The 111,578-nt window shown below is 60.9% G+C and carries 109 protein-coding genes; 51 read left to right on the top strand and 58 right to left on the bottom strand.

Annotation, left to right across the window (positions count from 1 at the left end; all coding sequences use genetic code 11):
* Positions 1-288: 288 nt before the first annotated feature.
* From dnaA to gyrB, 4 genes are read left to right on the top strand one after another with little or no spacing between them, the layout of a single operon-like run.
* The gene (dnaA, locus tag ACM6IP_RS06550) at positions 289-1,806 is read left to right on the top strand and encodes a chromosomal replication initiator protein DnaA (RefSeq protein WP_414861172.1); all 1,518 of its coding nucleotides are present in this window, start codon (positions 289-291) and stop codon (positions 1,804-1,806) included.
* 39 nt (positions 1,807-1,845) lie between these two features.
* Positions 1,846-2,949 carry a DNA polymerase III subunit beta gene (gene dnaN / locus ACM6IP_RS06545; RefSeq protein ID WP_095165074.1) on the top strand — a complete coding sequence of 368 codons (1,104 nt, stop codon included), beginning with the start codon at positions 1,846-1,848 and terminating at the stop codon, positions 2,947-2,949.
* Between the two features lie 20 nt (positions 2,950-2,969).
* Positions 2,970-4,073 (top strand): DNA replication/repair protein RecF, encoded by a 1,104-nt coding sequence (gene recF, locus ACM6IP_RS06540; RefSeq protein WP_019694407.1) that lies wholly within the window; start codon positions 2,970-2,972, stop codon positions 4,071-4,073.
* Between the two features lie 4 nt (positions 4,074-4,077).
* Positions 4,078-6,495: a DNA topoisomerase (ATP-hydrolyzing) subunit B gene (gene gyrB, locus ACM6IP_RS06535; protein WP_095165077.1), complete on the top strand. Its 2,418-nt coding sequence runs from the start codon at positions 4,078-4,080 to the stop codon at positions 6,493-6,495.
* A 68-nt stretch (positions 6,496-6,563) separates the two neighbouring features.
* Here the strand turns inward: gyrB and ACM6IP_RS06530 are convergent, their stop codons facing one another.
* Positions 6,564-7,274, bottom strand: coding sequence for a response regulator transcription factor (locus ACM6IP_RS06530; protein WP_095165078.1), 711 nt, complete (start codon positions 7,272-7,274; stop codon positions 6,564-6,566).
* 185 nt (positions 7,275-7,459) lie between these two features.
* On the opposite strand from ACM6IP_RS06530, the gene ACM6IP_RS06525 reads away from it, so the two are divergent.
* From ACM6IP_RS06525 to ACM6IP_RS06515, 3 genes are all read left to right on the top strand, one after another.
* A complete protein-coding gene (locus tag ACM6IP_RS06525; protein WP_414861171.1) occupies positions 7,460-7,750 on the top strand; it encodes a hypothetical protein in 291 nt (96 codons plus the stop codon).
* 371 nt (positions 7,751-8,121) lie between these two features.
* The gene (locus ACM6IP_RS06520) at positions 8,122-9,105 is read left to right on the top strand and encodes a FecR domain-containing protein (protein WP_401131228.1); all 984 of its coding nucleotides are present in this window, start codon (positions 8,122-8,124) and stop codon (positions 9,103-9,105) included.
* 18 nt (positions 9,106-9,123) lie between these two features.
* Entirely contained in the window at positions 9,124-11,430 is a 2,307-nt protein-coding gene (locus tag ACM6IP_RS06515) for a CHASE2 domain-containing protein (RefSeq protein WP_414861170.1), read from the top strand.
* A 177-nt stretch (positions 11,431-11,607) separates the two neighbouring features.
* Here the strand turns inward: ACM6IP_RS06515 and ACM6IP_RS06510 are convergent, their stop codons facing one another.
* From ACM6IP_RS06510 to glyQ, 4 genes are all read right to left on the bottom strand, one after another.
* The gene (locus ACM6IP_RS06510; RefSeq protein WP_095165082.1) at positions 11,608-12,378 is read right to left on the bottom strand and encodes a lysophospholipid acyltransferase family protein; all 771 of its coding nucleotides are present in this window, start codon (positions 12,376-12,378) and stop codon (positions 11,608-11,610) included.
* Positions 12,379-12,461: 83 nt separating this feature from the next.
* Positions 12,462-12,995 carry a D-glycero-beta-D-manno-heptose 1,7-bisphosphate 7-phosphatase gene (gene gmhB, locus ACM6IP_RS06505; RefSeq protein WP_159992944.1) on the bottom strand — a complete coding sequence of 178 codons (534 nt, stop codon included), beginning with the start codon at positions 12,993-12,995 and terminating at the stop codon, positions 12,462-12,464.
* 6 nt (positions 12,996-13,001) lie between these two features.
* A complete protein-coding gene (gene glyS, locus ACM6IP_RS06500) occupies positions 13,002-15,056 on the bottom strand; it encodes a glycine--tRNA ligase subunit beta (protein ID WP_159992946.1) in 2,055 nt (684 codons plus the stop codon).
* Positions 15,053-16,006, bottom strand: a complete 954-nt coding sequence (gene glyQ, locus ACM6IP_RS06495; protein ID WP_008155694.1) for a glycine--tRNA ligase subunit alpha — start codon at positions 16,004-16,006, stop codon at positions 15,053-15,055. Before glyQ ends, glyS begins: the two co-directional genes overlap by 4 nt.
* Before the next feature lie 81 nt (positions 16,007-16,087).
* On the opposite strand from glyQ, the gene ACM6IP_RS06490 reads away from it, so the two are divergent.
* On the top strand, positions 16,088-16,645 hold the full coding sequence (locus ACM6IP_RS06490) for a DNA-3-methyladenine glycosylase I (protein WP_095165085.1): 558 nt from the start codon (positions 16,088-16,090) through the stop codon (positions 16,643-16,645).
* Between the two features lie 42 nt (positions 16,646-16,687).
* Positions 16,688-17,575 carry a lysophospholipid acyltransferase gene (locus tag ACM6IP_RS06485; protein WP_095165086.1) on the top strand — a complete coding sequence of 296 codons (888 nt, stop codon included), beginning with the start codon at positions 16,688-16,690 and terminating at the stop codon, positions 17,573-17,575.
* Between the two features lie 99 nt (positions 17,576-17,674).
* Here ACM6IP_RS06485 and ACM6IP_RS06480 read toward each other — a convergent pair whose 3' ends face one another.
* From ACM6IP_RS06480 to def, 5 genes are all read right to left on the bottom strand, one after another.
* Positions 17,675-17,992: a tetratricopeptide repeat protein gene (locus tag ACM6IP_RS06480; RefSeq protein ID WP_095165087.1), complete on the bottom strand. Its 318-nt coding sequence runs from the start codon at positions 17,990-17,992 to the stop codon at positions 17,675-17,677.
* An 88-nt stretch (positions 17,993-18,080) separates the two neighbouring features.
* Positions 18,081-19,454, bottom strand: coding sequence for a Trk system potassium transporter TrkA (gene trkA / locus ACM6IP_RS06475; protein WP_095165088.1), 1,374 nt, complete (start codon positions 19,452-19,454; stop codon positions 18,081-18,083).
* 22 nt (positions 19,455-19,476) lie between these two features.
* Positions 19,477-20,787, bottom strand: a complete 1,311-nt coding sequence (rsmB, locus tag ACM6IP_RS06470) for a 16S rRNA (cytosine(967)-C(5))-methyltransferase RsmB (protein ID WP_414861169.1) — start codon at positions 20,785-20,787, stop codon at positions 19,477-19,479.
* Positions 20,784-21,731 (bottom strand): methionyl-tRNA formyltransferase, encoded by a 948-nt coding sequence (gene fmt / locus ACM6IP_RS06465; protein WP_159992950.1) that lies wholly within the window; start codon positions 21,729-21,731, stop codon positions 20,784-20,786. The genes rsmB and fmt overlap by 4 nt, the downstream gene beginning before the upstream one ends.
* Before the next feature lie 74 nt (positions 21,732-21,805).
* The gene (def, locus tag ACM6IP_RS06460) at positions 21,806-22,312 is read right to left on the bottom strand and encodes a peptide deformylase (RefSeq protein WP_095080986.1); all 507 of its coding nucleotides are present in this window, start codon (positions 22,310-22,312) and stop codon (positions 21,806-21,808) included.
* Between the two features lie 324 nt (positions 22,313-22,636).
* Here def and dprA point away from each other — a divergent pair, with 324 nt between their 5' ends.
* Together dprA and ACM6IP_RS06450 are read left to right on the top strand one after the other, a co-directional pair.
* Positions 22,637-23,749: a DNA-processing protein DprA gene (dprA, locus tag ACM6IP_RS06455; RefSeq protein WP_414861168.1), complete on the top strand. Its 1,113-nt coding sequence runs from the start codon at positions 22,637-22,639 to the stop codon at positions 23,747-23,749.
* Positions 23,750-23,816: 67 nt separating this feature from the next.
* Positions 23,817-24,374: an L-threonylcarbamoyladenylate synthase gene (locus tag ACM6IP_RS06450; protein ID WP_095165092.1), complete on the top strand. Its 558-nt coding sequence runs from the start codon at positions 23,817-23,819 to the stop codon at positions 24,372-24,374.
* A gap of 101 nt (positions 24,375-24,475) precedes the next feature.
* On the opposite strand, the gene ACM6IP_RS06445 is transcribed toward ACM6IP_RS06450, so the two are convergent.
* Positions 24,476-25,453, bottom strand: coding sequence for an NADPH:quinone reductase (locus tag ACM6IP_RS06445; protein ID WP_159992954.1), 978 nt, complete (start codon positions 25,451-25,453; stop codon positions 24,476-24,478).
* Between the two features lie 164 nt (positions 25,454-25,617).
* Here ACM6IP_RS06445 and hemF point away from each other — a divergent pair, with 164 nt between their 5' ends.
* The gene (gene hemF, locus ACM6IP_RS06440) at positions 25,618-26,535 is read left to right on the top strand and encodes an oxygen-dependent coproporphyrinogen oxidase (RefSeq protein WP_095165094.1); all 918 of its coding nucleotides are present in this window, start codon (positions 25,618-25,620) and stop codon (positions 26,533-26,535) included.
* Between the two features lie 85 nt (positions 26,536-26,620).
* Positions 26,621-27,442, top strand: coding sequence for a shikimate dehydrogenase (aroE, locus tag ACM6IP_RS06435; RefSeq protein WP_095165095.1), 822 nt, complete (start codon positions 26,621-26,623; stop codon positions 27,440-27,442).
* Position 27,443: 1 nt separating this feature from the next.
* Here the strand turns inward: aroE and ACM6IP_RS06430 are convergent, their stop codons facing one another.
* The 3 genes from ACM6IP_RS06430 to betC all read right to left on the bottom strand — a co-directional run bounded on the left by ACM6IP_RS06430 (position 27,444) and on the right by betC (position 31,553).
* Positions 27,444-29,012, bottom strand: coding sequence for a SulP family inorganic anion transporter (locus ACM6IP_RS06430; RefSeq protein WP_095165096.1), 1,569 nt, complete (start codon positions 29,010-29,012; stop codon positions 27,444-27,446).
* Positions 29,013-29,102: 90 nt separating this feature from the next.
* Positions 29,103-30,023 carry a choline ABC transporter substrate-binding protein gene (gene choX / locus ACM6IP_RS06425; RefSeq protein ID WP_414861167.1) on the bottom strand — a complete coding sequence of 307 codons (921 nt, stop codon included), beginning with the start codon at positions 30,021-30,023 and terminating at the stop codon, positions 29,103-29,105.
* 15 nt (positions 30,024-30,038) lie between these two features.
* Positions 30,039-31,553 (bottom strand): choline-sulfatase, encoded by a 1,515-nt coding sequence (gene betC, locus ACM6IP_RS06420; RefSeq protein WP_414861166.1) that lies wholly within the window; start codon positions 31,551-31,553, stop codon positions 30,039-30,041.
* Positions 31,554-31,667: 114 nt separating this feature from the next.
* Between betC and ACM6IP_RS06415 the strand changes: the two genes are divergently transcribed.
* Together ACM6IP_RS06415 and ACM6IP_RS06410 are read left to right on the top strand one after the other, a co-directional pair.
* A complete protein-coding gene (locus ACM6IP_RS06415) occupies positions 31,668-32,618 on the top strand; it encodes a choline sulfate utilization transcriptional regulator (protein ID WP_320333334.1) in 951 nt (316 codons plus the stop codon).
* A gap of 40 nt (positions 32,619-32,658) precedes the next feature.
* Positions 32,659-32,985, top strand: coding sequence for a DOPA 4,5-dioxygenase family protein (locus ACM6IP_RS06410; RefSeq protein ID WP_095165100.1), 327 nt, complete (start codon positions 32,659-32,661; stop codon positions 32,983-32,985).
* Between the two features lie 73 nt (positions 32,986-33,058).
* Here ACM6IP_RS06410 and trpA read toward each other — a convergent pair whose 3' ends face one another.
* Together trpA and trpB are read right to left on the bottom strand one after the other, a co-directional pair.
* Positions 33,059-33,871: a tryptophan synthase subunit alpha gene (trpA, locus tag ACM6IP_RS06405; RefSeq protein ID WP_095165101.1), complete on the bottom strand. Its 813-nt coding sequence runs from the start codon at positions 33,869-33,871 to the stop codon at positions 33,059-33,061.
* A complete protein-coding gene (gene trpB / locus ACM6IP_RS06400; RefSeq protein ID WP_095165102.1) occupies positions 33,871-35,091 on the bottom strand; it encodes a tryptophan synthase subunit beta in 1,221 nt (406 codons plus the stop codon). Before trpB ends, trpA begins: the two co-directional genes overlap by 1 nt.
* A 112-nt stretch (positions 35,092-35,203) precedes the next feature.
* On the opposite strand from trpB, the gene ACM6IP_RS06395 reads away from it, so the two are divergent.
* Positions 35,204-36,097 (top strand): LysR family transcriptional regulator, encoded by an 894-nt coding sequence (locus ACM6IP_RS06395; protein ID WP_095165103.1) that lies wholly within the window; start codon positions 35,204-35,206, stop codon positions 36,095-36,097.
* On the opposite strand, the gene ACM6IP_RS06390 is transcribed toward ACM6IP_RS06395, so the two are convergent.
* Complete coding sequence (locus tag ACM6IP_RS06390; protein WP_095165104.1) at positions 36,094-36,420, bottom strand: DUF883 family protein; 327 nt, start codon at positions 36,418-36,420, stop codon at positions 36,094-36,096. The two genes, ACM6IP_RS06395 and ACM6IP_RS06390, sit on opposite strands and share 4 nt — an antisense overlap.
* A gap of 153 nt (positions 36,421-36,573) precedes the next feature.
* Here ACM6IP_RS06390 and ACM6IP_RS06385 point away from each other — a divergent pair, with 153 nt between their 5' ends.
* On the top strand, positions 36,574-36,789 hold the full coding sequence (locus ACM6IP_RS06385) for a dodecin (RefSeq protein ID WP_029290270.1): 216 nt from the start codon (positions 36,574-36,576) through the stop codon (positions 36,787-36,789).
* A gap of 131 nt (positions 36,790-36,920) precedes the next feature.
* A complete protein-coding gene (locus tag ACM6IP_RS06380; RefSeq protein WP_095165105.1) occupies positions 36,921-37,142 on the top strand; it encodes a DUF1161 domain-containing protein in 222 nt (73 codons plus the stop codon).
* 68 nt (positions 37,143-37,210) lie between these two features.
* Here the strand turns inward: ACM6IP_RS06380 and ACM6IP_RS06375 are convergent, their stop codons facing one another.
* On the bottom strand, positions 37,211-38,212 hold the full coding sequence (locus ACM6IP_RS06375; RefSeq protein WP_095165106.1) for an LLM class flavin-dependent oxidoreductase: 1,002 nt from the start codon (positions 38,210-38,212) through the stop codon (positions 37,211-37,213).
* Positions 38,213-38,452: 240 nt separating this feature from the next.
* Here ACM6IP_RS06375 and ACM6IP_RS06370 point away from each other — a divergent pair, with 240 nt between their 5' ends.
* The gene (locus tag ACM6IP_RS06370; protein ID WP_095165107.1) at positions 38,453-38,884 is read left to right on the top strand and encodes an OsmC family protein; all 432 of its coding nucleotides are present in this window, start codon (positions 38,453-38,455) and stop codon (positions 38,882-38,884) included.
* 184 nt (positions 38,885-39,068) lie between these two features.
* Positions 39,069-39,302 carry a DUF1161 domain-containing protein gene (locus ACM6IP_RS06365; RefSeq protein ID WP_401129586.1) on the top strand — a complete coding sequence of 78 codons (234 nt, stop codon included), beginning with the start codon at positions 39,069-39,071 and terminating at the stop codon, positions 39,300-39,302.
* Between the two features lie 6 nt (positions 39,303-39,308).
* Here the strand turns inward: ACM6IP_RS06365 and ACM6IP_RS06360 are convergent, their stop codons facing one another.
* Together ACM6IP_RS06360 and ACM6IP_RS06355 are read right to left on the bottom strand one after the other, a co-directional pair.
* Positions 39,309-39,731 carry a hypothetical protein gene (locus ACM6IP_RS06360; protein WP_095165109.1) on the bottom strand — a complete coding sequence of 141 codons (423 nt, stop codon included), beginning with the start codon at positions 39,729-39,731 and terminating at the stop codon, positions 39,309-39,311.
* A gap of 40 nt (positions 39,732-39,771) precedes the next feature.
* A complete protein-coding gene (locus tag ACM6IP_RS06355; RefSeq protein WP_414861165.1) occupies positions 39,772-40,188 on the bottom strand; it encodes a hypothetical protein in 417 nt (138 codons plus the stop codon).
* Between the two features lie 59 nt (positions 40,189-40,247).
* Between ACM6IP_RS06355 and ACM6IP_RS06350 the strand changes: the two genes are divergently transcribed.
* Positions 40,248-41,321, top strand: a complete 1,074-nt coding sequence (locus ACM6IP_RS06350; protein WP_414861164.1) for an aminopeptidase — start codon at positions 40,248-40,250, stop codon at positions 41,319-41,321.
* Between the two features lie 73 nt (positions 41,322-41,394).
* Here ACM6IP_RS06350 and ACM6IP_RS06345 read toward each other — a convergent pair whose 3' ends face one another.
* Together ACM6IP_RS06345 and ACM6IP_RS06340 are read right to left on the bottom strand one after the other, a co-directional pair.
* Positions 41,395-42,048, bottom strand: a complete 654-nt coding sequence (locus ACM6IP_RS06345; protein ID WP_095165113.1) for an HAD family hydrolase — start codon at positions 42,046-42,048, stop codon at positions 41,395-41,397.
* 19 nt (positions 42,049-42,067) lie between these two features.
* The gene (locus ACM6IP_RS06340; RefSeq protein WP_095165114.1) at positions 42,068-42,613 is read right to left on the bottom strand and encodes a gamma carbonic anhydrase family protein; all 546 of its coding nucleotides are present in this window, start codon (positions 42,611-42,613) and stop codon (positions 42,068-42,070) included.
* Positions 42,614-42,675: 62 nt separating this feature from the next.
* Here ACM6IP_RS06340 and prlC point away from each other — a divergent pair, with 62 nt between their 5' ends.
* The gene (gene prlC, locus ACM6IP_RS06335) at positions 42,676-44,754 is read left to right on the top strand and encodes an oligopeptidase A (RefSeq protein ID WP_174244558.1); all 2,079 of its coding nucleotides are present in this window, start codon (positions 42,676-42,678) and stop codon (positions 44,752-44,754) included.
* Positions 44,751-45,041: a YheV family putative zinc ribbon protein gene (locus ACM6IP_RS06330; RefSeq protein WP_401129592.1), complete on the top strand. Its 291-nt coding sequence runs from the start codon at positions 44,751-44,753 to the stop codon at positions 45,039-45,041. The genes prlC and ACM6IP_RS06330 overlap by 4 nt, the downstream gene beginning before the upstream one ends.
* A 116-nt stretch (positions 45,042-45,157) precedes the next feature.
* Here ACM6IP_RS06330 and ACM6IP_RS06325 read toward each other — a convergent pair whose 3' ends face one another.
* On the bottom strand, positions 45,158-45,463 hold the full coding sequence (locus ACM6IP_RS06325) for a hypothetical protein (RefSeq protein WP_414861163.1): 306 nt from the start codon (positions 45,461-45,463) through the stop codon (positions 45,158-45,160).
* A gap of 219 nt (positions 45,464-45,682) precedes the next feature.
* Between ACM6IP_RS06325 and ACM6IP_RS06320 the strand changes: the two genes are divergently transcribed.
* The gene (locus ACM6IP_RS06320; protein WP_401129593.1) at positions 45,683-46,741 is read left to right on the top strand and encodes a PA0069 family radical SAM protein; all 1,059 of its coding nucleotides are present in this window, start codon (positions 45,683-45,685) and stop codon (positions 46,739-46,741) included.
* 299 nt (positions 46,742-47,040) lie between these two features.
* Here the strand turns inward: ACM6IP_RS06320 and ACM6IP_RS06315 are convergent, their stop codons facing one another.
* Complete coding sequence (locus tag ACM6IP_RS06315; protein WP_401129595.1) at positions 47,041-47,607, bottom strand: hypothetical protein; 567 nt, start codon at positions 47,605-47,607, stop codon at positions 47,041-47,043.
* Between the two features lie 366 nt (positions 47,608-47,973).
* Between ACM6IP_RS06315 and ACM6IP_RS06310 the strand changes: the two genes are divergently transcribed.
* Positions 47,974-48,705, top strand: a complete 732-nt coding sequence (locus ACM6IP_RS06310) for a carbonic anhydrase (RefSeq protein ID WP_159992975.1) — start codon at positions 47,974-47,976, stop codon at positions 48,703-48,705.
* A gap of 205 nt (positions 48,706-48,910) precedes the next feature.
* Here the strand turns inward: ACM6IP_RS06310 and ACM6IP_RS06305 are convergent, their stop codons facing one another.
* The gene (locus tag ACM6IP_RS06305; protein ID WP_095165121.1) at positions 48,911-49,561 is read right to left on the bottom strand and encodes a hypothetical protein; all 651 of its coding nucleotides are present in this window, start codon (positions 49,559-49,561) and stop codon (positions 48,911-48,913) included.
* A gap of 372 nt (positions 49,562-49,933) precedes the next feature.
* Here ACM6IP_RS06305 and coxB point away from each other — a divergent pair, with 372 nt between their 5' ends.
* The 4 genes from coxB (at position 49,934) to ACM6IP_RS06285 (ending at position 54,251) form a co-directional block, all read left to right on the top strand.
* On the top strand, positions 49,934-51,061 hold the full coding sequence (gene coxB, locus ACM6IP_RS06300) for a cytochrome c oxidase subunit II (protein WP_095165122.1): 1,128 nt from the start codon (positions 49,934-49,936) through the stop codon (positions 51,059-51,061).
* A gap of 82 nt (positions 51,062-51,143) precedes the next feature.
* Entirely contained in the window at positions 51,144-52,736 is a 1,593-nt protein-coding gene (gene ctaD, locus ACM6IP_RS06295) for a cytochrome c oxidase subunit I (protein WP_095165123.1), read from the top strand.
* Between the two features lie 36 nt (positions 52,737-52,772).
* A complete protein-coding gene (locus ACM6IP_RS06290) occupies positions 52,773-53,330 on the top strand; it encodes a cytochrome c oxidase assembly protein (protein ID WP_095165124.1) in 558 nt (185 codons plus the stop codon).
* A gap of 33 nt (positions 53,331-53,363) precedes the next feature.
* Positions 53,364-54,251, top strand: a complete 888-nt coding sequence (locus ACM6IP_RS06285; protein ID WP_095165125.1) for a cytochrome c oxidase subunit 3 — start codon at positions 53,364-53,366, stop codon at positions 54,249-54,251.
* Between the two features lie 6 nt (positions 54,252-54,257).
* Here ACM6IP_RS06285 and ACM6IP_RS06280 read toward each other — a convergent pair whose 3' ends face one another.
* Positions 54,258-54,461 carry a twin transmembrane helix small protein gene (locus ACM6IP_RS06280; RefSeq protein WP_095165127.1) on the bottom strand — a complete coding sequence of 68 codons (204 nt, stop codon included), beginning with the start codon at positions 54,459-54,461 and terminating at the stop codon, positions 54,258-54,260.
* Positions 54,462-54,531: 70 nt separating this feature from the next.
* Between ACM6IP_RS06280 and ACM6IP_RS06275 the strand changes: the two genes are divergently transcribed.
* From ACM6IP_RS06275 to ACM6IP_RS06255, 5 genes are read left to right on the top strand one after another with little or no spacing between them, the layout of a single operon-like run.
* A complete protein-coding gene (locus ACM6IP_RS06275) occupies positions 54,532-55,272 on the top strand; it encodes an SURF1 family protein (protein WP_159992979.1) in 741 nt (246 codons plus the stop codon).
* A complete protein-coding gene (locus tag ACM6IP_RS06270) occupies positions 55,238-55,831 on the top strand; it encodes a hypothetical protein (RefSeq protein ID WP_095165205.1) in 594 nt (197 codons plus the stop codon). The genes ACM6IP_RS06275 and ACM6IP_RS06270 overlap by 35 nt, the downstream gene beginning before the upstream one ends.
* Positions 55,832-55,841: 10 nt before the next feature.
* Entirely contained in the window at positions 55,842-56,921 is a 1,080-nt protein-coding gene (locus tag ACM6IP_RS06265) for a heme A synthase (protein WP_401129601.1), read from the top strand.
* Complete coding sequence (gene cyoE, locus ACM6IP_RS06260; protein ID WP_095165132.1) at positions 56,909-57,808, top strand: heme o synthase; 900 nt, start codon at positions 56,909-56,911, stop codon at positions 57,806-57,808. Before ACM6IP_RS06265 ends, cyoE begins: the two co-directional genes overlap by 13 nt.
* The gene (locus ACM6IP_RS06255) at positions 57,805-58,440 is read left to right on the top strand and encodes an SCO family protein (protein ID WP_095165133.1); all 636 of its coding nucleotides are present in this window, start codon (positions 57,805-57,807) and stop codon (positions 58,438-58,440) included. The genes cyoE and ACM6IP_RS06255 overlap by 4 nt, the downstream gene beginning before the upstream one ends.
* 88 nt (positions 58,441-58,528) lie before the next feature.
* On the opposite strand, the gene ACM6IP_RS06250 is transcribed toward ACM6IP_RS06255, so the two are convergent.
* The 3 genes from ACM6IP_RS06250 to ACM6IP_RS06240 all read right to left on the bottom strand — a co-directional run bounded on the left by ACM6IP_RS06250 (position 58,529) and on the right by ACM6IP_RS06240 (position 61,046).
* Positions 58,529-59,302, bottom strand: a complete 774-nt coding sequence (locus ACM6IP_RS06250; RefSeq protein WP_095165134.1) for a MetQ/NlpA family ABC transporter substrate-binding protein — start codon at positions 59,300-59,302, stop codon at positions 58,529-58,531.
* Positions 59,303-59,364: 62 nt separating this feature from the next.
* Positions 59,365-60,039: a methionine ABC transporter permease gene (locus tag ACM6IP_RS06245; RefSeq protein WP_095165135.1), complete on the bottom strand. Its 675-nt coding sequence runs from the start codon at positions 60,037-60,039 to the stop codon at positions 59,365-59,367.
* Positions 60,039-61,046 carry a methionine ABC transporter ATP-binding protein gene (locus ACM6IP_RS06240; RefSeq protein WP_414861162.1) on the bottom strand — a complete coding sequence of 336 codons (1,008 nt, stop codon included), beginning with the start codon at positions 61,044-61,046 and terminating at the stop codon, positions 60,039-60,041. The genes ACM6IP_RS06245 and ACM6IP_RS06240 overlap by 1 nt, the downstream gene beginning before the upstream one ends.
* Before the next feature lie 198 nt (positions 61,047-61,244).
* On the opposite strand from ACM6IP_RS06240, the gene katE reads away from it, so the two are divergent.
* A complete protein-coding gene (katE, locus tag ACM6IP_RS06235; RefSeq protein WP_414861161.1) occupies positions 61,245-63,449 on the top strand; it encodes a catalase HPII in 2,205 nt (734 codons plus the stop codon).
* 57 nt (positions 63,450-63,506) lie between these two features.
* Here katE and ACM6IP_RS06230 read toward each other — a convergent pair whose 3' ends face one another.
* Genes ACM6IP_RS06230 through zur form a run of 4 tightly spaced genes read right to left on the bottom strand, consistent with a single transcriptional unit; the run spans position 63,507 to position 66,303 of the window.
* Complete coding sequence (locus ACM6IP_RS06230) at positions 63,507-64,217, bottom strand: PA5502 family lipoprotein (protein ID WP_414861160.1); 711 nt, start codon at positions 64,215-64,217, stop codon at positions 63,507-63,509.
* Between the two features lie 37 nt (positions 64,218-64,254).
* Complete coding sequence (znuB, locus tag ACM6IP_RS06225; protein ID WP_095165140.1) at positions 64,255-65,043, bottom strand: zinc ABC transporter permease subunit ZnuB; 789 nt, start codon at positions 65,041-65,043, stop codon at positions 64,255-64,257.
* The gene (gene znuC, locus ACM6IP_RS06220) at positions 65,036-65,821 is read right to left on the bottom strand and encodes a zinc ABC transporter ATP-binding protein ZnuC (RefSeq protein WP_095165141.1); all 786 of its coding nucleotides are present in this window, start codon (positions 65,819-65,821) and stop codon (positions 65,036-65,038) included. The genes znuB and znuC overlap by 8 nt, the downstream gene beginning before the upstream one ends.
* Positions 65,821-66,303 (bottom strand): zinc uptake transcriptional repressor Zur, encoded by a 483-nt coding sequence (gene zur, locus ACM6IP_RS06215; protein WP_095165142.1) that lies wholly within the window; start codon positions 66,301-66,303, stop codon positions 65,821-65,823. The genes znuC and zur overlap by 1 nt, the downstream gene beginning before the upstream one ends.
* A gap of 57 nt (positions 66,304-66,360) precedes the next feature.
* Here zur and ACM6IP_RS06210 point away from each other — a divergent pair, with 57 nt between their 5' ends.
* A complete protein-coding gene (locus ACM6IP_RS06210; RefSeq protein WP_095165143.1) occupies positions 66,361-67,290 on the top strand; it encodes a zinc ABC transporter substrate-binding protein ZnuA in 930 nt (309 codons plus the stop codon).
* A 54-nt stretch (positions 67,291-67,344) separates the two neighbouring features.
* Here ACM6IP_RS06210 and ACM6IP_RS06205 read toward each other — a convergent pair whose 3' ends face one another.
* A complete protein-coding gene (locus ACM6IP_RS06205; RefSeq protein ID WP_095165144.1) occupies positions 67,345-68,295 on the bottom strand; it encodes a homoserine kinase in 951 nt (316 codons plus the stop codon).
* A gap of 60 nt (positions 68,296-68,355) precedes the next feature.
* A complete protein-coding gene (locus ACM6IP_RS06200) occupies positions 68,356-68,646 on the bottom strand; it encodes a DUF2782 domain-containing protein (RefSeq protein WP_095165145.1) in 291 nt (96 codons plus the stop codon).
* A 74-nt stretch (positions 68,647-68,720) separates the two neighbouring features.
* Here ACM6IP_RS06200 and polA point away from each other — a divergent pair, with 74 nt between their 5' ends.
* Positions 68,721-71,534 carry a DNA polymerase I gene (gene polA / locus ACM6IP_RS06195; RefSeq protein WP_401129615.1) on the top strand — a complete coding sequence of 938 codons (2,814 nt, stop codon included), beginning with the start codon at positions 68,721-68,723 and terminating at the stop codon, positions 71,532-71,534.
* Between the two features lie 299 nt (positions 71,535-71,833).
* Here the strand turns inward: polA and yihA are convergent, their stop codons facing one another.
* Positions 71,834-72,475: a ribosome biogenesis GTP-binding protein YihA/YsxC gene (gene yihA / locus ACM6IP_RS06190; RefSeq protein ID WP_095165147.1), complete on the bottom strand. Its 642-nt coding sequence runs from the start codon at positions 72,473-72,475 to the stop codon at positions 71,834-71,836.
* 190 nt (positions 72,476-72,665) lie between these two features.
* On the opposite strand from yihA, the gene ACM6IP_RS06185 reads away from it, so the two are divergent.
* The 7 genes from ACM6IP_RS06185 to ACM6IP_RS06155 all read left to right on the top strand — a co-directional run bounded on the left by ACM6IP_RS06185 (position 72,666) and on the right by ACM6IP_RS06155 (position 79,827).
* Positions 72,666-72,956 (top strand): c-type cytochrome, encoded by a 291-nt coding sequence (locus ACM6IP_RS06185; RefSeq protein WP_095165206.1) that lies wholly within the window; start codon positions 72,666-72,668, stop codon positions 72,954-72,956.
* Between the two features lie 46 nt (positions 72,957-73,002).
* Positions 73,003-73,608, top strand: coding sequence for a c-type cytochrome (locus ACM6IP_RS06180; protein ID WP_159992995.1), 606 nt, complete (start codon positions 73,003-73,005; stop codon positions 73,606-73,608).
* A 200-nt stretch (positions 73,609-73,808) separates the two neighbouring features.
* Complete coding sequence (locus tag ACM6IP_RS06175) at positions 73,809-74,438, top strand: thiol:disulfide interchange protein DsbA/DsbL (protein WP_095165208.1); 630 nt, start codon at positions 73,809-73,811, stop codon at positions 74,436-74,438.
* A 12-nt stretch (positions 74,439-74,450) separates the two neighbouring features.
* On the top strand, positions 74,451-75,329 hold the full coding sequence (locus ACM6IP_RS06170) for an endonuclease/exonuclease/phosphatase family protein (RefSeq protein ID WP_095165150.1): 879 nt from the start codon (positions 74,451-74,453) through the stop codon (positions 75,327-75,329).
* Complete coding sequence (locus tag ACM6IP_RS06165) at positions 75,326-77,254, top strand: diguanylate cyclase (protein WP_414861159.1); 1,929 nt, start codon at positions 75,326-75,328, stop codon at positions 77,252-77,254. Before ACM6IP_RS06170 ends, ACM6IP_RS06165 begins: the two co-directional genes overlap by 4 nt.
* Before the next feature lie 103 nt (positions 77,255-77,357).
* A complete protein-coding gene (locus ACM6IP_RS06160) occupies positions 77,358-78,137 on the top strand; it encodes an N-acetylmuramoyl-L-alanine amidase (protein ID WP_095165152.1) in 780 nt (259 codons plus the stop codon).
* Between the two features lie 73 nt (positions 78,138-78,210).
* Positions 78,211-79,827: an EAL domain-containing protein gene (locus tag ACM6IP_RS06155; protein ID WP_159992999.1), complete on the top strand. Its 1,617-nt coding sequence runs from the start codon at positions 78,211-78,213 to the stop codon at positions 79,825-79,827.
* A gap of 7 nt (positions 79,828-79,834) precedes the next feature.
* On the opposite strand, the gene ACM6IP_RS06150 is transcribed toward ACM6IP_RS06155, so the two are convergent.
* Together ACM6IP_RS06150 and algB are read right to left on the bottom strand one after the other, a co-directional pair.
* The gene (locus ACM6IP_RS06150) at positions 79,835-81,625 is read right to left on the bottom strand and encodes an ATP-binding protein (RefSeq protein ID WP_095165155.1); all 1,791 of its coding nucleotides are present in this window, start codon (positions 81,623-81,625) and stop codon (positions 79,835-79,837) included.
* Positions 81,626-81,635: 10 nt separating this feature from the next.
* The gene (algB, locus tag ACM6IP_RS06145; RefSeq protein WP_095165156.1) at positions 81,636-82,982 is read right to left on the bottom strand and encodes a sigma-54-dependent response regulator transcription factor AlgB; all 1,347 of its coding nucleotides are present in this window, start codon (positions 82,980-82,982) and stop codon (positions 81,636-81,638) included.
* A 445-nt stretch (positions 82,983-83,427) separates the two neighbouring features.
* Between algB and ACM6IP_RS06140 the strand changes: the two genes are divergently transcribed.
* From ACM6IP_RS06140 to ACM6IP_RS06125, 4 genes are all read left to right on the top strand, one after another.
* Complete coding sequence (locus tag ACM6IP_RS06140; RefSeq protein ID WP_159993003.1) at positions 83,428-83,715, top strand: hypothetical protein; 288 nt, start codon at positions 83,428-83,430, stop codon at positions 83,713-83,715.
* A gap of 72 nt (positions 83,716-83,787) precedes the next feature.
* A complete protein-coding gene (locus ACM6IP_RS06135; RefSeq protein ID WP_002555679.1) occupies positions 83,788-83,952 on the top strand; it encodes a DUF1328 domain-containing protein in 165 nt (54 codons plus the stop codon).
* A 785-nt stretch (positions 83,953-84,737) separates the two neighbouring features.
* Entirely contained in the window at positions 84,738-86,069 is a 1,332-nt protein-coding gene (gltP, locus tag ACM6IP_RS06130) for a glutamate/aspartate:proton symporter GltP (protein WP_095165158.1), read from the top strand.
* Between the two features lie 138 nt (positions 86,070-86,207).
* Positions 86,208-87,437 carry a nucleoside recognition domain-containing protein gene (locus ACM6IP_RS06125; protein WP_095165159.1) on the top strand — a complete coding sequence of 410 codons (1,230 nt, stop codon included), beginning with the start codon at positions 86,208-86,210 and terminating at the stop codon, positions 87,435-87,437.
* A 185-nt stretch (positions 87,438-87,622) separates the two neighbouring features.
* Here the strand turns inward: ACM6IP_RS06125 and ACM6IP_RS06120 are convergent, their stop codons facing one another.
* From ACM6IP_RS06120 to ACM6IP_RS06080, 9 genes are all read right to left on the bottom strand, one after another.
* Positions 87,623-88,273, bottom strand: a complete 651-nt coding sequence (locus tag ACM6IP_RS06120) for an ABC-type transport auxiliary lipoprotein family protein (RefSeq protein ID WP_095165160.1) — start codon at positions 88,271-88,273, stop codon at positions 87,623-87,625.
* Positions 88,270-89,208, bottom strand: a complete 939-nt coding sequence (locus ACM6IP_RS06115) for an MlaD family protein (RefSeq protein ID WP_095165161.1) — start codon at positions 89,206-89,208, stop codon at positions 88,270-88,272. The genes ACM6IP_RS06120 and ACM6IP_RS06115 overlap by 4 nt, the downstream gene beginning before the upstream one ends.
* A 1-nt stretch (position 89,209) precedes the next feature.
* Positions 89,210-90,013, bottom strand: a complete 804-nt coding sequence (locus ACM6IP_RS06110; RefSeq protein WP_095165162.1) for an ABC transporter ATP-binding protein — start codon at positions 90,011-90,013, stop codon at positions 89,210-89,212.
* The gene (locus tag ACM6IP_RS06105) at positions 90,010-91,155 is read right to left on the bottom strand and encodes an ABC transporter permease (RefSeq protein WP_095165164.1); all 1,146 of its coding nucleotides are present in this window, start codon (positions 91,153-91,155) and stop codon (positions 90,010-90,012) included. Before ACM6IP_RS06105 ends, ACM6IP_RS06110 begins: the two co-directional genes overlap by 4 nt.
* 54 nt (positions 91,156-91,209) lie before the next feature.
* On the bottom strand, positions 91,210-92,253 hold the full coding sequence (locus ACM6IP_RS06100) for a DUF5924 family protein (protein ID WP_159993007.1): 1,044 nt from the start codon (positions 92,251-92,253) through the stop codon (positions 91,210-91,212).
* A gap of 77 nt (positions 92,254-92,330) precedes the next feature.
* Positions 92,331-93,707, bottom strand: coding sequence for a M16 family metallopeptidase (locus tag ACM6IP_RS06095; RefSeq protein ID WP_095165166.1), 1,377 nt, complete (start codon positions 93,705-93,707; stop codon positions 92,331-92,333).
* A gap of 80 nt (positions 93,708-93,787) precedes the next feature.
* Positions 93,788-95,446 carry a Na/Pi cotransporter family protein gene (locus tag ACM6IP_RS06090; RefSeq protein ID WP_095165167.1) on the bottom strand — a complete coding sequence of 553 codons (1,659 nt, stop codon included), beginning with the start codon at positions 95,444-95,446 and terminating at the stop codon, positions 93,788-93,790.
* A 217-nt stretch (positions 95,447-95,663) separates the two neighbouring features.
* Positions 95,664-96,431, bottom strand: a complete 768-nt coding sequence (locus ACM6IP_RS06085) for a TerC family protein (protein WP_095165168.1) — start codon at positions 96,429-96,431, stop codon at positions 95,664-95,666.
* A gap of 86 nt (positions 96,432-96,517) precedes the next feature.
* Positions 96,518-97,825 (bottom strand): CitMHS family transporter, encoded by a 1,308-nt coding sequence (locus ACM6IP_RS06080; protein WP_095165169.1) that lies wholly within the window; start codon positions 97,823-97,825, stop codon positions 96,518-96,520.
* Between the two features lie 344 nt (positions 97,826-98,169).
* Between ACM6IP_RS06080 and ACM6IP_RS06075 the strand changes: the two genes are divergently transcribed.
* Positions 98,170-98,571, top strand: a complete 402-nt coding sequence (locus ACM6IP_RS06075) for a GFA family protein (RefSeq protein WP_159993012.1) — start codon at positions 98,170-98,172, stop codon at positions 98,569-98,571.
* 117 nt (positions 98,572-98,688) lie between these two features.
* On the opposite strand, the gene ACM6IP_RS06070 is transcribed toward ACM6IP_RS06075, so the two are convergent.
* The 11 genes from ACM6IP_RS06070 to ACM6IP_RS06020 form a co-directional block, all read right to left on the bottom strand.
* Positions 98,689-100,650, bottom strand: coding sequence for a DUF4105 domain-containing protein (locus ACM6IP_RS06070; RefSeq protein WP_320333362.1), 1,962 nt, complete (start codon positions 100,648-100,650; stop codon positions 98,689-98,691).
* Positions 100,647-100,967 (bottom strand): DUF2388 domain-containing protein, encoded by a 321-nt coding sequence (locus ACM6IP_RS06065; protein ID WP_095165173.1) that lies wholly within the window; start codon positions 100,965-100,967, stop codon positions 100,647-100,649. Before ACM6IP_RS06065 ends, ACM6IP_RS06070 begins: the two co-directional genes overlap by 4 nt.
* A 28-nt stretch (positions 100,968-100,995) precedes the next feature.
* Positions 100,996-101,304: a DUF2388 domain-containing protein gene (locus ACM6IP_RS06060; protein ID WP_414861158.1), complete on the bottom strand. Its 309-nt coding sequence runs from the start codon at positions 101,302-101,304 to the stop codon at positions 100,996-100,998.
* A gap of 105 nt (positions 101,305-101,409) precedes the next feature.
* The gene (locus ACM6IP_RS06055) at positions 101,410-101,727 is read right to left on the bottom strand and encodes a DUF2388 domain-containing protein (protein WP_095165175.1); all 318 of its coding nucleotides are present in this window, start codon (positions 101,725-101,727) and stop codon (positions 101,410-101,412) included.
* 174 nt (positions 101,728-101,901) lie between these two features.
* Positions 101,902-102,111, bottom strand: a complete 210-nt coding sequence (locus tag ACM6IP_RS06050; protein WP_095165176.1) for a DUF1127 domain-containing protein — start codon at positions 102,109-102,111, stop codon at positions 101,902-101,904.
* Between the two features lie 271 nt (positions 102,112-102,382).
* Positions 102,383-102,598 carry a DUF1127 domain-containing protein gene (locus ACM6IP_RS06045; protein ID WP_095110346.1) on the bottom strand — a complete coding sequence of 72 codons (216 nt, stop codon included), beginning with the start codon at positions 102,596-102,598 and terminating at the stop codon, positions 102,383-102,385.
* Positions 102,599-102,916: 318 nt separating this feature from the next.
* Positions 102,917-104,410 (bottom strand): acetyl-CoA hydrolase/transferase family protein, encoded by a 1,494-nt coding sequence (locus tag ACM6IP_RS06040; RefSeq protein ID WP_414861157.1) that lies wholly within the window; start codon positions 104,408-104,410, stop codon positions 102,917-102,919.
* 180 nt (positions 104,411-104,590) lie between these two features.
* On the bottom strand, positions 104,591-106,027 hold the full coding sequence (locus tag ACM6IP_RS06035; protein ID WP_095165178.1) for an NAD(P)(+) transhydrogenase (Re/Si-specific) subunit beta: 1,437 nt from the start codon (positions 106,025-106,027) through the stop codon (positions 104,591-104,593).
* A complete protein-coding gene (locus tag ACM6IP_RS06030) occupies positions 106,027-106,350 on the bottom strand; it encodes an NAD(P) transhydrogenase subunit alpha (RefSeq protein ID WP_003187010.1) in 324 nt (107 codons plus the stop codon). The genes ACM6IP_RS06035 and ACM6IP_RS06030 overlap by 1 nt, the downstream gene beginning before the upstream one ends.
* 15 nt (positions 106,351-106,365) lie before the next feature.
* Entirely contained in the window at positions 106,366-107,487 is a 1,122-nt protein-coding gene (locus ACM6IP_RS06025; RefSeq protein ID WP_095165179.1) for a Re/Si-specific NAD(P)(+) transhydrogenase subunit alpha, read from the bottom strand.
* Positions 107,488-107,917: 430 nt separating this feature from the next.
* On the bottom strand, positions 107,918-108,838 hold the full coding sequence (locus tag ACM6IP_RS06020; RefSeq protein WP_414861156.1) for a LysR family transcriptional regulator: 921 nt from the start codon (positions 108,836-108,838) through the stop codon (positions 107,918-107,920).
* 157 nt (positions 108,839-108,995) lie between these two features.
* Here ACM6IP_RS06020 and ACM6IP_RS06015 point away from each other — a divergent pair, with 157 nt between their 5' ends.
* Positions 108,996-110,177: an acyl-CoA dehydrogenase gene (locus ACM6IP_RS06015; protein ID WP_095165182.1), complete on the top strand. Its 1,182-nt coding sequence runs from the start codon at positions 108,996-108,998 to the stop codon at positions 110,175-110,177.
* Positions 110,178-110,190: 13 nt separating this feature from the next.
* The gene (locus ACM6IP_RS06010) at positions 110,191-111,411 is read left to right on the top strand and encodes a CaiB/BaiF CoA transferase family protein (RefSeq protein ID WP_159993024.1); all 1,221 of its coding nucleotides are present in this window, start codon (positions 110,191-110,193) and stop codon (positions 111,409-111,411) included.
* The last annotated feature ends 167 nt before the right edge of the window (positions 111,412-111,578 follow it).

Genomic DNA, 111,578 nt, shown 5'->3' with positions numbered 1-111,578 from the left:
CTACCGTGGAAAGCGGTGGTCAGCCTGTGCTGCGCTGTCGGATAAGCTGTGGGTGAAACAGGTGGTTATCCACAGGCAGGTTATCCACCGAGTTTCGCGCCCACTTGTACAACGAGCTTAGGCGTGGTTATCCACAGAGCTTATGCACAGACCATTGGTCGCCTTTTTTGCCGATAAAACCTTGATTCTTCTGCACCTGTGATCAAGCTACGTGTGGATAAGTCTGCGTCCGGTCGCTACAATGGCCGCTTGTTTTTGCCTCACCGGCTTTCAACTTAGGGGATATCCGTGTCAGTGGAACTTTGGCAGCAGTGCGTGGAGCTTTTGCGCGATGAGCTGCCTGCCCAACAATTCAACACTTGGATCCGTCCACTACAGGTCGAAGCCGAAGGCGACGAGTTGCGTGTCTACGCACCGAATCGCTTTGTTCTCGACTGGGTCAATGAAAAGTACCTGAGCCGCGTGCTCGAACTGCTGGATGAGCATGGCAACGGCATGGCGCCTGCGCTTTCCTTATTAATAGGCAGCAAACGCAGTTCGGCACCGCGGGCCGCGCCCAATGCACCTTTGGCTGCTGCGGTATCGCAAGCCCAGGCTGCAGCGGCGCCGGCACCGGTCAATACGCCAACGCCGGCTCCAACCAGCAAGCGTTCGACGCAGAAAATCGTCGAGGTCAATGAAGAGCCGTCCCGCGACAGCTTCGATCCGATGGCTGGCGCCAGTTCGCAACAGGCCCCGGTGCGTGCCGAACAACGTACCGTGCAGGTAGAAGGTGCGCTCAAGCACACCAGTTACCTGAACCGGACCTTTACCTTCGAGAATTTCGTCGAGGGTAAGTCCAACCAGCTGGCCCGCGCTGCGGCCTGGCAGGTCGCGGACAATCCCAAGCACGGTTACAACCCGCTGTTCCTGTATGGCGGCGTTGGCTTGGGTAAAACTCACTTGATGCACGCTGTGGGTAACCATCTATTAAAGAAGAATCCGAATGCCAAGGTCGTGTACCTGCATTCCGAGCGCTTCGTGGCCGACATGGTCAAGGCGCTGCAACTGAATGCGATCAACGAGTTCAAGCGTTTCTACCGTTCGGTGGACGCCCTGCTCATCGATGACATTCAGTTCTTCGCCCGCAAGGAACGTTCCCAGGAAGAGTTTTTCCACACGTTCAACGCCCTGCTTGAAGGTGGCCAGCAGGTCATCCTCACCAGTGACCGTTATCCCAAGGAGATCGAAGGCCTTGAAGAGCGCTTGAAGTCGCGCTTCGGCTGGGGCCTGACGGTTGCCGTCGAGCCTCCTGAACTGGAAACCCGCGTCGCGATTCTGATGAAGAAAGCCGACCAGGCCAAAGTCGACCTGCCGCACGATGCCGCGTTCTTTATCGCCCAGCGCATTCGCTCCAACGTGCGTGAACTCGAAGGCGCGCTCAAGCGTGTTATCGCGCACTCGCACTTCATGGGCCGCGACATCACCATCGAGTTGATTCGCGAATCCCTGAAAGACCTGTTGGCGCTCCAGGACAAACTGGTCTCTGTGGATAACATTCAGCGCACCGTCGCCGAGTACTACAAGATCAAGATTTCCGACTTGCTGTCCAAACGCCGTTCGCGTTCGGTGGCCCGTCCACGTCAAGTGGCCATGGCCCTGTCCAAGGAACTGACCAACCACAGCCTGCCGGAAATCGGTGATGTGTTTGGCGGTCGCGATCACACCACGGTGTTGCACGCCTGCCGCAAGATCAACGAACTTAAGGAATCCGACGCGGACATCCGCGAGGACTACAAGAACCTGCTGCGTACACTGACCACTTGATGAACACCAGCGCAGCTTATTAAGGCAAGGGACTAGACCATGCATTTCACCATTCAACGCGAAGCCCTGTTGAAACCCCTGCAACTGGTCGCAGGCGTCGTCGAGCGCCGACAGACCTTGCCGGTGCTTTCCAACGTGCTGCTGGTTGTCGAAGGCCAGCAGTTGTCGCTGACCGGTACCGACCTGGAAGTCGAGCTGGTCGGTCGTGTGCAACTTGAAGAACCGGCCGAGCCGGGCGAAATCACTGTCCCGGCACGCAAGCTGATGGACATCTGCAAGAGCCTGCCGAACGATGCGCTGATCGACATCAAGCTCGATGAGCAGAAGCTGGTGGTCAAGGCCGGTCGTAGCCGTTTTACCCTGTCGACCCTGCCAGCCAACGACTTCCCTACCGTGGAAGAAGGCCCGGGTTCGCTGACGTGCACCCTGGCGCAAAGCAAACTGCGTCGTTTGATCGAGCGCACCAGCTTTGCCATGGCGCAGCAGGATGTTCGCTACTACCTCAACGGCATGCTGCTGGAAGTGTCCGCCGGGATCATCCGCGCCGTGGCTACCGATGGTCACCGTCTGGCCATGTGCTCGATGCAGGCTGACATCGGCCAACCGGATCGCCACCAGGTGATCGTGCCACGCAAAGGTATCCTGGAACTGGCACGCCTGCTGACAGAGCCAGACGGCAACGTGAGCATCGTGTTGGGCCAACACCACATCCGTGCCACCACCGGTGAATTTACCTTTACCTCGAAACTGGTCGATGGCAAGTTCCCGGATTACGAGCGCGTCCTGCCAAAAGGCGGCGACAAGCTGGTACTGGGCGATCGCCAGGCCCTGCGTGAAGCATTCAGCCGTACCGCGATTCTGTCCAACGAGAAGTACCGCGGCATTCGCCTGCAACTGGCCAATGGTCAGCTGAAGATCCAGGCAAACAACCCGGAACAGGAAGAGGCGGAAGAAGAAGTAGGCGTTGAGTACAACGGCGGCTCCCTGGAAATCGGCTTCAACGTCAGCTATTTGCTGGACGTGCTGGGCGTGATGACCACCGAGCAGGTGCGCTTGATCCTGTCTGACTCCAACAGCAGTGCGCTGGTGCAAGAGTCCGACAACGACGACTCGGCTTACGTTGTCATGCCGATGCGCCTGTAAACATGTTCAGCAGCCGCTAGATGTCCCTCAGTCGCGTCTCGGTCACCGCGGTGCGCAATCTGCACCCGGTGACCTTCTCCCCCTCCCCCCGCATCAATATTCTGTACGGCGCCAACGGCAGCGGAAAAACCAGTGTGTTGGAAGCCATCCATCTGCTGGGGCTCGCCCGTTCGTTTCGCAGTACCCGCCTGCTACCGGTGATCCAGTACGAACAGTTGGCCTGTACGGTATTCGGCCAGGTCGAATTGGCCGAAGGCGGCCACAGTGCGCTGGGGATTTCCCGTGATCGGCAAGGCGAGTTTCAGATTCGCATCGATGGGCAGAACGCCCGTAGTGCCGCACAACTCGCAGAAATCCTGCCACTGCAATTGATCAACCCAGATAGTTTTCGCCTGTTGGAAGGTGCGCCGAAGATTCGCCGTCAGTTCCTGGACTGGGGGGTGTTCCACGTGGAACCGCGCTTCATGTCCACCTGGCAGCGCTTGCAGAAGGCCCTGCGCCAGAGAAACTCTTGGCTGCGGCATGGTACACTTGACGCCGTTTCGCAAGCGGTTTGGGACAGAGAATTGTGCCAGGCCAGCGCTGAAATTGATGAATACCGCCGCGCTTACATCAAAGCCTTGAAACCAGTCTTTGAACAGACCTTGAGCGAACTCGTCGAACTCGAGGGCTTAACGCTTAGCTATTACCGGGGTTGGGACAAAGAGCGGGAACTGAGTGCAGTGCTCGCCGCGTCCGTACACCGGGATCAGCAAATGGGGCATACCCAGGCCGGACCGCAACGCGCTGATTTGCGCCTTAGATTAGGCGCGCACAATGCCGCGGACATCTTGTCCCGGGGTCAGCAGAAGTTGGTGGTTTGCGCCCTGCGGATCGCCCAAGGGCATTTGGTCAGCCAGGCCCGGCGCGGCCAATGTATTTATCTGGTGGATGATTTGCCGTCCGAACTGGATGAGCAGCACCGCCGCGCGCTTTGCCGTTTGCTGGAAGACTTACGCTGCCAGGTGTTCATCACCTGTGTAGACCACGAATTATTGAGGGAAGGCTGGCAGACGGAAACGCCAGTCGCTTTGTTCCACGTGGAACAGGGCCGTATCACCCAGACCCACGACCATCGGGAGTGAAGGCATGAGCGAAGAAAATACGTACGACTCAACGAGCATTAAAGTGCTGAAAGGCCTGGATGCCGTACGCAAACGTCCCGGTATGTACATTGGTGACACAGACGATGGCAGCGGTCTGCACCACATGGTGTTCGAGGTGGTCGATAACTCGATCGACGAAGCTTTGGCTGGCCATTGCGACGACATCAGCATCATCATCCACCCTGATGAATCGATCACCGTACGCGACAACGGTCGCGGCATTCCGGTAGACGTGCACAAAGAAGAAGGCGTTTCGGCAGCCGAGGTCATCATGACCGTGCTGCACGCCGGCGGTAAATTCGACGACAACTCCTACAAAGTATCCGGCGGTCTGCACGGTGTAGGTGTGTCGGTAGTGAACGCACTGTCTGAAGAACTGATCCTGACCGTTCGCCGTAGCGGCAAGATCTGGGAACAGACCTACGTGCACGGCGTTCCGCAGGAGCCGATGAAGATCGTTGGCGAAAGCGAGACCACCGGTACCCAGATCCACTTCAAGCCATCGGCTGAAACCTTCAAGAATATCCACTTCAGCTGGGACATCCTGGCCAAGCGGATTCGTGAACTGTCGTTCCTCAACTCCGGTGTGGGTATCGTCCTCAAGGACGAGCGCAGCGGCAAGGAAGAGCTGTTCAAGTACGAAGGCGGCCTGCGTGCATTCGTTGAATACCTGAACACCAACAAGACTGCGGTCAACCAGGTGTTCCACTTCAACATCCAGCGTGAAGACGGCATTGGCGTGGAAATCGCCCTGCAGTGGAACGACAGCTTCAACGAGAACCTGTTGTGCTTCACCAACAACATTCCCCAGCGCGATGGCGGCACCCACCTGGTGGGTTTCCGCTCCGCGCTGACGCGTAACCTGAACACCTACATCGAAGCCGAAGGCTTGGCCAAGAAGCACAAAGTCGCCACCACTGGTGACGATGCGCGTGAAGGCCTGACCGCAATCATTTCGGTGAAAGTGCCGGATCCGAAGTTCAGTTCCCAGACCAAGGACAAGCTGGTTTCTTCCGAAGTGAAGACCGCGGTCGAACAGGAAATGGGCAAGTACTTCTCGGACTTCCTGCTGGAAAACCCGAACGAAGCCAAGCTGGTAGTCGGCAAGATGATCGACGCCGCCCGTGCCCGTGAAGCGGCGCGTAAAGCTCGTGAGATGACGCGTCGTAAAGGTGCGCTGGATATCGCCGGCCTGCCGGGCAAACTGGCGGACTGCCAGGAAAAAGACCCTGCCCTCTCCGAACTGTACCTGGTGGAAGGTGACTCTGCTGGCGGTTCCGCCAAGCAGGGTCGTAACCGTCGCACCCAGGCCATCCTGCCGCTCAAGGGCAAGATCCTCAACGTGGAGAAGGCACGCTTCGACAAGATGATCTCTTCCCAGGAAGTGGGCACCTTGATCACCGCGCTGGGCTGCGGTATCGGCCGTGACGAGTACAACATCGACAAGTTGCGTTATCACAACATCATCATCATGACCGATGCTGACGTCGACGGTTCGCACATCCGTACCCTGCTGCTGACCTTCTTCTTCCGTCAGTTGCCGGAGCTGATCGAGCGTGGCTACATCTACATCGCCCAGCCGCCGTTGTACAAGGTGAAGAAAGGCAAGCAAGAGCAGTACATCAAAGACGACGACGCCATGGAAGAGTACATGACGCAGTCGGCCCTGGAAGATGCGAGCCTGCACCTGAACGAGGACGCACCAGGTATCTCCGGTGAGGCCCTTGAGCGCTTGGTGAACGACTTCCGCCTGGTGATGAAGACCCTCAAGCGTCTGTCGCGTCTGTACCCGCAGGAGCTGACGGAGCACTTCATCTACCTGCCGGCAGTGAGCATGGAGCAGTTGTCCGATCACGCAGCGATGCAGGATTGGCTGGCCCAGTACGAAGTACGTCTGCGGACCGTCGAGAAATCGGGCCTGGTCTACAAGGCCAGTCTGCGTGAAGACCGTGAGCGTAACGTCTGGCTGCCGGAGGTCGAACTGATCTCCCACGGCCTGTCGAACTACGTCACTTTCAACCGCGACTTCTTCGGCAGTAATGACTACAAGACCGTGGTCTCCCTGGGCGCGCAACTGAGCACCCTGCTGGACGACGGTGCGTACATCCAGCGTGGCGAGCGCAAGAAAGCCATCACCGAGTTCAAGGAAGCCCTTGAGTGGCTGATGAACGAAAGCACCAAGCGCCACACCATCCAGCGCTACAAAGGTCTGGGCGAGATGAACCCGGATCAGCTGTGGGAAACCACCATGGACCCAGCACAGCGCCGGATGCTCAAAGTGACCATCGAAGACGCCATTGGCGCGGACCAGATCTTCAACACCCTGATGGGTGATGCGGTCGAGCCACGCCGTGACTTCATCGAAAGCAACGCTCTGGCAGTGTCGAACCTGGACTTCTGATCCGGTTTCTCCTGCAGTAAACAAAAAGGCCAACGCATCGCGTTGGCCTTTTTTATTGCTCGCTGGTTTCAGGCGCTGACGCTTTCCAGTCGATAGCCGTAACCGTAGATCGTCAGCAGTTGCCAACCCCGGTCGGCGGTCAGCCCCAGCTTGTTGCGCAAGCGGTAGATATGGGTGTCCAGCGGTCGGGAAGAGACCATTTCTTCATGGGTCCAGAAACGCTGGTACAGGTATTCCCGGGACAACGGTCGACCCAGGTTGGCGAACAGGCAGCGTGCCAGGCGGTACTCGCGCTCGGTACAACTGATGGGGATACCGGCACGGGTGACCGTGAGCTCGGCGTCATCGAACACCAGGTCGTTGAAGCTCTGCACTTCGCTGGCGGCGTTGCGCAACACGCCATGGCGGCGCAGCACCGCATTGACCCGGGCCTTGAGCTCGTTGGGGCGAAAGGGTTTGCTGAGGTAATCGTCTGCCCCGGCGTTAAGCGCCTGGACAATATCGCTCTCGGCATCGCGGCTGGTGAGCATGATCGCCGCCGGCGGGGCTTCCATGTGCTCGCGCGTCCAGCGCAACAGCGCCAGGCCACTGAGGTCTGGCACTTGCCAGTCGAGGATCAACAGGTCAAAGGTCTCGCGCCGCAGTTGCCGCAACAGTTCCTCGCCGCGCTCGAAACTGTGCAAGCTCCAGGCGTCTTCCCCGGCTTCCGGCATCTGTCGCAGTGTCTGTTCCACCCGGCGTAGCTCGGCGGGTTCGTCATCCAGTATGGCGACACGCATTCGGGGTCGTTCCTTTATTTCGTGAAGTGTGGACGGGCAAGGCCGTGCCGGAGCGAGTTTAGGCTGATTGGTTGAATCTGAACAATTATGGCGATTTGCTCCAGGTCGAGTGATGGCTGGTTACGCTGATATCAATTAGCCGGTAACTGGCCAAAATCTGACTCGATGGCGCAAGGAAAGGAACGATGGTTAGCAGGTTGGATCTTCGCGCCGGGATGTCGAAGGTGACCTTGGGCGTGGTGCTGACCCGGTGCCTGTGTTTGGCATTTTTCACCAGTATGGGGATGGCTTTGCCCACGGTGAACTCCAGCACCGCGGCTGCGCCCGTGGCGCAGCCGCCACGCTACTACAGCCCGGCAGTGATCAATGTCGGCTTCAGTGATTCACGGGGTTTTGCCCCGGTCAGCGGCGCCGAGGACGGCGACCAGGGCACGCGTTTGCGAACCCGGGAAGACCAACCGCGCTGGGTGTTCTGAAGGGCTGGACGGAGAATTCTGAACAAATATGCAGAATCGACTTTTCGGTCATTGGTGTAGGTAAATTCGTAAGTGTCGAGCGGCAATGGAGCATTCGGAAGTGCTCCGACACAGGGAGTGTCGACGCCAACCTGGCGGGACCGCCGATCGCCGGTTCGCTTGCGGTCTGCAGTCCAGGGGGAAAACAGGGAGCCGCTCAAGATCCACGCTGGATCCTGGCAGATCCGGCCGACACAGGGACGTGTCACCTCAATCCCTTCAGGTCTGTGCAAATCTGCCTACCTGGCGCAGCGCCCCGTCAGGTATGGTGCGTGCTGCTGTTGACTCAGCGGCTCGAACAGATTTTCAGAAAATGCGCCAAAGCGAATCCCATGACTCCAATCTCCTCCTTGCACTGTCGCCACTTGGGTACTTGCCTGTTGCTCGTGGCAGGCCTGGTCGGTCCGTTGACCCAGAGCGCCACTGCCGCCTCTTCCAGCGCCAAGCGCCTGCCCTACATCGATGACCAGCAGCAATGCCGTGGCCAACCGCTGCCCGCTACGGTCGAACACCTGACGGGCGAAGCCTGGAAGCTTGATCGCAAGGGCCAGCAGGTGGCGCTGGAGGAAGGCATGACGGTGGATGAGGAGGAAGGCGTGAAGACTTCTCCTACAGCCTTTGTCAGCCTGTCCCTGGGTGATGGCTCGCGTATCGTCCTGCCCTCCAGCTCCCAGGTCACCCTGAGCCTCAACGATGAGCTCAAGGTGCCTCAGGTCCTTCTGCAACAAGGTCAGGTCGAGTCTTATGTGATCAAGCGCGCCAGCGACTATGATCGTTTCCAGATCGTCACACCGGTAGGTGTGCTCGGCGTTCGCGGTACCCACTTTCGGGTGCGCAACGATGCTACCGGGCACTCGCTGCTCGAGGTGCTCAATGGCCAGGTGGCCGTGGATCGGGATGAGCTGGCGAAAAAACCTGCGGGCAAACCCTTGCCCGTAGCCCGCGCGGATGATGAAGTACAGGTCATGGCTCGCCAGGGGCTGCGCATCCAGAAGGAAGGCAAGTTGACTCCCAGCGACCTGCTTCCGGCTCCTCGATTGCTCGGCCAGGCCGGGCAGACGGGCCCGACACCGGTCTGGAAATTGATCATGAAACCGCTGGAAGGCGCCACGCGTTATCGGGCCCAGGTCGCCACCGATACCGGGTTCATGAACATCAAGCAGGAACAGTTTTCCGCTACGCCAGAGATCAATTTCAGCGGATTGAAGGCGTTTTATTATCACGTTCGGCTCTCGGCATTCGATCAGCAGGGGCTTGAAGGAGAAACCGGGGTATATGACATCTTCTATTACCCCAGCCCCTCACGGGTCCAATAGCGCCGCGGCGATGGGCCGATGACGCGCTGGCCAAGGAAGGAAGGTCGCGAGCCGACCCAGGCGCAGCGATTGTTTCGGCGAATGGTCCGCGAATGGCTAGGGGTCAGCCTGATCCTGCTGCCGCTGACGGCGGTATTGTCCCTGAGCCACGGCCTGACCCTGAGCAACTTGCTGTACGACAACCTGCGACGCTTGAGCCCGCTGCCGGTCGACCCGCGCATTCTCATCGTGACCATCGACGACTTCAGCCTGCAGCAACTCGGCAAGTGGCCCTGGCCGCGGACCGTGCACGCCGACCTGCTCGACCGGTTGACCGCGGCCGAGCCCAAGGGCGTGTTGTTCGATGTGATCTTCAGCGAGCCGGACCCCTCCCCCGAGAATGACCAGCGCCTGGCCCAGGCACTCTGCCGGGCCGGCAATGTGTACATTCCGTTGCTGCGTGAAGGGGCCGCACGCTTTGACCAACCACTGGGTGAGATCGAACCCGTGGCACCCTTGAGCCAATGCGCCAAAGGGGTCGGACACATCAATGCCGAAGCGGACGCTGACGGCAAGGTACGCAGTGTCTACCTGCGTGAAGGTCCGGCGCCGCAACTACGAGCGCAATTGGCGTGGCTGCTCTACCAAGCGAGCACCGACGCTCCTGCCGCCCTGCCCGGCTCGTCTGAGCCGCAGACGGTGCAAGGCTGGCAACGGGCCAATAGCGTGCGTATTCCGTTCATCAGCCAGCCTGGTGGATTTCCCACAGTGCCTTACGCCAGCGTGTTGCGTGGGGACGTGCCAGCGCAACTGTTGCGCGACCGCTTGATTCTGATCGGGTCCACCGCGCCGGGCCTGGGCGACCGCTATGTGACACCACAGTCAGCGAGCCTCGGCACCACACCGGGCATCGAGATCCAGGCCAATCTACTCAACGGCCTGCTGCAACAGCGCAGCATCCTGGTGCTGGGCAATGGCTGGACGCTGAGTTTATCCACAGCCCTGGTTGCCGGACTGCTGGCCCTGCTGCTGTTCCGGCCGCGGCGCGCGCTGTGGTTGACCCTGGGCGGCATGGCGAGTGCCCTGCTGGTCTCTGCGTTATTGCTGCGGGCAGGATGGTGGTGGTCGCCGATGGCCAGCCTGCTGGGGATGCTACTGGGCTATCTGATCTGGAACTGGCGTCGCCTGAATGCGGTGCTCGCCTATTTCGGCTGGGAACTGGAGAGGCTGGATAACGAACCCAAGGTATTCCCCGAGCGCCGGCGTACAGCGGCCCCGGCTGGCGATGTACTTCAGGGACAGATTGTCGCCCTGGAACAGGCCATGAGTCGCACCCGCGATACTCGTCGGTTTATTGCCGATGGCCTGGAGTACTTGCCAGTGGCGACCTTGATCAGCGGACCGGATGGCCAAGTGCTGTTGGCCAACCGCAATGCCCGCGCGCTGTTCGCCGATGACCTGGTGGGTGAGCCACTGGTGGCCCGCCTGGCCGGACTAGGTTATCCAGGGCTGCAGGAAGGGGCTTTGCCGCCGGTTTCGACCCTGGGCAGCAGCGAGTTTCGCGACCACCAAGGACGCAGTCTGCGGCTGGAGCTGGAGCCGCTGCTGCCGGCTGAAGGCGGCGTGGCGATTGGCTGGCTGCTCAGCCTGACCGACCTGAGCCTTGAGCGTGAGGCCGAGGAACAGCGCGCGGTGCTGCTGCGCTTTCTTTCCCATGATCTGCGTGCGCCGCACTCGGCGATCCTGGCCCTGCTCGACGTGCAGCATCAACAAGGCAGCGCGGACCCGCACCTGCACAGTCAGATCGAGCTACAGGTGCGCAAGGCCCTGGGCCTGACCGAAGCCTTCGTGCAACTGGCCAAGGCGGAATCGGAGGCCTATCAGTTCGCGCCGAGCATGTTCGCAATGTTGGTGCTCGACGCATTCGATCAAGCCATGAGCAGCGCCCAGCTGAAACAGATCGAGCTGCTGCATGACCTGGATGACGAAGCCGAAGGCATGGTGCTGGCGGACCAGTCGCTGCTGACCCGGGCCCTGTTCAATCTGTTGGAGAACGCCATCAAGTACAGCCCGGCCGGGAGCCAGGTACGGCTGCGGGTCAGTTGTGCACAGGGCTGGCTGAGCTGTGAGATCAGTGACCAGGGCCAGGGTATCGCGGCTGAGGAGCTACCCGAACTGTTCAGCCAGTACCGGCGCTTTGCATCCTCGCAGGGCAGTGAAGGCTTGGGCCTGGGGCTGTCGATGGTCAAGGCGGTAGTGGATCGCCATGGCGGGCGGATCCTCTGTCAAAGCCGGGTCGCCGAGGGCACGACTTTCCGGGTTGAGTTGCCGTTACTGGAGGATTGATTGGTGGTTCGAACGGGCATAAAAAAACCGGCATCCATGGCCGGTTTTTTTATCACTGGGAAAACTTATGCACGTTTTACGGCGTTTTATCAGCTTAAGAAATATGCATATAAATCATTAAGTTAGATAAAGAATAAAGCATTCAGCAGGAAATCCGTGCACAGGTTATCCACAGAATCACTGCGCTTGTTTATCCACCGCAGCGGACAGTGGCGGCAGTGAGCCCATGTCGCGCTGGGTCTGCTCATTCCATGCGGCAGCGCGGTCGTTCAACTCGGCAACGGCCCGTGGTCCGCTGCCTTCGGCGTACATTGGCGCGCCGATGACCACGGTGATAACCCCCGGCTTCTTCGCCCAGCCGGTTTTCGGCCAGAACTTGCCAGCGTTGTGCGCAATCGGCAGCACCGGCAACTGGGCGTTGACCGCCAGCGCCGTACCGCCCCGGGAGAACTTGCCGACAGTACCAAACGGTACGCGGGTGCCTTCCGGGAAAATCAGCACCCAGACCTTGTCCTTGAGCAGTTCGTCACCCTTCTTGGCGACATGCTTGAGGGCGGCCTTGGGGTTGTCGCGGTCGATGGCGATCGGGCGCAGCATGGCCATTGCCCAGCCGAAGAACGGCACGAACAGCAACTCGCGCTTGAGCACTTGGCTCAAGGGCTCGAAGTACGCGGAGAGAAAGAAGGTCTCCCAGGTGCTCTGGTGGTTCGACAGGATCACGCACGGCTGGTCCGGGACGTTCTCGGCGCCTTTGACTTCATAGCGGATGCCCAGGAACACCTTGCTCAGCCACAACGCGCAGCGGCACCAGTAGACGTTGATGAAACGGTAGCGTGCCTTGAACGGCAGGAAAGGCGCGATGAAAAAGCTCAGGCTGCACCACAGCAACGAACTGGTGCCCAGCAGCAGGTAAAAAAGAAAGGTTCTGATTGCCTGCAAGATCGACATGGTCGCGATTACCGTTGCGGGTCAGTGCCCGCCTTCTAAAAGCGCGCTCCCGAACAGTCCTTGGTCAGGAAGTCAGAATCGCCCTAGTTGTTGATAAGTTCTGCGGCAATCGCCGCCAGATCGTCAAAAATCAAAGTGCCTGCCGGCAGGGTCTTGCCCTGAGTCTTTGCGCCTTTACCGGTTTTTACCAAGACTGGCTGAGAGTCGACGGCTTTTGCCGCCTCCAGGTCACTGAGACTGTCGCCGACGAACCATAGGCCCGTCAGCGGCACGTCGTAATGTGCGGCAATGGTTTTTAGCATGCCGGGTTTCGGCTTGCGACAGTCACAGCCTGCGTCCGGCCCGTGGGGGCAGTAGACGATCAGGCCGAGTTCGCCACCCTGCTCGGCCACCAGTGTACGCAAGCGCGCATGCATGGCGTCCAGGGTGGCGACATCGTAATAGCCACGAGCGATGCCCGACTGGTTGGTAGCAACCGCTACCGTCCAGCCGGCCTTGCTCAACTGCGCGATGGCTGCGATCGATCCGGGCAGTGGAATCCACTCCGCCACCGACTTGATGTAAGCGTCGGAGTCATGATTGATCACCCCGTCCCGATCGAGAATCAGCAGTTTCAAACGGTCTTACCCCAGCAACGAAATGTCGGCAACGCCCAGGAACAGGCCACGCAAGCGTGCCAGCAGTGCGTAACGGTTAGCCCGCACGTTGGCGTCTTCGGCATTGACCATTACCGCTTCGAAGAACGCATCCACTGGCTCGCGCAGGGCTGCCAGGCGCGCCAGTGCTTCACGGTACTGGCGAGCGGCGGCCATTGGTTGCACAGCCTGGTCCGCTTGCTGGATCGCCGAGTACAGGGAGAACTCGTTGGCGTTGTCGAAGTACTTGGCCTCAACCGTGGTCGGTACGCTGCCTTCGAGCTTGCTCAGCAGGTTCGATACGCGCTTGTTCACTGCGGCCAGGGCGGCGGCTTCAGGCAACTGACGGAAGGCTTGTACCGCCTGCACGCGTTGATCGAAGTCCAGCGCCGAACCCGGGTTCAGGGCACGCACCGACAGGTACGTAGCCACGTCCACGCCTTCGTCTTCGTAACGCGCACGCAGGCGGTCGAAGATGAACTCCAGCACCGAGTCAGCCAGGCCTGCGGACTTGACCTTGGCCCCGAAGGCTGCCACGGCGAAGGCCACGGCGTCGGTCAGGTCGAGTTCCAGCTTCTTGTCGATCAGGATGCGCAACACGCCCAGCGCTGCACGGCGCAGGGCATACGGGTCTTTGCTGCCGGTTGGCAGCATGCCGATACCGAAGATGCCGACCAGGGTATCGAGTTTGTCGGCGATCGCCACAGCCGCACCGGTCAGGGTGCTCGGCAGCTCGGCGCCAGCACCGCGCGGCATGTACTGCTCGTTCAGGGCCAGGGCAACGTCTTCTGGCTCGCCATCGTTGAGGGCGTAGTAGTAACCGGCAACGCCTTGCATCTCCGGGAATTCACCGACCATTTCGGTCGCCAGGTCGCACTTGGACAGTAAGCCCGCGCGCGCAGCCCATTGAGCGTTGCCGCCAATGTGCGGGGCGATGAAGGCGGCGAGCTTGGAAACGCGCTCGGCCTTGTCGTAGACGCTGCCCAGTTTTTCCTGGAACACCACGTTCTGCAGGCGCAGGTTGAAGTCTTCGAGTTTCTGCTTCTTGTCTTGCTTGAAGAAGAATTCGGCATCGGTCAGGCGTGGGCGAACCACTTTCTCGTTACCGTCGATGATCTGCTGCGGGTCTTTGCTCTCGATGTTGGCCACGGTAATGAAGCGTGGCAGCAACTTGCCGTCGGCATCCAGCAGGCAGAAGTACTTCTGGTTGTCCTGCATGGTGGTGATCAGGGCTTCTTGCGGCACGTCGAGGAAACGTTCTTCGAACGAGCACACCAGCGGCACTGGCCATTCGACCAGCGCGGTCACTTCGTCGAGCAGCGCTGGCGGAACGATCGCCGTGCCTTCCTGGCGGGTGGCCAGCTCTTCGGTGCGCTTGCTGATGATCTCGCGGCGCTCGTTGGCGTCAGCCAGCACGTAGGCGGCACGCAGGTCGGCCAGGTAGCTTGCCGGCGAACCGATGCGCACGTTTTCCGGGTGGTGGAAGCGGTGACCACGGGAATCGCGACCGGCCTTCTGGGCCAGGATGGTGCAGTCGATGACCTGGTCACCCAGCAGCATGACCAGCCATTGGGTCGGACGGACGAACTCTTCCTTGCGGGCACCCCAGCGCATGCGCTTGGGAATCGGCAGGTCATTGAGCGAATCTTCGACGATGGTCGGCAGCAGGCTGGCGGTTGGCTTGCCCTTGATCACCTGGCTGAAACGCAGTTTCGGGCCGCTCTGGTCGATTTCGCTCAGCTCGACACCGCACTTCTTGGCAAAACCCAGGGCGGCCTGGGTCGGGTTGCCTTCGGCATCGAACGCGGCCTGGCGTGGCGGGCCGTCGAGGTTGATGCTGCGATCCGGTTGCTGGGTCGCCAGCGCGCTGATCAGCACGGCCAGGCGCCGTGGCGCGGCATAGACCTGCTTGGCTTCATAGCCCAGGCCCGCAGCTTGCAGGCCCTTGTCGATACCGGCCAGGAAGGCCTCGGCCAGGGTGTTCAGGGCCTTGGGTGGCAGTTCTTCGGTGCCCAGTTCAACCAGGAAATCTTGCGCACTCATTGTGCAGCCTCCAGCTTGGCCAGTACTTCATCACGCAGGTCCGGTGTCGCCATCGGGAAGCCCAGCTTGGCGCGCGCCAGCAGGTAGGCTTGCGCAACGGAACGCGCCAGGGTGCGCACACGCAGGATGTATTGCTGACGCGCGGTCACCGAGATCGCCCGGCGCGCATCCAGCAGGTTGAAGGTGTGCGAGGCCTTCAACACCATTTCGTAGCTTGGCAGCGGCAGCGGCTGGTCGAGTTCGATCAGGCGCTTGGCTTCGCTTTCGTAGAAGTCGAACAGTTCGAACAGCTTCTCGACGTTGGCGTGCTCGAAGTTGTAGGTCGACTGCTCCACCTCGTTCTGGTGGAACACGTCGCCGTAGGTCACCTTGCCCATCGGGCCGTCAGCCCAGACCAGGTCATAGACCGAGTCCACGCCTTGCAGGTACATGGCCAGGCGCTCGAGGCCGTAGGTGATTTCGCCGGTCACCGGGTAGCACTCGATGCCGCCCGCCTGCTGGAAGTAAGTGAATTGGGTCACTTCCATGCCGTTGAGCCAGACTTCCCAGCCCAGACCCCAGGCGCCGAGGGTCGGCGATTCCCAGTTGTCTTCGACGAAACGGATGTCGTGCACCAGCGGATCCAGGCCCACGTGCTTGAGGGAGCCCAGGTACAGCTCCTGGAAGTTGTCCGGGTTCGGCTTCAGGACTACCTGGAACTGGTAGTAGTGCTGCAGACGGTTCGGGTTTTCGCCGTAGCGGCCGTCAGTCGGGCGACGACTGGGCTGCACATAAGCGGCGTTCCAGGTTTCCGGGCCGATGGCGCGCAGGAACGTGGCGGTATGGAAAGTGCCGGCGCCTACTTCCATATCGTAGGGCTGAAGTACCACACAACCTTGCTCGGCCCAGTATTGCTGGAGGGCGAGGATCAAGTCTTGGAAGGTACGCACGGCTGGCGTAGGCTGGCTCACGAAATTCACCTGTTTCTTGGGCTGCGATTTAAAGAGCGGGAGTATACCCGATTCGTTCGTGCGCACGCCCCCTGGAGCCTTATGCCACGCTGCTTTTGGTGTTCCGAAGATCCGCTGTACATGGCCTATCACGATCAGGAGTGGGGCGTACCGCTACGCGATGCGCAGCGCTTGTTCGAGTTGCTTTTGCTCGAAGGGTTCCAGGCCGGACTGTCATGGATCACTGTGCTGAAGAAGCGCGAGCGCTACCGTGAGGTGCTGTACGGCTTTGATGTGCAGCGCGTGGCGCAGATGAGCGACGCCGAAATCGATGACCTGATGCTCGATCCAGGGATCATCCGCAACCGCCTGAAACTCAATGCCGCCCGGCGCAACGCCCAGGCCTGGCTGGCGCTGGAAGATCCGGTGGGCTTTCTGTGGTCGTTTGTTGGCGGGGTGCCGACCATCAACCATTTTCAGGATCGCAGCCAGGTGCCGGCCGTGACCCCGGTCGCCGTGGAAATGAGTCGCGGGCTGAAAAAGGCCGGTTTCACGTTCGTCGGACCGACCATTTGTTATGCCCTGATGCAGGCCTCTGGCATGGTCATGGACCACACCCGCGATTGTGATCGTTACGCCGAGTTGGCGGTGCGCGGTTAGAATAGCCGGCTCGCAACAGGATTCAGACAACAGGAGTGACCTGTGGATAAGTTTAAAGGCGCCTTGCTGGTAGGCGCTCTAAGGTTGTTTGCCCTGCTCCCGTGGCGGGCAGTGCAAGCGGTGGGCGCGGCGATTGGCTGGGTCATGTGGAAAACCCCCAACCGTTCCCGCGACGTGGTGCGCATCAACCTGGCCAAGTGTTTCCCTGAAATGGACCCCGCCGAGCGTGAGCGCCTGGTGGGCCAGAGTCTCAAGGACATCGGCAAGTCCCTGACTGAAAGCGCCTGCGCGTGGATCTGGCCCGCCCAGCGTTCGATCGACCTGGTGCGTGAAGTCGAAGGCCTGGAGGTGCTCAAGGAGGCCCTCGCGTCGGGCAAGGGCGTAGTCGGCATCACCAGCCACCTGGGCAACTGGGAGGTGCTCAACCACTTCTATTGCAGCCAGTGCAAACCGATTATTTTCTACCGTCCGCCCAAGCTCAAGGCGGTGGATGAACTGCTGCGCAAGCAGCGCGTGCAACTGGGCAACCGCGTGGCGGCGTCCACCAAGGAAGGCATTCTCAGTGTCATCAAGGAAGTGCGCAAAGGCGGCGCGGTGGGGATCCCGGCTGACCCGGAGCCGGCTGAATCGGCCGGTATCTTCGTGCCCTTTTTCGCCACCAAGGCCCTGACCAGCAAGTTTGTGCCGAACATGCTCGCCGGCGGCAAGGCGGTCGGGGTATTCCTGCACGCCCTGCGCCTGCCGGACGGCTCGGGCTACAAGGTGATCCTGGAAGCCGCCCCCGAGGCGATGTACAGCACCGACACCGAGACGTCCTGCGCGGCCATGAGCCAGGTGGTCGAACGGTATGTGCGGGCGTATCCGAGCCAGTACATGTGGAGCATGAAGCGCTTCAAGAAGCGTCCGCCGGGTGAAGAGCGCTGGTACTGAAGATTCACTGAGCTTCAGGATACCCGTGTCATCGTTGACGACCATCGCGGGCAAGCCCGCTCCCACAAAAGCCGCGATGGTCTCAAGAGCACCGCGCCCTTACAGGGCGCTCGTGCGATCGAGCTTTTTCAGGAACACCGTCATTTCCTTTTCGGCCTGCTTGTCGCCATGGGCGCGAGCAGCTTCCAGGCCCTGTTCCCAGGCCTGGCGCGCGGCCGGATAGTCCGCGAGCGCCAACTGAGCCTTGCCCAATAGCTTCCAGGCCGCAGAATATTTCGGATCGAATGCCACGCAGCGCGTGAAGTGTTCGGCGGCCTTGGCGTTTTCTCCCAGATCCAGATACCCCTTGCCCAGCCCGAAGCGCAGCAATGAGTTATCCACACCCTTGGCGAGCATTTTTTCCAGGGATTCGAGCATGGTTCAATTCCTTAAATCCAATGTAGGAGCGGGTGCCCGCTTGCGGCTTACTCGCGAAGAGGCCCGCCCAGGCGCCGCAAATCCGCGATCAGAAGAAGCTCAATCCCACGTGGAACAGCTTCTCCACATCGCGAATATGCTTTTTATCCACAAGGAACAGAATCACATGGTCCCCGGCTTCGATCACTGTGTCGTCGTGGGCGATCAACACTTCCTCGTCGCGGATGATCGCGCCAATGGTGGTACCTGGCGGCAATGCGATGTTCTCGATGGCCTTGCCGATGACCTTGCTCGACTTCTCGTCACCGTGGGCAATTGCCTCGATGGCTTCTGCCGCCCCCCGGCGCAGTGAGTGCACGCTGACGATGTCGCCTCGACGCACGTGAGCCAGCAAGGTGCCGATGGTCGCCAGTTGCGGGCTGATGGCGATGTCGATGTCACCGCCCTGGATCAGGTCCACATAGGCGGGGTTGTTGATGATGGTCATGACCTTCTTCGCACCCAGGCGCTTGGCCAGCAGCGAAGACATGATGTTGGCTTCATCGTCGTTGGTCAGCGCCAGGAAGATATCGGCGTCGGCGATGTTCTCCTCCAGCAGCAAGTCGCGGTCCGATGCGCTGCCCTGCAACACCACGGTGCTGTCGAGGGTGTCCGACAGATAGCGGCAGCGGGCCGGGTTCATCTCGATGATCTTGACCTGGTAGCGGCTTTCGATGGCCTCGGCCAGGCGCTCGCCAATCTGCCCGCCACCGGCGATGACGATGCGCTTGTAGCTTTCGTCGAGGCGGCGCATTTCGCTCATGACCGCGCGAATGTTGGCTCGGGCGGCAATGAAAAACACTTCATCGTCGGCCTCGATTACGGTGTTGCCTTGCGGCAGGATCGGCCGGTCACGCCGGAAAATCGCCGCCACCCGGGTATCGACGTTCGGCATGTGTTCGCGCAACTGGCGCAGTTGCTGGCCTACCAGCGGTCCGCCGTAGTAGGCCTTGACCGCCACCAACTGGGCCTTGCCCTCGGCGAAGTCGATCACCTGCAGGGCACCGGGGTGTTCGATCAGGCGCTTGATGTAGTTGGTCACTACTTGTTCCGGGCTGATCAGCACATCGACCGGAATCGCGTCATTGTCGAACAGCTCGGCGCGGGTCAGGTAGGACGCCTCGCGCACCCGGGCGATCTTGGTCGGGGTGTGGAACAGGGTATGGGCGACCTGGCAGGCGACCATGTTGGTTTCGTCGCTGTTGGTCACGGCCACCAGCATGTCGGCGTCGTCGGCGCCGGCCTGGCGCAGCACCGTAGGCAACGAGCCGCGACCTTGCACCGTGCGGATGTCGAGGCGATCGCCGAGATCGCGCAGGCGTTCTCCGTCGGTGTCGACCACTGTGATGTCGTTCGCTTCGCTGGCCAGATGCTCTGCCAGTGATCCACCCACCTGCCCTGCGCCGAGGATGATGATCTTCATCCGTCTACTCCCTTAAAACCGGTTAACCGCGCGCGGCGGCAATCTTGATCAGCTTGGCGTAATAGAACCCGTCATGGCCACCCTCTTGCGCCAGCAACTGGCGACCATGGGGTTGCTTGATGCCGGCCTGGCTGGCGATGTCCAGTTCGCGAGCGCCGGGGGTGCGCCCGAGGAAGGCTGCGATCACTTCGGTGTTCTCGGTCGGCAGTGTCGAGCAGGTGGCGTACAGCAAGATGCCGCCTACCTCGAGGGTTGGCCACATCGCGTCGAGCAACTCGCCTTGCAGCCCGGCCAGCGCGGCGATGTCATCGGGTTGGCGGGTCAGCTTGATGTCCGGGTGCCGGCGAATTACGCCCGTCGCCGAACAAGGCGCGTCGAGCAGAATCCGCTGGAACGGCTTGCCGTCCCACCAGGCCTGGGTGTCGCGGCCATCGGCGGCGATCAGCTCGGCCCTCAGGCCCAGCCGTTCGAGGTTCTCCTTGACCCGTACCAGGCGCTTGGCTTCGAGGTCCACCGCCACCACACCGGCCAGCCCAGGCTCGACTTCGAGGATATGGCAGGTCTTGCCGCCGGGTGCGCAGCAGGCGTCGAGCACTCGCTGGCCCGGCGCCAGGTCCAGCAGTTCGGCGGCCAGTTGCGCCGCTTCGTCCTGCACGCTGATCCAGCCTTCGCTGAAGCCCGGCAGGCTGCGCACATCAGTCGGGGTCTCGAGCACGATACCGTCCTGGCTGAAGGTGCACGGCTGAGCGGCTACCCCGGCCTGGCTCAGCAACTGCAGGTAGGCAGCGCGGTCATGATGGCGGCGATTGACCCGCAGAATCATCGGAGGGTGTGCGTTGTTCGCGGCGCAAATGGCTTCCCACTGCAGGGGCCAGAAGGCCTTGAGGGATTTTTGCAGCCAGCGTGGATGGGCGGTGCGTACTACCGGGTCGTGCTCGAGTTCGGCCAACAGCGCTTCGCTTTCACGTTGCGCGCGGCGCAGCACGGCGTTGATCAGGGCCTTGGCCCAGGGCTTTTTCAGCTTGTCGGCGCAGCCCACGGTTTCACCGATGGCGGCGTGGGCTGGTACCCGGGTGTAGAGCAGTTGGTACAGGCCGACCAGCAGCAACGCCTCGACATCGGCATCCGCCGCCTTGAAGGGCTTTTGCAGGAGTTTTGCCGCCAGCGCCGACAAGCGTGGCTGCCAGCGTGCGGTACCGAAGGCCAGGTCCTGGGTGAAGCCGCGATCGCGGTCTTCGACCTTGTCCAGCTGAGTCGGCAGGGAGCTGTTGAGGGACGCTTTGCCACTGAGGACAGCGGCCAGTGCCTTGGCGGCAGCCAGACGTGGGTTCATTGCGCGTCCACCGACTGGCCGAGCACGGTGCCCAGGGCAAATTTCTCGCGGCGGCTGTTGAACAGGTCGCTGAAGTTCAGGGCCTTGCCGCCGGGCAATTGCAGGCGGGTCAAGCACAGCGCTTGCTCACCGCAGGCGACGATCAGGCCGTCCTTGCTGGCGCCGAGCACCTCCCCCGGGGCGCCTTGGCCATCGGCCAAGTGGGCGGCCAGGACTTTCAGGGCCTCGCCATTGAGGGTGCTGTGGCAGATCGGCCATGGGTTGAAGGCGCGTACCAGGCGTTCCAGTTCGACCGCCGGGCGGCTCCAGTCGATGCGCGCCTCGTCCTTGTTCAATTTGTGCGCATAGGTGGCGAGGCTGTCGTCCTGCACTTCGCCTTGCAGGGTACCGGCGGCCAATCCGGCAATCGCCTGCAGCACTGCGGGCGGGCCCATCTCGGCAAGTCGGTCATGCAGGGTGCCGCCGGTGTCCTGGCCGCTGATCGCAGTGCTCACCTTGAGCAGCATCGGCCCGGTGTCGAGCCCCGCCTCCATGCGCATCACGGTGACCCCGCTCTGCGCATCGCCCGCTTCGACGGCGCGCTGGATCGGCGCCGCACCGCGCCAGCGCGGCAACAGGGAAGCATGGCTGTTGATGCAACCCAGGCGTGGGATATCCAGCACCACCTGCGGCAGGATCAGGCCATAGGCGACCACCACCATCAGGTCCGGCTGCAGCGCGGCCAGTTCGGCCTGGGCGTCGGCATTGCGCAGGGTTGGCGGCTGGAATACTGGAATGTTGTGTTCCAGGGCCAGTTGCTTGACCGGGCTTGGCATCAGCTTTTGCCCACGACCTGCCGGACGGTCCGGTTGGGTGTAGACCGCCACGACCTCGTAAGGGCTGTCGAGCAGGGCCTTGAGGTGTTCGGCGGCAAATTCGGGGGTGCCGGCAAAGACGATGCGCATTGAGGAGGCTCTCGGTTTCAGAAGCAGTCACAAAAGAAAAAGGCTTGCCGCAGCAAGCCTTTGGAAGAAAGGAATCAAGCGTTCTGGCGATGGAGCTTTTCCAGCTTCTTCTTGATCCGGTCGCGTTTGAGCGTGGACAGGTAGTCGACGAACAATTTGCCGTTGAGGTGATCGCATTCATGTTGAATGCACACCGCCAGCAGGCCTTCGGCGATCAGTTCGTACGGCTTGCCGTCGCGATCCAGGGCCTTGATCTTGACCTTCTGCGGGCGATCGACGTTTTCGTAGAAGCCGGGTACCGAAAGGCAGCCTTCCTGGTACTGGTCCATCTCGTCGGTCAGGGTCTCGAACTCGGGGTTGATGAACACCCGCGGTTCACTGCGGTCTTCGGACAAGTCCATGACCACGATGCGCTTGTGCACATTGACCTGGGTCGCCGCGAGGCCGATGCCTGGCGCTTCATACATTGTTTCAAACATGTCATCGACCAACTGCCGCACTTCGTCGTCCACTACGGTCACCGGTTTGGCGATCGTGCGCAGGCGCGGGTCGGGGAATTCGAGGATGTTCAAAATGGCCATAAGCGTAATTGCTGCACGTGTGAAGTAAGGTCAGGGCCGATCGCCTGGCAGTCCGCAGAGGCTGGCGATGGCTGTAAAACGAAGCCCCCTCGCGGGAGCGAGCCATGCCGGCTCTGGCGTTTTACGCGAGCCCACATAATAAAGGGATTCACTGCGTGAGGGAAATCACAAACCTTTGGCCGTCGCCCGCCACAGCCTGCACGCAGGACAAAAATCCCTGCCCCCCAGGGCCTCTGGGCGGGAAAACACTCAACAAGTTACCAACAGACTTATCCACAGCTTGTTCCTGACTCGTCAGGCGCAATTACGATCAAGGATGATCTTATGTCGTCGTCTATATCCCTGCCGGTTTCGCCGGCGGAACTGGAAGCTCGTCTGCGTTTACACCTCCTGCCTGAACTGGGGCCGCGGCGTTTTCAGAAGTTGCTGCAAGCCTTTGGTTCGGCCTCCAAAGCCATCAGCGCCCCGGCCAGTGCCTGGCGCGCCCTGGGTTTGCCCGCCGCCTGCGCAGAGGCCCGGCGCAGCCCGTTGATTCGTGATGGCGCGCATCACGCAATGGCCTGGCTAGAGCGTGAGGGCCAGCATTTGCTGATGATTGACCAGCCCGGTTACCCCGCGTTGCTGGCCGAGATCAGTGACCCGCCGCCCTTGTTGTTTGTCGCCGGAGATCCGTCGATCCTGGAAAAACCGCAACTGGCGATGGTCGGCAGCCGTCGCGCTTCCAGGCCGGGAATGGACACCGCGGCGGCGTTCTCCCGCAGCCTGGCAGGCGCTGGTTTTGTGATCACCAGTGGCTTGGCGCTGGGCATCGATGCGGCTGCGCACCAGGCCGCGCTGGAGGTTGGAGGGCAGACGGTGGGCGTGCTGGGTACTGGCCTGGAAAAATTTTATCCACAGCGCAACCGCGCCCTTGCCGAGGCGATGATTGCCCAGGGTAGTGCGGTGGTTTCCGAATTTGCCCTGGATGCCGGGCCGCACGCCAGCCACTTTCCAAGGCGTAACCGGATCATCAGTGGTTTGTCCCTGGGCGTGCTGGTGGTCGAGGCCAGTGTCGCCAGTGGTTCGTTGATCACCGCCCGGCTGGCGGCAGAGCAAGGGCGCGAGGTCTATGCGATTCCCGGCTCCATCCATCACCCCGCTGCCCGAGGCTGCCACCAGTTGATTCGCGATGGGGCAACCCTGGTGGAGACCATCGAGCATATTCTCGAAGGCTTGCGTGGCTGGCAGTACCTGCCGGTCGCCCCGGTCATGGCCCCGGTCCCAGCCGAACTCGATCACCCGCTGTTGCGCCTGCTGTTTGCCGCGCCCCATACCAGCGAAGCCCTGGCCGACTCCAGCGGCTGGGCCTTGCCCAAAGTGCTGGTGGCGCTGACCGAGCTGGAAATGGAAGGTCGGGCGGTGGCGGAAGGCGGACGCTGGTTTGCCCGCCTAAGCTAGGTTCATGCACTGGGATTTATAAGGAAGATGGGTAAACTGCGCACAGCCTTATTTTGGAGAGTCGGTCATGGTCAACAGTTGGCGTGTGCAACAAGCCGCACGAGGAATTCGCGCAGGGGCGGTGCTTGCCTATCCAACCGAAGCCGTCTGGGGCCTGGGGTGCGACCCCTGGGATGAAGAGGCGGTGTATCGCCTGTTGGCGATCAAGGGACGCTCGGTGGAAAAGGGCCTGATCCTGGTAGCCGACAATATTCGCCAGTTCGACTTCCTGTTCGATGACTTCCCGCAGTTGTGGCTCGATCGAATGGCCAGCACCTGGCCAGGGCCGAATACCTGGCTGGTGCCCCACCAGAACATGTTGCCGCAATGGATCACCGGGGTTCACGAAACCGTGGCCCTGCGCGTCAGCGATCACCCGCAGGTGCGCGATCTGTGTGCGTTGGTCGGGCCACTGGTGTCGACGTCCGCCAACCCTCAGGGACGGCCGGCGGCGCGCACGCGGATTCGCGTCGAGCAGTATTTCCGTGGGCAAGTCGACCTGGTGTTGGGCGGCCAACTCGGCGGGCGCAGGAACCCCAGCGTGATTCGCGACCTGGCGACCGGCCACGTGGTGCGTCCGGACTGAGATCGCGCTGCTGCGGTTCGCTGCAGGAGCAAAGCTTGCTCGCGTACGCCACCTTCGCGAGCAAGCCGCCAGCGAAGACCTCCTGTCTGAGGCAATAACTCTCAGGGCAGCAGAATGGTCGAGCCAGTGGTACGTCGAGCCGACAGCTCGGTCTGGGCCTTCGCCGCTTCAGCCAGCGAGTAACGTTGGCTGATATCAACCCGCAACTGACCACTGATGATCATCTCGAACAGCTCATCGGCCATGCGCTGCAGGTTCTCTGCATTGTTGGCGTAGGTCGCCAGGGTCGGTCGGGTGACGTATAGCGAACCCTTGGCCGAGAGAATTCCCAGGTTCACCCCGTCCACCGCCCCCGACGCATTGCCGAAACTCACCACCAGCCCACGGGGTGCAGTGCTGTCGAGGGAGGTCAGCCAGGTGTCTTTGCCGACGCCGTCGTAGACCACCGGGCACTTCTTGCCGTCAGTCAGTTCCAGGACCCGCTCTGCGACATTTTCATGGCTGTAGTCGATGGTCGCCCAAGCGCCGTTGGCCTTGGCCAGTGCGGCCTTTTCCGGTGAACTGACGGTGCCGATCAGCTTCACGCCCAGGGCCTTGGCCCATTGGCAGGCCAGCGAACCGACACCGCCGGCAGCGGCGTGGAACAGGATGGTTTCGCCAGCCTTGAGTTCATAGGTCTGACGCAGCAGGTATTGCACCGTCAGGCCTTTGAGCATTACACCGGCGGCCTGTTCGAAGCTGATGGCCTCGGGCAGATGCACCAGGTTGGCTTCCGGCAGTACGTGTACATCGCTGTAGGCCCCCAGTGGGCCGCTGCCATAGGCCACGCGGTCGCCGACCTTAAATCGGCTGACCTGGCTGCCGACGGCCTCGACCACGCCGGCACCCTCGGCGCCCAGGCCCGATGGCAAGGCTGGAGGCGCATACAGGCCACTGCGAAAATAGGTGTCGATGAAATTCAGGCCGATGGCCTTGTTGCTCACGCGCACCTGCTGCGGGCCCGGCTCGGCCGGCTGATAGTCCACATACTCAAGCACTTCGGGGCCGCCATGGGCACGGAACTGGATTCGTTTGGCCATCTGCACTCTCCTTGGGTGGTTTTGCGTCGGGTCCTATCGGACTCCTAAGCTTGATCTTCGTCAACTGTGGCAGGCCCGGGTGCAGTGTTATGCTACGCGCCCATTTGCGTCGGCCGCCGTTCTGATCGAGCGCCGCGTAGCTTTGCCCGATTCAAGGTGATGCCATGACTACCCGCACCGAAGCCGTTAAAGCCTACCTGCTCGACCTGCAAGACCGCATTTGTGCCGCGCTGGAAACAGAAGACGGCGGCACGCGCTTTGTCGAAGACGCCTGGACCCGACCAGCCGGCGGTGGCGGACGGACGCGGGTGATCGAAAATGGCGCGGTGATCGAAAAAGGCGGCGTCAACTTTTCCCACGTGTTTGGCAGCGGCCTGCCGCCCTCGGCCAGCGCACACCGGCCGGAGTTGGCTGGACGCGGCTTCGAAGCCCTCGGCGTGTCACTGGTGATCCACCCGCACAACCCTCACGTGCCGACGTCCCACGCCAACGTGCGCTTTTTCATCGCGGAAAAACCCGGTGAAGAGCCGGTGTGGTGGTTCGGTGGCGGCTTCGACCTGACCCCTTACTACGGCAATGAAGAAGACTGCGTGCATTGGCACCGTGTCGCCGCCCAGGCCTGCGCGCCATTCGGGCCGGATGTCTACAGCCGTTACAAGGCGTGGTGCGACAGTTATTTCCACATCAAGCATCGCAATGAGCCCCGGGGTATCGGCGGCCTGTTTTTCGATGACCTGAACGAGTGGGATTTCGACACCTGCTTCGCGTTCATCCGCGCCATCGGCGATGCCTACATCGAGGCCTACCTGCCGATCGTGCAGCGCCGCAAGGCCCAGGCCTACACCGAGCAACAGCGTGAATTCCAGGAATTCCGCCGTGGTCGCTACGTCGAGTTCAACCTGGTCTACGACCGTGGCACGCTGTTCGGCCTGCAGTCGGGCGGGCGTACCGAGTCGATCCTCATGTCGCTGCCACCGCAAGTGCGCTGGGCCTACGACTGGAAGGCCGAGCCGGGTAGTGAAGAAGCGCGCCTGACGGAGTACTTCCTGCAAGACCGCGATTGGCTGGCGGGCTCGGCCTGATCCGCAGGCGCCGGATAGCCGGCACACAACGCTAAGTGGTTGAGCACAAAAGCGCCTTCAGGGGCGCGCTCCAAGAGGGTTTGAGATGGATCAGTACGTCGTTTTCGGTAACCCGATTGGCCACAGCAAGTCGCCGTTGATCCATCGCCTGTTTGCCCAGCAGACGGCACAGCAACTGGACTACAACACCCTGCTGGCACCGCTCGATGATTTTTCCGGCTGTGCCACGGCATTTTTCGCTGAAGGGCGCGGGGCCAATGTCACGGTGCCTTTCAAGGAAGAGGCCTACCGCCTGGCCAGCCAACTGACGGCCCGTGCGCAACGGGCCGGGGCGGTCAATACCCTGAGCAAGTTGGCCGACGGCAGCCTGTTGGGTGACAACACCGATGGCGCCGGGCTCGTTCGAGACCTGACGGTCAATGCCGGATTCAGCCTGCACGGCAAACGCATCCTGTTGCTCGGCGCCGGTGGCGCGGTGCGCGGTGCGCTGGAGCCGTTGTTGGCCGAGCATCCGGCCTCAGTGATCATTGCCAATCGCACGGTGGAAAAAGCCGAGCTGCTGGCCGAGCTGTTCGCCGATCTGGGCCCGGTCTCGGCCAGCGGCTTCGATTGGCTGCGCGAGCCGGTGGACCTGATCATCAACGCCACATCGGCCAGCCTGTCAGGCGATGTACCGCCGATCGCCAGTAGCCTGATCGAACCCGGCAAGACCCTGTGCTACGACATGATGTACGGCAAGGAGCCAACATCCTTCTGCCGCTGGGCCAGTGCCCATGGCGCCGTCATGGCACTGGACGGCCTGGGCATGCTCGCCGAACAGGCCGCCGAAGCCTTCTTCCTGTGGCGCGGGGTGCGTCCGGACACGGCACCAGTGTTGGCTGAACTGCGCCGGCAATTGGCGCTGTAGTTCAATCCTCGAAGCGGATCGGGCATTTCTCCGCGCCTTCGAGTTTGCGCAACTCTTCGACCACATGCCCTCGCGCCCGACGCAAGGTCAGGCTGCGGTCCTGCCTGAGCAGGCGGCGGGCTTCCTGGTGGAGCATTTCCACACCGGAATAGTCGATGAAGTTGATGTATTGCGCCTCAATCACCACCGCCAGGCCCTGGGTGCGCTGCAGGCGCACTTGCAGGTAATGGCTGGCGCCGAAAAAGATCGAACCGCCGACCCGCAGAATCTCTTCATCGCCCTCGCGCCATTGCTGTACGCGGGGCTGTGAGGTGCGTTTGAGGTAGAAGAACAGCGAAGCCAGCACACCGGCGTAGATTGCCGTTTGCAGCTCCAGCAGCAGCGTGGCGACGCAGGTCAGCGCCATCACCGCAAACTCGGCCCGGCTTACCCGAAACAGCGCCCGAATGCCGCGGTGGTCCACCAGGCCCCAGCAAATCAACAGAATGCTGCCGGCCATGGCAGGGATCGGGATGTGCGCGATGAGTTTTGCTCCGGCCAGTGCAAACAGGGCTACCCACAGCGCCGAGAACACGCCCGCCAGCGGTGAGCAGGCCCCGGCTTCATAACTCAAACCGGAGCGGGTGAAGGAGCCGGCCGACAGTGAGCCGGAGAAAAAACTGCCGACGATGTTGGAAAAGCCCTGGGCGCGTACTTCCTGATTGGCGTCGAGCAACTGTTGCGAGCGTGTCGACAGCGAGCGGGCAATCGACAGGCTGGTGACCAGCCCCAGCATGCCGACCGCCACGGCACTGGGCAGCAGGCGCAGGATCAAGTCCAGATCCAGGGGCAAGGGGCTGAACGGTGGCAGTCGCCCGACAAACGCGCTGACCAGTTGCACATGACCGAACCACGAGGGCCACAGCCAGACCACCAGGCTGCTCAGTACCAGGGTGATCAACAGGCTCGGCCAGCGCGGCAGGCACAGCTTCAGGGCGACACCCAGCGCCAATGTGCCGAGGCCCAGTGCCAACGAAGGTTTGTCCAGCTCATGCAGATGGCTGGCCAGCGACACCAGGCTGTCGAGTGCCGTGGCCTGGCTGGGCAGGTCCAGCCCCAGCAAGTTTGGTAGTTGCCCGAGGGCGATGACCACCGCGGCACCGAGGGTGAAGCCCAGCACCACCGAATGCGAGACGAAGTTCACCAGGGCGCCGAACCGCAGCAGGCCGAGCAGCCACTGGAACACCCCCGCGAGGAAAGTCAGCAACAGGATCAGGGTGACGTAGTCCTGGGAACCGGGCACGGCCAGCGGGCTGACACTGGCGTACAGGACGATGGAGATGGCCGCCGTAGGGCCGCAGATCAGATGCCAGGAGGAGCCCCAGAGGCACGCGATCAGCACCGGGATGATGGCGGCGTACAAGCCGTACTCCGGCGGCAGGCCGGCAATCAGTGCGTAGGCAATCGATTGTGGCAGCGCCAGAATCGCCCCGCTCAGCCCGACGACAAGATCGCGGCCGACGCTGGCGCGGGTCTGCCGGGGCAGCCAGCGGAGAAAGGGAAAGAGCGAATGGCGGCTGGGGAGTGCCATGAATCCTCGCGAATGGGCTTTTGCCAAAGAGTATCAGGGCAAAGGTGATTGTTCCCACGTGTGTGCAGGAACAATCCCGTGGGCCAGTGCTTAGAGCTTGGCCTTGACCGCCGGCAATGCCTCTTTGCCGTCTGCCGTTTGCACCCCGTCCAGCCACTTGTCCAGCACCGCCGGGTTGGCCTTGAGCCAAGCCTTGGCGGCCTCGGTGTTGCTGACCTTGTTGTTCAGCACCTCGGCCATGATGCTGTTTTCCATGTCCAGGGTGAAGCTCAGGTTGCTCAGCAGTTTGCCGACGTTCGGGCAGGCTTGGGCATAACCCTTGCGGGTCAGGGTGTGGACACTGCCGGTGTCGCCGAAGTACTTCTCACCGCCCTTGAGGTAGCGCATTTTCAGCTGCACGTTCATCGGGTGTGGAGTCCAGCCGAGGAAAGTCACGAACTTGTGTTTCTTCACTGCGCGCGAGACTTCCGCGAGCATCGCCTGCTCACTGGACTCCACCAGCTTCCATTGGCCCAGGTCGAAGTCGTTTTTCTTGATGATGTCCTGCAACGAGAGGTTGGCCGGTGCACCGGAGCCGATGCCGTAGATTTTCTTGTCGAACTGCTCGGCGTACTTGTTCAGGTCGGCGAAGTCATGCACGCCGGCCTCCCAGACGTAGTCCGGAACTGCCAGGGTGAACTCGGTGCCGTCGAGGTTCTTCGCCAGTTGGGTGACCTCGCCGCTGGCCACGAACTTGTCATAGAAGCCCTGCTGGGCTGGCATCCAGTTACCGAGGAAGACATCGACCTGACCGTCCTTGAGGCCACCAAAGATGATCGGCACCGCCAGGGTATCGATCTTGGCCTTGTACCCCATGCCCTCAAGCAGCACGCTGGTGATCGCGTTGGTCGCGGCGATGTCGCTCCAGCCGGGGTCGGCCATCTTCACGGTGTCGCAACGTTGCTCGGCCCAGGCCGAAACACTGCCAAGTATCAGTAACCCGGCGGTCACTACTGTGGATAACCTTTGCATGCGCTTCCCCTTACATTATTGGTTTTGGCAGGGTTGTGGATAACGAGCCTTGCGCTCCAGATCATCGAGGTCGATGTGGTTGCGCATGTACTGCTGGCTGGCGTCGACCAGTGGCTGGTGGTCCCAGCTCTTCAGGCGGCCAAGGCGCAGTGCGTCAGCCACGAATCGCCGGCGGCGCTGGCTGGCCAGGACCTGCAGGTGAATCGCCGGGATATCCCACTTGGCGCGAGCTTCGGCGAGAAAGGCGGCGTAAACCGGTTGATGCTGAGGCGAGTGACTGAGCTCTTCCTGTTCGCGCGGGTCGTTGCGTACATCGAACAACAGGCAGGGGTCGTCTTCACTGTAGATAAATTTGTAGGGCCCCCGGCGGATCATCATCAACGGGCTGATGGTGCCTTCGGCCATGTACTCACCAAACACTTCATCGTGGCCGCCCTGCCCCTGCAGGTGCGGCAACAGCGAGCGGCCGTCCAGTGGCAGGCCAGGCTGCAGCTCGCCACCGGCCAGGGCGACGAAGGTCGGGAGCAGGTCGGCGGTGGACACGGCGGCACTGACGCGTCCGGCCGCGAACTGGCCAGGCGCATAGACCAGCAGCGGCACCCGGGCGGCCATTTCGAACCAGTGCATTTTGTACCAGAGGCCACGCTCGCCGAGCATGTCGCCGTGGTCGCCGGAAAACACGATGATGGTGTCGTCGCTCAGACCGGTCTCTTCGAGGGTCTGCAGGAGTTTGCCGACGTTGGCATCGATGTAACTGCATGCGCCGAAATAGGCTCGGCGGGCATCACGGATCTTGTCCACGGGCAGTGGCTTGTCCCACAGGTCGTAGACCTTGAGCAGGCGTTGGGAATGTGGATCGAGGTCGGCCTGCGCCGGGGTCGCCGGCAGCGGGATGTCCTGGTCGTCATACAGATCCCAAAATGCCTTGGGAATGGTGTACGGGTCGTGTGGGTGGGTCATCGACACCGTCAGGCAAAACGGTTGGTCGCCGTCTTCACGGATGTGGTCGAACAGGTACTGCTGGGCCTTGAAGACCACCTCTTCATCGAAGTCCAGCTGGTTGGTGCGCACGCAAGGTCCGGCCTGCAGGACTGAGGACATGTTGTGATACCAACTCGGGCGCACGTCCGGTTCATCCCAGTTGACTGCCCAACCGTAATCGGCCGGGTAGATGTCGCTGGTCAGCCGTTCTTCATAGCCATGCAGTTGGTCCGGGCCGCAGAAGTGCATCTTGCCGGACAGCGCGGTGCGATAGCCGAGGCGACGCAGGTAGTGGGCATAGGTCGGCACATCGGCGGGAAAGTCTGCGGCGTTGTCGTAGGCGCCGATCTTGCTCGGCAACTGGCCACTGACCAGGGTGAAGCGCGAGGGTGCGCATAACGGGCTGTTGCAGTACGCAGCGTCGAATACCACGCCCTTGTCCGCCAGTCGGCTCAGGTTGGGCAGCTTGATCGGTGAAGCGCCGGAGAACGGCAGCAAGGGCGCGGCCATTTGGTCGGCCATGATGAAAAGAATGTTCTTGCGCTTCATGTGATAGCGGCATTCCATAGTGGGCAGTTATGCGAAAGTGCTGTGATCGAGAATGTAGCCCGTGCTCTTCGCGGTAAAGCCCATGTCCGGCAATGACTAGGATAAGCCCACCTTATGTATGACGCCCTTGGTGAACTCTCCCTGGACCTGTTGCGCACCTTTGAAGCGGCAGCGCGCCATGGCAGTTTCACCGCCGCCGCAGTGGAGTTGGGCACCACCCAACCTGCTGTCAGCCAACAGCTCAAGCGGTTGGAGGAGCAACTGGCAACACGCTTGTTCGACCGCATCTACCGGGGCATCGAGCTGACCGAAGCCGGGTCGATCCTGTTCGAGCAGGTGCAGAGCGGCCTGCAGAGTATCGAGGCCGGGTTGAGCGCGATCAGTGCCCAGCACCAGCATGAGGTGTTGCAGGTGGCCACCGATTTCGCCTTCGCCGCTTACTGGCTGATGCCGCGTCTGCATCGCTTTCACGAGGCCAACCCCCGGGTGGATGTCAGCCTGGTGACCAGCGAACGTAATCACAACATGTTGCGTCCCGACATCGATGTGGCCGTGCTGTTCGGCGAAGGGCGCTTCAAACAGGGTGAAAGTCACTGGTTGTTCAGCGAGGAAGTGTTCCCGGTGTGCAGCCCGCAGCTGCTCAAGGAGCGGCTCGCGCCCCTGCCCGCCCACGCTTTGCTGGAGTTGCCGCTATTGCATCTGCGGGGCGAGAACAGCAGCCATTGGTTCGACTGGAGCGGTGTATTCCGCAGCCTGGGTATCGCCACCGCGCCGACGCCTGGGCAACTGCGGTTTGATAATTACACCCTGTTGATTCAGGCGGCGATTGGCGGTCAGGGCGTGGCCATCGGTTGGCGGCATTTGGTCGATGACCTGCTGGCGCAGGGGCTTTTGGTGCGGCCGATTGCCGAGACGGCGATCTCGGGGTTCGGTTACTACGTGGTGCTGCCCCAGCGCAAACGCCGCAGTGCGTTGATCCAGCAGTTCGTCGACTGGCTGATGAGTGAACAGGCCAGCAGCGCTGAGTCGCTGGCAGGATTGGCCCTGCCGTCCATTGCGGTGTAGCGTTGCCCTTGGGACTTGGATTGGGCAAGACGAGAGCACTATGCAACGGATCAAGGGCTACCACGCCCATGTTTATTTCGACGCGAGCACCCTGGCTCAGGCGCGGGCGCTGTGTGAAGAGGCTGCCCTGCTATTTCCCCTGCAAATGGGCCGAGTCCACGAACGCCCGGTGGGGCCGCACCCGGACTGGAGCTGCCAGTTGGCCTTTGGGCCGGAATTGATCGGCGTGGTGCTGCCGTGGCTGGCGCTGCATCGCAACGGACTGGTGGTGTTCCTGCATCCCGAGACCGGGGATGAGCTGGCCGATCACACGGACCACGCGATCTGGATGGGGGCGATCCGGCCGCTGGACCTGTCGATTTTTTGAGGGGTGGGCTGGCGCCAGAAAAAAAAGGGCCCGGAACATGGTTCCGGGCCCTTGTCTGTTACGGGATCAAGACTTAGCCAACGCGAGCGTTGCGCACACCTTCAGACAGCGCCGCACACAGGCTCAGCACACCATCAATGGCCTGGTCCGGCGTGGTGGCATTGGCGATATGGTCGATCAATGCCGAACCCACCACCACCCCATCTGCCAAGCGGGCAATTGCCGCCGCTTGCTCTGGCGTACGGATGCCGAAGCCGATGCTGATCGGCAGGTCGGTGTGGCGGCGCAAACGGGCCACCGCTTCTTCGACGTGCTCCAGGGTGGCAGCACCTGCGCCCGTCACACCCGCCACCGAGACGTAGTAGACAAAACCGGAGCTGCCATTGAGTACGGTTGGCAGGCGTACGTCGTCGGTAGTCGGGGTGGTCAGGCGGATAAAGTCCAGGCCCGCGGCTTGGGCCGGATCGCACAATTCGCCGTTATGTTCAGGTGGCAGATCGACCACGATCAGGCCATCCACCCCCGCTTCCTTGGCGTCCGCGATGAAGCGTGGAACACCGTAATAGTGAATAGGATTGAAGTACCCCATCAGTACCAGTGGTGTGTCGTTGTTGCTTGCCCGGAACTCGCGAACCATTTGCAGGGTTTTCGCCAGGTTCTGTTTGGCGCCTAGGGCCCGGATGTTCGCAAGCTGAATCGCCGGGCCATCGGCCATCGGATCGGTGAATGGCATGCCGAGCTCAATCACGTCGGCGCCGGCTGCCGGCAGCCCCTTGAGGATCGCCAGGGAGGTGTCGTAGCTGGGGTCGCCAGCAGTGACAAAGGTCACCAGGGCCGCACGGTTTTGCTCTTTGAGTTCGGCGAAACGGGTTTGCAGGCGGCTCATCAGTGTTTCTCCTGCTGAGAGTGTTCCATGTGGAACATTACGGTTTGCATGTCCTTATCACCACGACCAGACAGGTTGACCACCATCAGGTGATCCTTGGGCAAGGTCGGTGCGCGCTTGAACACTTCGGCTAGGGCGTGGGCGCTTTCCAGTGCCGGAATGATCCCTTCCAGGCGGCAGCACTTGTGGAACGCGTCGAGGGCTTCATCGTCGGTCACAGAGGTGTACTGGGCGCGACCGATGTCATGCAACCAGGCGTGTTCAGGGCCAATGCCCGGGTAGTCGAGGCCAGCGGAAATCGAGTGGGCATCAATGATCTGGCCGTCGTCGTCCTGCAGCAGGAAGGTGCGATTGCCGTGGAGCACACCAGGTACCCCGCCGTTCAGGCTGGCGGCGTGCTTGCCGGTTTCGATGCCATGACCGGCCGCTTCAACCCCGATGATCTCGACGCTGGTCTCGTCGAGGAACGGATGGAACAGGCCCATGGCGTTGGAGCCACCGCCGATGCATGCCACCAGGCTGTCAGGCAGACGACCTTCCTGGGCTTGCAACTGGTCACGGGTTTCCTTGCCGATCACGGCCTGGAAGTCACGGACCATCGCCGGATAAGGATGCGGGCCGGCGACGGTGCCGATCAGGTAGAAGGTGTTGTCGACGTTAGTCACCCAGTCACGCAGGGCTTCGTTCATTGCGTCTTTCAGGGTGCCGGTGCCGGCCACTACCGGGATCACTTCGGCACCCAGCAGTTTCATGCGAAACACGTTGGCCTGTTGGCGCTCGATGTCGGTGGTGCCCATGTAGATCACGCACTCCAGACCAAAACGCGCGGCTACAGTGGCAGTGGCCACACCGTGCATGCCGGCGCCGGTCTCGGCGATGATGCGTTTTTTGCCCATGCGCCGTGCCAGCAGGATCTGGCCGATGCAGTTGTTGATCTTGTGTGCGCCGGTGTGGTTCAGCTCTTCACGCTTGAGGTAGATCTTGGCGCCGCCACAGAACTCGGTCAGGCGTTCGGCAAAGTACAGCGGGCTCGGACGTCCGACGTAATCGCGCTGGAAGTAGGCCAGTTCTTCTTTGAACGCCGGATCTTCCTTGGCCGCTTCGTATTCGCGGGCCAGGTCGAGGATCAACGGCATCAGGGTTTCGGCGACGTAGCGGCCACCGAACGCGCCAAACAGGCCGTTGGCGTCAGGGCCGTTGCGCAGATTAGTCTGGGTCATGGGGCGCTCCAGTTGAATGCGTGAAGTGACAATGGCGTTCACTCTACCCCTGACGTCGATGGCTGAAAACCGATAAGATCGCCACAACCTGTCAGGAAAACTCACAGATACCATGAGCCACGACCTGCCCCCTCTCAACGCCCTGCGCGCCTTCGAAGCCGCTGCCCGCCTGCACAGTGTCAGTCAGGCGGCGGAGCAATTGCACGTTACCCATGGAGCAGTCAGCCGGCAGCTGAAAGTGCTCGAGGAGCACTTGGGGGTGAGTCTGTTCGTCAAGGACGGACGCGGCCTGAAACTCACAGATGCCGGCGTACGTCTGCGCGACGCCAGCACAGAGGCATTCGAGCGCCTGCGCACGGTCTGCGGTGAGCTGACTCAGGGCCACGCCGAGGCGCCTTTTGTCCTGGGCTGCTCCGGTAGTCTGCTGGCTCGTTGGTTTATTCCGCGCCTGGGGCGGTTGAATGCCGATCTGCCGGATTTGCGCTTGCACCTGTCGGCCGGCGAAGGTGACCTGGACCCGCGTCGTCCGGGCCTGGATGCCTTGCTGGTATTCGCCGAGCCGCCATGGCCTGCGGATATGCAGGTGTATGAACTGACCAGCGAACGAATCGGCCCGGTGCTCAGCCCCCGCTTCTCCGGGTATGAGTCGCTGCGTGACGCACCGGCCAGTGCCTTGCTCGAATTACCCTTGTTGCATACCACATCGCGACCGCAAGCCTGGCCCAGCTGGGCACAGCACAATCAACTCGACCCCGGGGCCTTGAAGTTCGGCCAGGGTTTCGAGCATTTGTATTACTTGCTGGAGGCGGCCGTGGCCGGGCTGGGTGTGGCGATTGCCCCACAGCCATTGGTGGCCGAGGACGTGAAGGCGGGTCGCCTGGTTGCGCCGTGGGGGTTTTCTCAAACCCCGGCGCAACTGGCGTTGTGGTTACCCAAGCGCGCCGCGGACGGACGCGCTCGGCAGCTGGCGCAGTGGCTCAAAAACGAGCTGCGCCAGGCAGATTAATCACCGCGTTTGCACAGCAGGTAGGCCGCCAGCAAACCCAGGGCCCCGACGGCTACACCCGCGGTGGTCCAGGGGTGTTCCTGCGCGTAATCGCGGGTCGCGATCCCGGTCTCACGGGTTTTCACTTTGACTTCTGTATAGGCATCGCTGAGCAGGCTGCGCGAGTGTTTCAGCGCGCTCTCGGCATTGCTTTTGAGGGACTTGAGGGTTTTCAGCGACTCGTCCGAGGCATCACTTTTCAGGCTTTCCAACGACTTGAGCAGACTCTCGATCTCGGCTTCCATGCTTTGCAATGAGGCTTTACGTAAAGAGGTGTTGGCCATGGTGGCTCTCCTGCATTGATTGAGTAGCGTGTGTTGGTTCCGACTCCAGCAGTTCGTGAAAGTGCAGAAAATATGAACCTTAGCAGCAGAAATGCCCACAGAAGAAATACCGAAAATCACTGCTAGGCTGTAGGAACACCCAAGGAGATCGCCATGACAGACCACCACACGTACAAGAAAGTCGAACTGGTTGGCTCCTCGCCCACCAGTATCGAGGACGCCATCAACAATGCCTTGGCTGAGGCCAGCAAAAGCATCAAGCACCTGGAATGGTTTGAGGTCACTGAAACCCGAGGCCACATCAAGGACGGCAAGGCCGCGCACTTCCAGGTGACGCTGAAGGTCGGGTTCCGGATTGCGAATAGCTGAAGATGAACTAGATTTCTGAACTTGTGAGCTGGCCGATTGCCATAGGGAGTGGCAAAGCGCTACTTAATCTGCGAGCGCTGATGCCTTGGGCTAAACGCTAATCCTATTGATCCGACCAGGGAATGTGACCGATGAAGAAGTTGATTCTGGCTATTGGTTTGCTGAGCATCGCAGGAACAACCCTTGCGGCCGGTAAGCCTTGTGAAGAACTGAAAGCGGAAATTGCAGCGAAACTCGATGCCAAGGGCGTGTCAGGTTATTCGTTGGAAATCGTCGACAAGGGCACTGCGGCTGACGGTAAAGTCGTAGGCACCTGTGAAGGTGGTTCCAAGGAAATCGTCTACAAGAAGTAGTTTGAATTCGCTGCAAGTGAAAAGCCGACGCTCTGGCGTCGGCTTTTTTATGGGCGCGGGGTAAGTGCTCAGCCTCTCATCACCTGCGCCAGCAGCTCGTAGGAGTGCAGGCGATCGGCGTGCTCGTACAGGTCACAGGTGAAGATCAATTCATCGGCCTGGGTCTGTTCGATCAGGACTTCCAGCTTGCCGCGAATTTTTGCCGGACTGCCGACCATGGCCAGCCCGAGGAAATCCCCGACTGCCTGTTTCTCATGGGGTAACCACAGGCCGTCCATGCTCTCGACGGGCGGGCGCTGAACCAGGCTTTGCCCACGCATCAGCGCGAGGATGCGCTGGTAGACCGACGTAGCCAGGTACTCGGCCTGCTCATCGGTGTCGGCGGCGACCAGTGGTACGCCGAGCATCACATAGGGCTTGTCGAGGACCGCTGATGGCTTGAAGTGATTGCGATAGACGCGAATCGCCTCGTGCATGTAGCGCGGTGCGAAATGCGAGGCAAAGGCGTAGGGCAAACCGCGTTCGCCCGCCAGCTGTGCGCTGAACAGGCTGGAACCCAGGAGCCACACCGGGACGTTGGTGCCGGTACCGGGCATGGCGATGATGCGTTGGTCCGGTGTGCGGGGGCCGAGGTAGCGCACCAGTTCGGCGACGTCTTCGGGGAAGTCATCGGCACTGCCGGAACGTTCACGGCGCAAGGCGCGAGCGGTCAGTTGATCGGAACCCGGGGCACGGCCCAGGCCCAGGTCGATGCGGCCCGGATAGAGGCTTTCCAGGGTGCCGAACTGTTCGGCGATCACCAGTGGTGCATGGTTGGGTAGCATCACCCCGCCGGAGCCGACACGAATGCTCGACGTGCCGCCGGCCAGATAACCCAGCAACACCGAGGTGGCGGAGCTGGCAATGCCGTCCATGTTGTGGTGCTCGGCGACCCAGAAGCGGTTGTAACCCCATTTTTCGACGTGCTGCGCCAGGTCCAGCGAGTTGCGCAAGGATTGGGCCGGGCTGCCGTTCTCCCGCACGGGCACCAGGTCGAGGGTCGAGAACTTGATATCGGACAGTTGTTTCATAAGCCTGCGTCTCCAAGGGGTATGCAGGCTTTTCTCACTAACGAAAACCTGCCGAATGTATAAGCCTGTTCTATGCAATGTGGGCATATACCCGAGTTTCAATAGCTGACCTGAAAATGCCTACCAGATAAGCGGTTCTATCCGACAGGGTGAACTTTGTCCGGCCATCTATCCTCAGAACCCTTAGCTACCGAAAACCATCAAGGCGCGACTCTCGCGCCGGATCTTGAGGAGGCACACATGAGCATCAAGAAGAAAGCATCGGCACATTGGGAAGGTGACCTGAAAACAGGGATCGGCTCGATTTCCACGGAAACCGGGGTCCTCAGGGAAGCCCCCTACGGCTTCAAGGCGCGTTTCGAGGGGGGTAAGGGGACCAACCCCGAAGAACTGATCGGCGCAGCACATGCAGGCTGTTTCTCCATGGCCTTTTCGATGATTCTCGGCGACGCCGGCCTTAAGGCCGAGAGCATTGATACGCAGGCAGAGGTGACCCTGGATCAGGTCGACGGTGGTTTTGCGATTACCGCCGTGCACCTGATTCTCAAGGCAAAAATCCCCGGCGCCAGCCAGCAGCAATTTGACGAGTTGAGCAAAAAAGCCAAGGAAGGTTGCCCGGTGTCCAAGGTGCTGAACGCGACAATCACCCTGGATGGCACGCTCGTCAGTTGAACCTCTCCTCCCCCACATAGGAGTTGGCTTGCCAGCGAAACGGACCTGTCTGACACCACGAGTTGGCAGATTCGCCAACAAGCCGACTCCTACAAATCAGAACTCCCAGGGCGAAATTGTGGTCGAATAAATGACAGCAGCCCAAGCGCACACCCGTGCGCGCTGCTTCAAGGGAGCTTCAACCATGAAACGTTTTGCCTTGGCGGTTATCTGCGGTGCGCTGGCCACATCGGCCCTGGCGGCGCCAAAACCGTGCGAAGAACTCAAGGCCGAGATCGAAGCCAAGATCCAGGCCAACAACGTATCGTCCTATACGCTGGAAATTGTCAGCAATGATGATGTGCATGACCAGAACATGGTGGTCGGCACCTGCGACGGCGGTAGCAAAAAAATCATCTATCAAAAGAACGACCGCTAAGACGCCTCAGGGCACGCAATTGACCTGACGTTCTTCGGCAACGAGCTGGCGCTGGGCGTTGTACAGCCGGGCGCTGGGGGTAAAGGCCAGTGAACGGGCCTCGAGCCGGTAACGCTGGCCCGCTTCGAAATGCTCGTAAGGGATGGTCATGTAGCACAACCGCTCCTGCGGGTCGGTGTTCATGCCCATGCCACCGCCAAACACTTCAAAGTCAAAACGCACGGTCAGTTCATGGCTGCCCGGCGTGACCTGGAAAAAACGCCCATCACGCTGTGGTTGATTGTCCAGGCGCTCGGCCATCAGGACTTTTCCGCCGGGGGTTGGCATGGCGAAGTCGACCCAGGCCATGTTCGGATTGACATCCGGCAGGGGGCTGGCGGCGCACGCAGACAATGCGCCGAGGGCAAAGAACAGCAAATACCTGTGCATGATTCAGTTCCGGGTGGTCAGGCATTCAGCATAGCGCCGATCAGCTGCGCTGACAGCCCGCTGGTTGCGCCTGGCCAACCACTTTGCGCTGTTCGTCGTAGAGTTTGGCCCAAGGACGAAAGCCAATGTTGCCAGCCTGCAACTGATAGCGTTGGCCAGCGTTGAAGTCGTTGAATTTCACGCTCAACTGACAATCTCGCCACAACGGCTCGGCGTCTGGGCCGATGTTGGTTGGATCGACGGTGAACTGATAACGCACCGTCAGTTCATGGCGCCCGGGCGGAACCTGGAAGTAGCGTTTGTCCACAGAGGCTTTGTCATCCACCTCCAGCGCTTGCAATGCAGCGTCTTCAGGGTGAGGTGCAAAGTCGATCCAGGCTTGCGTCGGGTCGGGTTGGGGCAATCCAGCACAGCCGGCCAGCATCAGCAGGCTTCCAGTCAGCAGTAACACGCGCATAGCGAAGCTCCAGTCAGGCGAGATAGTCTTGCGGGCAGACTCCCCAAGGATGATTCGATGTGATCAGGCTGCTTCCAAGCCATCGGTTACTTGATCGCGTTTTGCGCGTTTTGTTTCCGGCTGTGATGTTTTTGTTGCTCAACGGTTGTGCCAGCGTCGATTACTACAGCCAGTTGGCCAGCGGTCAGTGGCAGTTGCTGCGGGCTCGCGAGCCGGTCAGCAAGGTGCTGGCTGATCCGGCCAGCGACGCGACATTGCGCGCACACCTGGAGCAATCGCAAAAGGCCCGCGACTTCGCCAGCCAGCACCTGCACCTGCCGGACAACCTGAGCTATCGCCTCTACGCAGACCTAGGTCGCCCCTATGTGGTGTGGAATGTGTTCGTCACTGCGGAATTTTCCCTCAGTCCGCAGAACCATTGCTTCCCAATTGCCGGGTGCGTGGCCTACCGCGGGTACTACCGCCAGAGTGCGGCGCGGGGCGAGGCAGCCCTGCAGCGACTGCAGGGCATGGATGTCTCGATCAGTGGCGTGGAGGCCTATTCAACCTTGGGTTGGTTCAATGACCCGATCCTCAATTCGATGCTGGGCTGGGGCGACGAGCGCCTGGCCAGCCTGATTTTTCATGAGCTGGCGCATCAGCGTTTTTATCTGAAGGACGACACTGAGTTCAACGAGTCGTTTGCCACCTTCGTTGAGCAGCAAGGCACTCGGCAATGGCGCATAGCCCGCGGGTTACCCCCGGCCAACGACGCCCGGGTGCGACAGCGCGAGCAGTTCACCCAGTTGCTGCTGGACTGTCGCACGCGCCTGGAGGCCCTGTACGCCCTGCCCTTGCCGAGTGAGCAGATGCGCCAGCGCAAGAACGCCGAGTTCGAGCGCTTGCGCAGCGACTACCGAACCCTACGTGACAGCCAATGGGCCGGCGATAAGCGTTACGACGCCTGGATCTACGCCCCCATTAACAACGCGCGTCTGCTGCCCTTCGGTCTGTACGAGCAATGGGTGCCGGCGTTTGCCCAGTTGTTCAGGCAGTCGGCGGGGGATTGGCAGAGGTTCTACGACGCCGTCGAACAGTTAGGTGCGTTACCGGCGCAGCAGCGCAAGGCGGCCCTGAGGTCGTTGTCTGGCTAAGGGGCGCCATCGGGGGCAAGCCTCGCTCCAAGGGGGGCGCTTGTAGCAGCAAGGCTTGCCCGCGATGACAATCTTAATCGTCGCGCAAAAACGCTTGATGCAACTGCGCCAGCGTTTCGAAGTAGTACGCTGGGTGCTCGGCGTTCAGTTCTTCAAGGCTGCCAAAGCCATAGCCCACCGCGGCGGCATCCAGGCCGTTGCGCTTGGCGCCGATCAGGTCGTGTTTACGATCGCCGATCATCAGGGTGCTGCTTGGGTCCAGCCCCTCCTCGGCCACCAGGTGGGCAATCAGTTCGACCTTGTCGGTGCGGGTGCCGTCCAGCTCACTGCCGTAGATCACCTTGAAGTGTCGGTCGAAATCGAAGTGGCGCGCGATCTCCCGGGCAAAGATCCAGGGTTTCGACGTTGCGATATACAGCTCTCGCCCCTGCCCGCTCAAGGTTTCCAGCAGTGGTGTGACGCCATCGAACACCCGATTTTCATAGAGCCCGGTGACTTTGAAGCGCTCACGGTAGAAGTTCACCGCGTCCCACGCCTTGGCCTCGTCGAAGGCGTAGAACTGCATGAAGGCCTGCAGCAAGGGCGGGCCGATGAAGTGTTCAAGTTTGCCGAGGTCCGGCTCATCAATCCCCAGTTTGCCCAAGGCGTACTGGATGGAACGGGTGATCCCTTCGCGCGGGTCGGTCAGAGTGCCATCAAGGTCGAATAAAACGCTTTGGTAATGCATGAAAATTCCCGAATGAGAGTCAGAGCTGGTCGTAGCCTTCGGCCAGATGCAGGTCTTTGAGCTTGACGTAGTTGGCCGCGCTGTAGGTAAAGAATGCGCGCTCCTTGTCGGTCAACGGCCGGGCCTGTTTTACCGGGCTGCCCACATACAGGAAGCCGCTGGCCAGGCGTTTACCTGGCGGCACCAGGCTTCCCGCGCCGATGATCACCTCGTCCTCGACCACGGCCCCGTCCATCACAATGCTGCCCATGCCGATCAGAATCCGGTTGCCGACGGTGCAGCCGTGCAGCATGACTTTGTGGGCAATGGTCACGTCATCGCCGATCAGCAGCGGGAAACCGTCTGGGTTGAATGGCCCGGCGTGGGTGATGTGCAGTACGCAGGCGTCCTGCACGCTGGTGCGCTGGCCAATGCGGATGCGGTGCATGTCGCCGCGGATCACGGTCAGCGGCCAGACGGAGCTGTCGGCGCCTATTTCGACGTCGCCGATCACCACTGCCGAACCGTCGACAAACGCGCCATGGTCGAGCACGGGAGTGTGGTTCTGATACTTGCGAAGGGACACGATAGGCTCTCTCTCTGTTGCTGATAGCTGCGGTTGGCGTCGATTGTAATTAAGATGGGGCAATGTTTCTTCCAGCCAAGGTGCCAACCGTGAGCGTGAACAACCCTCTTTTGCAGTCCTACGACCTGCCGCCGTTCTCGGCGATCCGCGCCGAGCATGTACAACCGGCCATCGAACAGATACTCGCGGACAACCGCGCTGCCATTGCCGACCTCCTCAAGACCCAGGGCACTGAACCGACCTGGGCCGGCCTGGTGCTGGCGATGGATGAGCTCAACGACCGCCTGGGCGCCGCCTGGAGCCCGGTCAGCCACCTTAACGCGGTGTGCAACAGCGCCGAATTGCGTGAAGCTTACGAGTCCTGCCTGCCAGCGCTGAGCGCCTACTCCACCGAGCTGGGGCAGAACCGTGAACTGTTCCAGGCCTTCGAAGCCCTGGCCAACAGCCCGCAGGCGGCCGGCTTTGATGTGGCGCAAAAAACCATCCTCGAACATTCCCTGCGGGACTTCCGCCTGTCGGGTATCGACCTGCCGGAGGCTGAGCAAAAGCGTTATGCCGAGGTGCAGAGCAAGCTGTCTGAACTGGGCAGCCGCTTTTCCAACCAGTTGCTCGATGCCACCCAGGCCTGGACCAAGCACATCACCGAGGAGGCCGCCCTCGCCGGCCTGACGGATTCGGCCAAGGCGCAAATGGCCGCCGCGGCGCAAGCCAAGGAGCTGGATGGCTGGTTGATCAGCCTGGAGTTTCCGAGCTACTTCGCGGTAATGACCTACGCCCATGACCGTGCATTGCGCGAAGAAGTCTACGCCGCCTACTGCACTCGTGCGTCGGACCAGGGTCCCAACGCCGGTCAGAACGATAACGGGCCGGTGATGGAAGAGATCCTCGACTTGCGTCAGGAACTGGCCCGGCTGCTGGGCTACAGCAGTTTCTCGGAACTGAGCCTGGCGACCAAAATGGCGGAGTCCAGCGATCAGGTCCTGAGCTTCCTGCGGGACCTGGCCAAGCGCAGCAAGCCGTTCGCCGCCCAGGATCTGGAGCAGTTGAAGGCCTATGCGGCCGAACAGGGCTGTGCTGACCTGCAAAGCTGGGACAGTGGTTTCTACGGGGAAAAACTCCGTGAGCAGCGTTACAGCGTCGCTCAAGAGGCGCTGCGCGCGTACTTCCCGATCGATAAAGTACTGGGCGGTCTGTTCGCTATCGTCCAACGCCTGTACGGCATCGAGATCGCCGAGCAGACGGGGTTCGACACCTGGCATCCGGATGTTCGCCTATTCGAAATCAAGGAAAACGGCGAGCACGTTGGCCGCTTCTTCTTCGACCTGTACGCGCGCGCCAACAAGCGCGGTGGTGCCTGGATGGACGGTGCCCGCGACCGTCGTCGCACTGCCGAGGGTGTTCTGCAAAGCCCGGTAGCCAACCTGGTGTGTAACTTCACCCCGGCCGACAGTGGCAAGCCGGCGCTATTGACCCATGATGAAGTCACCACCCTGTTCCACGAGTTTGGCCACGGCTTGCATCACCTGCTGACCCGAGTCGAGCATGCGGGTGTATCCGGTATCAATGGTGTGGCCTGGGATGCGGTCGAGTTGCCGAGCCAGTTCATGGAGAACTGGTGCTGGGAGCCGGAAGGCCTGGCGCTGATTTCCGGTCACTATGAAACCGGCGAGCCACTGCCACAGGACTTGCTGCAGAAAATGCTCGCGGCGAAGAACTTCCAGTCGGGCCTGATGATGGTGCGTCAGTTGGAGTTTTCCCTGTTCGACTTCGAACTGCACGCCACCCACGGCGATGGTCGCAGCGTGCTGCAGGTGCTCGAAGGCGTGCGCGACGAGGTCTCGGTCATGCGTGCGCCGGCCTACAACCGCTTCCCCAACAGTTTCGCGCACATCTTTGCCGGTGGTTACGCCGCGGGTTACTACAGCTACAAATGGGCGGAAGTGCTGTCGGCTGACGCGTTCTCCAGATTTGAGGAGGAAGGTGTACTCAACGCTGCGACCGGTCGGGCCTTCCGTGAGGCGATCCTGGCGCGTGGAGGCTCCCAGGAGCCAATGGTGCTGTTCGTCGACTTCCGCGGACGTGCACCGTCGATTGACGCACTCTTGCGCCACAGCGGCCTGGATGAGGGCGCGGCAGCATGAGTGATGGGCCTGTGAGCATAACCAAGAAGCGCTTTATCGCGGGAGCAGTGTGCCCGGCGTGCAGCGAGCCGGACAAATTGATGATGTGGAGTGAAGACGACGTACCGCACCGCGAATGCGTGGCGTGCGGTTACTCGGACACACTCAATGAGCAGGGTCTGTCGGTTCCCAAGGAGTTGGGGACGCGGGTCAACACCAGTGCCGTGAAGGTGGCTGATACCAAGGTTCAGACTGTGCAGTTCTTTGTGAACCCGAAGTTGAAGAAAAAAACTGACGAGGCACAGTAACGGCAACTAACAAAGCCGGCTCTCTGAGAAGCCGGCTTTGTTCAGGCTAATGTGCTGATTTATGATCAGCCATTAACTTTAATCCACTTTAATATCATTCGACTTATAAGTTCAATTCAAGGACTGGTAATACTGGCGTAGGCTTTTGCCAAGGCCAGGAGTTTTGCCTTGTCATCCTCATCGATATCACGGTCATCATCGACATCCTTGTTGATGTTGGCAATGCTGAACGACTGGCCGCCATCGTAGGAGGACGCAATAATTGTGGTGGAGTCCAGCAACGCCTCGGTCGGCGCCTCGTTTTGCTGATCCCAGCCTGACTCTTTTAATGCAAACTGCATGGACACCAGGACTTCATTTGGATCAACCACAGTGGGACCCAGTTTTTGCAGAAAAATGCCACGACGATTGAAGTACGACATTATTAAATCCTTTTAAATAATGATCAAAGTTATAAACGAACGTCTGGATACTATCGAGGTGCACCTGACGATCGCCACTTCATTGTTGTAACGCAGCATGTCGCCAAGTTCATTGTGTTGTTATAAGAGCGCTCATTAGCGTTGTGCAGGTGCCGAACGGCACTAGGCGGAGAATGGTTCGGGGTGTACTGTATATTCATACAGTCAAAGGGCTCCTCCATGAATTCGCCATTACCCCCGCGCGGTCGTGGTACCGCAACAAACCCGTACAACCGCTTCGCGTCGAGCCGCTCAGTCGCCGAAGACGATGGTTGGTACCAGGAAGTGCCGCTGACCCAAGGCACCGAGGTGCGCATTGAAACGGCGAAGACCATCATCACCCGCAACAACTCGCCAGACTTACCCTTCGACCGTTCGATCAATCCATATCGGGGCTGTGAGCACGGTTGTATCTACTGCTACGCGCGGCCCAGCCATGCGTATTGGGACCTATCCCCCGGTCTGGATTTCGAGACCCGGCTGATTGCCAAAACCAACGCCGCCGATGTGCTTGAGGAGCAACTGTCCAAGCGTGGCTACCGGTGCGCGCCGATCAATCTCGGCTCAAATACCGACCCCTATCAACCGATCGAGCGCGAACACCGAATTACCCGGCAAATTCTCCAGGTACTACTACGCTATCGGCATCCAGTGACGATTATCACCAAGGGGGCGCTGATCCTGCGCGATCTGGATCTGTTGACCGAATTGGCTTCGCAGCGGCTGGTGGCGGTGATGATCAGCCTGACCAGTCTCGACGACGAGCTCAAGCGCATTCTTGAACCGCGTACAGCGGCGCCCAAGGCACGATTGCGGGCCATCAGGGTGATGCGTGAGGCAGGTATTCCGGTGGGCGTGCTGTGCTCGCCAATGATTCCGATGATCAACGATAGCGAGTTGGAGAGTCTGCTGGCGGCCGCCCAGGCGGCTGGTGCCCAGAGCGCGGCCTACATGATGTTGCGTCTGCCGCTGGAGGTCGCACCGCTCTTCGAGGAATGGCTGGCGGCGCATTACCCGCAACGAGCGGCGCATGTGCTGAGCCTGATACGCCAGAGTCGTGGCGGCGAGTTGTACGACAGTCGCTTTGGCGTGCGAATGCGCGGTGAGGGGCCGTTCGCTGACTTGCTGGCACAACGGTTTGCCAAGGCAATGAAGCGGCTGGGGCTGAATCAGCGTGAGGGGTTCAACCTCGATTGCACGGCTTTTTGTCCTCCGGGTGCGCAGATGTCGTTATTGTAGATAACGATTAGGCCTGTTTTATCGTGGTACGTAATATGCGTAACGGTACGTTAATGTCGGTTTTTGGCTTGTGGCGCTTGTTGCCAGGTGGTCGATTCCGATTGAGATACGTATTACCAGCCGCTGGTTGCGCCAGCTTCGCTTAACCAGACCTTCGGCCAACTACTCAGGTATCAAGGGGGTGTCGGTAGACGGATAATGTACCGACGCCCCAGGTTGACCGTAACTTGCCAAGCCTGTCCTTGGTCTTGGATTACAGCACTGGGACGTCGGGTGCTCAGAGTTACTAGCGTAATTAATTAACTGGTAAACCAGCCTTGAATCCAGCCGCTAATATTATTGAAAGTCGACTTGATATCGGCGAAGGCGTTTTTAACCCACGTGATAGTTTCGGCTACAACTTTTGTAATGAAGGCATTGAGTTTTTCCGACATGATTCGGAATAGATTGAAAATAATATCAGTTGTGGACATTATTGCTTTTTGTGCGTTCGGATGCCGCTCGCCGATTTCAATGGCCTTGTCGAAAATCCGGTCAATATTTTTTTCGGATTGCTCTTTTTCGTAGGCGCGTCTTTCATTCATTTGCTGTTTGAATGTCGCAATGGCAGCTGCATCACCCGCAGCGTTGCTCAAGTTTTGGGCGTCGTTGGTAATGCTGAGTTCTACGCTCTGATTCTGGGTGGTAGCCAGCATTTTTGCTGTCGATTTCAGTTCTTCCAGTGCGATTGTTTCATCTGGGGAAACGTCATCTAGTTGGGTAGCATTGGGCATGGAGAAACTACGCGCGGGTTGTTGTTTGCCACCCGCCAACACGGATTTGTGGTGGGCGCGAAGTTCGTTCATGGTTTCGACAAAAGCAGTCATTGGGTTCATTCCTTTGAAGGTGTTTTTAGTTTTCAAGTGCTGGTGCACTTGCTGGTTAGATTAATGAGAATTTCAGAATAAAGTAGGCTTAAAGCCTTTCTTTTTGTTTCTTGAGCCAGGCATAAAAGTTGTTCGCTGCCCAGTCAGGATTAGGTGTTGCTGTTAATGTATTCGTAGCGATTGTTCGTGCCACAAGTGTTGAACTGTCGCATATGCTGCTCAATTGTCTTTGTTCAGTCTCAATTAAGTCCGAGGGTTATTGCGGTGTCTGGCTTGTTCTTTGTGGGTGACGCCACCGTCGTTTGCATTGCACCTGAGTGATGTAAACTCTGGGGCACCCCCCTAATGTGCCAACGAGGATGAGTGATGAGTGACAAAGACAAGCCACCGTTGGCTGCATCGGCTTCAGCCCTTCCAGAGGCTGAAAGCGCCGATGCAGCGCTGCAGCACATTGTTGACGGCTTTCTGCATTTTCATCATGAAGTCTTCCCGCAACAGGAAGAACTCTTCAAGAAGCTCGCTACGGCCCAGCGGCCACGGGCAATGTTTATCGCGTGTGCCGATTCGCGAATCGTCCCTGAACTCATCACGCAAAGCGCGCCAGGCGACCTGTTCGTCACGCGCAATGTGGGCAACGTCGTCCCGCCTTACGGGCAAATGAATGGCGGTGTGTCTACGGCCATCGAATATGCCGTGCTGGCGCTGGGTGTTCAGCACATCATCATTTGCGGGCACTCCGATTGCGGCGCCATGCGGGCGGTCCTCAACCCGCAGAGCCTGGAAAAGATGCCCACGGTCAAAGCCTGGCTAGTTCATGCGGAAGTCGCCAAAAGCATGGTCCAGGACAACTGTCAGTGCGCCACCGAACACGAAAGCATGCAGGTACTGACCGAAGAAAACGTGATCGCCCAGCTGCAGCATTTGCGTACTCACCCCTCAGTGGCTTCGCGCATGGCCAACGGTCAGTTGTTCATCCATGGCTGGGTCTACAGTATCGAATCCAGTGAAATAAAAGCCTACGACGCGGACAAGGGCTGCTTCTTGCCTTTGGACGGTAGCCTTCCGATCCCCATGGCGACGCCCAAGGCGCGCTTCTAGATCTTGCGTGGCGGGTCGGGGCGGCTGAAAAAGCGTGCAGGCTTCGCCATACCGAATCAATCCGGGGAAGGCTCATGGAGGGGGCGACTGAAAGCGCTTCAGCCAAGGAAGCTGCTGGCTTGCAGGGTGATGTTTCTGGCTGAGGTTCAGCCGGTCAAAGTCCTTGTGGGAGTAAGCAAGGCTACTCCCACAAGTGTTGGAGGGGTCAGGCGGCTGGTTGATCCAGCTCCAGGCCCACACCCAGTTGGCGCGACAGGCACGGCCAGCGTTTCCAGGCGGCACCGGTGTCCGGGCTGTTGAGTTTTTCCCGATAGGCTTCGACGGACTCCAGGGCGAAGCTGTCTTCGTTGAGCATTTCGTCAACGGCGTGATGAACCGCCTCATCCAGTTGATTGGCGAAGTCTTCGCCGATCAGTTGGTGGGCAATCAGGTTGGCGACAGTCATGTCCAAGGGGATCAGTGGCTGGCCGAAATGTTTGATGTAGAGGTCGTTCACTTCTTCTACCAGGCGATGGGCCAGGTAGGCTTCGTCCAGCAGGCTGTCCAGGCCTACGTGGCCGTTCATGATTGCCGGCGGTTGGAGGAAGAACTGCTCGGCGATCTTCAGGACCGGCTTGATCTGTGATTCGATCCCGGCTTCGCGCGCGACTTCGTTGGCAGCGTCGAGCAGGTCCGGGACCTGGTCGATGTAGGCGGCCACAAAACGGGTCATCACGCCCTTGGCGTCGACGTCCGGCAATTGGATAGCGGCATGCAGGTGGGGCAATTGGACTTCCAGCTGACGGGTCAGCTGACCGGTTTCGGACTCATGTAAATGGGCACGTTGAATCTGCTCGCGCAATGCGGCGGTGTTCATGAAAACTCCAGGAAACGAAGGCAAGGAAATAGGGGAAGACATAAGTTAGCTTGCTTATGAAAACCGTTAAGACGTATTTGTCATAATTGTTTCACCTTTGATGCATCCAAGTTATATCGATTTGCCATCACCTGGTCACATCCTTCTCCATCCGCAGCCTGCGGCGCAAGCCCCAGGTGTTTCAGCTGATTTACGCCATCGCGTTGCGAGGTCCCACTCGCTGTCTATACTCGGTTCTGTATGAAGTTAGCTGATGACGCCCGACTGCATGTGCAGCAAGGCTTGGCGGTTTAAGTTCGTAGTCTAGGCAGCCGCTCCCTTGGACGCAGGTGAAAGCCGGCGGGATAACAAGAACGATAAGGGGAACCCGCAATGATGCGACATCCACAAGTCTGGATGGGCCTCCTGTTGTGGTCGATTTTCAGCCAGGCGCAAGCCGCCTGGACTGTGAATATGGCGCCTGGGGCTACTGAAATCAGTCACGCAGTCTTCGACCTGCACATGACCATTTTCTGGATCTGTGTAGTGATCGGCATCATCGTCTTCGGTGCGATGTTTTGGTCGATGATCATGCATCGGCGCTCCACCGGGCAGGTGGCCGCCAAATTCCATGAAAGTACGACGGTCGAGATCCTCTGGACCGTGGTGCCCTTCATCATCCTTGTCGCCATGGCTGTTCCGGCGACCGCCACCCTGATCAAGATGTACGACAGCAGTGAGCCGGATATCGATATCCAGGTCACCGGCTATCAGTGGAAGTGGCACTACAAATACCTGGGCCAGGACGTCGAGTTCTTCAGCAACCTGGCCACCCCGCAAGAGCAGATCCGCAACCAGAGCGCCAAGGGCGAACACTACCTGCTGGAGGTCGATCAGCCATTGGTGCTGCCGATCGGTGCCAAGGTGCGCTTTCTGGTGACCTCCGCCGATGTCATTCACTCCTGGTGGGTGCCGGCCTTTGCGGTCAAGCGCGATGCGATCCCCGGCTTCGTCAACGAGGCCTGGACCCGGGTCGACAAGCCCGGGATCTATCGTGGCCAGTGCGCTGAACTGTGCGGCAAGGACCACGGCTTCATGCCCATTGTGGTCGACGTCAAAAGCCAGGCCGATTACGACACCTGGCTGGCCGAGCGCAAGGCCGAAGCGGCCAAGCTCAAAGAGCTGACCAGCAAGGAATGGACGCTGGAGGAGCTCAAGGAGCGCGGCGACAAGGTCTATCACACCACCTGCGTGGCCTGTCACCAGGCTGAAGGCCAGGGCTTGCCGCCAATGTTCCCGGCGCTCAAGGGCTCGAAAATCGCCACCGGCCCCATAGCGGATCACTTGGGCATTGTCTTCCACGGCAAGCCAGGCACCGCCATGGCGGCGTTCGGCAAGCAACTGTCGGAAGTCGATATCGCTGCCGTGGTGACCTACGAGCGCAATGCCTGGGGCAACAACAAGGGCGACATGGTCACGCCAAAAGACGTGCTGGCCCTCAAGCAGGAGGAAAGCAAATGAGGCGGTCGATTGCATGTTCCCGTGAGCGCTTGGGGCGTGATGCCTCGAGCCGCCCAGTCCATCCGTCTACAGGAGTCAGGACATGAGTGCAGTGATCGATGACCATGGTCATGCCGGCCATGACCACGCCCATGGCCCTGCCAAGGGCCTGATGCGCTGGGTGCTGACCACCAACCACAAGGACATCGGCACGCTGTACCTGTGGTTCAGCTTCATGATGTTCCTGCTCGGTGGCTCGTTTGCCATGGTGATCCGTGCCGAGCTGTTCCAGCCCGGGCTGCAGATCGTCGAGCCGGCGTTCTTCAACCAGATGACCACCATGCATGGCCTGGTCATGGTCTTCGGCGCGGTGATGCCGGCGTTTGTCGGCCTGGCCAACTGGATGATCCCACTGATGATCGGCGCGCCGGACATGGCCCTGCCGCGGATGAACAACTTCAGTTTCTGGCTGCTGCCGGCAGCGTTCCTGATGCTGGTCTCGACCTTGTTCATGCCTGGTGGCGGACCGAACTTCGGCTGGACCTTCTACGCGCCCCTGTCCACGACCTACGCCCCGGAAAGCGTGACCTTTTTCATCTTCGCGATTCACCTGATGGGTATCAGTTCGATCATGGGGGCGATCAACGTGATCGCCACCATCCTCAATCTGCGCGCCCCCGGCATGACCCTGATGAAAATGCCATTGTTCGTCTGGACCTGGCTGATCACCGCCTTCCTGCTGATCGCAGTGATGCCGGTGCTGGCCGGTTGCGTGACCATGATGCTGATGGACATCCACTTCGGCACCAGCTTCTTCAGTGCCGCCGGTGGTGGTGACCCGGTGCTGTTCCAGCACGTGTTCTGGTTCTTTGGTCACCCCGAGGTGTACATCATGATCCTGCCGGCCTTTGGTGCTGTCAGCTCGATCATCCCGACCTTTTCGCGCAAACCGCTGTTTGGCTACACCTCGATGGTCTACGCGACGGCGAGCATCGCTTTCCTGTCGTTCATCGTCTGGGCGCACCACATGTTCGTGGTGGGCATCCCGCTGGTGGGCGAGCTGTTCTTCATGTACGCCACCCTGCTGATCGCGGTACCCACCGGGGTCAAGGTGTTCAACTGGGCCAGTACCATGTGGCAGGGCTCGCTGACGTTCGAGACGCCCATGCTGTTTGCCGTGGCGTTCGTGATCCTGTTCTCGATCGGCGGTTTCTCCGGATTGATGCTGGCCATCGCGCCGGCGGACTTCCAGTACCAGGACACCTACTTCGTGGTGGCGCACTTCCACTACGTGCTGGTGCCGGGGGCAATCTTCGGGATCTTCGCGTCCGCCTACTACTGGATGCCCAAGTGGACCGGGCACATGTATGACGAGACCCTGGGCAAACTGCATTTCTGGTTGTCCTTCATCGGCATGAACATGGCGTTTTTCCCGATGCACTTCGTCGGGCTGGCGGGCATGCCGCGCCGGATCCCCGACTACAACCTGCAGTTTGCCGATTTCAACATGGTGTCTTCGATTGGCGCCTTCATGTTTGGCGCCACGCAGATCTTCTTCCTGTTCATCGTGATCAAGACCATTCGCGGCGGCGAGCCAGCACCGGCCAAGCCATGGGATGGCGCCGAAGGCCTGGAGTGGAGCATTCCCTCGCCCGCGCCGTATCACACCTTCACCACCCCGCCGGAAGTGAAATGAACGCCCCGGCAGGGTTCTCGGCGGAGGTCATGAATCATGGCTGATTCGATCTCCACGAAAAAACTGGTTACCCGCTTATTGCTGGTGGTGGCGGCGATGTTTGTCTTCGGGTTTGCCCTGGTGCCGATCTATGACGTGATGTGCAAGGCGCTGGGAATCAATGGCAAGACTGGCGGGCAGTATTCCGGCGAGCAGCAGGTGGACGAGTCGCGCCAGGTACGCGTGCAGTTCCTGTCCACCAATGCGATCGACATGGTCTGGGAGTTTTATCCCAAGTCCGATGACATCGTGGTCCACCCCGGTGCGGTGAACGAGATGATTTTCATCGCCCGCAACCCCAGCAGCCACCCGATGAGCGCCCAGGCGGTGCCGAGCATTTCACCTAGCGCGGCGGCGATGTATTTCCACAAGACCGAATGCTTCTGTTTTACCCAGCAAGTGCTGCAGCCCGGTCAGCAGATCGAGATGCCGGTACGTTTCATCGTTGATCGCGATATGCCCAAGGATGTGAAGCACTTGACGCTGGCTTACACGCTGTTCGATATCACCGCGCGTCATCCACCCGTGGCCGTTGCACAAAAGACCGGTGGCTAGACGTTCAAGCGTGCCCGATAAGGAGAACAATAAATGGCAACTCATGAGCATTATTACGTTCCCGCCCAAAGCAAATGGCCGATCATCGCCACCGTCGGCATGTTCGTCACGGTGTTTGGCCTGGCTACCTGGTTCAACGATCTGAAGGCGGCGCGCCCGGATTCCCACGGCCCGCTGATCTTTTTCGTCGGGGGGTTACTGCTGGCCTACATGCTGTTTGGCTGGTTTGGCGCGGTGATCAAGGAAAGTCGTGCGGGGCTGTACAGCGCCCAGCTGGATCGCTCGTTCCGCTGGGGCATGAGCTGGTTCATCTTCTCCGAGGTGATGTTCTTCATCGCGTTTTTCGGTGCGCTGTTCTACGTGCGGCATATCTCGGGGCCGGCGCTGGGCGGTGAAGGGGCCAAGGGCATTGCGCACATGCTCTGGCCGAACTTCCAGTTCGTCTGGCCGTTGCTGGAAAACCCGGACTCCAAGCTGTTCCCGCCACCCAAGGACGTCATCAGTCCCTGGGGCCTGCCGCTGCTCAATACGGTGATCCTGGTCAGCTCCAGCGTCACCGTGACCATCGCCCACCATGCCCTGAAAAAAGGCCATCGCGGGGCGCTGAAAATCTGGCTGGCGCTGACCGTACTGCTGGGCTGCGCCTTTCTCGGCTTCCAGGCCGAGGAATACATCCACGCCTACCACGAACTGGGCCTGACCCTGGGCTCGGGCATCTACGGCGCAACCTTCTTCATGCTCACCGGATTCCACGGCGCCCACGTAACCATCGGCACCCTGATTCTGTTCGTGATGCTGATGCGGGTGTTGCGCGGGCACTTCGATGCCGAGCACCAGTTCGGCTTCGAAGCCGCGAGCTGGTACTGGCATTTTGTGGACGTGGTCTGGATCGGCCTGTTTGTTTTTGTCTACGTACTCTGAGGCGCACTACCAGGGGGCATGAGACACCAGTTGGCCACTGAAGAAGCCCCAAGCGATCAGGCCAACGGTAAGTGCGGCAAGGCCGACACGAATGCTCAAGGCGATGACCAGGCGATGTGAGCTGCTGTCGTCCTTGACCAGAAAAAACAGGCCGCTGAACAGGCTGACGACCGTGGCAATCAGCATCAGGACGATGGCTGCTTTGAGCATGGTGGGACTCCGGGGGAAATGCGATGCACTTGAGTATAGCTAGCTCGCCCGCTGACTTTCTGGCGCTGCCATGAAGCGTTTCCGGCCGGGCCTCGTGCCGACGCTGGTGGTGGCACTGTTGCTGCCGCTGCTGGTGTCGCTGGGGTTCTGGCAACTGAGTCGGGGCGCGGAAAAAAGCGCCCTGCTGCACAGCTACGCTGAACGTCGGGTCGCCGAGCCGATGGCCAGCGCCGAGCTGCAGCACACCGAGGATCCAGCCTTTCGTCGAGTGCGTCTGCATGGCCAGTTCGATGCCGGGCACAGTCTGCTGCTCGATAACCGGCAGCGCGATGGCAAGGTTGGTGTCGAGTTGCTGCAACCGTTCCAGGATCAGGCGACGGGACTCTGGCTGCTGGTCAATCGTGGCTGGCTGCCATGGCCGGACCGGCGCACACCACCGCAATTCACCACGCCGCAGGCGGTGCTGAGCCTCGACGCCTGGGTGTATGTCGCTCCGGGCGCGACCTTCCAGCTGCACGCCGACCCGAAGTCCGCGACCTGGCCACAACTGGTCACCGCAGTCGAGCCGGGCAAACTTTGGGCGACGCTGGGTCGTGAAGGTTTCGCCTACGAATTACGCACCGAAAGCGGCCCGGCGGCCTACCAGGCTGATTGGCCGGTGGTGGCCATGGGGCCGGAAAAACACCTGGCTTATGCCGTGCAGTGGTTCGCCATGGCGATCGCCCTGCTGGGCCTTTATCTCTATCTCGGTTGGCACAACGCAAAGGAGAAACACCATGGGAGCGGCCATGAATCCACCCAGCATGTCTGAGGCGAAATCCTCATCGAGCCGGCGCAAGGGGCGCGTGCAGTTGCTGCTTATCCTGTTGGGGGTGATCGGTCCGATGGTCCTCGCCACCGGCATGTACAAATTGCAGTTCTGGGTGCCGGAGGGTCGCAGTTACCACGGCGAACTGATCGGCAACGGACAGACCCGCGCCGATCTCGGCGTGCAGGCCCAGGACGACCGCTGGCAGGTGCTGGTGACGGCGCCCAAGGCGTGTTCGGTGGACTGCCAGCAACTGGTGTATCTGGCGCGCCAGATCCAGATCGGCCTCGGCCGCGATGCTTCCCGCGCCAGCCATGCATTGGCTGCCGCACAACCTTTGAGCGGCGACTACGAAGCCAAGCTGACCCGCGAATACCCGCAGCTACAGCGCTATCCCATGGACCTGACCACGTTCAGTAAAACCACCGGGGATCAGGCTGCACCGCAGCTGTGGATCATCGATCCCCACGGCAACCTGGTGCTGCGTTATGGCCCCACTGTCAAAGGCAAGGACCTGCTCAACGACCTGCGCCATCTGCTGAAACTGTCGAACATCGGATAAGGGCATCGTCATGGCCAAACCTGGATTTCGCCTCGCGCTGTTTGCCACCTTGCTGGCACTGATTGTCGTGTTGCTGGGTGCCTACACCCGGCTGACCCACGCTGGCCTGGGCTGCCCGGACTGGCCGGGGTGCTACGGCTTTATCAGCGTGCCGAAAAGCGAAGCCCAACTGGCCCATGCCGAGCTGCATTTTCCCGACACCCCGGTGGAAGCCCACAAGGGCTGGAACGAGATGATCCATCGCTACTTCGCCGGCACCCTGGGCCTGCTGATCGCACTGTTGGCGGCGCGCGCCTGGACCCATCGCCGGCATCCCGACCAACCCTTGAAGCTGCCGTTGTTCCTGCTGGTAGTGGTGTTTGCCCAGGCCGCCTTCGGCATGTGGACGGTGACGCTCAAGCTCTGGCCACAGGTGGTGACCGGGCATCTGCTCGGCGGGTTTGCCACCTTGAGCCTGCTGTTTCTGTTGACCTTGCGCTTGTCCGGGGTGCTGCCGGCATTGATTGTGCCGCGCCGCTTGCAGTACTGGGCAACGGCCGGCTTGCTGCTGGTGATCGGACAGATCGCCCTGGGAGGCTGGGTCAGCTCCAATTACGCGGCGGTGGCGTGCATTGACTTCCCGACCTGCCATGGCCAGTGGTTGCCGCCGGCGGATTTTGCCAACGGTTTTCACCTGACCCAACACATTGGCCCCAATTACCTGGGTGGACAGCTGGACAGCGATGCACGCACGGCCATCCACCTGACCCACCGTATCGGTGCCTTGCTGGTGACCTTGGTATTGCTCGGCCTGGCCTGGCAACTGAAGGGGGTCGGCATGACCCGCCTCGCCGGCCTGGTGCTGGTGGCCCTGGGGGCGCAAATCAGCCTGGGTATCAGCAACGTGCTGTTCCATTTGCCCCTGCCGGTCGCCGTGGCCCACAACGCGGGTGGCGCGGCGTTGTTGCTATGTCTGGTGCTGGTCAACTATCACGCCCGCACCAGCCTGGTCCGGGTCAAGCAGCCGGCGCTGCGACGCTGGCGCTTCAGCCCCCGTAAACATGCGGCCGGGCCCATAACAATAAAAGGAGAAATGCCATGGCGACTCTGATCGGCGAACGGCCCAGCCAGGCGATTTGGCGCGATTACCTGGAGCTGACCAAGCCCAAGGTGGTGGTGTTGATGCTGATCACCTCGCTGGTCGGCATGTTCCTCGCCACCCGCGCGGGCGTACCCTGGACCGTGCTGGTGTTCGGCAACCTGGGCATTGCCCTGTGTGCCGGAGGGGCGGCGGCGGTCAATCATGTGGTGGATCGGCGGATCGACGCGGTCATGGCCCGCACCCATAAGCGGCCGCTGGCGGAAGGCCGGGTGTCACCCGCTGCGGCGCTGACCTTCGCCCTGGTGCTGGCACTGAGTGGCCAGGCGTTGTTGCTGGCGTTCACCAATCCGTTGACGGCCTGGCTGACCCTCGCATCCTTGCTGGGTTATGCGGTGATCTACACCGGCTTCCTCAAGCGTGCGACGCCGCAGAACATTGTCATCGGCGGCCTGGCCGGTGCCGCCCCACCCTTGCTCGGCTGGGTCGCCACCACCGGGCACGTCAGCGCAGAGCCCCTGCTGCTGGTGCTGATCATCTTCGCCTGGACCCCGCCGCACTTCTGGGCGCTGGCGATCCACCGCAAGGAGGAATACGCCAAGGCCGATATCCCGATGTTGCCGGTAACCCACGGCGAGCACTACACCAAGGTCCACATCCTGCTCTACACCTGCGTGCTGTTGGCGGTGAGCCTGATGCCGTACGTGATCCACATGAGCGGCCTGCTGTACCTGGCCTGTGCGCTGGGGCTGGGCGCGAGGTTTCTGCAATGGGCCGTGGTGCTGTACCGTGGCACTCGGCCGCACGCGGCGATCAACACCTTCAAGTACTCTATTTACTACTTGTTCCTGCTGTTTATCGCCCTGCTCGTAGACCATTACCTAATGTTGAACCTATGACTCGAACCCAGAAAACTGTCTTCATCCTTGTTGCCCTGATCGCACTGGTCCTGGGGCTGACCATCAACAAGGTACTGTCTGGCAAAGGCCAGGGTGACCCGACTGCGCTGATCGACGCCGGGATCATCCTGCTGCCGCAAAGCCGCACCTTGCCGGCCCTGCAGATGACCAACCAGGATGGCCAGCCGGTGATGGTCAACGAGTTGAAAGGCAAGTGGAGCCTGCTGTTCTTCGGCTATACCTTCTGCCCGGACATCTGCCCGACCACCCTGGCCCAGTTGCGCCAGATCAAGAGCGAGCTGCCGGCCGATGCGGTCGACAAGTTGCAGATCATCCTGGTCAGCGTCGACCCTCATCGCGATACTCCCCAGCAGCTCAAGCAGTACCTGGGCTACTTCGATCCGCAATTCATCGGCCTGACCCCGACTTCGGTCGAGGAGCTGCAAAAAGTCGCCAACGCGGTGAGCATCCCGTTCATCCCGGCGGACACCAGCAAGCCCAACTACACCGTCGACCACAGCGGCAACCTTGCCGTCATCGGCCCGGACGGCACCCAGCGTGGCTTCATCCGCGCGCCGCTGAACAACGCGAAGCTGGTGGCGCAGCTGCCGGTGATGCTCAGCCGGCAATGACACCCGCCCCCACAAGGGCTGGTGTTTTGGGCACAAAAAAGGGGCGCAATCAATGCGCCCCTTTTGTTTTGCCGCGTATTCCGTCAGATCAGAACGCCGGCAGTACCGCGCCTTTGTACTTCTCCAGGATGAAGGCTTTCACTTCTGGAGTGTGCAGGGCCGCTACCAGCTTTTTCATGGCATCGCTGTTCTTGTCGTCTTCACGCGCTACCAGGATGTTCACGTAAGGCGAGTCCTTGCCTTCGATGGTCAGCGCGTCCTTGGACGGGTCCAGCTTGGCTTCCAGGGCGTAGTTGGTGTTGATCAGCGCCAGGTCGACCTGGGTCAGCACGCGCGGGATGGTCGCCGCTTCCAGCTCACGGAATTTCAGGCCCTTGCTGTTCTCGGCGATATCCTTGACGGTCGACAGGATGTTGGTCGAATCCTTGAGCTTGATCAGGCCGGCCTTGTCCAGCAGCAGCAGCGCGCGGCCGCCGTTGGTGGCGTCGTTCGGGATCACCACGGTGGCGCCGCCAGGCAGGTCGGCCAGGGCCTTGAACTTGCTGGAGTAAGCGCCCAGCGGCTCGATGTGCACGCCCGCCACGCTCACCAGGTGAGTACCCTTGGCCTTGTTGAACTCATTGAGGTACGGCTGGTGCTGGAAGAAGTTGGCGTCCAGGCGTTTTTCCGCAACCTGTACGTTGGGTTGCACGTAGTCGGTGAAGACCTTGACCTTCAAGTCCACGCCTTCCTTGGCCAGGGCCGGCTTCACGAACTCAAGGATTTCCGCATGCGGCACCGGGCTGGCGGCCACGGTCAGGGTTTCGGCGGCTTGGGCAGAGAACGCGGCAACGGCGGCGAACGCGACGAGTAGTTTTTTCATCCGGCAAACTCCTTGTGAAGCGCCCTTTCGGGCGCCTGCCAGCATGATGCCGGCGATTGCATTTATTTTCGGGAAAAGTGCACCACCAGCTTATCGCCGACGGTTTGCAGTACCTGGACCAGCACCAGCAGCAACACCACGGTCACTACCATCACGTCCGTCTGGAAGCGTTGGTAACCGAAGCGGATCGCCAGGTCACCCAGGCCACCGGCGCCGACCACACCGGCCATCGCCGTGTAGGACACCAGTGTGATGGCGGTCACCGTGATTGCAGCAAAGATGCCTGGGCGCGCTTCCGGCAGCAAGGCATTGGTGATGATCTGGCGGGTGCTGGCGCCCATCGCCTGGGTGGCTTCGATGATGCCGCGATCAACTTCACGCAGGGCGGTTTCCACCAGGCGCGCAAAGAATGGCGTAGCCCCCACCACCAGCGGCGGGATCGCACCGCCGACACCCAGCGAAGTGCCGGTAATCAATACGGTGAACGGGATCATCACAATCAGCAGAATGATGAACGGCAGCGAGCGCAGGATGTTGACGATCAGCGACAGCAGCGCGTAGACGCCCTTGGCCTCGAGCAACTGGCGCGGGCTGCACAGGAACAACAGCACGCCCAGGGGCAGGCCCAGCAAGACGGTGAACAGCAGCGAGCCACCAAGCATCAGCAGGGTGTCGCCGGTGGCCAGCCAGATTTCATACCAGTCGATATTGGCGAAGAAACTTGTCAGCAGTTCCATTAGCGCAGCACCTCCATGTGGACATCGGCTGCGGTGAAGTGGGCAAAGGCCGCTTCCATGTCACCGCCAGTGATGGCCAGGGTCAGTTGCCCGTAAGGGACGTCTTTGATGCGGTCGATGCGGCCGGCGAGGATGCTGTAGTCCACCCCCGTTTCGCGGGCCACAGTGCCCAGCAGCGGCGCGTAGGTGGCATCGCCCTGGAAGGTCAGGCGCACGATACGGCCCGGTACGTGGGCGAAGTCATCGCGTTGTTCGCTTTCATCGACTTGCTCGTCTTCCTGGACGAAGCGCCTGGTGGTCGGGTGCTTGGGGTGCAGGAATACCTGGGCCACCGGACCTTGCTCGACGATCACGCCTGCGTCCATCACGGCCACCTGGTCGCAGACCCGGCGAATCACGTCCATTTCATGAGTGATCAGCACGATGGTCAGTTTCAGCTCGCGGTTGATCTCGGCCAGCAGTTGCAGGACCGACGCCGTGGTTTGCGGGTCCAGGGCACTGGTGGCTTCGTCGCACAGCAGGATCTTCGGCTTGGTTGCCAGGGCGCGGGCGATGCCTACGCGCTGCTTCTGGCCACCCGACAGCTGCGCCGGGTATTTCTTGGCATGGTCGGACAGGCCCACCCGGGCCAGCAACTCGGCCACGCGCCGATCGATGTCGGCGCGCGACAGTTCACCGGCCAGGGTCAGCGGCAGCGCCACGTTGTCGGCCACGGTCTTGGAGGCCAGCAGGTTGAAGTGCTGGAAGATCATCCCGACTTGCTGGCGGAAACGGCGCAGCGCATTGGCGTCCAGCGCAGTGACTTCCTCGCCATCGACGATGATCTTGCCGCCGCTGGAGTCCTCCAGGCGGTTGATCAGGCGCAGCAGGGTACTTTTTCCTGCGCCGGAATGGCCGATCAGGCCAAACACCTGGCCGTTCTCAATCGTCAGACTGGTCGGGTGCAGGGCAGGAATATCCCTACCGGCAACGCGGTAGGTTTTATGGACGTTTTGAAACTCGATCACGTAGCGAACCTTGTGGGGCGCGTTAGAAAAGGATCAGCGGTTAGCCGGGCGCGCATTTTAGCCTGTCCGTATAGAGGTTCTTAGCATTTATTTCGTATTCATCCTTTCATTTGGCAATAACGCGATCAAAGGTCATAAAAAAGGAACGGCCCCACTCCACGTCAGTCACTACTTCAGCACTGAAAAACACCCGGGACCGTGCCTGGGGACTTAGCTCATGGATCTCGCCGTACGCGCGAATCCCCATCGAGGAGTTCAGCACTGATGAGTACCAAAAAACCTGACGCCGGCAAGAGCCAACTGGCCGGCACCGATACCCCGGACCGCGCCAACAGCAACGCCAAGCTGCAAAGCCTGGAAGCCTTTCGTTCGGACGCCAGCGAACAAGCGTTGCGCACCAATCAGGGGGTAAAGGTCGCCGATAACCAGAATAGCTTGAAGGCTGGCGCGCGCGGGCCTTCGCTGCTCGAAGACTTCATCATGCGGGAAAAGATCACCCATTTTGACCATGAGCGGATTCCCGAACGCATCGTGCATGCCCGGGGCACCGGGGCGCATGGCTTCTTTCAGAGTTACGAGAACCACGCCGAGCTGACCAAGGCCGGTTTCCTACAGGACCCCGGGCATAAAACACCGGTGTTCGTGCGGTTTTCCACGGTACAAGGCCCGCGTGGCTCCGGTGATACCGTGCGAGATGTGCGTGGGTTCGCCGTGAAGTTCTTCACCGAGCAAGGCAACTTCGACCTGGTTGGCAACAACATGCCGGTATTTTTCATCCAGGATGCCATCAAGTTTCCTGACTTCGTCCACGCCGTAAAACCCGAACCCCACAACGAAATACCTACCGGTGGTTCGGCGCACGATACGTTCTGGGATTTTGTGTCACTGCAGCCAGAGTCGGCGCACATGGTGATCTGGGCCATGTCCGATCGGGCGATTCCCAAAAGCCTGCGTAGCATGCAGGGCTTTGGTGTCCACACCTTCCGCTTGATCAATGCGGCCGGTAAGTCGCGTTTTGTGAAGTTCCACTGGCGCCCCACCGCAGGCACCTGCTCGCTGGTGTGGGATGAAGCCCAGAAGCTTGCGGGCAAAGATACCGACTATCATCGCCGCGACCTGTGGGACGCGATCGAGATGGGCGACTATCCCGAGTGGGAGCTGGGGGTTCAAGTCATCGAGGAGGAAAACGAGCATGCCTTCGATTTCGACATCCTCGACCCCACCAAGTTGATTCCCGAGGAGTTGGTGCCGATCACTCCGCTGGGCAAAATGGTGCTCAACCGTAACCCGGACAACTTTTTCGCCGAAACCGAGCAGGTGGCGTTCTGTCCTGGGCATATCGTGCCGGGGATCGATTTCTCCAATGACCCGCTGCTGCAAGGCCGGCTATTTTCCTACACCGACACGCAGATCAGCCGACTCGGCGGACCGAATTTTCACGAGATACCCATCAATCGCCCTATCGCGCCGTTCCACAACGGCCAACGTGATGCGTTGCACCGCACCACCATCGATAAGGGGCGCGCAGCCTATGAGCCGAACTCCATCGATGGCGGCTGGCCGAAAGAAACCCCTCCGGCGGCCGTTGATGGCGGCTTCGAGAGCTATCCCGAGCGCATCGACGCCAACAAGATCCGCCAGCGCAGCGAATCCTTCAGTGATCACTTCTCCCAGGCGCGGCTGTTCTTCCACAGCATGAGCAAGCACGAGCAGGAGCACATCATCGCGGCCTACAGCTTCGAGCTGGGCAAGGTCGAGCGTGAATTCATCCGGGCGCGGCAGGTCAATGAAATCCTTGCCAACATCGACCTGGATCTGGCCGGGCGTGTAGCGCAGAACCTCGGCCTGCCGGCACCCAAGACGGGCACCGTGCAAGTGCGCAAAACTGCGCTGGAGCGCTCTCCTGCGCTCAGTCAGGCCAATTTGCTGCCGGAAAACATCAAGACCCGCAAAGTCGCGATCCTGGCGGCCAACGGCGTCGATGGCGCGGCGATCAATGCCATGAAAAAAGCCCTGGAGGCAGAAGGCGCACATGCCAAGCTGTTGGGGCCGACGTCGGCGCCAGTGAAAACCACAGATGGTAAAAGCCTGCCGGTGGATGGGTCCATGGAAGGGTTGCCGTCGGTGGCTTTCGATGCGGTGTTCGTGCCGGGTGGCGCTGCGTCAATCAAGGCGTTGAGCACCGATGGCGTGGCGCTGCACTACCTGTTGGAGGCGTACAAGCACCTCAAGGCGATCGCGCTGCAGGGCGAGGCCAAACAATTGCTCGATGTGTTGAAGCTGCAAGCCGATGCCGGGCTGTTGGTGGGCGCGGGTGCCACGTTGACCAAGGGGTTCTTTGCCGCGATCGGGCAGCATCGGGTGTGGGATCGTGAGGCGAAGGCCAAGGCGGTGCCGGCGTAGGCAAAAGGAGCGCTTTCGCTGGCGCCCGCTTTGTGGCTCGCCAGCGAACAGCGCTTATCAATCCTTGCGCGGTGCCAAGACCATTTGCGCCGGAATGTGGCGCAGGATCTGTCGCTCGATCTTCAGGTCAAAATCGGGGTCGAGTTTCTTTACCCGCTTGCTCAGCAAGGTCGCCAGCCACGGGTAATCCTGGGTGCGGGGTGCCTGGATGCTGACGTCACACTGATAATTCACTACATCGGCGGCAATCGCATCCAGTTGGCGCCGAAGTTGCCGACTATCGGTGATGTTCAGTGCCACGGTGGTACTTTCGGCGGTCGGGTCGATGACCTTGGCCTGAGGTTTGGCAGCGGCAGCCAAGAGGGCGGCCTCGGCTTTTTCCAGCTCGGCTTTACGGGCCTCGGTGATGGCGCCGTTGACGCCGCCGGTCAGTGCCGGCGCCTTGGGCATCAGCACCCGTGCGCGGCTGAGGGCAGTGGCTGCGGCGTTGACGTCACCTTTTTGCAGGACGATCTGGCTGCGCTGCAAATAGGCTTCGGCCAGTTGGCGCTGGTATTGCTCCAGGGACTGATCGTTGGGCGATTGCGCCTGCAGGGTCGCCAGTTGATCTTCGGCGGTGGCCAGCTCATTGCTGGCCAGGCTTTGTTCCAGCTGGGCGATGGCCGTCGCGCGCGCGTCCGGGATCTCGGGCGCTGGCGGTGTGCTTTGGCAGGCGCCCAGCAGCAAAAATGCAGCAAGGAGCAGATAACGGGAGGCGAACGGCTTCATTCCTGCGACTCTCTGATTGCGCAAAAAACGAGCAAGTCTACACCCCTCGGCGGGGCAGGACAAAACTCAGCAGAAACAGCGCGGCGGCAACGACCACAATCGAGGGGCCGGCCGGCGTGTCCTTGAACCACGACAGCGCCAGGCCACCGCAGACCGCGAGTATACCCAGCAAGCTTGCACCCAAGGCCATTTGCTCGGGCGAGCGAGCGTGGCGTTGTGCCGCAGCCGCCGGAATGATCAGCAAAGAGGTGATCAGCAACACCCCGACGATTTTCATCGCCACCGCGATCACGACCGCAATCAACAGCATCAAGGTCAGGCGCAACGCCGCCACGGGCAGGCCTTCGACCATGGCCAGCTCTTCGTGCACGGTAATGGCCAGCAATGGCCGCCACAGCGCCACCAGCAACAGCAGGACAGCCGTACTGCCGCCGAGGATCCAGGCCAGGTCGCCGGGGCTGATCGCCAGCAGGTCGCCGAACAGATAGGCCATCAGGTCGATCCGCACTTCATGCATGAAGCTTAGTACCACCAGGCCCAGAGAGAGGGTGCTGGGTGCAAGAATCCCTAGCAGGGTGTCTGAGGCCAGTGGTTGACGCTGTTGCAGGGTCACCAGCAGCACGGCCAGCAACAGGCAGCCGACGGTGACGGCGATGGTCGGGCTGACATCCAGCAAGAAGCCCAGGGCCACGCCAAGCAAGGCCGCGTGGGACAGGGTGTCGCCAAAATAGGCCATGCGCCGCCAGACCACGAACGATCCCAGAGGGCCAGCCACGACGGCCAGGGCCAGGCCTGCGAGCAGGGCATACAACAGAAAATCAGCCATGCTTGCAGCCATCTCCGTGAACGTGGGTTTGAGCGGCGGGCGCCGCGCTGACGACCGAGCCGTGCAGGTCGTGGGCATGATCGTGATGGTGGTGATAGATCGCCAGGCTTTGCGCGTTCTTGCCGAACAGCTCGACAAAGGCCGGGTCGCCGCTGACCTGCTCCGGGTGGCCGGAGCAGCAGACATGGCGATTGAGGCAGACCACCTGGTCGGTGGTGCTCATCACCAGGTGCAGGTCGTGGGAGACCATCAGCACGCCGCAGCCGTGACGGTCGCGCAGGCGGGTGATCAAGCTGTACAGCTCGGCCTGCCCGGCGACATCGACACCCTGGACCGGCTCGTCGAGCACCAGTAGTTGCGGCTCGCGCAGCAGCGCCCGGGCCAGCAGCACGCGCTGCATTTCACCGCCGGAGACGCTCTGCACCGGGCTGTCGATCACCTGTTCGGCACCGACTTCCTTGAGTGCGGCCAGGGCTCGTGCCCGGTCCACGCCGGGCACCAGGCGCAAAAAGCGCAGTACCGACAGCGGCAGGGTGGGGTCGACGTGGAGTTTTTGCGGCATGTAGCCGACCCGCAGCTTCGGCTTGCGCCACACACTGCCGCTGTCGGGCTTGAGCAGGCCGAGCACGGCGCGCACCAGGGTAGTTTTGCCGGCACCGTTGGGGCCGATCAGGGTGACGATCTGCCCTGGCTCGACGCTGAGCTGGATGTTGTCCAGTACGTTTTGCCCGGCAAAGGTCACCGTCACCTGTTCCAGGCGAATCAACGCAGTGCTCATCAAGCCCCCTGGCAGCCCGAACAGAGCCCGACCACTTCGACCGTCTGGCCTTCGACCACAAAGCCAACTTCGCCGGCGCTGTGGATGATGCTGTCGCTGATGGTTTTCTGTTCCAGCTCGATAGCCGCGTGGCATTCCCGGCAGATCAGGAACTGGCCCTGGTGGGCGTGCCCTGGGTGGTTGCAGCCAACGAAGGCGTTGAGCGACGAGATGCGATGCACCAGGCCGTTGTCCAGCAGGAAGTCCAGGGCGCGGTACACGGTGGGCGGCGCGGCGCGACGGCCGTCCTGCTCACTGAGCACTGCCAGGATGTCGTAGGCGCCCAGCGGCTTGTGGCTCTGCCACACCAGCTCCAGCACCCGACGGCGCAATGCAGTCAGGCGCAAGCCTTGGCGTGCGCAGATCGCATCAGCCTCGGACAGCGCGGTGTGCACGCAATGGGAGTGGTCGTGGGGACGACTGGCAAGCGGTGTTTTAGGCATGAGCGGCGACGAATTTTGTGAGAGACGTTATTATATTACCCGTTCTCGCCTCTTTGAGTGGTCATCGTGTCCAGACTTTTTGCCATCCTTGTCACATTTGCTGCCAGTTTCTTCACGATCAACGCCGCTCACGCCGAAGTCAGGGTCCTGACCAGTATCAAGCCGGTACAGCTGATAGCTGCTGCGGTGCAGGACGGCCTCGGTGTGCCGGAAGTCCTGTTGCCGCCGGGCGCTTCACCCCATAACTACGCCTTGCGACCTTCCGACGTACGGCGCGTGCAGTCGGCAGACCTGCTGTACTGGATCGGCCCCGACATGGAAGGTTTCCTGCCCCGAGTCCTCAAGGGGCGCAACTTGCCATCGGTGGCCCTGCAGGGGCTGCCGGGCCTGAAGCTGCGCCATTTTGCCGAGGACAATCACTCCCACGCCGAAGAGGCCGACGAGCACGATCACGATCATCGCCCCGGCAGTCTCGATGCCCATCTGTGGCTATCGCCGGCGAATGCGCGGGTGATTGCGGCGAAAATCGCTACTGACCTGAGCGCTACCGATCCGGCCAATGCTCCGCGTTATCAAAGCAACCTGAAGGCTTTCGATGAGCGTCTCGATGCGCTGGACCTGCGTTTGAAAGCACGCCTGGCGGTGGTCGAAGGCAAGCCTTACTTCGTGTTCCACGAAGCGTTCGACTATTTCGAAGAGGCCTACGGTCTCAAGCATGCGGGTGTGTTCAGCGTGGCCGCCGAAGTGCAGCCGGGTGCCCAGCATGTGGCGGCGATGCGTGCGCGTCTGCAGACCGTCGGCAAGACCTGCGTGTTCAGCGAACCGCCACTGCGCCCTCGTCTAGCGGAGACCCTGGTGGCCGGTTTGCCGGTGAAGCTGGCCGAGCTGGATGCGCTCGGCGGCTATACGCCAGCAACTGCCCAGGGTTATGAGCAGGTGTTGGATAAGCTGGGCAATGACCTGGCAGGGTGTCTGGAGTCGCTGTAAGCGCCGAGATATGTGGTGGTCCTATCGCGGGCGAGCCCTGCTCCCGCGAAGCTTTTAAAGCGCGAACGGCAACGGCGTACTGACCTGCTGGCGCTGGGCCAGACGCTGCTCGAATTCCATCGGATCGTGAATCAGCACGTCTTGCCCGGCAAAGGATTCGGCAGCGATCAGGCGTGACAGCCAGAACCGCACGCAGGCCACGCGCAGCAGGGTCGGCCACAGTTCGGCCTCGGCAGCGCTGAACGGGCGCAGCGCCGCGTAGGCCCCGAGCAGGGCCCGTGCGCGTGGGCCGTCGATCAGGCCATCGTCGTCCGAGCACCAGTCGTTCAGGGCGATGGCCACGTCATAGAGCATCGGGCCGGAACAGGCGTTGTAGAAGTCGATCAGCCCGGTCAGGTGAGTGCCTTCGAACATCGCATTGTCGCGGAACAGGTCGGCGTGGATGTTGGCCCGTGGCAGGGCGAGAATCTTCACCTTCTGCTCGTTGATCTCGTCCAGGGCGCGTTGCAGCAGTTGGCGCGACTCGTCGCCCAAGTGCGAGAGCAACTGCGTGCCTTCATCGAGCATCCAGTCCAGGCCGCGATCGGTCTTGCGCTTGATCATCTGGTCCTTGGTCGCCAGGTGCAGGTGCGCCAGCAACTCGCCGACTTGCGCGCAGTGCTGCGCGTTGGCCACCTTGATGTGCTTGCCCGCCAGCCGCGGCTGCAACAGCGCAGGTTTGCCGGCCAGCTCGCGCAAGGCGACGCCGTCGGTGGTGCGCAGGGCGTAGGGCACCGGCAGGTTGGCGTTGTGCAGGACGTCCAGCAGTTCGATGAAGAACGGCATCTCCTGCACTGGGCCGCGCTCAACCAGGGTCAGGACGAACTCGCCCTGTTCCAGGCTGATGAAAAAATTGGTGTTTTCGCTACCAGCGGCAATCCCCTGGAAATCAAGCAGGCGGCCAAGCCCATAAGGGGCGAGAAAGGTTTCCAGCTCGGGCCGAGCCAGGGGGGTGAACACAGACATGGTTAAAAACTGCTCAGTTCGGGCGCGGCGATCAAGCCAGCGCCGATTAAAGTTAAGAAACTACTTCCACTCAAAGATCTTCCACGCCGGGATCAGCATATCGGGCTGATCCGAGCGAATAAAGTTGGCATCCGTACCGTCCGAGCGCACCAGGAAGTACGGCTTGCCACCCTTGGGGGTGACCTTGATCGCATACAGGAAACCGTTCTGGCGGTACTCCTGGATGGTCTTGTCGCCTTCGGTGCGGATAGTGACTTCCGGATCCGCAGTCGGTGCATCGTCCGCCGCCATGGCAGCCAATGGAATGAAGCTAAACAAGCCAGCCAGCAACAGGCGATTGAGTGTGCGCATGATAACCTTGTCCCTTTGTCGTCAACGGTCCCGCTATTCTAGCGCCGGACCCGCCGAAAAGGTTGATCCTGCTCATGAGCCAAGCCCCCCTCGTCCTGGTGGACGGTTCTTCATACCTGTACCGCGCCTTTCACGCGCTGCCACCTTTGACCACTTCCAAAGGCCTGCCGACCGGAGCGGTCAAGGGCGTGCTGAACATGCTCAAGAGTCTGCGCAAGCAGTACCCGGACAGCCCGTTCGCCGTCGTGTTCGACGCCAAGGGTGGGACCTTTCGCGACGACATGTACGCCGAATACAAGGCCAACCGACCGAGCATGCCTGACGACATGCGCGTCCAGATCGAGCCCCTGCACGCCAGCGTGATCGCCCTCGGCTTCCCGCTGCTGTGCGTCGAAGGCGTCGAGGCGGACGATGTGATCGGTACGCTGGCCCGCAGCAGCGCGGCCGCTGACCGCCCGGTGGTGATTTCCACTGGCGACAAGGACATGGCGCAACTGGTCGACGGGCACATTACCTTGGTCAATACCATGACCGGTAGTTCGATGGACGTGGCTGGCGTGAAGGAGAAATTCGGTGTCGCTCCCGAGCAGATCATCGACTACCTGGCGCTGATGGGCGACTCCTCCGACAACATTCCCGGGGTTCCGGGGATTGGACCCAAGACCGCATCCGGCCTGTTGGTTGGGGTGAACGGCGGTCTGACCGAACTCTATGCGCAGCTCGATATGGTCCCGAGCCTGCCGATTCGTGGCGCCAAGACACTGCCGGCCAAGCTCGAAGAGCACCGGGAAATGGCGTTCCTGTCCTACCAGCTGGCGACCATCAAGGTCGACGTACCGCTGGACGTGGGCCTGGATGACCTGCACCTGCGCGAGCCGGACCGCGACAAACTGGCCGAGCTGTATGCCCTGCTCGAGTTCAAGAGCTGGTCCGACGAGTTGCAGCGCGATGCCAAGCGCGTCGAGCTGGCGGCAGCGGCCCAACCCGAGCCTGTGACCGATCTGCTGAGCGCGGTCGAGACCGACGTAGCCGTTGCAGAGCCCGTGGCGGCTGAGGCGCAGTACGAAACCATCCTCGATCAGGCGCGTTTTGAGGTCTGGCTGCAGAAACTCAGCAACGCCAAGCTGTTCGCCTTCGATACCGAGACCACCGGCGTTGACGCCCAGCAGGCGCAATTGGTGGGTCTGTCCTTCGCGGTGCAGGCCAACGAAGCGGCCTACATCCCGCTGACTCATTCCTACATCGGCGTGCCGGAACAGTTGGATCGCGACACGGTCTTGCGCGCGCTCAAGCCGCTGCTCGAAGACCCTGCAAAGCTCAAGGTCGGCCAGCACGCCAAATTCGACATGAATATCCTGGCCAACTGCGCCATTGGTGGCGATCAAGCGTGTGGTATCACCGTGCGCGGGATTGCCTTCGACACCATGCTTGAGTCCTACGTACTCAACTCCGTAGCCACCCGCCATGACATGGACAGCCTGGCGCAGAAGTACCTGGATCACACCACCGTCAGCTTCCAGGACATCGCCGGCAAGGGCGTCAAGCAACTGACCTTCGATCAGATCGCCTTGGAGCAGGCTGGTCCTTATGCCGCCGAAGATGCCGACGTGACCTTGCGTCTGCACCAGACCCTGCACGAAAAACTGGCGGCCATCCCGAGCCTGGCCAGTGTCCTGAGCGATATCGAGATGCCGTTGGTGCCCGTGCTGGCGCGGATCGAGCGTCAGGGCGCGCTGGTGGATGACAAGCTGCTCGGCGAACAGAGCGTCGAGTTGGGCAACAAGCTGGTGGCGCTGGAGCGTGAAGCCTTCGAGATTGCCGGTGAGGAATTCAACCTCGGCTCTCCCAAGCAGCTTGGAGTGATTCTTTACGAAAAACTCGGCTACCCGGTGTTGAAGAAGACTGCCAAGGGCCAGCCGTCCACCGCCGAAGAGGTACTGGCCAAGCTCGCGGAAGAGGACTACCAACTGCCCAAGGTACTGATGCAGTACCGCTCGATGAGCAAGCTGAAAAGTACCTACACCGACCGACTGCCTGAGCAGATCAACCCCCGTACCGGCCGTATCCACACCTCCTATCACCAGGCGGTGGCATCTACCGGGCGGCTGTCCTCCAGTGATCCGAACCTGCAGAACATCCCGGTGCGCACCGCCGAAGGCCGGCGCATCCGTCAGGCCTTCATTGCGCCGAGCGGCTACAAACTGCTGGCGGCGGACTATTCGCAGATCGAGCTGCGGATCATGGCCCACCTGTCCCGCGATGAAGGCCTGCTCAATGCCTTTCGCAACAACCTGGACGTGCACACCGCCACGGCTGCGGAAGTGTTTCGGGTGGAGCTGGCGGATGTCACCACCGAGCAGCGCCGCGGCGCCAAGGCCATCAACTTCGGCCTGATCTACGGCATGGGGGCACAGAAGCTGGGCAAGGACATCGGCGTCGACACCAAGACCGCCAAGGCTTATATCGACACCTATTTCGCACGCTACCCGGGCGTGCGTGAATACATGGATCGCACCCGCGCCCAGGCGGCGGAACAGGGCTATGTCGAGACTCTGTTCGGTCGCCGGCTGTACCTGCCGGAGATCAACTCCAATAAGCCGCAGGAGCGCGCCGGCGCTGAACGCACCGCGATCAACGCACCGATGCAAGGTACGGCGGCGGACATCATCAAGAAGGCCATGGTGGCTGTGGATAACTGGCTGGAGAGTTCTGGGCTGGACGCCCGGGTGATCCTGCAGGTACACGATGAACTGGTGCTGGAAGTTCGCGAGGACCTGGTCGATCAAGTGCGCGAAGAAATTCGCCAGCACATGAGCGCTGCGGCCACCCTCGATGTGCCACTTTTGGTGGAAGTCGGCGTTGGCAACAACTGGGATGAGGCTCACTGAGCCGTTTTTTCGCGATTTTTTGCGGGGAGCGCCGCGGCATAGTGTCGCGGCAATTGCGGGGTTCAAGGCGCTTAGGTCGAAAAAATCTTGGGCTTATTGCTAATCGATTTTGTCGCCGTCAGGAACTAAACCCGTGAAACACCACTCAGAGTTACTGAATGGGTGGTGAAGCCCTTCGATGCTCCTATGTTGTGTTAAGTGTTGGCAGATATCTGGACCCCGCCCTAGCGGTCCAGAAGCTTAAACCCCGAATTTCTCCCTCCCCATATGAAATTCGGGGTTTTTTTTGCCTGCGATTTTTACTCGGTCGCCTCGGCGCCCTTGTCCGCAAGCTCCATCCAGTCCGCCAAAACAGTGTAGGCGTCTTCCAGACCCAAGCGTTTGGGGGCCGAGAACAGCTGGATGGTCACGGCTTCGCCCCAGCCTTTGCGGATTTCCGCCTGGACCTTGAGCAGGGTGTTTTTCGCTGCACCGTAGGTCAGCTTGTCGGCTTTGGTCAGCAGAATGTGCATCGGCATGCCGCTGGCCACGGCCCAATCGAGCATCAGCAGGTCGAAGTCGGTCATTGGATGACGGATGTCCATCATCAGGATCAGACCCTTCAGGCTCTCACGGCTGCCCAGGTAGGCTTCCAGGTGGCGCTGCCAGTGCTGCTTCAGTGGGATCGGGACTTTTGCGTAGCCGTAGCCAGGAAGGTCGACCAGACGCCGTTCTTCGTCTAGCTTGAAGAAGTTCAACAGCTGTGTGCGCCCTGGCGTCTTGGAGGTGCGCGCGAGGCTGGCGTGGGTCAGGGTGTTCAGCGCACTGGATTTACCGGCGTTGGACCGCCCGGCGAACGCCACTTCGAAGCCTTCGTCGTCGGGGCATTGATCGACTTTGGCAGCGCTGAGCATGAAGGTGGACTGTTGGCACAGACCGAGGATGGGGTTCTTGAGTTGCATGGGATTTCCGATGTGGGCGGTGCCGAGAATGGTCGCAAAGAGCAGCGTCGTTTCCGTTTCAGTGACGCCAGTATATAATGCCGCAGATTTTGTGTGCGCTTTGTCCCAGCGTAGGATGAAGTTCACGAGAGCGATTGACCTTGATTGCGCATTAGAACGCAGCACGCTCTCAACCCTGAAAAGGTCGTTTATGACGAAATGGCTGCTAGCTGCCGGTGTCTTGATGCCGCTATATGGCGCGCAGGCTACACAGGATCCGGAAGCTGTGTACAACCGTGTTTGTGGAGCCTGTCATTCCGGCCAACTGCCAATGGCGCCTCGAAAGGGCGACCAGCAGGCATGGACGCCAAGACTGGCGCAAGGTATGGAGACGCTGGTGCAACACGTGACCCAGGGTTTCAAGGCGATGCCGCCGCGTGGTTTGTGCATGGACTGCAGTGCCGAGGATTACCAGGCCATCATCCAGTGGATGAGCGAGTGATCCCGGTCCATAACTCTTTAACCCTTAGCCGTAGTTGGATTAGCTGATGAACAAATTGATCGTGAGTCTGCTGTTGACCGTGGGGATCTCCGGCATTGCCCATGCTGCAGGTGATGCGACTGCTGGTCAGGCGAAAGCCGCAGTATGTGGCGCTTGCCATGGCCCGGATGGCAACAGCATGGCGCCAAATTTTCCAAAACTGGCGGGTCAGGGTGAGCGTTACCTGAACAAGCAACTGCACGACATCAAGTCGGGCAAGCGCACCGTTCTGGAAATGACCGGCCTGCTGACCAACCTGAGTGATCAGGACCTGGCAGATATTTCTGCCTACTTCGCCAGCCAGAAAGGCAGCGTCGGCGCAGCGGATCCGAAAGTCGTGGCTCGCGGTGAAGAGTTGTTCCGCGGCGGCAAGCTGGACCAGGGCATGCCTTCCTGCACCGGTTGCCACTCGCCTAACGGCGCTGGCAACGCAGCAGCGGCCTTCCCGCACCTGGGTGGTCAGCATGCGCAATACACCGCCAAGCAACTGACCGATTTCCGTGAAGGTAACCGTACCAACGACGGTGACGCGAAAATCATGCAAAGTGTTGCAGCGAAGCTGAGCAACAAGGACATCGAAGCCGTGTCCAACTACATCCAGGGCCTGCACTAAGGCCGGTTGAGCGGACGCTGCGCGAGGTATCGTCCCCGCGCGACGTTAACGCTCGATTAATCCTTCGATGCAAGCATAAAAAGGGTGGCCTAGGCCGCCCTTTTTTGTGGCCGCTGCCGTTACACTAGAAAACTGATGCCCGCCATGACCTGCCAGACCGCAGGTCGCGCGAGGCGAGCCAATGTGTCCAGGAGCAAAGCATGCGTAATCTGATTCTCAGCGCCGCACTCGTCACCGCCAGCCTGTTCGGCATGACCGCCCAGGCTGCTGAACCGCTTGAAGCCGGTAAACAATATGTCGAACTGAGCAACGCCGTTCCGGTGGCGGTGCCTGGCAAGATCGAAGTCGTGGAACTGTTCTGGTATGGCTGCCCGCATTGCTATGCATTCGAGCCGACCATCAACCCATGGGCCGAGAAACTGCCTGCCGACGTGAACTTCGTGCGTATTCCGGCCATGTTCGGCGGTATCTGGAACGTCCACGGCCAAATGTTCATCACCCTGGAAGCCATGGGTGTGGAGCACAAGGTCCACAAGGCCGTGTTCGAAGCGATCCACAGCGGCAAGAAACTCGCGACCCCGGAAGAAATGGCCGAGTTCCTGGTCGGCGAAGGCGTCGACAAGGACAAGTTCCTCAGCACCTTCAATTCGTTCGCCGTCAAAGGCAAGGTCGAGGACGCCAAGAAAAAGGCCCAGGCCTACCAGATCTCCGGCGTACCGACCATGGTCGTCAATGGCAAGTACCGCTTTGACCTCGGCACCGCCGGTGGCCCGGAAGGCGCCCTGAGCGTGGCTGATCAGCTGATCGCCAAGGAGCGCGCCGCTAAGTAAGCGGCGCACGCCATGCGCCGCTGGAGTACTGAACGCATCGTTGGCCGGCATGATCCGCGGGTCAACGAGCACCACCTGGAGCCCTCGGGCTTGCCCGCAGACAGCCGCCTGCGCCTACTCAGCTTCAACATCCAGGTCGGTATCAGTACCGAGCGTTATCGGCATTACCTGACCCGGGGCTGGCAGCATCTGCTGCCACACACCGGGCGTGCCGACAATCTGCAGAAGATTGGCAACCTGCTGGGCGACTATGACCTGGTCGCGTTGCAGGAAGCCGATGGCGGCAGCCTGCGTTCAGGCTACGTCAACCAGGTCGAACACCTGGCCCAGCTCGGCGCCTTCCCCTACTGGTACCAACAGCTCAACCGCAACCTCGGTCGGCTCGGCCAGCACAGCAATGGCGTGCTTAGCCGTCTACGTCCGTGGGTGATCGAAGATCACCCATTGCCCGGGCCCAAGGGGCGCGGTGCGATTCTGGTGCGGTTTGGCGAAGGGCCAGAGGCGCTGGTGGTGGTGATGATGCACCTGGCACTGGGCGCCCGGGTCAGGACCCTGCAACTGGCGTACATACGCGACCTGATCGGCGACTATAAGCACCAGGTGCTCATGGGCGACATGAATACCCACGCCAGTGACCTGCTGCAAAGCTCGCCCCTGCGTGATCTTGGCCTGCTCGCGCCCCAAGTCGAGGCGACCTTCCCCAGTTGGCGTCCGCAACGCTGCCTGGACCACATTCTACTCAGCCCGTCGCTGACCCTCGAACGGGTCGAAGTGCTGGCGCAACCGATTTCCGATCACCTGCCGGTCGCGGTAGAGATTCGTCTGCCGGGTTCGCTCACGGCTGATGCATTGCCCGCGTTGAGTCCTGCCCCTCGCGGAACCCCTGAATGAGCGACGAAGCCAACCGCTGGAAAGAGAAGTACCTCAAAAGCATCGAACAACAGGAAAAACTCGAACGTCGTTGGGATGCCCGCCTCGACTTGCTGCGTCGTGGCCTGGTGCGCAGCACGCTGGCGGCAGAAGGCACAGACCGCGCGGTTGACCAGTGCATGAAGGAAATGCGCGAAGTCATCCGCACCGACGACATGGATGCAGGCCTGGCCGCCCTGCTGCCGCGCCTGGAAAAAGCCGTACTCGACTCCGAGCAGCGGCGCGAGACCCGGGTCGATCAAATCGGCACGGCGTTGTCCGAGCTGGTCCGGCAACTGCAGCGCTTGCCCCTGCCCCGTGAGGTCAGCCGGCCGCTCAAGACCTTTGCCAAGCAACTGGATGGGCGCGTCGGCCATGCCCGCGAGATACCGCTGCTGTTGGGTGAGTACAGCGGCTTGCAAGGCCAGGCGCTGAACCTTCTCGACAATCCCGCGGAGCTCAATCGCCCGGGGTTGTTGCAACGTCTGTTCGGTGCTCGCGATCAGGAGCTGGATTTGCTGCCGGCCGTTGCGACACACGCTGCGCCAGCAGCCCCTGAGCTGTTGATAGAGACGCCGTCATCAGCCGCTCCGGCGGTAGTCGCCCCAGCAACAGTGGCGCCTCAGGTCCAGCTTGAGGTCGAGACTGACGTGGAGTCGCTGCAGGAACCTGTCTTCGCCCCGCTGCCGGAGCCGGTTGCCGAATGCGCAGCTGCTGACGCGCAACCGGACGACGAAGCGCCCCCGGCGCCAGCGGACGAATTGCCTACAGCCCCTGCCCTGACAGACGTTCTTGCCGAGCAGGAACCGCAGCCGGGCGAGCCGGAGATGTTCTACGCGCTGCCGGATTCGCCAGAACCATCCTATAGCTCGGTGGCCAAGCACATAGAAAGTACGCTGTTGGGGCTGTTGGACGACCTGTCCTTGCCCGAGCGACATCGACCGCAAGCCGAAGCCATGCGCGAGCGCCTGAAAAACGGCCTGAACTGGTACGAGCTGCTGCCGATCCTCGATGATCTGGCGGTGTTGATGCTGGCGATCACCGACAGTGGCCAGCATGAGTTCGAGGTCTACCTCAAGCAGCTCAACGAGCGCCTGGAGTCGTTTCAGAGCAACCTGCAGGCGGCCAGCGCAGGCCACGCCGACAACCGCTCGGCGGCGCGGGAGCTGGATACGCAGATCCGTGAACAGGTCGACGGCTTGCAGAGCAGCATGCAGGAGGCTGCTGACCTCGAGGGGCTCAAGCACGTGCTGGAGAACCACCTTGAAGGCTTGCTGAGCACCATGGATCAGCACCAGAAGCAACGTGACGAGCGCGAGCAGGAAGTTGCAGCGCGCCTGCAGGGCCTGGCCGCGCGGGTGGCCAGCATGGAACAGGAAGCCCAGGGATATCGCGAGCACCTCGAAGAACAACGCCAGAAGGCCCTGGTCGACCCGTTGACCGGCTTGCCCAATCGCGCGGCCTGGAGCGAGCGCCTGGAGCATGAAGTCGGCCAATGGCAGCAACACGGCAATACCTTGTTGCTGGCGATGCTCGATCTCGACCATTTCAAGCACATCAACGATAACTACGGCCACCTGGCCGGCGACAAGGTACTGAAAATCATCGCCACGGTGTTGCGCAAACGCCTGCGCGGCACGGATTTCATCGCCCGCTTTGGCGGTGAAGAGTTTGTCCTGCTGATGCCTGCAACCGCGCTGGTAGCGGGGGTCAAGTTGCTGGAAAGTTTGCGCGCCGCAATTGAAGCCTGCCCGTTTCATTTCAAGGGTGAGCCAGTGACCATCACGGCGTCCATCGGCGTGTCGGCGTTCAAGGCGGGAGAACACAGCGATCTGGTACTCAAAAGAGCCGATCAGGCGCTGTACCGGGCAAAAAATGCCGGGCGCAACCGTGTCGAGGCGGGTTGAGGGCATTTGTCCCATTTTGTTTAAATGGCGGGCTTTTGCCGGTCTGGAATCGGGCGGTACGTTACGCTTGTTGCATTATTGTCCGCAGAGTACTGCCCTCCTCATGAAATTCATCGCCCTGCTTGTATCCCTCCTAGTCCTGGCCGGTTGCGCCAGCGGTCCGCGTATCGATACCAGCCATCCCTCGGTCAATCAAGACAACCGGATCCAGTTCGTGGTGGTGCATTACACCTCCGCTTCGCTGGAGCGCTCGTTGGCGTTGTTGACCCGTGGCGAAGTCAGCAGCCATTACCTGGTGGGCGATGACAAGAACGCAACCATCTACAAGCTGGTGGATGAGAATCGGCGCGCCTGGCATGCCGGGGAAAGCGAATGGCAAGGGCGCACCTGGCTGAACTCCAGCTCGATCGGCATCGAGATCGTCAACCCGGGGTTCACCGATACGCCGACTGGGCGCGTCTGGTATCCCTACAGCGAAGCCCAGGTGCAATCGCTGATCTTCCTGCTCAAGGACATCAACAAACGCAATGGCATCAGCCCGCGACAGGTGATCGGTCATAGTGACATTGCGCCACTGCGCAAGCTCGATCCGGGTCCGCTGTTCCCATGGAAGCGCCTGGCCGAGGCCGGGGTCGCGCTGTGGCCCAATGAGCAGGCGGTGGCGCGCCAGCAAGCGCAGTTTGCCGCCCAGTTGCCAAGTATCGGTTGGTTCCAGGAACAGTTGTCGCACCTGGGCTACACCACGCCGCAGACCGGCGAGCTGGATGTCGCCACCCGGCACGTCCTGGCGGCCTTCCAGATGCGCTTTCGCCCGACGCTGTTCGACGGTACGCCCGATGCGCAGAGTGCGGCGATCCTGCAGGTGTTAAATCAGACAAAATAATGACGCCCGCCCGACGGTCAGCGCTAAATCTCAATCAGTAGCTATAACTCATTGGTAATCCTTTGGATGTTCAATGATGGCCGCCGCACGAGAGACCCTGCGCAGTTGGTTTTATCGCCCTTGGTCTTTGGCGATACTGGCGGCTGCGTTGAGTGTTGCTTTACTGCTGGCCGGCAGCCTGGGCGTGGCTTTGCGTCAGGTGCAACTGCGCGAAAGCGAACAGATGAACAGCCAGGGCGAACGTTTTCTCGAACGTCTCGAGCAGTTGTTTGGACAGTTGCGCGAAGGCCTGGACGACCTCGAGGCCCAGCCATTGCGCGGCTGCGACATGAAAATGTTCACCACCCTGCAGCAGGTCAGTTTCAGCTACCGCTTCGTCTATGAAGCGGCCTACATCGACCAAACCCAATTCTGCTCCAACCGTCCACACCAGGATGCCCTCTCGGCCATCCGCCCCCCTGACATAAAGGGGCCGACCTACAGTTATTGGCTCAACACCTCCACCGAACCCGATGAAAACCGCGCGGCGTTGATGCTGGGGCGTGGCAGTTTCCGGGTGGCGACCTCTCGCGGGCATTTGACCGATATGGTCGACCTGTCACCCGGCAGCAGCCTGCTGGTAGTGCTCGACCATGGCACCCGGGCAATCCCGGTCCTGGGGGCTCCGCAAGCCTGGCCACCGTCGGAACCCTGGTCGCCGTTCAGCAATGAGCCGTTGCAGATCACCCAGAACCGCCTGATCTACCGCATGCCGACCAACAACCCGGAATATCAGCTGGTGCTGATTTCTCCACGCACCGCCATGCACCTGCCGACCTTGTGGTGGTGGCTGGTGCCGGCGAGCCTGATGCTGGGCTTGAGTATTGGTGCGCTGGTGTTTCTGTTAGCCCGCCAGCGCCAGTCCATGGGCGGCGAGCTGCAGGGCGCCCTCAAGCGCGGCGAGTTGCAGGTGCTCTATCAACCGATCTTCGATCTACGTAGCCGTAATTGCGTGGGCGCCGAGGCCTTGTTGCGCTGGCGTCGACCGGACGGCACCCTCACCAGCCCCGACCTCTTCATCCCCATGGCCGAAGACAGCGGGCAGATCCGGCAAATCACCGATTTCGTCCTGCAGCGCCTGTTGGAACAACTGGGTCAACTGCTGCGCGCCAACCCGCAGCTGTACATCTCCGTCAACCTGGCGGCGTGCGATGTGATGGTGCCGAGGATCGGCGAAGTTATGTCGCGCTTGCTGGCCTTGCACCGGGTGGCGGCCCGGCAGATCGCGTTTGAGGTCACTGAACGCGGCTTGATCGATGTGGTGGTCGCCCGGGAAAACCTGCAAGCCCTGCGCGACGCCGGGCATCAAGTGTTGATCGACGACTTTGGCACCGGTTATTGCAGCCTGGCGTATCTGCAAACCCTGCCCGTGGATTGCCTGAAAATCGACAAGGCCTTCATCGATGCCCTAGGTCATGACGCGGCCAGTAGTGGCGTCGCGCCCCATATCATCCGCATGGCCCATGCCCTGGAGCTCAAGGTGATCGCCGAAGGCATCGAGCACGAAGCCCAGGCCATGTACCTGAGCAGCGAAGGCGTCAACTACGGCCAGGGCTGGCTGTTCGCCCACGCCCTGACCGCCATGCAGTTGATCGAACTGGTGACACGCGGCCGTCGCATGGCGCCACGGCGGATTGATGACGAGGCGTGAACGCACGCTATAGCGGCAACGCCAGATAAAACTGTGTGCCCTGCCCCGGTCTTGAGTAGACGCCCATGCGGCCGCCGTGCAACTGGACGATTTCCTTGCACAGCGCCAGGCCCAGCCCCGCGCCGCCTTTCTTGCGACCGACCTGTACAAAAGGTTCGAAGATCCGGCCTTGCTGGCCATAGGCGATACCTTCGCCATTGTCTTCGACGCTGACAATCACTCGTTCGCCATGGCGCCGGGCCTGCAGGCGGATCTGGCCTTTTTCGCTGGTATGGCGCAGGGCGTTGTCGATCAGGTTGTCCAACACCCGCTCCAGTTGCGGCTGATCGGCTTGCAAGCGCGGCAGCGGTGTCTGGATTTCCACCAGCAATTCGATGCCTTGCTCATGGGCTCGCTCAAGGAAGCGGCCCTGGGCCTGCTCCAGCAAGTCATCAATGTTGCAGGGGGCCAGGGTGAGTTTTTGCAGGCCGTTCTGATACCGCGAGAAATTCAGCAGGTCGTTGATCAGCTGCATCAGGCGCTGCATTTCTTCGTTGACGGTGTCGAGCAGGTCAGTTTCCCGGGAGTCTTCGGCAAAATGTGCGCGTTCGCGAAACAGGCCGAAGGCCATGTGCATGCCGGTGACCGGCGTGCGCAGCTCATGGGAGGCACGTAGTACGAATTCGCTGCGCACCCGTTCGAAGGCCCGCTGTTCGGTGACGTCGTGCAGCACCATCACTGCCCCGAGGATATGGCCTTCGGTATGGCTGACCGGGGTCAGGCTGTAGGTCAGCAGGCGCGATTCACCGTCGACCTCGATGCTCAGGTCATCCGGCGCGCGCTCCAGTGAACCGCCGCGCAATACCAACTGCAGTTGTTCGTCGAGTTCCGGGCGTTGCAGCGCGACACCCAGGGCCAGGCCAAGGCGGTCGTCATCCCAGCCCAGTTGGCGTTGTGCTACCGGGTTCATGTGTTCCAGCTGGCCTTGGCGGTCGATCATCAGCAAGCCGTCATCGATGCTGTCGAGTACCGCCTGCAGGCGCTGCTGGCCGGCCAGCAGTTCATCGACGTTGGTGGCCTGATGTTCGCGCAAGGCTTCGGCCATGATCCCGAAGCGACGAGTCAGCAGGTTCATTTCCGCCGCAGGGGACAGTGGCAGGGTGACGTCGAAATTACCCTGGCCGATATTGTCGGCGGCCTTGGCCAGCGCTTCGATCGGCGCGCCGAAACGGCGGGCGATGCCATGGGCGGTGATAAAGCCGATGATCAGTACCGCCAACCCGACGAGGCCCAGCGAGCCGGCCACCAGCAACGCACGTTCGCGGTCTTTGCGTTGGGTGCTGTTGATATTCTCCAGCGCTTGTTTGTGTTCGCCGATCAGGCCATTGCGCAGGACGTTGAATTTGTCGGTCAGTTCCTGGTTGCCGCTCAGGCTGCCGGAAAGATTCTGGGACTCGCTGAAGGCCTTGAGGAAGGACAGATAATCATCCCGGGCTTGCTGGAAGCCTTGGTGGCCGTTGTCCAGGCGGTTTTCATGGGTGATGCCTTGATCCAGCAACTCGAAATAGTGCCGCTCGGAGTTTTCCAGCGCCGCCAGGTCGGGGGTCTGGTTGAGCATGATCATCAATTGATCGCCCAAGGTCTGGCGCAGCTTGAGGCCCAGGTCCAGGGTGATGAAGTTGTCGCGGATCAGCACCTCCTGATTACTCGCCATCTGCATCACGCTGACCAGCCCGAGCACCAGCCCGAGCAGCGCCACGGTCATCAATGCCGAGATACTCAGAAACAGACGGGTGCGCAACTTCATCGCCAGTTTCATAGGGGAGCGCTCACAGGTTGTACTGTTTGCGTTTGCGGTACAGGGTCGAGGCGTCGATACCCAGGGTCTTGGCTGCTTGATCGAGGGTACCAGCGCTGGCAAGTACGGCGCCGATGTGGGCTTTTTCCAGCTCATCCAGGCTCAAGGCGGCGCCGATGCGCGGGGCGTTGTTGGTGGGCTGTTCGGCCATCCCCAAATGACTGATCTCGACCCGCTCCTGCGGACAGATGATGCTCGCCCGCTCCACGACGTTTCGCAGTTCGCGGATGTTGCCGGGCCAGCGGTAGCCCAGCAGCGCTTCGCGTGCCTCGTCGCTGAAGCCGCGGGCCGGGCGCGCGTACTCCTTGACGAAGCGGGCCAGGAAGCGATCGGCCAGGGTCAGGATGTCCTCGGCGCGCTCACGTAGCGGGGGCAGGTGCAGGGTGATGACGTTCAGGCGGTAGAGCAGGTCCTCACGGAAGCGCCCGTCGCGGACCATGTCTTCCAGGTTGAGGTTGGTGGCCGCGAGGATTCGTACATCAGCGCGCCGGGTAACCGGGTCGCCGACCCGCTCATATTCCTTGTCCTGAATGAAGCGCAGCAGTTTGGGCTGCAAAGTCAGGGGGAAGTCGCCGATCTCGTCGAGAAACAGGGTGCCGCCGTCTGCCTGGTTAACCCGGCCGAGGGTGCTTTCGCTGGCGCCGGTGAACGCCCCCCGACTATGGCCGAACAGCTCGCTTTCCATCAGCTCGGCGGTCAGTGACGGGCAGTTGATGGTCACGCAGGATTTTTTCGCGCGTTTGCTCCAGCCATGAATGGCTCGCGCCAACTCGCCTTTACCGGTGCCGGACTCGCCGAGTATCAGGATATTGGCGTCGGTGCTAGCGACCTGGCGGGCGGTTTCGAGCACCACCTTCATGGCCGGGCTGTGGGAATCCAAACCGTCGCTGGGTTTGCGCATTTCACCTTCAAGGGCTTCAAGGCGGGCCGAGAGCTGCCGTACTTCAAGCTGCTTGGCGGTGGCCAGGCGCAGTTGGTCTGGGCTGCACGGTTTTACCAGGTAGTCGGCGGCGCCGGCTTGAATGGCGTCGACGGCGGTGTCCACGGCCGAGTGAGCGGTGACGATGACCACGCGCATCCAGGGTGCCTGGATGCGCATTTGCGCCAGCACGTCGAGGCCGTTGTCCTCGCCCAGGCGCAAGTCGAGGAAACACAGGTCGAAGACTTGGCGTTGCAGCAGGACATCGGCCTGGGCAGCGCTGTTGGCGGTGGCGACGCTGTAGCCTTCGTCTTCAAGGCAGTAGCGGAAGGTGCGCAGGATGGCGGACTCATCGTCCACCAGCAGAATGCGGCCTTGATGCTCGTTGGCGGATTCCATTTTTCCTACGCTCCTTAAATGAATGATCTTAGTTAGTCCCGACGAAATCGGGCAAGTTGCATGGTTGATTCTGGTCGCTTCTGCTCAAAGCCGGGGAGTTATTCCCTCTCAACTTCGCTAACTATATGAAATAGCTCGATTTTTAGCGAAAAATCGAAGTCCTGCAGCGCACCTGTCTCCTTTTCTGACATCTGCGGCACCTCATACATTCCAAAAATTTTCCCTCGGCTGCAAATCAATCGTGCAGAACGCACGACCCGTGCTCGGTGCATCGTGCAGGATGCGTTCAGCTTTGATTTTTAATTAAGGCTAAGTGTTTGATTTTATTGAGTTTATTTCTGACAGGAAAGATGGCATGCAGGCTGCAATGTACTGAATAGCCCAGGGCGTTTAAGCAGGTCCGCCCTAAACCAATAATAACCACCAGTGTGGGAGGAGTTTCAGGATGAATCGCCAACGTGCCGCCCAATTGCGTCTTTCGCCACTGTATGTCCAGCAAGGGCTGTTCACCGTCCTTGCGCTGGTGATCACCTTGATCGGCGGCCAGCAATTCATGCTCTGGCAGCACAGCCAGCAGCCCGATGCTGCGATTACGCCGACTCAACACCTCACCCAGACCCATTTCAGCGCCGTCAGCAGCCAGACGGCTGATGCGGCCCCCCTGCGCATGATGGACGTCGACCAGGCCCAGCCTGGGTTCGACATGCCCCGTCAGGAGCGTTGGGTGTTCTAGGCAACAGACCTGGTGCCGGCTCCATGCATCGGGAATCGCAGCACCTCTAATCGAAGCGTAAGGAGAGTCATCATGTTGAGCTGGGCAATCACATTCTTGATCATTGCCATTGTCGCTGCCGTACTGGGCTTCGGTGGTATCGCGGGCACCGCCACGGGTATCGCCAAGATTCTCTTTGTCGTGTTCCTGGTGATGTTTGTTGTTTCCTTCTTCTTCGGCCGTCGCGGTCGAGGCTGACACTGAGCGGTTGCGTGAAGGCACTGGCGCCACCCCGTTGCCGGGTGGCAAAGCCAGGGTTCGTTGGATGAGCACAGGAATTGAAAACCGAAAGAGCCCGATAGCGTCTCTTTCCTTTACGCCCACCCGAGGAAGGTGCGCGTATGACCAGGGGGCCGGGACGTTCTGATTGTTGCAGGATCGGAGTGACCTACGGGTACAGGGAGTGCCTGCGTAAGGGCCGGGTCAGGCAAAGCAGCGTCGCCCGTTCGCCGGTCAATCTCGACTGGGGGAACGGGCGGCGCGCTTACGTGGGCAAAACACTGAGTTAGAGCGCTTGAGCTATTCTGCTCGGGTCACAGACAACAATCCTTTCTGCCAAACCATTTCCCAGTGTTTCCTGGCGACCGTATATCGAGAAATTTGCGATTATTTTCTAACCATTTTTCGACGCGTTGCGTAGGGAAAATCGCTGATTTTTGTACGTAATTGACTGGTCAATTAATAACCACCCTGCTCTGCAATGGCCGGTTCACGGCACTTATGCCTGCCGAAATGTCGTATTCGAACCGGTTGGGACGGTCGTTTTACTAAAAAAAACTCATGCCGATTCGGCATAGGGTAGGCGTTTACGGCATTAGACGTGGTCCCGTTGCATCGGAATAGTTGCGCCTTTTTTCGCCTGCCAGAGAGCCGAAATACGCGCTCCGGGTGACCTTATACGGGGGCAGGTGCGCAAACTTTTACGCCATTGGGTGTTCCAGTTCGTGCATCTGCTCGAGTCAAACGCAAGTAAGGGTAATGATATGAAGAAGGCAAAGCTTAGCCTCGCCTGGCAGATCCTCATCGGTCTGGTCCTGGGTATAGCAATCGGCGCACTGCTCAACCACTTCAGTGCTGAAAAAGCCTGGTGGATCAGTAACGTCCTGCAACCAGCGGGCGATATCTTTATCCGTCTGATCAAGATGATCGTGATCCCGATCGTGATCTCCTCGCTGATCGTCGGCATTGCTGGCGTGGGTGATGCGAAGAAACTCGGGCGCATTGGCCTGAAGACCATCATCTACTTCGAAATCGTCACCACCATCGCCATTCTCGTGGGCCTGGTGCTGGCCAACCTGTTCCATCCGGGCTCCGGCATCGACATGAGCACCCTGGGTACTGTGGATATTTCCAAGTACCAGGCGACGGCGGCCGAGGTTCAGCATGAACATGCGTTCATCGAAACCATCCTCAACCTGATTCCATCGAACATCTTTGCCGCCATGGCGCGTGGTGAGATGCTGCCGATCATCTTCTTCTCGGTGCTGTTCGGACTCGGCTTGTCGAGCCTGCAGTCGGACCTGCGCGAACCGCTGGTGAAGATGTTCCAGGGCGTATCGGAAAGCATGTTCAAGGTCACTCACATGATCATGAACTACGCGCCGATCGGTGTGTTTGCCCTGATCGCGGTGACCGTGGCCAACTTCGGCTTCGCCTCCCTGCTGCCGCTGGCCAAACTGGTGATCCTGGTTTACTTCGCCATCGCCTTCTTCGCCTTCGTGGTGCTGGGCATCATCGCTCGCCTGTTCGGCTTCTCGGTGATCAAGCTGATGCGCATCTTCAAGGATGAGCTGGTGTTGGCCTACTCCACCGCGAGCTCGGAAACCGTGCTGCCGCGCGTGATCGAGAAGATGGAAGCCTACGGCGCGCCGAAAGCCGTTTGCAGCTTTGTGGTACCGACTGGCTACTCGTTCAACCTCGACGGCTCGACCCTGTACCAGAGCATCGCGGCAATCTTCATTGCCCAGTTGTACGGTATCGACCTGTCTATCAGTCAGCAGTTGCTGCTGGTCCTGACCCTGATGGTCACCTCCAAAGGTATCGCCGGCGTGCCGGGCGTGTCCTTCGTGGTCCTGCTGGCCACCCTGGGCAGCGTTGGTATTCCGCTGGAAGGCCTGGCGTTCATCGCCGGTGTCGACCGCATCATGGACATGGCGCGTACCGCTCTGAACGTGATCGGCAATGCCCTGGCCGTACTGGTCATCTCTCGTTGGGAAGGCATGTACGACGATGCCAAGGGCCAGCGTTACTGGAACTCCCTGCCGCACTGGCGCAGCAAGGACAAGCTGCCGGCTGGTGAGACGACCAACCACTAAATGCGACTCTTGTAGGAGCTGGCGCCGCAAGCTGGCGCCAGCTGCTCCTAGATCCCAGACAAACCCCGGAGAAATCCGGGGTTTGTCGTTTCTGCCCACCCCGCTATCATTCGCCGCATCTTCTGGGGGATTTGACTGATGCTCAACGGCCTGTGGCTTGGCTTTTTCATCGTGGCGGCCATTTCGGCATTGGCGCAGTGGCTGATCGGCGGCAATGCCGGGATCTTCGCGGCGATGGTGGAAAGCATTTTCGCCATGGCCAAACTGTCGGTCGAGGTCATGGTACTGCTGTTCGGCACCCTGACCCTGTGGCTGGGCTTTTTGCGGATCGCCGAAAAGGCCGGGATCGTCGAGTGGTTGGCCAAGGCCCTGGGCCCGCTGTTCCTGCGCCTGATGCCGGAAGTGCCGGCGGGCCATCCGGCCATCGGCCTGATCACCCTCAACTTCGCGGCCAACGGCCTGGGCCTGGATAACGCGGCGACGCCGATCGGCCTCAAGGCGATGAAGGCACTGCAAGAGCTCAACCCCAGTGCAACGGTGGCGAGCAATGCGCAGATCCTGTTCCTGGTGCTCAACGCCTCGTCGTTGACCTTGCTGCCGGTGACGATCTTCATGTATCGCGCCCAGCAAGGCGCGCCGGACCCGACCCTGGTATTCCTGCCGATCCTGCTGGCCACCAGCTGTTCGACGCTGGTCGGGCTGCTGTCGGTGGCGTTCATGCAGCGCCTGCGCCTGTGGGACCCGGTGGTGCTTGCCTACCTGATTCCCGGTGCGTTGGTCCTGGGTGGTTTCATGGCCCTGCTGGCGACGCTCTCAGCCACCGCGCTGGCGGGGTTGTCCTCGATCCTCGGCAACCTGACGCTGTTCGGCCTGATCATGCTGTTTCTGGTGATTGGCGCGCTGCGCAAGGTCAAGGTGTATGAAGCATTCGTCGAAGGCGCCAAGGAAGGCTTCGACGTGGCCAAGAACCTGTTGCCCTACCTGGTGGCCATGCTGTGTGCGGTAGGCGTATTGCGGGCTTCCGGGGCGCTGGACTTCGGCCTGGACGGCATTCGCCATCTGGTGGAGTGGGCGGGCTGGGACACGCGCTTTGTCGACGCCTTGCCGACCGCGATGGTCAAGCCATTCTCGGGCAGTGCCGCGCGGGCGATGCTGATCGAAACCATGCAGACCTCCGGCGTCGACAGCTTTCCGGCGCTGGTGGCCGCGACCATTCAGGGCAGCACCGAAACGACCTTCTATGTGTTGGCGGTGTACTTCGGTGCGGTGGGTATCCAGCGTGCCCGGCACGCCGTGGGGTGTGCGCTGTTGGCGGAACTGGCCGGGGTGCTGGCGGCAATCGCGGTCTGCTACTGGTTCTTTGGCTGAACCCATTATCGTTGACGACTTTCGCGAGCAAGCCGCAAGCGGGCGCTCGCTCCAGTTGAACGTGCCAATCTGTAGCAGCTGCCGAGCTCGCGAGGCTGCGTTCGAGGACGCAGTCCTCGCCGGGTTGGCGTGGGTCCTTGGCGTCTGCTTCGCAGCCGAACGCAGCCTCGCGGGCTCGACAGCTGCTACAAGGATGCTGCTGCGGGTTTGGGAGCGTGCCTCTGTCCCTGCTCCACCGTCCAGGCAACCACTTGCCGGGTCAGCGTATCGCCGGCCTGGCCAAACCCGGTGACCACGCCTGGCACCTTGACGTCACTCACCGGCTGGCGCACTTCAAAGCGCTTGCTGGCGAGGATGCGCTGATCGCTGCCGCGCACCAGCAGGGCATCCAGGCGAATCACCACCTGCACGCCATTGCCCTGGTACTCACTCTGGAACGCCTGCAGGTTGCCAGCCAGTTCCAGGTCAGTCTGCAGGTTGCTGTCATCGGTGCTCAGCAGGCGCACCCGACCGTCCTCGGCGAAGCCATCGAGCAGGCGGTTACGCAGCAGGATCGGGGTGGGATCGCTCCAGCGCGAGGCCTTGTAGCTGCTGATCAGGTCGCCTTGGGGGATTACTGCGATTTTCGCGCTGTTAAGCACATCGCCCGCTTGCGGCTTGGCCAGACGCAGCGACCATGTCACAGGAGTGGCTCGCGTCGTGGTTGCCAGGCCTTGGGTTGCAGGCAGGCGATACACATCCTGCGGCTCGGCCTTGGGCAGAATCGAGCAGGCGCTGGCCAGGGCCAGGCTTGCCAGCAGGGCCCCGTGGGCGAATGGGCGGTAGACGCGCTTCATGGTGTGAACTCCTTGTCCGTGTCGCTGCCGAGCAGGTAACCGCTAGGGTTGGACTCCAGGCGACGAGAGATGGCCCGCAGCGAGCTCAGGGTATCGCGTAATTCGCGCACGGCCGGCGCCAGGCCGTTGAGACCCTGCATGCCGTTGCTCAGGGCGTCCTGATTGCTCGTCAGCAGCGTATTGATGGTTGCCGTGCTTTGCTCCAGGGACTTCATCGCTTGTCCGGCGCTGCCGAACATCTGCTTGCCCTGGTCGTTGAGCAGGCCGTTGGCGTTGCGCATCAGCGCGGTGGTCTGTTCCAGGGTGGCGGTGGCCTGTTTGCCGATGGCCGACAGTTGCTGCATGGCTTGGCGGATATCGCCGCGCTGCTCGGCAATGGCCCCGGTGGTTTGCTCCAGGTTGGCCAGGGTCTTGCCGAGGCGGTCGACGTTCTCCGGCGAGAGCATCTGGTTGGCGTTGTACAGCAGGCGGTTAATGCTGCTCATCACGTCGTCGCTGTTGTTCAGCAGGCGCGCGATAGGCGATGGCGAGGCGACAATCACCGGCAACTTGCCGTCCTTGCCCCGCAATTCAGGGCTTTGTGGTGTACCGCCACTGAGCTGGATGATCGAGGTACCGGTGATGCCGGTCAGGGCCAGCTTGGCCTGGGTGTCTTCCTTGATCGGGGTATCGCCGCCCAGGCGGATGCGTGCCAGGACCCGGCGCGGGTCCTTGGGGTCCAGGCGCAGGCTCACCACATCGCCAACCTTGATCCCGCTGTACTGCACCGCGCTGCCTTTGGACAGGCCGCTGACCGCCTCGTTGAAGACCACCTCGTAGTCCTTGAACTCGCTGTCGACGCTGGATTTGGCCAGCCACAGACCGAACAGCAAGGCACCGGCCACTACCAGGACGGTGAACAGGCCGATCAATACATGATGGGCTCGGGTTTCCATGTCATACCTCGTTGAGCTGTGAAGCGGCGCCAAGCGCCGCGCGGCCGCGAGGGCCATGAAAGTATTCGTGAATCCAGGCGTCGTCGGTTTCCGAGACGACATCGATGGCATCCGCCACCAGCACCTTCTTCTGCGCCAGCACCGCCACCCGGTCGGTGATGGTGTAGAGCGTGTCGAGGTCATGGGTGACCAGGAACACGCTCAGCCCCAGCGCATCGCGCAGGGTCAGGATCAATTGATCGAACGCGGCCGCGCCAATGGGGTCGAGGCCGGCGGTCGGTTCATCGAGAAACAGGATGTCCGGGTCCAGCGCCAGCGCCCGGGCCAGGGCCGCGCGCTTGATCATGCCACCGGACAGCGAGGCCGGGTATTTGTCGGCGGCCGACAGCGGCAGCCCGGCCAGCGCCAGCTTCACCGCGGCCAGGTGTTCGGCATCCGCGCGGCTCAGCCCGGCATGCTCGATCAGCGGCAGCGCGACGTTTTCGGTCACGGTCAGCGACGAAAACAGCGCGCCCTTCTGGAACAGCACGCCGAAGCGCCGTTCCACCATCGAACGTTCGTGCTCCGAGAGGCTCGGCAGGTTCTTGCCGAACACCGTCACAGCCCCTTCGCTAGGCTGGCGCAGGCCAATGATGCTGCGCAGCAACACCGACTTGCCGCTGCCGGAGCCACCCACCACGCCGAGAATCTCGCCCTTGTACAAATCCAGGTCGAGGTTTTCATGCACGCTTTGGCTGCCGAATCGATTGCACAGCCCACGGACTTCGATCACCGCCTCGGTCGGCGCACGGGGTAAGCGACTCACCAGCCCATCTCCATGAAGAACAGTGCGGCGACCGCATCCAGGACGATCACCACGAAAATCGATTGCACCACGCTGGAGGTGGTGTGGGCGCCGACGGACTCGGCACTGCCGCTGACCTTGAAGCCTTCCAGGCAGCCGACGGCGGCGATCAGGAAGGCGAAGATCGGTGCCTTGACCATGCCTACCAGGAAGTGTTGGACGCCGATATCCGACTGCAGCAGCGAGAGGAACATCGCCGGCGAGATATCCAGCGAGAGGGCGCAGACCACGCCGCCGCCGACAATCCCCGAGAGCATCGCCAGGAACGTCAGCATCGGCAGGGCCACCAGCAACGCCAGGACCCGCGGCACCACCAGCAGTTCGACCGGGTCCAGGCCCAGGGTGCGGATGGCGTCGATTTCTTCGTTGGCCTTCATCGAGCCGATTTGTGCGGTAAAGGCACTGGCGGTGCGGCCCGCCATGAGGATCGCGGTCAGCAGCACGCCGAATTCACGCAGGAACGAGAACGCCACCAGGTCCACGGTAAAGATGCTGGCGCCAAAACTGGCGAGCACCGTGGCGCCGAGGAAGGCCACGACCGCGCCCACCAGGAAGGTCAGCAGCGCGACGATCGGAGCGGCATCAAGCCCGGTCTGCTCAATGTGCGCGACCATGGGCGTAATTCGCCAGCGGGAGGGACGAAACAGGCCGCGGGCGATGGTTTCCAGGATCAGGCCGACGAACCCCAGCAGTTTCAGCGAGTCTTGCCAGACGGTGTCCACGGCCCGGCCAATACGGGTCAGCAACTGAATGCCGACGTTGATCTCGGGTTGTTTTACCGGGACACAGAAGTCGGCCATCGAGTCATAGACCGTTTGCAGCAGCGCGCGGTCGGCGGCGCACAGGCTGCAGTCGGGATGCTCGGCGGTTTTGCCGAGGCGCTCTGCCCCCAGCAATTCGACCAGCAAGGAGGCACCGGCGGTGTCGAGCGCGCCCAGGCCATTGAGGTCAATGGTGGCGCGGTCGTCATACTGGCCCTTGAGGGTTTCGCTCAACTGCTTGAGATTGGCGTAGTGGGCAAGCGTCCAGTCGCCCGTGACCCTGAGCTGCGCAGGGCTGTGGGAAGTATCGAGCTGGGCAGTGCCGGTTGTCGTATCGCTCATAAGCTCCTTGCTTGTTCGGCTGCGACGCAGTGCTACCTAATAGCACGAACCTTGTTACTTTGCCTGGTTCGGCGCCGGGTTGTCTTGACCTGTGTCGGTGACCACGAAGCGCAGCACACCAATCACCTGGCCGTCTTCGGTCAGCACCCGGACCTGCCATTTGCCGGCCGGGTTGCCAGGGAAGTTCTGCTTGTGGGTCCAGGCCCGGTAGCCTTCCTTGCGCCCACCGTGGATATCCAGGGCGATACGGTCGACTTCCTTGCCGTTGAATTTCCACACGTGATAGATCCGCTCGTCCAGACCGCGCGGGGCGTTGATGGCGGTGTAGGCGTACAGGCCGTCGCCCCGCAACTGGGCGACGCTGACCTGCTCCAGGCTGGCGCCCGGGGTGCGGTCCTGCAATTGAGTGCTGATCGCCACCTCGGTCATCCACAGGGTGGCTGGCGGTACCCAGGAGCGCAGGAACCAGCCGGTGGCGCCGATCGCCACGGTGATGCACAGCACGCTGAGGCCGCCGCGCACGGTGCGAATCGGAAAGATCGACGCCAGGCTCGGGAAGGACAGCAGCATGGCAATGCCCAGCGCCAGCTTGAAACTCTGCGAGGTGGTCAGGTGCAGGATGATCGGCAAGGCGGTCAGCAGGGCGGCAAACAACGTCAGGGTGTGCATCGCCAGGAACAGCCAGCGGCGTGGGGCCAGCCATTTGTAATAGAGCGGGTCAGTAATGGAAATCAGCGCTGCGGCGCCGAGCAGCCCGGTGAACGCCAGTTGCCCGCTGTTCCAGGTCGTGGTGATGAAAAAGAACGGCAGGACAAAAAACAGGCTTTCCTGGTGGATCATCTGGGTCGCGTAGCGCAGCAGCGGCTGGGGAATCTCGCGCTTGAACACCTTGGTGAACAACTGCGTCAGGCTGTTTTCCAGCATCAGCCAGACCCAGCTGACCAGCATGATGATCGCGATCCAGGTGGCCAGGCCTTGCTGGCGGTCCACCAGAATGAAGCTGCCGACCCCCGAGATGAAACCACCGAGCGCGATGACCCCGGGGTAGCGCTTCATCAGCTCGAGGATGCGCTGGACGTAGAGGGTCAGGTTCGGCATTTTGGCGGTTCACAATGTTCGTAGGAAAAACCCACCTAGGATACCAGCGCCGGGAGACATCCGGTCGCCGTGCACCTTCATGTTCGGCGATGAAAGCGCCAACCCAGTGCGCCGAGCACCAATAACCCGACTACCCCACCCAGCAGCCAGGTCAGTTGATCATAGCTGAGCAGCGGTTTTTCGATGCGCACGTATCCTGGCTGTTCGAGCAGTTGCCGCAGGGCCAGGTTCGCCTGTTTGAGCGTCACGGCACGCAGGCGCTTGACCGGGTCGGCAAATCGTCCGTCTGCAAAGTCGCCCAAGGCACCCCAGTAATAGTCGGCCAGTGCGCTATTACCCTGCACCGCCCAAGCCTGACGGGCGATGGCGGCCTGTTTGAGGCGCGCAAAAGTGGCCGGGTCGAGGCCCTTGTGCAGCAGGTCGGCCTTGAGCTGCGCCAGTACCTGCTGCGCCTGGGCCAGGTCATCGCGCTCCAGGTCCGCGTTCAGGCTCATGAAGCCGACTCCGCCAAACACTTCGCGCTCCGCTGCGGGGCCGTAGGACAGGCTGTGGGCCAGGCGCAACTGGCGGTAAAGCGCCCAGTCGAGGTAATCCTTGAGCAGGTCGTAGGTTTCGTCGTATTGGTCGTCGAGGATCGGCTCAGGGAATAGCCAGTGCAGCTTGGCTGCATCGCCGACCCAGCCGTGGATCAGATTCCGTTCGGCCTGGGCCGGGCTTTGTAACTGCGCCAGGGCCGGGTGCACCGTGGGTTCGACCGGCTTCAGATGACCGTAGGTGCGCTCCAGGTAGGCCGGCAACAGGCGATCGAGGTCGCCGACGACGATCAGTGTCATGTTGTTGGGGGCGTACCACTCCTGGCGTACCTGTTCCAGCTGTTCACGGGTCAGCGAGTGGACTTCGGAGCGCTCCTGGCACTTGAGCCCCAGTTCCACGGCCAACTGGTTGCTGGCGGTATGGCCCAGGTCCTGGCGATCGAGCCAGCGCTGCAGGTGGGAGTAGTGGCCACCGTCTTCACGTTCGACCACCTGTTTGGCGGCATTGATCGCGTTGTCGTCGATGTGGGTTTCGGTCAGCAGCGCCAGGAGCAAGTCGAGGACCTTGCGCTGGTTCTTCGCCGGAGCCTCGATGACAAAGGTGGTGTCGGCATTGCTGGTGAAGGCATTCCATTCCCCACCGAGGCCTTGCATGCGCTCCTCCAGCCCTCCTTCGCCGCCGGCATCGATACCACTGAACAGCACATGCTCCAGCAGGTGTGGCAGTTCCTTGTCGGCGCAGGAAAAGTCGTCGAGGCCCACGCCGACGACCAGGCGGATTGCCACATGCCCACGCTCAGCGCTCGGCTTGAGCAGGATCTGCAGACCGTTTTGCAGCACGTAGCCCTCGACTTGCAGACGGTCCAGGGCCCAGGTGCAGGAGGAGCCCAGCAGCAGGCACGCAAACAACAGACAACGCATAACAACCTTCCTGGCGGGTAAATGCGGGGAGCGGGGTTTTCCCTCAAGCTTTGCAAATGACTGCTGGCAACGCTAGACGTTCAGGGAGAATGGGTGATGTCAGCCATGTCGTCGACCGCCAGGGCGCCGGTTTCGGAGGTTTCCAGCACCACATAGGCGCTGCTGCAGAATAGCGAGTTCAAGCGTTTCATGTCGGCGATCAGTTCCAGGTGCAAGGAACTGGTCTCGATGCTTTGTACGATCTTGCGTTGCAGGCGGCTGACGTGGGCGTGGGCCAGGCGCCTTTCCTGGGCACGGAAGCGCCGTTTCTCACGCAGCAATTGCCGGGCGCTTTCCTTGTCGGCGCTGAGGAACACTGAGAGCCCCAGGCGCAGGTTGGCAATCAACTGCTGGTGCAGCCCGGCGAGTTCTTCCAGGCCCACATCGGAAAAGGAGCGGCGCTGCGAGGTCTTTTGCTGCTGGACTTTGCGCAACATGCGCTCGATCAGGTCCGAGGCCAGTTTCAGGTTGATCGCCAGTTCGATGATTTCTGCCCAGCGCCGGCTGTCCTGGTCGCTCAGGTCTTCGCGGGGCATCTGCGCCAGGTAGAGCTTGATCGCGCTGTAGAGGGCCTCGACGTCATCGCTCAGGCTGCGCATTTGCTGGGGCACCGCGGTCTGCTTGCCACGCAGCACGTCGAGCATGGCTTGGAGCATGTTCTCGATCAGGTCGCCCATGCGCAGGGTTTCCCGCGCTGCATTGGCCAGGGCCAGGCTGGGGGTGACCAGGGCGGTCAGGTCCAGGTGCCTGGCCTTGGCCTGGCCGTTGGTTTCCGGGCGTTCTGGCAGCAGCCAGGCACACAGCCGCGCCATGGGGCCGACGCTGGGCAGCAGCACCAGGCAGCGCGCCGTGTTGTAGAGCAGATGAAAGCCGATCACCAGGCCCTGCGGGCTGTAGTCGAGACTGTCCATCCAGTGCACGAGGGGGTCGAGTACCGGAATGATCAGCAGCAGCCCGATCAACTTGTACAGCAGGCTGCCCAGCGCCACTTGGCGGCCAGCGGCGTTCTGCATGCTGGTACTGAGGAAGGCCAGCACCCCGCTGCCGATGTTGGCGCCAATCACCAGGCCGATGGCCACGGGCAAGCTGATGACCCCGGCACCGGCGAGGGTTGCGGTGAGCAGGACGGCAGCCAGGCTGGAGTAGGAAATCATCGCGAACAGTGCGCCGATCAAGGCATCGAGCAGGATGTCGCCAGTCAGGGAGGCAAACAGCACCTTGACGCCCTGGGCGTGGGTGATCGGCGCGGCCGCTTCGACGATCAACTGCAGTGCCAGGATGATCAGTCCCAGGCCAATGCTGACTCGACCCATCTGGCCCACGCGGGTCTGCTTGCGTGAGAGGAACAGGATCACCCCGAGGAAAATCAGCAGCGGCGACAGCCAGGACAGGTCCAGAGTCAGGACACGGGCCATCAGTGCGGTACCGACATCGGCGCCGAGCATGGTCGCCAGCGCGGGGGTCAGTGCCATCAGGCCTTGGCCGACAAAGGAGGTCACCAGCATCGCGGTGGCGTTACTGCTCTGGACCATGGCCGTGACCAGGATCCCGGCAATGAAGGCCAGCCAGCGCTTGGACATGTTGCGGCCAATGACATGGCGCAGGTTGGAGCCGTAGACCCGCAAGATGCCGGTTCTGACGATGTGCGTGCCCCAGATCAGCAAGGCCACGGCAGACAATAAATTGAGCAGGGTCAGCATGACAGGCCCCCTGGTGGAATAGCGCCCCAAAGGGGCAAGTCAGCGGTACCGCGCGATTTTCTACATTCTGTACTTAAGCTGTAGTTCGCTAACGGCCGTGGCGCCAGCATCGCATGCCTAAAGCGTCAAATGAAACAAAACTGTCATGAAAACAGCTTCATGCGGACGTAAAAAAGGGGGCTTGCGAGAGCCCCCTTCTTCCTACATCCGGCTCAGGTTACTGGCCCGGGATGTCCTTGCGCAGCTTGACAGGGTCCTGTTGCTTGCGCTTTTTCGCGATTGCGGTGCGCATCTTGATGTTGACCGCTTCCACTGCCAGCGAGAAGGCCATAGCGAAGTAGACATAGCCTTTTGGCACATGCACTTCGAAGGCTTCGGCGATCAGCACGGTACCGACCACCAGCAGGAACGACAGCGCCAGCATTTTCAGCGACGGGTGCTTGTCGATGAAGGTGCTGATGGTGCCGGCAGCCAGCATCATCACCAGGACGGCAACGACGATCGCGGCGACCATGACCGGCACATGAGAAACCATGCCCACGGCGGTGATGACCGAGTCCAGGGAGAACACGATGTCGATGATCGCGATCTGGATGATGGTGTAGAGGAAGTTGCCGCCCTTGCCGGTAGGCTCTTCGGATGTTTCGTCTTCACCTTCCAGTGCGTGGTACATCTCCTGGGAGCTTTTCCACAGCAGGAACAGGCCACCGAAGAACAGGATCAGGTCGCGTCCGGAAATGCCCTGGCCGAAGACCACGAACAGGTCGGCGGTCAGGCGCATTACCCAGGTGATCGACAGCAGCAACAGGATCCGGGTGACCATGGCCAGGGCCAGGCCGAAGATCCGGGTGCGTGCCTGCATATGCTTGGGCATGCGGCTGACCAGGATCGAAATCATGATGATGTTGTCGATGCCCAGGACGATTTCCAGGGCCGTCAGTGTCAAGAAGGCAACCCAGATCTCTGGGTTGGTCAGCCATTCCATGTGTATTCCTTTGAGGATGTGTTAAACCACGCCGCCAGCGGCTTCAAAACTCGAAGTCTAGCTGGCGGCGCGGTGAGTTGATGCTCTTATAGAGTGCTGAACAGCGGAAATATCCCCATCAGCAACGCAGCGAACATTATGCACAGGCAAACCAGAACTGCCCACTTGAGGGTGAAGCGCTGGTGGTCGCCGAACTCGATCCCGGCCAGCGCCACCAGCAGGTAGGTCGATGGAACCAGCGGACTGAGCAGGTGCACGGGTTGGCCAACGATCGAGGCGCGGGCCATTTCCACGGCGGTGATGCCGTAGTGGCTGGCGGCCTCGGCAAGAACCGGTAACACGCCATAGTAAAATGCATCGTTGGACATGAAAAAGGTGAACGGCATGCTCACCAGGGCTGTGATCACGGCCAGGTAAGGGCCGAGGAAGTCCGGGATCACTGCCAGCAGGCTTTTCGACATCGCGTCGACCATGCCGGTACCGGTCAGGATGCCGGTGAAGATACCCGCGGCGAAAATCAGCCCGACGACTGCCAGCACACTGCCGGCGTGAGCCGCGACGCGGTCTTTCTGCTGTTGCAGGCATGGGTAGTTAACGATCATGGCGATGCTGAACGCGACCATGAACAGCACCGGTAGTGGCAGCAGGCCGGCGATCAAGGCACACATCAGGCCCAGGGTCAGGGCGCCGTTGAACCAGATCAGCTTCGGCCGACGGGCATCCGGGAACTGCGACACGCTGATTTCGCTGTGGTCGATTTCATCGCCGATCAAATGCAGTTCACCCAGGCGCGCGCGCTCACGTTTACCGTACATGTAGGCAATCGCCAGGATCGCCACCACACCGGCCAGCATCGCCGGGATCATCGGCACAAAAATATCCGACGGGTCGACGTGCAGTGCACTGGCGGCGCGTGCGGTCGGACCGCCCCAGGGGGTCATGTTCATCACGCCACCGGCCAGGATGATCAGGCCGGCCATGATGCGCGGGCTCATGCCGATGCGGCTGTACAGCGGCAGCATGGCGGCCACGCAGATCATGTAGGTGGTGGCGCCGTCACCGTCCAGGGACACCACCAGGGCCAGCACCGCGGTGCCGACGGATACTTTCAGCGGGTCACCCTTGACCAGCTTGAGGATCTTGCGCACGGCCGGGTCGAACAGGCCGGAGTCGATCATCAGGGCGAAATAGAGGATGGCGAACATCAGCATCACCCCGGTCGGGGCCAGCTTGGTGATGCCTTCGAGCATCATCGGGCCGATTTTCGGCGCAAAACCGCCAAACAGGGCGAACAGGATCGGCACGATGATCAGGGCGATCAGCGCCGACAGGCGCTTGGTCATGATCAGGTACATGAACGTGATGACCATGGCAAAGCCAAGGAAAGTCAGCATGGGAATACTCCAGACGTAGCGCGACTAGGGAATGGCGGACCGGTTGGGGGTCAGCGCAGAACGGGAAGCACGAGGCGTACGAAGGGAGTCGGGGCGAACAGGCGGGTGCGAGCGGACATCAGAATCACCATTGTTGTTGTTAATTGGGCCGGGCGAACGTTGCGGATTTCGCGTTGGCCAACCGGTCTTTTGCCGGCAGTGGGGGCGATCCTAATCGGCAAACCTTTCAGCTACCTTTCGCCAGACAAACACCGGACGAGATGTGCAAGCGCGCCTGGCGAGGCTTAAAGTGCTGGGCAGTGCCCCGGATTGATGGGGTGCAGTTGGGGATCAGGAGGGTCGGCATGAGCGAACTTCACACCGGCGGCTGCCATTGCGGGCAGCTGCGTTATCAATTCAGCGGGCCGTTGCAGGACATCGCCCATTGCCACTGCTCGATTTGCCGGCGGGTCAGTGGCGGCCTGGTGACCACCTGGATCACCCTGCCCCGTTCAGCCTTCCAGTGGCTGGCGGGCACCCCGGCGCAGTACGACTCTTCGGCCAGCTGTGTGCGCTACTTCTGTGGCCACTGTGGTGCCCAACTGGCGTTGATCACGCACCTGAGCCCGGACAGCATCGATGTGACCATTGCCACCCTGGATCACCCGGAGCGGGCGCCTGCCGAACGGCATATCTGGACCGACAGTCGATTGCCTTGGCTGCACCTGGACGAACACCTCCCCGAAGAACCCGAGGAAACCCTGTAGCAGCTGTCGAGCTCGCGAGGCTGTAGCAGTCGCCTGGGCTCAGGGTTGGCGAGGACTGCGTCCTCGAACGCAGCCTCGCGGGCTCGACAGCTGCTACAGGCTGCCATGTGCCAGGGCTCAGGGCAGCTCCAGGCCGCCTGCCGCCTTATGCAGCGCCCGCAGGTGTTCACCCAATTGCTTGACGTTGGCTTCGTTGGCGGCGATCTCCGCTGCCCGGGCCGGCTCCAGCAGGGCGCGGGCCTCTTTGTCGAGGTCGCCGGTCAAGGCTTGCAGTATCTTCTGGCGGCTGCTGCTTTCAGCTTCCAGGCGTTGCCATTCGTTGGCTTGCGGCAACCCGTAGCCACCCTCGTCGAGCAATTCCGCCGGGCGACTGAGGAAGCCGCTGTTGGCGAGGATCTGCTGCAGGGTCTTGTTGGCCCGGTCCATGCCGCCGTTTTCCAGCTCCCGCGCATCGAGGTAGCGTTGCTTGACTTCGTTCTGGGCCAGCAGCAGTTGCTGGCGGAAGCTTGCCTGCTCCAGCAACAGCAAGGCGGCGCTGGTGCGCAGGTCAGCCTGGCCGAACCATTGACGGCGATCGGCAGCGCTTGCAGTCAGCCAGTCTTCGACCTTGTCCTGCTTGATCGGCAGGTGCTTTTTCAGCACCTCGAACATGGCTTGATAGCGGTCGCGGAATGAATCGAAGCGATAACCCAGGCGCAAGGCCTCACGTTGATCGTCGAGCACGCTGGTGTCGGCCAGGCCGCGGGCTTTGAGCACTTCCAGCAGGCCGTTGGGCATGATGCTGTCCAGGCCGACCAGTTGCGGATTGTTGCTACCACTGCGCAACAGTTTCAGGCTCTCTACGGCGCAGTTGTTGGACAGGAAGAAGTAATTACCGTCGTAGCTCCAGTGCATCTCGGCAGCGTGCTCCACCACTTCGTCGATTTCGCTGCGCGACAGGGTCAGCGGGACGGACGCCAGGCTGCGCAACTCGGTCTTGGTGTACTCGTCGATGACTTGTGCCAGGGGCAGCACAAATAGCCGCGAGGGGTACTTGCCGACCAGGCCATCCCAACTCGACAGCTGTACGTCACCGACGAAGGCGCGGTAGGACAGCACCAGGGAATACTCCAGATCCAGCCGGCAATCCGGCCCACGCGGGCGCCCGGGTGCACAGATCACCAGGCGCAACATGCTGTGGCCCCAGCGGCTGACGAGGTTCTGGTTCGCTTCGGCGAGCAGGTAATCGACGGCGTAGACCCGCTCCGGATCGACCTGCCCCAGCGGCTGTTTGCCAAAGTCGTTGCCGGCATTGAGAAAGGCGAAAGACGTGGCGCAGTTGTCCTTGGCCGCCGGTGCCCAGCCAAAGTGCTCCTGGTAATAGCGGTACAGCGCTGGACGGCGGCAGGCGTAGCTCGGGTCGAGGAGGAAGTACTCCATGTTGACCGCGACGAACTCCTTGGGGCTGCTGGTTTCGTACAGGTCCGGGCTGCGCGCGATCTGGCGGTTGTGCTGTTCACGTTCCCCGCGCCGGCCCACGTATTGCTGCCAGCCGGCCAGGTCCAGCAGGCGCGGGTCATCGCTGAGGGTGAAGCGCCGGTCGTTCTGGCCGCGGCATTGATCGGGCATGCCGATTAGGCCCGAACTGTTGTGCTGCCGGGTACAGCGCTGGATCAGCAGGCGTTCGGGGCCAGGCCATAAACGCGCACGGTCGTAGATATGGGTCAGTTCGTGGAGCACCGTGGCCAGCATCTCGCGGCGTACCGTGCCGTGGGGACGATGGGTCTTTTTAGTGGCAGCGCTACCGTCCGTCAAGCCAGGTAGCAGCTTGCGGTTGAGGTCGAGTTCGGACACCAGGGAGGCCTGGCCGTAGGCGTTGGCCGGCATGTTGTCGGTCCAGCCGACATTGATCCGTCGGTCCAGTTGCTCGACGAAGTGCGGCGGCAGCGCCTGCATCGCCTCGTCCAGCAAGGCCTGGCTGGCCTGCTGTTCTGCCGGGCTCAAGCCTTCGGTCTTGAGGTGCAGTTGCAGGCCGGCCTGGGCCGTTGTGCCAAACAGCAGCGCGGCAGCGGTCAGCAGCCCGGTGACGAACGACCTCACAGTGCGAGGATGGCTTCGGCGAGTACCTGGTCACTGGCGTCGCGGGCTTCCGGCACGCGGGTGCGCAAGGTGTCGAAGGCTGCTTCCAGGTGCGCGCCACGAATATCGCCATTGCTGGCAACGAAACTTGCCGCGTCGTCGTGGGCATCGCGTACGACTTTCGAGTCGCGGATGGACGTCGTCGTGTCCGAGGTGAAATCGAGGGTGCGCTGGGAGGCACGGATAATGATGTTACTGGTGGCTACCAGGGTTTGGGCCTGGGCCATGTCGGCCAACAACAATAGGCCGAGGGTGGCAGCAATCAGCGGGCTACGCATGGAACGACTCCGGAAGAACGTGGGATAACTATTGGACGAGAATTGCCTGTGCCAGTTCAAGGTCACTTGCATGAAGTTTTGCCCGGTTCTGGTGCAGGTAAACCAGGGCCGACTCCAGGCGCGCTCCTCGCAGTTGGCCATTGCTGGCAACAAAGGCTGCCGCATCATCGTGCGCGGCGCGCAGCAGTTTATGGTCGAAGGGGGCGCAGGTCACCATGCTTGTGGCATAGGCGGTGACGACCAGGTTCTGCGTGGTCAGGTCCAGGGCATGGGCCGAGGTGATCCAGCAGGCGATGAATGTGGCGAGGACGAACAGTGCTTTTGAAAGAAAATCCATGGGACCGGACAGCTGGAAACCAGCCCCAAGGCTAGCGCAATGCCCGGCCCAGAGCCAGGCCTTGGCAAACGGGGCAGCTCAGGCCACCCCGTCTAGAGCCTGCAATCAGATGGTCAGGATAGCCTGAGCCAGTTGGGCGTCAGTTGCGCTCAACTGTGGAACCTGCTTGCGGATGTGCTCCAGGGCACTTTCCAGGCGAACGCCGCGGATGGCACCTTCGCTGGCGACGAAGCTGGCCGCGTCATCACGGGCTGCGCGCACGATCTTGTCGTCTTTGAACGAAGAAGTGATGTCGGAGGTGGCGTCGGAAGTGGCTTTGAGTGCGCCGACTACAGCGTCCGTGGTGACGATGAAGCTGGTGGCGTGCGAATTGGCAGCCACGGCCAGCAGGGCTGCAGCGCTGAGCAGACGAAGACGGGACATGGGGTAACTCCTGTTAAGAACAAAAAAGAGGCGTTGGAAAACGCCGGACAACCACCGCGAGCCGCACGGTGCCTGAACAATCAGACGCGTACCGCGCAGTGTTCGCCACGTTGTATCTGGATATTAGGCGCATGTTCAGGGGTTCGAACAGTCCTGTCTTCCTTTTGCCGTCCACTATTGCCAGAAGGAGCGCTCCAGTTCGGCCATGCGGTCTGCGTGGCTGATACCAATATCGGACAGTTGCTGGTCATTGAGTTGGGCCAGCAAGTGGCGGGTACGCGCCCGTTCCCGGCATTGGCCTGTGGCCCTGATCAGCCTTGTCAACAGCCCCAGGAGGCCGCGCCGTGGGCGGTGCGATAGGGATATCTCGAGTGAAGTGTCCATGCTCAATTCCTCGCGCGAAGGCTGAAAGTGCAGCCTTGGGAGATCATGTTGAACCCTTGCGGTTCAGCGGGTCAGTGACACTGGGGTTAAATTGTACTGGTGCAATTTTGTATTTATAACAACTGTACCTATCTTGCGCAGTACCTTCTGTACCAGCGTTTTTTTTGCCCTGAAACGACAAGACCCGTCGCGGTTTCCCGCGACGGGTCTTGTGTGTGCAATTCAGAGTGCTGGCGGTGGACCCCTGAAGGTCAGAGCCAGCGACGCTAACTTAGCGCCAGAACGGCTTGCTCAGCTCTTCGTAGCGTTGTGCTTCGCTAATCCCTGCGTCAGCCAGCAGACGCGAATCCAGGCGAGCCAGTTGGTGGCGGCTGGAGATGCGGCGCTGCCACAGCATCAGGTTGGCGAGAACGCGAAGAGGCATGGAAGCCTGGGTTTTTACAGCGTTGTCTTCGAAGAACAGTTCGGAACTGAGTGTACGTTCCATGGTGACATCCTTCCGCTTGTGGCGGGATTAGGTAGTGGTTTAACTGGTGCCCATGATCCTCTCGTTTGGCCAGTCTCTGTAGATACAGTTCACCTGTATTGTGAGAGACCAGTTAACTGTTAAAGGGTGGTGTACTGGTCTAAATTGAGGCAACTGTACCTATCCGCACGGTTATGGTGCGTTTTGTAGGTTTTAGTCGGAAAAGGTAGGCTTTTTACCTAGGAAAAGACCGGTACAGCAGTACAGTTTTTGTCAGCTATTGGGCAAAAGATAGCGGACCGGCAAAAAAGTGTTTTCGCCGGCCGCCATCTGTACCAATCACACGGCGAGCATGCGCCCGGTTTCTTCCAGGTTCATGTGCCAACTGAGGGCTTCGCGCAGGATGTGCGGGGTGTGGCCGCCGATGGCACAGGCCTTCTCGAAGTACTCATTGAGCGCTTCGCGGTAGTCCGGGTGCACACAGTTGTCGATAACCACCCGGGCGCGTTCCCGAGGGGCCAGGCCACGCAAGTCGGCAAGGCCGATCTCGGTTACCAGGATGTCGACGTCGTGCTCGGTATGGTCAACATGGCTGACCATCGGCACGACACTGGAAATCGCGCCGCCCTTGGCAATCGACTTGGTGACGAAGATCGCCAGGTGGGCGTTGCGGGCAAAGTCACCCGAGCCGCCAATGCCGTTCATCATCCGCGTGCCGCAGACGTGGGTGGAGTTGACGTTGCCGTACAGGTCGAACTCCAGCGCGGTGTTGATGCCGATGATGCCCAGGCGACGCACCACTTCAGGGTGGTTGGAGATTTCCTGCGGGCGCAGTACCAGTTTGTCCTTGTAGCGCTCCAGATTGCCAAATACATCGGCATTGCGCCGTTGCGACAGGGTGATCGAGCTGCCCGAGGCAAAGCTCAGCTTGCCGGCGTCGATCAGGTCGAAGGTCGAGTCCTGCAGCACTTCGGAGTACATGGTCAGGTCTTCGAACGGCGAATCGATCAACCCGCACATCACCGAGTTGGCGATGCTGCCGATGCCAGCCTGGAGCGGACCCAGTTTGTTGGTCATGCGGCCAGCGTCCACTTCCTGCTTGAAGAAGTTGATCAGGTGGTCGGCGATGGCCTGGGTCTCGTTGTCCGGTGGCAGCACCGTGGATGGCGAGTCCGACTGGTTGGTGACGACGATGGCGACGATCTTTTCCGGTGGAATCGGGATCGCGGTGCTGCCGATGCGATCGTCGACCTGGGTCAGCGGGATCGGCGTGCGGGTCGGACGGTAGGTCGGGATATAGATGTCGTGCAGACCTTCCAGGTTCGGGTTGTGCGCCAGGTTGATCTCGACGATCACCTGTTTGGCGAAAATCGCGAAGCTGGCGGAGTTGCCGACCGAGGTAGTCGGCACGATGTGGCCTTGTTCGGTGATGGCCACGGCTTCAATGACTGCGATGTCCGGCAGCTTCAGTTGCTGGTTGCGCAACTGCTCCACGGTTTCCGACAGGTGTTGGTCGATGAACATCACTTCGCCGGCGTTGATCGCCTTGCGCAGGGTGCTATCGACCTGGAATGGCATGCGGCGGGCCAGGACGCCCGCTTCGGTCAATTGTTTGTCGAGGTCGTTGCCCAGGCTGGCGCCGGTCATCAGGCTGATCTTCAGCGGCGTGACCTTGGCGCGCTCGGCCAGTGCGTGGGGCACGGCCTTGGCTTCGCCGGCGCGGGTGAAGCCGCTCATGCCGACGGTCATGCCGTCCTCAATCAGAGCGGCAGCCTCGGCGGCGCTCATCACCTTATCCAACAACGAAGGCAAGCGAATACGGTCACGGTACATGGATTATTATCTCGGGCAACGGAAGCAAGATGCGCAGTCTAGTGATTTCGAAAACATTCGTCCCGCTACCATGGTCGAATGCAGGCCCCTGATTTAGAGCCTTTGGTCGGGTAATCGAGGCCAATAAAAAACCCCAGCCTACGGGAGGCTGGGGTTTTTGGTATTGCCGTGGAGCAGTGTTTATTCGACTGCCTTGACCATATCTTCGATGACTTTCTTGGCGTCGCCAAAGACCATCATGGTCTTGTCCAGGTAGAACAGCTCGTTATCCAGGCCGGCATAACCGCTGGCCATCGAGCGCTTGTTGACGATGATGGTCTTGGCCTTGAAGGCCTCCAGAATCGGCATGCCGGCGATTGGCGACTTCGGATCGTTCTTCGCCGCCGGGTTGACCACGTCGTTGGCGCCGAGCACCAGTACCACGTCGGCCTGGCCGAACTCGGAGTTGATGTCTTCCATCTCGAACACCTGGTCGTACGGTACCTCGGCCTCGGCCAGCAGGACGTTCATGTGCCCAGGCATGCGCCCCGCCACCGGGTGGATCGCGTACTTCACGGTCACGCCGCGATGGGTCAGCTTCTCGGTCAGTTCCTTCAGTGCGTGCTGCGCCCGTGCCACCGCCAGGCCGTAGCCCGGAACAATGATTACGGTATCGGCGTTGGTCAGCAGGAAGGTGGCGTCGTCAGCCGAACCGGATTTCACCGGACGCGCTTCCGCCGAACCGGCAGGACCTGCAGCGTCTGCGGTGTTGCCGAAGCCACCCAGCAGGACGTTGAAGAACGAACGGTTCATCGCCTTGCACATGATGTACGAGAGGATCGCGCCGCTGGAGCCCACCAGGGAGCCGGCGATGATCAGCATCGAGTTGTTCAGTGAGAAGCCGATACCCGCCGCAGCCCAACCGGAATAGCTGTTAAGCATCGACACCACTACCGGCATGTCGGCGCCACCGATCGGGATGATGATCAGCACGCCCAGCACAAAGGCCAGGGCCAGCATCAGGGCAAACGCACCCAGGTTGCCGGTCAGCATGAAAGTGATGCCCAGGCCCAAGGTGGCCAGGCCCAGCACCAGGTTGATCTTGTGCTGACCGCTGAACTGTACTGGTGCGCCCTGGAACAGACGGAACTTGTACTTGCCCGAGAGCTTGCCGAAAGCGATCACCGATCCGGAGAAGGTGATGGCACCGATGGCGGCACCGAGGAACAACTCCAGGCGGTTACCGGCCGGAATCGCGTCTCCCAACTGCTTGACGATGCCCAGCGACTGCGGCTCGACCACCGCGGCGATGGCAATGAATACCGCGGCCAGGCCGATCATGCTGTGCATGAAGGCGACCAGCTCTGGCATCTTGGTCATTTCAACCCGTTTGGCCATGATCGAACCGGCGGTGCCGCCGACCAGCAGGCCAACGATCACGTAGCCGATACCAGCGGTGGCCAGCTCGGCCCCAAGCTTATAGATGAGGCCGACGGTGGTGAGGATGGCCAGCGCCATGCCGAGCATGCCGAACAGGTTGCCGCGCCGCGAGGTGGTCGGGTGCGACAGGCCTTTGAGGGCCTGGATGAAGCAGATCGACGCGATCAAGTAGAGCGTCGTTACGAGGTTCATGCTCATTACTTGGGCGCCTCTTCTTTTACGGCTTTCGGGGCTTTTTTCTTGAACATCTCAAGCATGCGACGGGTGACCAGGAAGCCACCGAACACGTTCACCGCCGCCAGCGCGACGGCCAGGGTGCCCATGGTCTTGCCCAGCGGGGTCACGGTCAGCGCGGCCGCGAGCATGGCGCCGACGATCACGATTGCCGAGATCGCGTTGGTCACCGCCATCAAGGGGGTGTGCAGTGCGGGTGTAACGTTCCAGACCACGTGGTAACCGACATAAATCGCCAGCACGAAGATGATCAGGTTGTAGATACCGGGGGAGATAAGCTCTTCCATCGTCTGAATCCCTGCTTAGGCGTTTTTGCGGATGACTTGGCCGTCGCGGCACATCAGGCACGCGGCGACGATGTCGTCTTCGAGGTTGATCTCGAACTGGCCTTCCTTGGTGAAGACCAGCTTGAGGAAGTCCAGCAGGTTGCGCGCATACAGCGCCGAGGCATCTGCGCCGACCTGGGCTGCCAGGTTGGTCGGGCCGGCGATGGTCACGCCGTGCGCGACGATCACCTGGTCCGCGACGGTCAGTGGGCAGTTACCGCCCTGTGCCGCCGCCAGGTCGATGACCACCGAGCCCGGCTTCATCTGGGCAACAGTCTCGGCGCTCAGCAGTACCGGGGCCTTGCGACCAGGAATCAGGGCCGTGGTGATGACAATGTCGGCTTGCTTGGCGCGCTCGTGCACGGCCAGGGCCTGGCGTTGCATCCAACTGGCCGGCATCGGCCGTGCGTAACCGCCGACGCCAACTGCGCATTCACGCTCTTCGTCGGTTTCATAAGGAACGTCGACGAACTTGGCGCCCAGGGATTCGATCTGCTCTTTCACCGCAGGACGGACGTCGGAGGCTTCGATCACCGCACCCAGGCGTTTCGCCGTAGCGATGGCCTGCAGGCCCGCCACGCCAGCGCCGAGAATCAGCACGCGAGCAGCCTTTACCGTGCCTGCGGCGGTCATCAGCATCGGCATGAAGCGCGGATAGTGATGAGCGGCCAGCAGCACGGCCTTATAGCCGGCAATGTTGGCTTGCGAGGAGAGCACATCAAGGCTTTGCGCGCGGGAGGTACGCGGCGCGGCTTCCAGGGAGAACGCGGTAATGCCACGCTCGGCCAGTTTGGCAATGGTTTCATTGCTGAACGGGTTGAGCATGCCTACCAGCACGGTTCCACTTTTGATCAGGCTCAGTTCGCTGTCGCTGGGGGCGACAACCTTGAGGATCAGCTCTGCGCCAAATGCATCGTTGGCACTGCCAATCACTGCACCCGCCGCTTCATAAGCACTGTCGACAACGCTGGCGCTGATGCCGGCGCCGCTTTGCACAGTGACTTTATGACCCTGGCCGATCAGCTTCTTGATGGTTTCCGGGGTTGCAGCAACCCGCGTTTCACCGGTCTGGGTTTCGAGAGGAACACCAATGTGCACGTCAAATCTCCTGCTTGATCTTATTGCTTTCGATCTTTCTTAGAAGGCCAGCGCACTGCGGAGGGTGCGGCTGGGGCGGCCGATCAGCACGACCCCGCTGTATTTCGGGCGGGGCGCGGCATTTTGCAGGCGAACTTTGTGCCCTTCAAGGGATTATGACGGGTGACGGAAAATTAACTACAAGTCACCCCGTGACCGAATGTCGCAACCAGGCGGGTTAATCCCTTGTAGGCCGTGACTTGCAAGGATTCTGGCGAAAATTTGGGGATTTCCTCATCGGCTGCATGAATGTTGCACCATGGTCCCGATTTAAGGCGCGAAAGCCACGCCGTTAGGCGGCTGTGGGACGATTGTGCAGGTATTCCGTACAGTCTGCTTAAATGCGACAAATAGTTATATCTGTAGGGCTTTAAATTTGCTGACTACGAGGTCAGTTAATGCCTGTAGGCCCCTGTCCCTCTACGCTGTAGCTATGTGCCTGATGAATCAGCCAGTCGCGAAATGCGCGTAAAGAGGCGGATTCGACCTTTCGGTCAGGAATCATCAGGTAATAGGCCTTGATGCTCGACAGGGCCTGGGGGTTGGCAATCACCAGCCTTTTCTCCGCCAGTTCGCGCTGGATCAGGAACGGCGGGATCAGGGCGATGCCCATGTCATGCATTGCCGCCTGGGCGAGCATGGAGAATAGCTCGTAACGGGGACCTGTCATGTCCCGGGGGATATTCAGGTTCTGGGAGTTGAACCACTGGCGCCAGGCGTACGGGCGTGTGGTCTGTTGCAGCAGGGGCAAGTCGGCAATCTGCTCGGCGCTGAGCTGCATGAACGGGCCGCGTAAGGCCGGACTGCACACCGGCATCGGGTTTTCGCCCATCAGCCTGTGGGATTCGGTACCGGACCAGTCGGCGTCGCCGAAGTAGATCGCGGCGTCGAAGTCGGTGTCGGCAAACAGGAAGGGCCGTGTGCGGTTGGTCAGGTTGACCGTTACTTCCGGGTGCTGCTCCTGGAAGTCTTTGAGTCGCGGCAGCAGCCATTGGGTGCCAAACGTCGGCACGACCGCCAGTTCGATCACGTTGGCGCCCTTCTGGCCCATCACTGACAGGGTGTCGCGTTCAACCGCGTCCAGTTGGGTTGCCACCCGGCGACTGTAAGACAGGCCGGCTTCGGTGAGTTTTACGCCGCGCCGTGAGCGTCGGAACAGTTCGACACTGAGAAACTCCTCCAGGCTGGCGATCTGTCGGCATATCGCGCCCTGGGTCAGCGAAAGCTCCAGGGCGGCCTTGGTAAAGCTCTCGTGGCGGGCGGCGGCTTCGAAGCTGATCAGGGCGGCGGTGCTGGGGATCTTCCTGCGCATGTACGGCAACCTCACTAATGATTCTCGTGTATGCCGTTCCGGGCAATTACGGAGTGAGAAATTAGCACAACAGCATGCAAAATCCTCGTTTGCCCATTCCGCGAGCGACGCCTAGGATCAGTCCACGATATTTGACCTACTTCGCGAGGACACGCTCATGGGCGGTAAAGCTAGCTTCAACTGGATCGATCCCCTGCTGCTGGATCAACAGCTCACTGAAGAGGAGCGCATGGTGCGCGACAGCGCAGCGCAGTTTGCCCAGGACAAGCTGGCTCCGCGCATCCTCGAAGCCTTCCGCCATGAAAAGACCGACCCGGCGATCTTCCGCGAAATGGGCGAGATTGGCCTGCTGGGTGCGACCATTCCCGAGCAGTACGGCGGCAGCGGCCTGAATTATGTCTGCTACGGGCTGATTGCCCGTGAGGTAGAGCGTGTCGATTCCGGCTATCGCTCGATGATGAGTGTGCAGTCCTCCCTGGTCATGGTGCCGATCAACGAGTTCGGGACTGAGGCGCAGAAACAGAAGTACCTGCCGAAACTGGCGTCCGGTGAGTGGATTGGTTGCTTCGGTCTGACCGAGCCGAACCATGGTTCCGACCCGGGTTCGATGATTACTCGTGCACGCAAGGTGGAAGGCGGCTACAGCCTGACCGGCAGCAAGATGTGGATCACCAACAGCCCGATCGCCGACGTATTCGTGGTCTGGGGCAAGGATGATGCTGGCGATATCCGCGGCTTCGTCCTCGAGAAAGGCTGGAAAGGCCTGAGCGCCCCGGCTATTCACGGCAAGGTCGGCTTGCGTGCCTCCATCACCGGCGAAATCGTGATGGACAACGTATTTGTTCCAGAAGAGAACATCTTCCCGGACGTGCGTGGCCTGAAAGGTCCGTTCACTTGCCTCAACTCCGCCCGCTATGGCATCTCCTGGGGGGCACTGGGTGCCGCCGAGTTCTGCTGGCATACCGCACGCCAATACACCCTGGACCGCCAGCAGTTCGGCCGTCCCCTGGCGGCGACCCAGTTGATCCAGAAAAAACTGGCGGACATGCAGACCGAAATCACCCTGGCGCTGCAAAGTTGCCTGCGTCTTGGCCGCATGAAGGATGAAGGCACGGCGGCGGTGGAAATCACTTCGATGATGAAGCGCAACTCCTGCGGCAAGTCCCTGGATATCGTGCGCATGGCTCGCGACATGCTCGGCGGTAACGGCATCTCCGACGAGTTCGGTGTGGCGCGTCACCTGGTCAACCTCGAGGTGGTCAACACCTACGAAGGTACTCACGACGTTCACGCGCTGATTCTCGGCCGTGCACAGACCGGTCTCCAGGCGTTCTACTGACAGGAGAGCGGCCATGGGTGCGTTATCGCATTTGCGGGTACTGGATTTATCGCGCGTATTGGCCGGTCCCTGGGCTGGCCAGATCCTGGCGGACCTGGGGGCTGAGGTCATCAAGGTCGAGCGTCCGGGCAACGGCGATGACACGCGCGCCTGGGGGCCGCCCTTCCTGAAGGACGCCTACGGCGAGAACACCAGTGAGGCGGCCTACTACCTTTCGGCCAACCGCAACAAGCAATCGGTGACCATCGACTTTACCCGGCCTGAGGGTCAGCGCCTGGTGCGCGAGCTGGCTGCCAAGTCCGACATCCTCATCGAGAACTTCAAGGTTGGGGGGCTGGCGGCTTATGGCTTGGACTATGAGACGCTCAAGGCGATCAATCCTGATTTGATCTACTGCTCGATCACTGGGTTCGGCCAGACCGGACCCTACGCCAAGCGTGCAGGTTATGACTTCATGATTCAGGGCCTGGGGGGCTTGATGAGCCTGACCGGCCGCCCTGAAGGTGATGAAGGTGCCGGGCCGGTCAAGGTGGGTGTGGCGCTGACGGATATTCTGACCGGGCTCTACTCCACCGTGGCGATCCTGGCAGCGTTGGCGCATCGGGATCATGACGGTGGTGGACAGCACATTGATATGGCGCTGTTGGATGTCCAGGTCGCTTGCCTGGCCAACCAGGCCATGAACTACCTGACGACTGGGGTTGCTCCCAAGCGGTTGGGCAACGCTCACCCGAATATCGTGCCTTACCAGGACTTCCCGACGGCGGATGGCGACTTCATCCTGACGGTGGGCAATGACGGGCAGTTTCGCAAGTTTGCCGAAGTGGCAGGTCAGCCCCAGTGGGCAGACGATGCCAGGTTTGCCACCAACAAGCTGCGGGTGGCCAATCGCGCGGTACTGATTCCGCTGATTCGTCAGGCCACGGTGTTCAAGACCACCGCCCAGTGGGTGGTTGAGTTGGAGCAGGCGGGTGTGCCCTGTGGGCCGATCAATGATCTGTCGCAGGTGTTTGCTGATCCGCAGGTCCAGGCGCGCGGGCTGGCGATAGAGCTGCCCCATGCACTGGCGGGTAGGGTGCCGCAGGTCGCCAGCCCGATTCGCCTGTCCGAAACACCGGTGGAGTACCACAGCGCTCCGCCGCTGTTGGGCGAACACACGCTGGAGGTCTTGCAGCGAGTGCTGGGTCTGGATGCTGCTGCAGTTGCCGCCTTTAAGGAATCTGGTGTGCTCTAGGCGTCCCTTCTATATAGAGGCGGTTTTGCCCTTGCTTATATAGAAGGCGCACTACCGCCTTTTTTGGCTTTGCGTAACTCATTGATAGAAAAGCCAAATTAAAGGTTGACGGGAGATCTCAGGTGTCTATAATTCGCCCCACTTCCGGCGCAGTCGAAACGGAAAAC

It is taken from the genome of Pseudomonas sp. IT-P176 (genome assembly GCF_949767245.1).
In the GTDB taxonomy this organism is placed as follows: Bacteria; Pseudomonadota; Gammaproteobacteria; order Pseudomonadales; family Pseudomonadaceae; genus Aquipseudomonas.
The sequence above is the reverse complement of the archived record's forward strand: the minus strand, read 5'-3'. Positions and strand labels throughout refer to the sequence as shown.

Bases quoted from the DNA above. Each gene is read 5' to 3' on its own strand.
- ACM6IP_RS06100 (WP_159993007.1), bottom strand. From the start codon at position 92,253: ATGCCGAACCTGACCCTCTACGTCCAGCGCATCCTCGAGCTGATGAAG.
- ACM6IP_RS06135 (WP_002555679.1), top strand. From the start codon at position 83,788: ATGTTGAGCTGGGCAATCACATTCTTGATCATTGCCATTGTCGCTGCC.
- dnaN (WP_095165074.1), top strand. From the start codon at position 1,846: ATGCATTTCACCATTCAACGCGAAGCCCTGTTGAAACCCCTGCAACTG.
- ACM6IP_RS06090 (WP_095165167.1), bottom strand. From the start codon at position 95,446: ATGCTGACCCTGCTCAATTTATTGTCTGCCGTGGCCTTGCTGATCTGG.
- aroE (WP_095165095.1), top strand. From the start codon at position 26,621: ATGGATCAGTACGTCGTTTTCGGTAACCCGATTGGCCACAGCAAGTCG.
- ACM6IP_RS06525 (WP_414861171.1), top strand. From the start codon at position 7,460: ATGGTTAGCAGGTTGGATCTTCGCGCCGGGATGTCGAAGGTGACCTTG.
- betC (WP_414861166.1), bottom strand. From the start codon at position 31,553: ATGAAGCGCAAGAACATTCTTTTCATCATGGCCGACCAAATGGCCGCG.
- ACM6IP_RS06200 (WP_095165145.1), bottom strand. From the start codon at position 68,646: ATGCGCACACTCAATCGCCTGTTGCTGGCTGGCTTGTTTAGCTTCATT.
- ACM6IP_RS06160 (WP_095165152.1), top strand. From the start codon at position 77,358: ATGAAATTCATCGCCCTGCTTGTATCCCTCCTAGTCCTGGCCGGTTGC.
- ACM6IP_RS06140 (WP_159993003.1), top strand. From the start codon at position 83,428: ATGAATCGCCAACGTGCCGCCCAATTGCGTCTTTCGCCACTGTATGTC.
- ACM6IP_RS06250 (WP_095165134.1), bottom strand. From the start codon at position 59,302: ATGAAAAAACTACTCGTCGCGTTCGCCGCCGTTGCCGCGTTCTCTGCC.
- ACM6IP_RS06055 (WP_095165175.1), bottom strand. From the start codon at position 101,727: ATGTCCCGTCTTCGTCTGCTCAGCGCTGCAGCCCTGCTGGCCGTGGCT.
- ACM6IP_RS06380 (WP_095165105.1), top strand. From the start codon at position 36,921: ATGAAGAAGTTGATTCTGGCTATTGGTTTGCTGAGCATCGCAGGAACA.
- ACM6IP_RS06175 (WP_095165208.1), top strand. From the start codon at position 73,809: ATGCGTAATCTGATTCTCAGCGCCGCACTCGTCACCGCCAGCCTGTTC.
- ACM6IP_RS06155 (WP_159992999.1), top strand. From the start codon at position 78,211: ATGATGGCCGCCGCACGAGAGACCCTGCGCAGTTGGTTTTATCGCCCT.
- glyS (WP_159992946.1), bottom strand. From the start codon at position 15,056: ATGAGTGCGCAAGATTTCCTGGTTGAACTGGGCACCGAAGAACTGCCA.
- ACM6IP_RS06065 (WP_095165173.1), bottom strand. From the start codon at position 100,967: ATGCGTAGCCCGCTGATTGCTGCCACCCTCGGCCTATTGTTGTTGGCC.
- ACM6IP_RS06415 (WP_320333334.1), top strand. From the start codon at position 31,668: ATGTATGACGCCCTTGGTGAACTCTCCCTGGACCTGTTGCGCACCTTT.
- ACM6IP_RS06445 (WP_159992954.1), bottom strand. From the start codon at position 25,453: ATGGCCAAACGAATCCAGTTCCGTGCCCATGGCGGCCCCGAAGTGCTT.
- ACM6IP_RS06360 (WP_095165109.1), bottom strand. From the start codon at position 39,731: ATGCACAGGTATTTGCTGTTCTTTGCCCTCGGCGCATTGTCTGCGTGC.
- ACM6IP_RS06385 (WP_029290270.1), top strand. From the start codon at position 36,574: ATGACAGACCACCACACGTACAAGAAAGTCGAACTGGTTGGCTCCTCG.
- ACM6IP_RS06530 (WP_095165078.1), bottom strand. From the start codon at position 7,274: ATGCGTGTCGCCATACTGGATGACGAACCCGCCGAGCTACGCCGGGTG.
- ACM6IP_RS06230 (WP_414861160.1), bottom strand. From the start codon at position 64,217: ATGAAGCCGTTCGCCTCCCGTTATCTGCTCCTTGCTGCATTTTTGCTG.
- ACM6IP_RS06020 (WP_414861156.1), bottom strand. From the start codon at position 108,838: ATGCGCAGGAAGATCCCCAGCACCGCCGCCCTGATCAGCTTCGAAGCC.
- ctaD (WP_095165123.1), top strand. From the start codon at position 51,144: ATGAGTGCAGTGATCGATGACCATGGTCATGCCGGCCATGACCACGCC.
- ACM6IP_RS06060 (WP_414861158.1), bottom strand. From the start codon at position 101,304: ATGGATTTTCTTTCAAAAGCACTGTTCGTCCTCGCCACATTCATCGCC.
- ACM6IP_RS06365 (WP_401129586.1), top strand. From the start codon at position 39,069: ATGAAACGTTTTGCCTTGGCGGTTATCTGCGGTGCGCTGGCCACATCG.
- ACM6IP_RS06010 (WP_159993024.1), top strand. From the start codon at position 110,191: ATGGGTGCGTTATCGCATTTGCGGGTACTGGATTTATCGCGCGTATTG.
- ACM6IP_RS06410 (WP_095165100.1), top strand. From the start codon at position 32,659: ATGCAACGGATCAAGGGCTACCACGCCCATGTTTATTTCGACGCGAGC.
- ACM6IP_RS06480 (WP_095165087.1), bottom strand. From the start codon at position 17,992: ATGCTCGAATCCCTGGAAAAAATGCTCGCCAAGGGTGTGGATAACTCA.
- ACM6IP_RS06280 (WP_095165127.1), bottom strand. From the start codon at position 54,461: ATGCTCAAAGCAGCCATCGTCCTGATGCTGATTGCCACGGTCGTCAGC.
- ACM6IP_RS06095 (WP_095165166.1), bottom strand. From the start codon at position 93,707: ATGCGTTGTCTGTTGTTTGCGTGCCTGCTGCTGGGCTCCTCCTGCACC.
- trpA (WP_095165101.1), bottom strand. From the start codon at position 33,871: ATGAGCCGCCTGCAAACCCGTTTCGCCGAACTCAAAGAGCAAAACCGT.
- rsmB (WP_414861169.1), bottom strand. From the start codon at position 20,787: ATGAACCCACGTCTGGCTGCCGCCAAGGCACTGGCCGCTGTCCTCAGT.
- trpB (WP_095165102.1), bottom strand. From the start codon at position 35,091: ATGACCCAGACTAATCTGCGCAACGGCCCTGACGCCAACGGCCTGTTT.
- ACM6IP_RS06245 (WP_095165135.1), bottom strand. From the start codon at position 60,039: ATGGAACTGCTGACAAGTTTCTTCGCCAATATCGACTGGTATGAAATC.
- znuC (WP_095165141.1), bottom strand. From the start codon at position 65,821: ATGAGCACTGCGTTGATTCGCCTGGAACAGGTGACGGTGACCTTTGCC.
- trkA (WP_095165088.1), bottom strand. From the start codon at position 19,454: ATGAAGATCATCATCCTCGGCGCAGGGCAGGTGGGTGGATCACTGGCA.
- yihA (WP_095165147.1), bottom strand. From the start codon at position 72,475: ATGCAACTCAAGAACCCCATCCTCGGTCTGTGCCAACAGTCCACCTTC.
- fmt (WP_159992950.1), bottom strand. From the start codon at position 21,731: ATGCGCATCGTCTTTGCCGGCACCCCCGAATTTGCCGCCGAACACCTC.
- polA (WP_401129615.1), top strand. From the start codon at position 68,721: ATGAGCCAAGCCCCCCTCGTCCTGGTGGACGGTTCTTCATACCTGTAC.
- ACM6IP_RS06180 (WP_159992995.1), top strand. From the start codon at position 73,003: ATGAACAAATTGATCGTGAGTCTGCTGTTGACCGTGGGGATCTCCGGC.
- ACM6IP_RS06520 (WP_401131228.1), top strand. From the start codon at position 8,122: ATGACTCCAATCTCCTCCTTGCACTGTCGCCACTTGGGTACTTGCCTG.
- ACM6IP_RS06315 (WP_401129595.1), bottom strand. From the start codon at position 47,607: ATGACTGCTTTTGTCGAAACCATGAACGAACTTCGCGCCCACCACAAA.
- ACM6IP_RS06170 (WP_095165150.1), top strand. From the start codon at position 74,451: ATGCGCCGCTGGAGTACTGAACGCATCGTTGGCCGGCATGATCCGCGG.
- zur (WP_095165142.1), bottom strand. From the start codon at position 66,303: ATGCCTAAAACACCGCTTGCCAGTCGTCCCCACGACCACTCCCATTGC.
- coxB (WP_095165122.1), top strand. From the start codon at position 49,934: ATGATGCGACATCCACAAGTCTGGATGGGCCTCCTGTTGTGGTCGATT.
- ACM6IP_RS06045 (WP_095110346.1), bottom strand. From the start codon at position 102,598: ATGGAACGTACACTCAGTTCCGAACTGTTCTTCGAAGACAACGCTGTA.
- dprA (WP_414861168.1), top strand. From the start codon at position 22,637: ATGTCGTCGTCTATATCCCTGCCGGTTTCGCCGGCGGAACTGGAAGCT.
- ACM6IP_RS06330 (WP_401129592.1), top strand. From the start codon at position 44,751: ATGAGTGATGGGCCTGTGAGCATAACCAAGAAGCGCTTTATCGCGGGA.
- ACM6IP_RS06275 (WP_159992979.1), top strand. From the start codon at position 54,532: ATGAAGCGTTTCCGGCCGGGCCTCGTGCCGACGCTGGTGGTGGCACTG.
- algB (WP_095165156.1), bottom strand. From the start codon at position 82,982: ATGGAATCCGCCAACGAGCATCAAGGCCGCATTCTGCTGGTGGACGAT.
- ACM6IP_RS06320 (WP_401129593.1), top strand. From the start codon at position 45,683: ATGAATTCGCCATTACCCCCGCGCGGTCGTGGTACCGCAACAAACCCG.
- ACM6IP_RS06185 (WP_095165206.1), top strand. From the start codon at position 72,666: ATGACGAAATGGCTGCTAGCTGCCGGTGTCTTGATGCCGCTATATGGC.
- ACM6IP_RS06040 (WP_414861157.1), bottom strand. From the start codon at position 104,410: ATGTACCGTGACCGTATTCGCTTGCCTTCGTTGTTGGATAAGGTGATG.
- ACM6IP_RS06310 (WP_159992975.1), top strand. From the start codon at position 47,974: ATGAGTGACAAAGACAAGCCACCGTTGGCTGCATCGGCTTCAGCCCTT.
- ACM6IP_RS06490 (WP_095165085.1), top strand. From the start codon at position 16,088: ATGCCACGCTGCTTTTGGTGTTCCGAAGATCCGCTGTACATGGCCTAT.
- gyrB (WP_095165077.1), top strand. From the start codon at position 4,078: ATGAGCGAAGAAAATACGTACGACTCAACGAGCATTAAAGTGCTGAAA.
- ACM6IP_RS06035 (WP_095165178.1), bottom strand. From the start codon at position 106,027: ATGAGCATGAACCTCGTAACGACGCTCTACTTGATCGCGTCGATCTGC.
- ACM6IP_RS06355 (WP_414861165.1), bottom strand. From the start codon at position 40,188: ATGCGCGTGTTACTGCTGACTGGAAGCCTGCTGATGCTGGCCGGCTGT.
- ACM6IP_RS06075 (WP_159993012.1), top strand. From the start codon at position 98,170: ATGAGCGAACTTCACACCGGCGGCTGCCATTGCGGGCAGCTGCGTTAT.
- ACM6IP_RS06510 (WP_095165082.1), bottom strand. From the start codon at position 12,378: ATGTCGATCTTGCAGGCAATCAGAACCTTTCTTTTTTACCTGCTGCTG.
- ACM6IP_RS06165 (WP_414861159.1), top strand. From the start codon at position 75,326: ATGAGCGACGAAGCCAACCGCTGGAAAGAGAAGTACCTCAAAAGCATC.
- ACM6IP_RS06120 (WP_095165160.1), bottom strand. From the start codon at position 88,273: ATGAAGCGCGTCTACCGCCCATTCGCCCACGGGGCCCTGCTGGCAAGC.
- ACM6IP_RS06030 (WP_003187010.1), bottom strand. From the start codon at position 106,350: ATGGAAGAGCTTATCTCCCCCGGTATCTACAACCTGATCATCTTCGTG.
- ACM6IP_RS06325 (WP_414861163.1), bottom strand. From the start codon at position 45,463: ATGTCGTACTTCAATCGTCGTGGCATTTTTCTGCAAAAACTGGGTCCC.
- ACM6IP_RS06080 (WP_095165169.1), bottom strand. From the start codon at position 97,825: ATGCTGACTTTCCTTGGCTTTGCCATGGTCATCACGTTCATGTACCTG.
- ACM6IP_RS06305 (WP_095165121.1), bottom strand. From the start codon at position 49,561: ATGAACACCGCCGCATTGCGCGAGCAGATTCAACGTGCCCATTTACAT.
- ACM6IP_RS06050 (WP_095165176.1), bottom strand. From the start codon at position 102,111: ATGGACACTTCACTCGAGATATCCCTATCGCACCGCCCACGGCGCGGC.
- ACM6IP_RS06105 (WP_095165164.1), bottom strand. From the start codon at position 91,155: ATGAGCGATACGACAACCGGCACTGCCCAGCTCGATACTTCCCACAGC.
- ACM6IP_RS06270 (WP_095165205.1), top strand. From the start codon at position 55,238: ATGGGAGCGGCCATGAATCCACCCAGCATGTCTGAGGCGAAATCCTCA.
- ACM6IP_RS06265 (WP_401129601.1), top strand. From the start codon at position 55,842: ATGGCCAAACCTGGATTTCGCCTCGCGCTGTTTGCCACCTTGCTGGCA.
- ACM6IP_RS06285 (WP_095165125.1), top strand. From the start codon at position 53,364: ATGGCAACTCATGAGCATTATTACGTTCCCGCCCAAAGCAAATGGCCG.
- gltP (WP_095165158.1), top strand. From the start codon at position 84,738: ATGAAGAAGGCAAAGCTTAGCCTCGCCTGGCAGATCCTCATCGGTCTG.
- znuB (WP_095165140.1), bottom strand. From the start codon at position 65,043: ATGGCTGATTTTCTGTTGTATGCCCTGCTCGCAGGCCTGGCCCTGGCC.
- ACM6IP_RS06345 (WP_095165113.1), bottom strand. From the start codon at position 42,048: ATGCATTACCAAAGCGTTTTATTCGACCTTGATGGCACTCTGACCGAC.
- ACM6IP_RS06290 (WP_095165124.1), top strand. From the start codon at position 52,773: ATGGCTGATTCGATCTCCACGAAAAAACTGGTTACCCGCTTATTGCTG.
- ACM6IP_RS06125 (WP_095165159.1), top strand. From the start codon at position 86,208: ATGCTCAACGGCCTGTGGCTTGGCTTTTTCATCGTGGCGGCCATTTCG.
- ACM6IP_RS06255 (WP_095165133.1), top strand. From the start codon at position 57,805: ATGACTCGAACCCAGAAAACTGTCTTCATCCTTGTTGCCCTGATCGCA.
- ACM6IP_RS06395 (WP_095165103.1), top strand. From the start codon at position 35,204: ATGAGCCACGACCTGCCCCCTCTCAACGCCCTGCGCGCCTTCGAAGCC.
- choX (WP_414861167.1), bottom strand. From the start codon at position 30,023: ATGCAAAGGTTATCCACAGTAGTGACCGCCGGGTTACTGATACTTGGC.
- ACM6IP_RS06370 (WP_095165107.1), top strand. From the start codon at position 38,453: ATGAGCATCAAGAAGAAAGCATCGGCACATTGGGAAGGTGACCTGAAA.
- ACM6IP_RS06205 (WP_095165144.1), bottom strand. From the start codon at position 68,295: ATGTCTGTGTTCACCCCCCTGGCTCGGCCCGAGCTGGAAACCTTTCTC.
- prlC (WP_174244558.1), top strand. From the start codon at position 42,676: ATGTTTCTTCCAGCCAAGGTGCCAACCGTGAGCGTGAACAACCCTCTT.
- ACM6IP_RS06430 (WP_095165096.1), bottom strand. From the start codon at position 29,012: ATGGCACTCCCCAGCCGCCATTCGCTCTTTCCCTTTCTCCGCTGGCTG.
- hemF (WP_095165094.1), top strand. From the start codon at position 25,618: ATGACTACCCGCACCGAAGCCGTTAAAGCCTACCTGCTCGACCTGCAA.
- ACM6IP_RS06085 (WP_095165168.1), bottom strand. From the start codon at position 96,431: ATGGAATGGCTGACCAACCCAGAGATCTGGGTTGCCTTCTTGACACTG.
- recF (WP_019694407.1), top strand. From the start codon at position 2,970: ATGTCCCTCAGTCGCGTCTCGGTCACCGCGGTGCGCAATCTGCACCCG.
- ACM6IP_RS06450 (WP_095165092.1), top strand. From the start codon at position 23,817: ATGGTCAACAGTTGGCGTGTGCAACAAGCCGCACGAGGAATTCGCGCA.
- ACM6IP_RS06375 (WP_095165106.1), bottom strand. From the start codon at position 38,212: ATGAAACAACTGTCCGATATCAAGTTCTCGACCCTCGACCTGGTGCCC.
- cyoE (WP_095165132.1), top strand. From the start codon at position 56,909: ATGGCGACTCTGATCGGCGAACGGCCCAGCCAGGCGATTTGGCGCGAT.
- ACM6IP_RS06390 (WP_095165104.1), bottom strand. From the start codon at position 36,420: ATGGCCAACACCTCTTTACGTAAAGCCTCATTGCAAAGCATGGAAGCC.
- ACM6IP_RS06115 (WP_095165161.1), bottom strand. From the start codon at position 89,208: ATGGAAACCCGAGCCCATCATGTATTGATCGGCCTGTTCACCGTCCTG.
- ACM6IP_RS06515 (WP_414861170.1), top strand. From the start codon at position 9,124: ATGACGCGCTGGCCAAGGAAGGAAGGTCGCGAGCCGACCCAGGCGCAG.
- ACM6IP_RS06150 (WP_095165155.1), bottom strand. From the start codon at position 81,625: ATGAAACTGGCGATGAAGTTGCGCACCCGTCTGTTTCTGAGTATCTCG.
- ACM6IP_RS06015 (WP_095165182.1), top strand. From the start codon at position 108,996: ATGGGCGGTAAAGCTAGCTTCAACTGGATCGATCCCCTGCTGCTGGAT.
- def (WP_095080986.1), bottom strand. From the start codon at position 22,312: ATGGCCATTTTGAACATCCTCGAATTCCCCGACCCGCGCCTGCGCACG.